The sequence below is a fragment of the Ahrensia sp. 13_GOM-1096m genome (assembly GCF_000620605.1).
GTDB classification, from domain to species: Bacteria; Pseudomonadota; Alphaproteobacteria; order Rhizobiales; family Rhizobiaceae; genus Ahrensia; species Ahrensia kielensis.
Genome location: NZ_JIAX01000011.1, coordinates 1 through 115,343 on the forward strand (window position 1 = coordinate 1; position 115,343 = coordinate 115,343).

Sequence of the window (115,343 nt, forward strand, 5' to 3'; positions counted from 1 at the left end):
CAGAGCCAGAGCCAGAGCCAGAGCCAGAGCCAGAGCCAGAGCCAGAGCCAGAGCCAGAGCCAGAGAAAAATGACTCAAGCGTCAGCGCTGACAAGCCTGAAATCGCAAAAAGTGACAGCGCGCCCACAACCGATGTTGAGGCGGCGGTCGATGGTGTTTTCCAGCCAACGCCGGAAACAGCACCAGAACCTGTGCGCGAAGAAGAAACACCAGAGCCGTTAACAGACAGCCCTGAGCCGATCATTGAAGAGCCGGTTTCAACTGAAACAACACGCACAAGTGTCACCATTGGCGATGTGAAACCTGCCCCCGCGCAGGCTGAACCGGAAGCGGAGAACAAGGGCTGGATCGCACGGCTAACATCAGGTCTGTCACGTTCATCAAAACAATTGACGGATTCCATTTCCGGCATTTTCACCAAGCGCAAGCTGGATGAAGACACGCTGCAAGATTTGGAAGATGTGCTCATTCAAGCCGACCTTGGCATTGAAACGGCAATGCGCATTACCGACACGCTTTCATCGGGTCGTTACGGCAAAGATGTGTCGACCGACGAAGTGCGCAAGATCATGGCCGCAGAAATCACCAATGTTCTTGGCCCCGTTGCCAAGTCGCTGGAGCTTGATCTTTCGCACAAACCGCATGTCATTTTGGTCGTCGGTGTCAATGGCACAGGCAAAACCACAACCATCGGCAAGCTGGCCGCAAAACTGCGCGCTGCAGGCCTTAAAGTAACACTTGGTGCAGGCGATACATTCCGCGCGGCCGCCATTGAGCAGCTTAAAATTTGGGCCGATAGAACAGGCAGCGAATTTGTTGGCACGAAACTTGGCGCAGATGCCGCAGGCCTTGCCTATGGCGCTTATGAAACGGCCCGCGACAACGGCTCTGATGTTGTCATCATCGACACGGCAGGCCGCCTGCAAAACAAAACAGAATTGATGGACGAGCTGGCCAAGATTGTGCGCGTGTTGCAAAAACATGATCCCGAGGCACCGCACACCGTATTGCAAACACTAGACGCAACGACAGGCCAGAACGCGCTTAACCAAGTGGATATTTTCCGCAATGTAGCGGGCGTCAACGGACTTGTCATGACCAAACTCGACGGCACAGCACGCGGCGGCATTCTGGTCGCCATTGCGGCCAAATTCAAATTACCGGTTTACTTCATTGGCGTTGGCGAAGGCGTTGATGATCTTGAACCATTTAGCGCCGATGATTTTGCATCCGCAATCGTTGGAACAGCCAACATAGAAGAAGAAGAAAAATAAATGAAAGAGCTTTCCGACAGTAAAAAAGAAGTCAATCCGGCCCTCAAACTCGCTTTGGAAATGGGCCCATTGATCGTGTTTTTCATCGCGAATAATCGCGGCGAAAAATTAGCAGAAATGTTTCCTGCATTAGCAGAACTTGGCGGTCCATTATTTATCGCAACAGCATTCTTTATGCTTGCAACTGCAATTGCGCTTATCGCCTCTTGGGTTCTAACGCGCACATTGCCACTCATGCCCGTCGTATCGGGCGGTGTGATTTTTATCTTTGGCGCATTGACGCTTTATCTGCACGATGAAACCTTCATCAAACTCAAGCCAACAATCATCAATTCACTTTTCGGCATCACATTGCTTGGCGGCTTGGTGTTTAAAAAACCGCTTCTTAAATATGTGCTCGGTTCAGCTTTTGAATTGAACGAAAAAGGCTGGTTTCATTTGACCATTCGTTGGGCTTTGTTTTTCTTTGCCATGGCCATTGTCAACGAAATTGTATGGCGCGGTGCCAACTTTTATTATGGCGAAGGTAAAACAGCCGACGATTTCTGGGTTGCTTTCAAAGTCTGGGGCAATATTCCCATCACAGTCATCTTTATGGCATTTCAGTTCCCGCTGATTAATCGTCATAGCCTTGAAGAGCCGGACGCCCAATAATGACCAACAACCCTGCCGCAATTCTCGAAAATTTATGGTGGCAGGGTGTTAATGCCGTGCGCGGTTTCAGCGCGGTTTCCACAGCCCTTTCCAAGAGTAATATCAAAGCACCTGATTTGATTATCGCTGTCGGCAAAGCCGCTGGCGATATGGCGCTCGGCGCGCGCAGTCATTTCGACAGCTCAATCCAAACACTTGTCGTGACAAAATACGACCATATAAGCGAGGCGCTTGCAGCGCTTGATGATTGTGACATTATTGAATCCGCCCATCCTGTCCCCGATCAAAATTCACTGATTGGCGGGGCGCGCGTGCTTGAATGCGTAAAAAATATGCGCGCCGATCAAAGCCTCTTATTGCTCGTTTCAGGCGGTGCATCAGCACTGGTTGAAGTGCTGGAAGAAGGCCACACGCTTGAGAGCCTCAAAGCGCTTAATCAAGGCTTTCTGGCAGAAGGTTTGAGCATTGGCGAGATTAACGCCGAGCGCCGCAAAATCTCCCGTATTAAAGGCGGGCGCTTGCTTGATGCCTTTAATGGCAAATCGGCCCATGTGATTGCCATCTCCGATGTTGAAGGCGACAGCATCAATGTTATCGCGTCCGGTATCGGCGCTTATAATGGCGATGACAATCGCGTTCAGATTGAAATCGCAGCCTCAAATGCGGTTGCGCGACAAGTGATTGAAAGCGCAGCACAAGGCAAAAAACTTAACATATGTCTGAACGAGGAATGTCTTTACGGACGCACCGACGACATTGCGACAAGCCTTTTTGATAAAATCAAAAACGGTCCTGCTGGGCTTTATATTTTTGGCGGGGAGCCGACCGTTGAACTGCCAGAAAATCCAGGACGCGGCGGGCGCAATCAGCACTTAGCGCTTCTGCTCGCTGGCAAAATCAAAACGCGCGATGATCTGCATATTCTGGTCGCTGGCACAGACGGCACCGATGGTCCAACCGATGAGGCTGGCGCAATCATTGACGGGGCAACGGTCAAAGACACGGCGCAGACCGCCAAATATCTGACCGCTGCCGATGCAGGCACTTATCTGAACGAGCGCGGTGCACTTTTAACAACTGGACCAACCGGCACCAATGTAATGGATATTGTGCTGGTGCTAAAAACTTAAAAAGCATTTGCAAGAAAAGCGATCTCTTTAACCAGTCGGCGCTAACTTATCAATTTCAGGCATCAGCTGTTTTTCAATAATTTCTGGGTTCAGCGGGCCGGCAAATTTGAACTTAATCTTGCCATCCGGCCCCACAAGAAATGTCTCCGGCACACCGTAAACACCCCAATCTATCGCCCCGCGGCCATTATTGTCCACGCCCACAGCATCATAGGGATTGCCGTAATTACCAAGAAATCCCAGCGCGTTTGCCGTCTTGTCTTTGTAGTTGAGACCTATCAATTGCACACGCGGATCTTGTGACAATTTCGTCAAATAAGGATGTTCTTCGCGGCACGGCGCGCACCATGATGCCCATACATTGACCAGCGTAATATTGCCCGCAAAGGCGGCCGGATCGAGGCCCGCAAGCGCAGTGCCATTTGTGTCTATGAGCCCCTCAAGCGGCGGCAAAACAATCTGCGGTGCATCACGTCCCAGCAGCGCAGAAGGAAGGGCCGAAGCATCGCGCCCTTCTTGCGTCAGCATCAGCGCAAAAACACCGACCAACACAAAAAATGCAAGTGCTGGCACATAAACGAACCAAGCTGCGCGCGGCTTCTTTTCAACTCTATTGCTCAAAACTCACGCCTAATCATCTTGTGTTTGTGAACGCCTGCGCACGCCCATTTCCTCTAACCGCGCCAATTCCTTGACCGTAATATTGCGGTCAATCCATAACCATGCCAGCAGCACGGCCATGATAAGAGCGCCAAGCCCATAGCTGGCATAAACAAATATTTCATGCTCAGACATTTTTATCCCTCAAGAACCGCTGTCGTTGGTGCCGATGATTTTCCGCGCGCGCCTGCTTTGCGCAAACTGGCCGCACGGCGACGGCGTATTTCATTGCGCATCGCCATCATATGCATGGCCAAAAACAAAAACGTAAAACCAATGGCAACAACAAGCAGCGGCCATAGCATCGACGCATGAATCGTCGGCCCATCAAGGCGCATAACGGATGCAGGCTGATGCAGCGTATTCCAAAAATCGACAGAAAACTTGATGATCGGAATATTGATATAGCCAACCAAAACGAGAATCGCGACAGGCCGCGCCGACCGTGCAGGATCTTCCATCGCGCGCTGCAACGCCATAATGCCAAGATACATTAGCAAGAGCACGAACACCGAGGTCAACCGTGCATCCCAAACCCAATAGGTGCCCCACATCGGACGGCCCCACAGCGAACCAGTCACCAGACATAAAAGCGTGAACGCTGCGCCAATGGGCGCTGCTGCACGTATCGACACATCCGCCAGCGGGTGCCGCCATACCAATACGCCGAGCGCCGACAGCGCCATCACCGTATAGGAGAACATCGCAAACCACGCTGCAGGCACATGAATATACATGATGCGCACGGTGATGCCCTGCTGGTAATCTTCCGGTGCTTGCCACCCAAGATAAAGCCCAATGGCAACAAACAATGCGGCCAAAAGAGATAGCCAAGGCAATAGTGTGCCTGACAAGGTCATAAATCGGGTGGGATTAGCCAATGCTGCTAACATGCCCACTTTCTTTATGTCTTTTTTGCTCATGACAATCTCTCAATTTCAGTCATTTTATCGCTGATGCTTTAACGTTGCAATTGAGGCACAATGATGCAGCCCAATTGCCCATTTTAGCAGACTTCACCTATTGCACGAATATGCGACCAAAAAACAAGCGCCGCCCTCAAAATTGAAGACGGCGCTCGCATGAATTTCGAAATGCGGTTTAAGCTAAACTGTGCTTTCAACTTCCACTTTTTCAACCATTGAATTGACAATATCATCAAGGGTAATCGAGCCGATCACCTTGCCCGACGCGTCCGTAATCTGAGCGTTGACAACATCAGCTTCTTGCATCTGGCGCGCCGCATCATCCAGTCTGGTGTCTCGTTTCAGTTTGAGCGTGCCAGCATTTGTCATATCGTCAGACATCAATGAATCAATACGCAGCACCCGCGCACGATTAATGTCTTTGACAAAATCTTTGATGTAATCATCCGCAGGGTGCAAAATAATATCCTGCGCATTGCCCTTTTGAATGATCCCGCCATCGCGCAAAATACAGATATTATCGCCAATACGCAGTGCTTCATCCAAATCGTGGGTGATAAACACAATGGTCTTTTTAAGCTCGGATTGCAGCTCAAGCAGCACATCTTGCATGTCGGTTCTGATCAGCGGATCGAGCGCCGAAAAAGCTTCGTCCATCAGCAAAATTTCTGCGTCCGTTGCAAGCGCGCGCGCAAGCCCAACACGTTGCTGCATGCCGCCCGAAAGCTGTGAGGGATAATTATCCTCAAAGCCGCTAAGCCCTACACGGTCAATCCACTTTTTTGAGCGCGCATGGCGTTCCGACGACGAAATGCCCTGCACTTCCAAACCATATTCAACATTGGATTGAACGGTGCGGTGCGGCAGCAATGCAAATTTTTGAAACACCATCGATGTTTTATGAGCGCGGAATTTACGCAAATCACTGCGCGACATGTCAAGCACATCCACACCATCAACAATCACTTCGCCAGCGGTTGGCTCAATCAATCGGTTGATATGGCGAATAAGCGTGGATTTACCCGAGCCGGATAAACCCATTACCACCTGAATACCGCCTTCGCGCATATCAATATTAATGTCTTGCAGGCCCAAAACATGGCTATGCTGGTCCTGTAATTCGGTTTTGCCCATACCGTTTTTAACAAGATCGAGCGCCATTGCAGGATCTTCGCCAAAAATTTTGTAGAGGTTTTTAATCTGAATGCCACTCATCGGATCAATGCCCCTTTTCACGGTGTGATTGCAGTCGTTGGCCATAGGCCTGCGATGCACGGTCGATAATGATTGCGAGTATGACGATTGCCATACCGGCAGAAACACCCATGAATAGGAATTGGTTATTGATCGCTTTGAGAACCGGTTGCCCAAGCCCTGGTGCACCAACAAGCGCAGCCACAACAACCATTGCCAATGCCATCATAATGGTCTGGTTTACACCAGCCATAATCGTTGGCAGCGCCAGTGGTATTTGCACATTGGTCAGCCGCTTCCAGCTTGTTGAGCCAAACGCATCGGCCGCCTCAAGCACTTCCTTATCAACCAAGCGAATACCCAGATTGGTCAGGCGTATGATCGGCGGGATAGCGTAGATAATAACCGCGATGATGCCGGGAAGTTTGCCAATGCCAAACAACATAATCACAGGGATCAGATAAACAAAGCTCGGCATTGTTTGCATCACATCAAGAACCGGATTCATAATTGTTTGAACGCGGTCTGACTTCGCCATAGCGATGCCCAGAGGAATACCCAAAAGAACAGAACCAAGAGTTGCCGTGGAAATCATTGCGAGTGTTTTCATCGCATCTTCCCACATACCGAAATAGCCGATGAGCGCCATCCCAACAAATGTGCCCAAAGTGAGCCAAGGGCGGCGGCTGGCAAAATAGACAATGCCGCACAAACCGATCAGAACAAACGGCCAAGGCGTATCCAGCAGCAAGTTTTCAAAATGTTTTAAAAACCATTCAACGGGATAAAGCGCGTTTTCGATGGACTCGCCATATGCGCGTGTAAACTCACGAAACCCTCCGTCAATTGCTTTACGCAGGTCGCGCAGTTGCTCTCGCTCCATTTCTGGAAACTCAGTCCATTCCATATTTTAGCCCTTGGTTATGTTAATACATACGAAAACGGCGCGAAATATATCTCGCGCCGTTATTATTAAAGGTTGTTAGCCCTTGATCTTGGCGGCCACTTCTGGGCTCACCCATTTTGACCAAAGCTCTTCATAATTTTCGATGAAGTGAATAGCACCATCTTCGTTGGTGCCCTGCTCATCTGTCATCCAAGCAAGAACTTTGCCCACTGTGGTGTTGTCCCACTGGCGTGCTTTAAGGTAATCCATTGCAACTGCATTTTCTTCAGAAAATTCTTTTGTCACAATAGTGAAAACGTCCGAACGGCGCCATTCATTTGGCTTAGGGTCCGCACAATCATCTTTCACAATACATGTGTCCCAAGCTTCTGCATCGTGCTCAACTTCACGGTCCAGCATAACCATCTCGTATTTACCAAGAATAGCCGTTGGTGCCCAGTAATAGCCAAGCCAACCTTCTTCACGGGCAAATGCTTTAGCAATTGAACCGTCAAGACCGGCAGCTGAACCTGGATCAACAACTTCAAAGCCTTTTTCTTCAGCATTGCGGGCTTTCGCCATGTTGTTTGTGATCGGCTGACATGCCCAACCTGATGGACATGTAAAGATCGCGCCCTTGTCGTCATCTTCGCCGCCAGGGAAAAGCTCAGGATGCGCAAGCGCGTCCTCAACAGTTTTGATGTTGTTAGCTTCAGCGATTGTTTTTGGAATCCACCAGCCTTCAACACCGCCTTCACTCAAAATTTCAGCAGCGATAACGAGCTTGTCTTCTTCAACAGCATTGTCGAGTGCAATCTTAACCGCGTTTACCCATAGTTCCGGCGCAATGTCTGGTTCACCTTTTTCGGTCATAGACGTAAAAGTTGGCATTGTATCACCAGCAACCAACTCGACGTTACAGCCATAGCCTTTTTCAAGAATGAGTTTGTCGACCTGTGCGGCAACACCAGCAGATGCCCAATTCATCTCCGCGATTGAAACATCACCGCATTGTCCGTCAGCGGCGTGCGCTGTGCCCGAAAATGCGACGAATGCGACACCTGCGAGAAGTGGCAAAAGTGCTTTTTTCATTTCAAGAATTCTCCCAATAAAATTTTGATACCGGTTGATCCGGCAATCTTCTGATACCTACTAGGATAGGGACTGAGGGAGCAGAGTCAAATTTTCACGCGTAAAAATTGTACAAAAAGTCAAATTTCTTACATCACAACGGCAAATATAACCTATTGAGAATGCAGCTATTTTGTTCAAAAACGGTCAAAAACTGACAAGCTAACCTTACGTTAATCGCCGGCATTTTTAAGCGCGTAACCTGCAGCCAATGGGCCAAGAACAGCAAAGAATAAAGTTAGCGCTGCCAGCAAAAACAAGGGCGCTTTAAACGGCGCACCATCAACCACAGCACCAAAAGTTGCCATAACACCAAAAATCAAAACCGGTATCGCAAAGGGTAGAATCACAACGGATACCAGCAGGCCGCCGCGTGGCAACGAGACCGCAATCGCCGCCCCCACAGCACCAATAAATGTAATCGCAGGTGTGCCAATCAACAAGGTTAAAACCGTTGCGCCAATGGCCGCGCCGTCCATGTTTAACAACAATCCAAGCAGCGGCGTAATAATAACCAATGGCAGGCCTGTCGTGACCCAATGCGCCACACATTTGGTAAACACAACCAGCGACAAAGATGTCGTGTGCCGATTGAGTATCATTAAATCGAGTGAACCGTCTTCGCGGTCAATTTGAAACAAGCGCTCCAGCCCCAAAAGCGAAGCAAGCAACGCGCCAGTCCACAAAATAGCAGGACCAATTTTTGCCAGTAAATTTAAATCCGGCCCCATGGCAAACGGTGTCACCGCTGCCACAGCCAGATAAAACAATATGCCGATCAGTGCCCCGCCGCCTGCGCGCAGTCCAAGTTTTATATCGCGTATGAGAAGCGCCGTCATTGCGCTGCCTCGGCAAAGCGTAAATTCTTCATCGCATCAACGCCCAAGGACAAATGCGTTGCCGCAATCACCATGCCGCCTGTTCGAAGATGCCGCACGATCAAACGCGTGAACATATGTTCCGATGCGCGATCAAGCCCCGTGGTTGGCTCATCAAGCAACCAAATATAGCGCGGCGAGACAAACAGGCGCGCAATCGCAACGCGGCGCTTTTGCCCCGTCGATAAATCCGAGAACGGCACATCGTGAACATGGCCAAGGCCCACTTCATCAAGCGCATCCAGCGTTGAACGCCCGCCGCCGCCACAAAAATCTTGCCAGAAGAGTAAATTTTCTTTGACCGTAAGATTAGGCTTCATGCCATTATTGGGGCCAAGATAATGGCTGTGCTCTGCAAGCTCACCATCTGAGACTTCCACAAAACCTTCGCTTGGCGGCAAAAATCCGGCCAATACCCGAAGCAGCGTTGATTTACCTGCGCCATTGGGACCTGTAATCGTCATGCCTTCGCCAGCACGCAGCGAAAAGCTAACACCTTCAAAGATGCGCGTATCGCCTCTATTGGCCGCTAAATTTTCCGCAATGAGCTGCATTAGGGACGCGTGGATACCTCTATTTCGCCGAGCAATGCCATAGTTTTAATCAAACTTGCAATGCAAACGTAATTTTGACTTTAGAATAGCTTTAAATTTACAACGATTACGCTTATGCAGTGCAGCATAGTGACTGAATTAAGCGCCGCTGCTACCAACGAGCAACGCGCAACAATCGAAGGGAAAAGAGCCATGTCAAAGATCGACAGCTTTAAATGCCGCAAAACAATGACGGTCGCGGGCAAAGAATTCACCTATTACAGCCTTGCAGAAGCCGAGAAAAACGGCCTGACTGGCATTTCAAAATTGCCTTTCTCCATGAAAGTGCTGCTTGAAAATCTTCTTCGCAATGAAGATGATCGCTCTGTCACCAAAAAAGACATCGAAGCCGTTGCCAGCTGGTTGCAAAACAAAGGCACCGAAGGCTACGAAATCGCCTACCGTCCGGCCCGCGTTTTGATGCAGGATTTCACCGGCGTTCCAGCCGTTGTTGATTTGGCTGCGATGCGCGATGCGATGGTTTCTCTTGGCGGCGACGCTCAGAAGATTAACCCGCTTGTGCCTGTTGACCTTGTGATCGACCACTCGGTGATCGTTGATGAATTTGGCAACCCGAACGCATTTGCGCGCAATGTTGAACTTGAATATCAGCGTAACGCAGAGCGCTACCGCTTCCTTAAATGGGGCCAGAACGCCTTTAACAACTTCCGCGTTGTGCCCCCTGGCACAGGTATCTGCCACCAGGTAAACCTTGAATATCTTGGCCAGTGCGTTTGGACCAAAGAAGATTCAGGCGAAACTGTTGCTTACCCAGACACATGTGTTGGTACAGACAGCCACACAACCATGATTAACGGCCTTGGCGTTCTTGGTTGGGGCGTTGGCGGTATCGAAGCTGAAGCTGCAATGCTCGGCCAGCCGATCTCTATGTTGTTGCCAGAAGTTATTGGCTTCAAACTTACCGGCAAAATGAAAGAAGGCGTCACAGCAACCGACCTTGTGCTCACCGTTGTTCAGATGCTGCGCCAGAAAGGCGTTGTTGGTAAATTCGTTGAGTTCTACGGCGAAGGTCTTGACCATTTAACGCTCGCAGATGCGGCAACCATCGGCAATATGGGCCCAGAATATGGCGCAACATGCGGCTTCTTCCCAATTGATGATGAAACGCTTAACTACCTCAACATCACTGGCCGCGACAAAGATCGCATTGAACTTGTTGAAGCTTATGCAAAAGAACAAGGCATGTTCCGCAACGCCGGTTCTGAAGACCCAATCTTCACCGACACACTTGAACTTGATCTAAGCTCTGTTGTGCCATCAATGGCGGGTCCAAAACGTCCTGAAGGCCGTATCCCGCTTGAGAACGTTGGCGCTGGCTACAATGATTCATTCGTGAGCGAATACAAAAAAGACAAAGCTGAACTCGACAAGCGCTATGCGGTTGAAGGTGAAGATTTTGACCTTGGCAATGGTGATGTTGCAATCGCAGCGATCACATCATGTACCAACACATCAAACCCATCGGTTTTGATCGGTGCTGGCCTTTTGGCACGCAACGCCAACAAGCTTGGCATCAAGCAAAAACCTTGGGTTAAAACATCGCTTGCACCTGGCTCACAGGTTGTGGCTGAATATCTTGAAAATTCTGGCCTGCAAAAAGAACTCGACCAAATCGGTTTCAACCTTGTTGGTTTTGGCTGTACGACATGTATCGGTAACTCCGGTCCACTGAATGCGCCAATTTCTAAAACAATCAACGAAAAAGGCCTCATCGCAGCGGGTGTGCTTTCTGGCAACCGTAACTTTGAAGGCCGTATTTCACCGGACGTTCAAGCCAACTATCTGGCTTCACCGCCATTGGTTGTTGCCTACGCGCTGGCTGGTACGGTTAAAATTGACCTGACAAATGAGCCAATCGGTCAGGACAAAGACGGCAATGATGTGTTCTTGAAAGACATCTGGCCTACCAACAAAGAAATCCAAGAATTCATCCAGAAATATGTCACACGCGAAATCTTCGCAGCGAAATATGCAGATGTGTTCAAGGGCGACGAGAACTGGCAGGGCGTGTCCATTCCAGAAGGCGAAACCTATGCATGGGAAGACGGTTCTACCTATGTGCAGAACCCACCATATTTCGTCGGCATGTCAAAATCAGCAGGCACAATCGGCGATATTAAAGGCGCGCGGATCATGGGTCTGTTTGGCGATAAAATCACCACCGACCACATCTCGCCTGCGGGCGCGATTAAAGCCCAGTCTCCAGCTGGTGCTTACCTCATGGACAATGGCGTTGGCGTGATGGACTTTAACCAATACGGCACACGCCGCGGCAACCATGAAGTGATGATGCGCGGCACATTCGCCAATATCCGCATCCGCAACCACATGCTCGGCGCAAACGGCAAAGAGGGTGGCTTCACCATCCACTACCCGTCAAAAGAAGAAATGCCGATCTATGATGCGGCCATGAAATACCGTGAAGAAGGCGTGCCACTGGTTGTGTTCGCTGGCGGAGAATATGGTAACGGCTCATCGCGTGACTGGGCGGCCAAAGGCACAAACCTTCTGGGCGTGAAAGCTGTGATCGCAGAAAGCTATGAGCGTATCCACCGTTCAAACCTTGTTGGCATGGGCGTTGTTCCATTCGTGTTTGAAGAAGGCACATCATGGAAAACGCTTGATCTTGAAGGCGACGAAATGGTTTCAATCGAAGGCTTGGCCGACGTTAAACCACGCCAGAAAGTAACCGCGAAAGTCACCCGCGCAGACGGCACTACTTTTGACCTGCCGCTTGTGTGCCGTGTCGATACTGCCGACGAAATCGATTACTTGAAAAACGGCGGCATTTTGCAAACCGTTCTTCGCGATTTAGCGGCCTAAAACACTCACTTCCCTCTCCCGCTTGCGGGAGAGGGATGCGAAGCTTCATCCGCATCGCGGATGCTAGTTGCAGCTGGGTGAGGGGTAGCCTTCACTACAAAATCCAAAACCCGCCTTACAGAAATGTGAGGCGGGTTTTTACATGCGCCCTTCCTCCCACTTTCAAGGGACAGGGTGGGGGTTATTCAAACAATAGCTCTAATTATATTATTGTCTTCATTCCCTCCCAATGCTTAAATTAAAGAGTTGAGGGGAAATCATATGGCAAACAGTTCTTGGGTAAATCCGTTGTCGGACAAGCAATGGATTAAAATATCTAGAGAAATTTTACGCAAATTTCCGGAGTTGGAAATTAGATTTTCTGATAGTTTTCAAAACTATGATCTTTCAGATGTCACACATGAATCGGCTATTCAGGAATTTGAAAAATCCCAAGGTTTTGCTTTGGCAAGTTTGACAATCAGTTTGGATTCTTTCTCGGCTACACTTCAAAGAAACCACAATTCAATAACACCACTCAATAAGTTAGATTATCACCACAATTCGCAAGGTGCAACGAATTGGGATTTAATGCGCCAAGTGCAAATTGAAATTTCAAAACGCTTTGGAATGCCGCCATCGAAAGCAAATGAAAGTGTATCTGATTTTGACCCAATAAGCCACTTTGCTCAAATGGAAGCCGCTCTAGCTGGTTCTGTTGATAAGTTCAACGAACTACAATCGAGCTTTCAAACGAAAAACGAAGAACTACGCGAGTCTCATCAACAAACTATTGAAACTCTACGTACAGAAGTTGAGGAAAAGAAAAAGCAATTCGAAGCTGAAGTTGATCAACAACGTAAAGAGTTAGAAAAAGCTAAAAAAGCACTAGACGATAGATCAAATACACATGCACGAAGAGAAATTCGTCAAGACATTAAGGCTGACATAGATAACGCCCTTAAAAAGAGCCTATTTTCTAAATCGACAGTTGGCCAGCGGACTCCGGTTCGTATGGCTTTCTTCGTTGGCATAGGTTTTTTAATGTTGCTGTCAGCTGTTTCAATAATGCCAACGATTGGAGTCGGCTCGCTAAGCGGCACTGATTTATGGCTAGCGTATGCAAAATCTACAGTGACTGGCTTTGCAGCGCTGGCGTTTCTAGCCTTTTATATACGATGGGAAACTTCTTGGACTCATATTCAGGGCGAGTACGAAAAAGCATTAGCAACAACGCGCATTGATATCGATAGAGCGAGCTGGGTAACAGAAACTGTGCTTGAATGGCAAAAAGAATCCCCTGAAAAAGATATACCTGTTGCTCTGTTAGATAGCTTTACTCGTAGATTGTTTGATTGGGATGCACGTGCGGAAGAAGGCCAATCAAATGCAGATGATCTTGCATCTGCAATTCTCGGCTCTGCCGCCCGTGTTAAAATAGGTCCCGATGGTGCAGCTGTGGAATTAGATCATAAAGGTGTCAAGAAGCTACAAAAGTAATAGCATATAGAAGGCGTAGCTTGCATAGCGACCTTCACGGAATGGATCCTAGGCTCAAGGCCTAGGATGACGGAGGGTGGGCCACCTTTCCCTCTCCCGCTTGCGGGAGAGGGATGCGAAACTTCATCCGCATCGCGGATGTTAGTTGCAGCTGGGTGAGGGGAACTTTCGCCACACATTCAAAATGTAGATTTCTATCAAGACTCTCTTACGTCAACTCACTCGAGAACAAAGAGAGAACTTAAGCCTTGGCATAAACGGAGATTTGTTTTAGGATTTTATTTTTATCTGAGATATTATCGATGCCCAACCGAGATCCTGATCAAATTCTAAGCAAGCTCACAAACAAGAATGATTTCGAGCAAGAACCCGTGCGTCTAACTGAAGATCATACGACCGGTGACCGTTTTCTTATTTACAGCACTGACAAAGGTGCTCAGGTTCAACTACGTTATGAAGGTAGTGGCCTTTGGATGACACAAGCTCAAATTGCGAACTTATTTGGTCGAGATATTTCTGTCGTTTCACGACATATTTCCAACGTACTGGATGATGGGGAACTCGATATAGAGGGCAATTTGCAAAAAATGCAATTTGCAAACTCAACTAAGCCAGTAACACTTTACAGCTTAGATATGGTAATTTCAGTTGGCTACAGAGTAGCAAGTGGCCAAGCAACATTATTTAGAAAATGGGCAACTCAAAAACTTGTTCAGTTCGCCACCAAAGGATTTGTTGTTGATGCCGAACGTTTAAAAGACCCTGACAATCACGACCACTTTAAAGAACTTCGCGAAATCATTCGCGATATTCGCGCTTCTGAAGCCAATGTTTACAAAGAGGTTCGTGCAATTTGCGCTCTTTGCAGCGACTATGAAATGTATGATGATAAAGCTAAAAATCAGTTTTTTGCGACCGTACAAAACAAGCTACATTACGCAGTTACATCAATGACGGGCGCTGAAATTCGTGTGAATCGTGCCGATCACCGAAAACCCAATATGGGTTTAACAACATGGAAAGGCGTAAAACCGCTCTCAAGTGACTGCAACACTGCCAAAAACTTTTTAGGTGAAGCTGAAATTAGAGACCTGAACCGTTTCACAAACATGCTTCTTGATTACTTTGAGCAAGAAACCGATTTGCAGCGTCTCGTTAAAATGTCCGATGCTGAAGCCGCATTGGACAAATTCATTAAAAATAACGAGCGCCCATTGCTCAATCATGCCGGTAAAATTTCCAAAAAAGTAGCCGACTCTCATGTAACATCTGAGTATAAAATATTCGCCGAAAACCGGCGTAAATTCCTAGATGCTGATGGCGGCGAGGAATAATTTCACCAACTTATCCACCGCCACACGCCCGACCCTAACTACTTATACAAAGCGCGCAAAACACGGCAGCTAGCCACCTTTCCTTCTCCCGCCCGCGGGAGAAGGTGGATACGAGTGATAACGAGTAGACGGATGAGGGGCCGCATCCAATTCCCCTCACCCAGCTGTGGCTAACGCGCAAATGCGCGAAGCCTCACATCCCTCTCCCGCCTGCGGGAGAGGAAAAAGCACGCCAACTTATCCACCCCCACTAACCCGCCCCCATAATACGTTCCAAACAATGAGGGTGGTATGAACTGGCAGGCGGCAATCAATCTTAATCGTGATGCATTGCTGCGTGTGCTTGGCACATTGCTCGCAATGACAACGCCGCACCTATCGCGCCAAAGCCGTAGTGCTATTTTGCGTGTGCTGCGTCCGGCAGAAAGCGCGGCGCGGCGGCTCATCGTTATTGCGGCAAGGCTTTATAAAGAGGCACCACGCAAACCAGCGCCAATTGCGCAGAGCAATAGGCTACCCAATTTTGCAGCGTTTAAGCCCACAGCTAAGACGCCACGCTTCAAACTGTTCGATCCGCGCAAGCGCTTGATCGAATTTCAAAAGCCAAAACAGACATCCAAATTCATGCCGCGCATCAGCGTGATTGGCGTGTCCACTCCTTTGTTTTATACAGCCAAACCACCGCGTGAATTGACCGCAAAACATCTGTGCCAGCGCCTTGCTGCACTGCAAGAAGCGCTGAACGATTTACCCAAACAGGCAAAGCGTTTGGCGCGGCAACTCGAAAAGCGAAAGACTGCCTCCGCTGGCCCAAGGCGCGTGCCGCCGCTGCGCCCAGGATTACCGCCCGGATATAGGTCAAACCCCGCTCATGAAGTCGATGCACTTCTAAAGGAGTGCCACAGACTTGCGCTTTATGCGCTGGAGCCACCGACATAGCGATCTCCTAGTTAAAGGCCGTTGAACGCCATCCAAATCATGGGCGGTGATCGCACAGGCATGTCTTGAAACACACTGTCTTCAAAACGCTCCATTGCCATAATCATTATGTTCGCTAATCTATTTTCAAGGAGACCAATCATGACATTTCATATCGACCTTGAAGAAACGACGAGCGGCGGACGTTACATTTACCGCGATGGCGATAATCCCGAAGCGGAAATGACATTTTCCAAAGCGGGCGAAAAATTGATGATCATTGACCACACCGGCGTGCCGGAATTTTATCGCGGTCAAGGCGTTGGCCTAAAACTGGTTGAACGCGCCATTGCCGATGTGCGCGCTGCGGGCAAGAAAATCATTCCGCTTTGCCCATTTGCCCATGCGCAGTTCAAACGTCATCCCGAATGGGAAGATGTTTGGTCGGGTCACAAAAAGGATAGTTAAATGAGCTGGAACCCAACAATCGAACCACACTGCCCCGATGCGTCGAGCATGGATTTAATCGAAACATTGATCGTGCCGCGTGCGCGCGATGTTGCGGGTTTTGAGGTACGCCGTGCATTGCCTTCGCCCAAACGCCAGATGGTCGGTCCATTTATCTTTTTCGATCAGATGGGGCCAGCAGAATTTCTAACCGATCAAGGCATTGATGTGCGCCCGCACCCGCATATCGGCTTGGCGACGGTGACATATCTTTATAAGGGTGAATTTCAGCACCGCGATTCTCTTGGTACCAATCAGATGATTTATCCAGGTGAAGTCAACTGGATGATTGCTGGCAATGGCGTCACGCATTCTGAGCGCACCAGCGCCAATACGCGCCAAGGGCCAAGCTCTTTGTTCGGTATTCAAACATGGGTGGCGCTGCCCGAAGAGGCCGAAGATACGGGCGCAGCGTTTGAACATCACGGCGCAGATGCTTTGCCGTTTTTAGAAGGCGAAGGCAAACAGGTGCGCCTGATTATCGGCGATGCTTACGGGCAAAAAGCACCCACCAAAACCTTCACCGAGATGTTTTATGCCGATGCGATTTTAGAGGCAGGCGCAGCGCTTCCCCTGCCCGACAATCATGAAGATCGCGGCATCTATGTCACACAAGGTTCTATTGATGTCGCGGGGGATAATTTCACTCAAGGCCAGATGATGGTGTTTCGCCCCGGCGATAAATTGAGCTTGACCGCAGGGCCAGCCGGTGCGCGTCTGATTTTGCTGGGCGGTGCAACGCTTGGCGGTCCGCGTCATATCTGGTGGAACTTTGTTGCCTCATCAAAAGAGAAAATCGACGACGCCAAAGCCTCTTGGGCAAAAGGCGATTGGCAACATGGCCGCTTTCAATTGCCACCCGATGATAATGAGGAGTTTATCCCGCTGCCCGTATGACCTCGCCGATTTGCATAAGTTGGTCGCTCAAGCGATTTGTTTTGCGCCAAACCATGCCAATCGTGCGGCTTGGTTCGGGCGCATCAAAATGATTGATCGACACCGATGCAGAACGGGTTTCAACGCGAACCGCCATTTCTGGAATAAGCGTCACACCAATACCGGCGCTGACCATTTGCACCAAGGTTGAGAGCGAACTACCATCGAGGCCATCACGCGGTTGTTCCGGTTTGATCGAACAAAATGAAAGCGCTTGCTCGCGGAAACAATGGCCTTCTTCTAAAAGCAGCAAGCGCATTTCAGCTAATTTTTCAATGTGAGGAATCGGCTTTCTTGCATCGCTTTGCGGCCGCACGAGAACAAATTTCTCTTCAAAAAGCGGCATCTCAAAAAGCGATTTTTCAGAGGCGGGCAATGCCACCAACGCAGCGTCCAGCCGTCCGTCATTAAGTTCATTGATCAGTTTTTGCGTTTGGGTTTCGCGCACATGAATATCAAGGCCGGGAAATTTATTTGTCAAACCCCGAATAACCGATGGTAACATGTAAGGCGCGATCGTTGGTATGACACCTAAACGAAGCCGTTCGAGCACACCGCCGCGTGCCGCGCGCGCCATATCACCAAGCTCATCAATGGAGCGCAAAATGGAACGGATGCGTATGACAAATTCTTCGCCAAACCGCGTTAAACGTATCGTTTTCGGACCCCGTTCAAACAGCGCAGCACCAACCGATTCTTCAAGCTCTTTAATTTGCATCGAAAGTGCAGGCTGCGAAATAGCGCAAGCATCCGCAGCGCGGCCAAAATGATTATGCCGCGCAAGTGCATCAAAGTAGCGGAGCTGTTTAAGGGTCAATCCGTTCATAAGCTAAACTTATCACCTCTATCAATTAATTCAACTTCGCCTAATGACATATTTCTGTTACGAAGCCCTATCACAAACAAACGATCATAAAGCGCAAGCAAGCGCCCACGAACACTGAGGAGTTCAACATGAACGATATGAGCAACGAGCCGGGAAAATGCCCCGTCGCACATGGTTCCAAGCAAACGCTGGCAACCGGTAATGCTGCCAATATGAGCTGGTGGCCAGATCAGTTGAACTTGAAAATTCTAAATCAGAATTCAGTTGAAATTGACCCAATGGGTGACGATTTTAACTATGCCGAAGAGTTCAAAAAGCTGGACCTTCAAGCGGTTAAAAAAGATCTCGCTGATCTGATGACTGATAGTCAGGATTGGTGGCCTGCCGATTATGGTCATTATGGCGGCTTGTTCATCCGCATGGCTTGGCACAGCGCAGGCACATACCGCACCTATGATGGTCGCGGTGGTTCATCGTCTGGCTCACAGCGCTTTGCACCGCTTAACTCTTGGCCTGATAATGGCAACCTTGATAAAGCGCGCCGCCTGCTATGGCCGATTAAACAAAAATACGGCAAGCAGATTTCTTGGGCTGACTTGATGATCCTGACCGGCAATGTCGCGATGGAAACGATGGGCTTTAAAACATTTGGCTTTGCTGGCGGCCGCGAAGATGTGTGGGAACCAGAAGAAGATATTTACTGGGGTCCAGAAACCGAATGGTTAGGCGACAAACGCTATAGCGGCGAACGCGAACTCGCCAACCCGCTCGGTGCAGTTCAAATGGGTTTGATCTATGTAAACCCTGAAGGCCCGAACGGCGTGCCTGATCCGCTAAAATCTGCATTTGATATTCGCGATACTTTCGCACGTATGGCGATGAATGATTATGAAACCGTAGCTCTTATTGCTGGTGGACATACATTCGGTAAAGGCCACGGCGCTGGCCCTGAAGAAAAAGTCGGCCGCGAGCCGGAAGGCGCTGGCATGGCAGCTCAAGGTTTTGGCTGGGCCAACAGCCATGGCACAGGCAAAGGCGGCGACACGACAACGGCCGGTTTTGAAGGCGCATGGACAACCAACCCAACAAAGTGGGACATGGGCTATTTTGATGCCCTTCTTGGCAATGAATGGGAACAGGTAAAAAGCCCTGCTGGCCATGTTCAATGGCAACCAACAGCAAGCTCTAATGCTGCGCAAGCACCCGCTGCCCATGATGCATCACGCACAGAACCGCTGATGATGACGACGGCTGATATGGCGCTCAAAATGGACCCTGAATACGCCAAAATCTCAAAACACTTCCATGAGAATCCGGCAGAATTTGCGGATGCTTATGCACGTGCATGGTTCAAACTCACACACCGCGATATGGGTCCAACAACACGTTATCTGGGCGAAGAAGTACCATCAGAAGTCTTGCTTTGGCAGGACCCTGTTCCAGCCCATGAAGGTCCAATGATTGGCGACAAAGAAATCGCTGAACTTAAACAAATGATTACAGCTTCTGGTTTGACCGTTGAGCAGCTGGTCTCAACAGCTTGGGCATCGGCTGCAACCTTCCGCGGTTCAGACCGCCGCGGCGGTGCTAATGGCGCACGTATTCGCCTTGAGCCGCACAAAAACTGGGATGTCAACAATCCAGCTGAACTATCAAAAGTGCTGGATGTTTACGAAGGCATCAAGAAAGATTTTAGCGGCAATGTTTCCATTGCAGATCTTATCATTCTTGGTGGTTCTGTCGGTATCGAAAAGGCAGCAGGTGGCAGCATTACTGTGCCATTTACACCGGGCCGCACTGACACAACGCAGGAACTGACAGACATTGATTCGTTCGATGTTATCGAACCTAAATATGACGGTTTCCGCAACTATAAGAACACGGCTGATCTACGCTCAACAGAAGCATTGCTGATCGACAGAGCACAATTGCTCACGCTCACAGTGCCTGAAATGACCGTTCTAGTCGGCGGTCTTCGTGCTCTTAATGCCAATGCGCATGGTTCAAAACATGGTGTGTTCACTGACAAGCCAGGCACATTGAGCAATGACTTTTTTGTCAATTTGCTCGACATGGCAACCGAGTGGAAATCAACCGACGATACAGAAGAATTGTTCGAAGGTCGTGACCGCAAAACCGGCGATGTCAAATGGACAGGCACACGCGCCGATCTTGTTTTTGGTTCAAACTCAATCCTGCGTTCAACAGCTGAAGTTTACGCAATGAGCGATGCAAAAGAAAAATTTGCCCGTGACTTCGTTGCAGCTTGGACAAAAGTGATGAACCTTGATCGCTTTGATCTGAACTAAACAAATTTAAGGCGGCATCTTTTGGTGCCGCCTTATCCAACACGGATTACTCCGTGGTAATGTTGAAATTTCTCAATTCGTCACTGCTTAACGTGTCTCTAGGCGCTCAAAATAAGACCATGTTGACGCATTCCAGTTGAGATATTTTGTGATCGAGCAGCAATCCATCACATATTAAGCTCTTCACTTTATCGCTCCTCACCGTAAAGTGAGTTTTCAGTGAGGTCATGACTATCTAGGCTGATATTCAATGAGAACGATGAAGGTAGCCAAGATGAAAATCACCCAATGGGCGCGTGTCGCGCTCTCAAGCGTCGCGTTTAGCCTCTGCTTGGGAACAACAGCGATAGCGCAAAACGTAGCCAAACTTACTGGCGTCGTTGAATTATTTACGAGCCAAGGTTGCTCATCTTGCCCACCAGCCGATGCCGCATTGGAAGAATTCATCGAGCGCGATGATGTTTTAGCGCTGTCTTACCATGTTGATTATTGGGATTATATTGGCTGGAAAGACACGCTTGCAACGCCGAAGAATACCGCGCGCCAATATGAGTATCGCAAAACATTTAATGCGCGCAGTGTTTATACGCCGCAAGCCGTCATCAATGGCCAGTCGCATGAAGTAGGCTCTCGCAGTGATTCTATTCGCGAGAAACTGGCGAGCGATACCGCTCAAGGAAATAGTCTTAGCGTACCTGTTTCAATCACGAAAAACGGCAATCGTATCACGGTCAAAGTTGGCGAAGGTTCAGTGCCAAAAGCCGCTGGTGTGAAACTCATGATGGTCTATTTCAAAACAGAAGCACCGGTAGATATTCAACAAGGCGAAAATGCTGGCAAAAACATCAACTATAAAAACTCAGTTATAGACACCGTAGTTTTAGGCATGTGGGACGGCATGTCGATGAGCATTGATATTCCAATCAATGAAATCAACGCCCATGATGCCGATGGCTGCGCGGTATTGCTTCAAGCGATCACGGATGAAAATTCGCCCGGTACAATTCTCGGCGCAGCAAAGTTGATGAAACAAAAATCATAATCAAAGTGGAATTTGCTGCCCTTTAGGCCGGTTCAATGTTGCTGGAAGGGGCTGGGGGCTAGAGAATCCCAACAATCGTAGAACCGGCCGTAGGCATCCGCTCGATTTCAAACGGTGCTAGGGTAACTAACACGCCCGATCGGGCTTGAATGGACCGCGTTAGCCCTCAAAGCATTGATTTTAAGTGCGGCACGCGCACGGCAGAAATACGGCGAGACTGTGACGACCGATCACGCTTCAACTGCAAATGTACGACTTTGTGAGCAAGCCGTTAAGCCGGAATTAAGGACTTATAATCTCAAGCGGCACAATATAGGGCGGCGCTTGCAAAGTTGGTAAATTCAAGCGACCATCGCACAAACCGATGGAGAAAATCATCAGCCAACAAAGCAATAGCGTCGACAATGTCGTATCGATTATAGATGCCCGCAAAAAAGACCAAAAGACTGAAGTAAAGTTCGACCGCCGTGAACTCGACCAGATTTTGCAGGTTTATTCTTTTATGGTGGCAGGCGGGGATTGGCGTGATTACGCCATTGATCATCTACAGGACAGAGCTGTATTTTCAGTGTTCAAACGAACCTCAGAAATGCCGCTCTTCCGGATTGAAAAAGACCCTAAGCGCGCCCAAAAACAAGGCGCTTACAGTGTTATTACAGCGGCAGGACAAGTCATTAAACGCGGTCATGATTTAAAGCAGGTGCTAAAGGTTTTCGATAAAGCGATCAAACTCGTTCAATCAGACTAGCGCTTTAAGGCTTGGTTTTTTGCCGATATAATGTGCCCGGATAAGCATCCAAATCAGGATCTGTGTCAGCACCCTCGCCGAGCGATAGCTGCATAAACACCGAATCAAGCCATTTTCCATGCTTAAAGCCCGTCGCAGGCATGATACCAATATGATTAAATCCAAGCTTTTCATGCAATCGAATTGAAGCGCGGTGCTCTACCCCGCCGCCAATAACGCCTACCATTTGGCGAAAGCCAAGTTGCGTGCAACGCGCGATCAACTCAGCCATTAATTTGCCGCCGATACCCTGACCTTGCGCCTTATCATCAATGTAGACCGAGTTTTCGATACACCAGCGAAATGCTGGCCTGCTTCTAAATGTGTTCGCATAGGCATAACCAAGAAGCGTATTATTGGCATCGACGCCGACGATATAAGGAAAGCCGACATCCTTAATGGCTTCCATCCGCATCAACATTTCGGCTTCGTCAGGCGGATCAAGTTCAAAACTCGCCGTGCCATGCAAAACAGCTTCGCGGTAAATAGCGGTGATTGTAGCAATATCCTCTGCAACGACATCACGGATTATTAGTTCAGACATAGCACACTCCAATAGGTACTCATCTGATACTCAAGAATCTTTAGCTGCGAAACAAAAAAGGCGGCCCGAAGACCGCCTTTTGAAAGTTATTTTTGTTCAAATCACTCGCGATTACCGAGGAAATACAACAAGAATTGGAACATATTAATGAAGTCCAGATAAAGCGACAAAGCGCCCATTGTTGCTTTCTTGGAGATAGTTTCGCCGCTATCGCCACCATAGAACATTTCTTTGATTTTCTGCGTATCGTAAGCAGTTAGACCTGCAAAGATCAAAACACCGATACCAGAAATTGCGAACTGAAGTGCAGATGATTGCATGAAGATATTCACAACCATCGCAAGCAATAGACCAATCACGCCCATGATAAGGAATGAGCCCATGCCTGTCAGATCACGCTTGGTTGTATAACCATAAAGCGAAAGCGAAGCGAATGCGGTCGCAGTGATAAAGAATGTCTGAACAACCGAACCCGATGTGTAAACGAGGAAGATTGACGACATTGAAACGCCCATCAAAGCAGCGAATGCCCAGAACATGGTGCTTGCTGTTGATGCTTTAATATTTTCGATACGGAAACCCATAAAGAAAACGAGTGCAAGCGGCGCAAGCATAACAACCCAGCGCAAAGGCGAGCCGTAAAGCAATGAACCGAAGTTCGTTAGCATTTTACCGTTGCCCAACTGCGCTACAGCCTGAGACGGATCAACAGTCGTTGCCAATGAAACAGTTGCCAAAGCAGTCAAACCTGTAATGGCAAGACCGCCGCCCATCATATTATAGACGCGCAACATATAAGAACGCAGACCAGCATCGACGCTCGCATCATAGCGACCAGCCGTCTGTGCGGTTTTTTGATAATTTTGATATTCAGCCATAGTGACCTCTAAATCTAGCAAAGTGTCCCGTCGGGTGTCCGATTTCAAAGCTATTTTTGAAACCGAGGCGCCGCTGGCGGGACTCCAGCATGCCTGTAACCAATATGATAAGAATATTTGGTCAAAACAAGACCATAAGACTCAAGAATCGTAGTAAAAAACGCCGATTTGACGTTTTTACTGAATTCGAGATCAATTCGTTAACAAACGAAACGATTCTATTAACGAACTTGGCGGCTTCTATAGGTTGCGCAGCACCGGTGCTGCTTTTTGTCCCAAGACTCGCCATGTGCCTGCGAGGCCAAAACCCACCGTGCAAACCAGCGCGATGATAATCGTAGCCGCAGCAATATTTGGCTCAAAAGTCCAAGGAAGCGTCATAATGCGGCTGACGATAAACCAAGCCGCAAAGCCACCTGCGCCCAAAGCAAAAACGGCCGTTGCAGCACCCAAAAGCGCATATTCGGTCACAAAAGCAGCGATAAGCGTTCGGCGCGTCGCCCCAAGCGTTTTAAGAACAACCGCATCGTGAACCCGTGCGCGGTTACCAGCGGCAAGCGCGCCTGCCAAAACCAGAACCGAGGCAATGAGCGCAACAGATGCCGCAGCGCGAATAGCTGTTGCTAGCTGACCAACAACACGGTTGACCACATCAATCGCGTCTTTCACCCGCACCGTCGTAACAGCCGGAAAAGACTGCGTCACAGAGGTCAAAATAGCTTTCTCGGTCGCACTGTCAGCTTCTGGCATGGTCAGCGTTGCAAGCCATGAATGGGGCGCACCTGCAAATGTATTGGGCGAGAAAACCATCACGAAATTGATCGCAAGGCTTTCCCATTCCACTTGGCGCAAATTGGCAATTTTCGCCGTGATATTCCGGCCAAGAACATTGACCGTTACCGTGTCACCAATGGTGAGACCCAATTCGCCCGCTTCTTCGGCAGCAAAAGACACCAGCGGTTCGCCAACATAATCAGCATTCCACCAAGTTCCCTCTGAGAGAGTTGAGTTTTCAGGGATGTTTTTCGCATAGGTAATACCGCGATCACCGCGCAGAACCCATCGCGCTTCTGGTGGCACATTAATGGTAGCAACATCTTGCTCGTTAAGCGCAATAACGCGGCCACGCAGCATCGGCACACGCACCAGCTTGCCATTGTCTTGCACTTCATTTTCAACCAGCGTTGCGAAATTTTCCACGACATTGGATTGAATATCAACAAAGAAGAAATTCGGCGCACGCTCGGTAATATTGCCCGCAATTTGACTGCGCAAATTACTATCAATAAGCGCTAGCGTTACCAGCAATGTGAGACCAAGACCAAGCGCCAAAACCACAGATGGTGTTAAAGCGCCTGGGCGGTGAATATTGCCGACAGCAAGGCGAAGCGGCGTGCCTTTGATCGTACCGACACGGCGTGCGGCTGCCATAAGCAGCAGCGACACAAACCGCAAAACCACAAATGCGAACAGAACACCGCCAAGAAAATAGGCGGCGATTTGGCGATCAACAGAGAAGTAAATCGCAAGCCCCGCCAGTAAAAGCGCAGCAACAAGTGCACCTGCCCAATAGACAAAGCGCGGCAGACTGTTAGCGGTCAGATTTTGATCTCTAAAAAGGCTAGACGCGGCAATATCGCGTGCACGGCCAAGCGGCAAAAGTGCAAATACAAATATTGTGAGCGTAGAAAACAACACAGCGAGGCCCAACGCACCCGGATAAAGAAAACCGGTTGTTGGTAGCGGGATAACACCCGCCAATGCCGCCTTGGCAGCAATCGGCGCAATCATCGCCAAGATTAAACCAAAGCCAATGCCGATCGCACCAACAATCAAGATTTGGAAAAGATAAATCAGCGACACCAGATCGCCCGGTGCGCCCAAACATTTAAACGTCGCAATAACATTGCGTTTTGAATCGAGAAAAGCGCGCACTGCATTGGCCACACCAACCCCGCCGGTCACCAGCGCGGTCAAACCAACAAGCGTTAAAAACTGCGCAAAGCGTTCAACATTAGATGAAAGCGCTGGCGCCGCATTGCCGCGTGAACGCGTGGACCAACCCGCATCTGGATGCGAAGCATTTGCGCTGGCAATCGCAGCTTTAATATCATCGCTTTGCGTGCCTTGCGGCATGCGGATTTTATAAACCCGCTCGACAAGCGATCCGGGCTGGATGAGCCCTGATGCTTCAAGCCCCTGCGTGCTCATGACAAGCCGCGGTGCAAAACCAATGCCGTCCGATAGCGCATCGGGCTCTTCATTGATGATACCGCGTATCTGATAGGTCTCGTTGCCAACCAACACATTATCGCCAACCGCGAGATTAAGGCGGTCTAAAAACAGTGGTTGAACAATTGCCCCAAAGGCACCATCGCGCTTTGCAAGCACATCATACTCATAGGCAGGCTCGGTCTTAAATTCCCCATAAAGAGGATAGGCCTGATCAACCGCTTTAACCTCAACCAAGGCCTGATCAGACTGGTCCGCAAGCCGCGCCATGGAACGACTATTGGCACTAACTGCCACATCGCCAAGATTTTGAAGCGTTGCAAATTCATCAGGCGTCGCATCGCGCTGATTAAGTTCAAACCGCACATCGCCGCCAAGAATGGTGCTGCCTTCTGATTCGATACCTTGCGTGACCGCTTGGCTGACCGCATTAACACCGCCAATGGCAGCGGTGCCGAGCGCAATACAGGCAAGGAACACGTAAAACCCCGAAAGGCCGCCGCGAATTTCACGGCATGCAAAACGCCATGCCAGCGCAATCATATTCGCATTGCTCATGTTAAGCCGCCGTCTTTGATTTTGCTTTGGCATCAGCTTCCACAATGCCGGAATTTACGCGAACCTTGCGGTCGCAAGACGCAGCAAGCGCGGCATCATGCGTAACAAGCACAAAAGTCATACCGCGTTCTTTTTGCTTTTTGAAAATAAGTTCTGAAATCTGTTCGCCCGTTGCCGAATCAAGATTACCTGTTGGTTCATCCGCAATTAGAATTTTCGGATTTGGCGCAAGCGCACGTGCTACAGCAACGCGCTGCTGTTCACCGCCAGATAATTGTCCCGGATAATGTGTGAGGCGGTGGCCAAGGCCAACGGCCTCAAGCTCAGCGCGCGCAATATCAAACGCATCCGCAACACCGGCAAGTTCCAATGGTACGGCGACATTTTCAAGCGCTGTCATATTGGCAATCAAATGGAAGGACTGGAAGACGAACCCGATATTCTTACCGCGGAACTGCGCAATTGCATCTTCGCTCATGCCGCTAAGTTTAGCGCCAGCAACCGTCACCGTGCCGCTATCGGCATGCTCTAATCCCGCCAGCACCATCAGCAATGTTGTCTTGCCTGAGCCCGACGGGCCGATAATGCCAATCGCTTCGCCCGCATCAATCGTCAGGTCCACATCTTTGAGAACATGAACGGCACTTGCACCCTCGCCCAACTTCAAATTGACATTTTTTAAGTCGATCACGGGTTCAGACACGGTAATTACTTCCTATATGGTAGGGGAGACTGTTGAGCTAGCGTAACGTTAAATGGGAATTCTGTATCAATGTTCAAATTATTGTCGCGCACTTTTTCGTTATGTGGACTAATTGTAATGTTTGCCATGACGCCTGTTCACGCAGAAAAACTGCAAGGCGTTGGCTTTGGCGACAGTCTCATGGCCGGTTACCAACTTGAAAACGGAAACGGTTTTCCAGACCATTTACAAGCCGTGCTTCGTGAAAAAGGCCACGACATTGCAATCGCCAATGCGGGTGTTTCTGGCGATACGTCATCGGGCGGCCTTGCGCGGCTTGAATGGTCAGTACCCGATAATACCGACTTTGTCATATTAGAACTTGGCGGCAATGATGCCTTGCGCGGTATTCAGCCGGAGATTACGCGCCAAAATCTTGACCAGATGATTGAAGCGCTGAAAGCCCGCAACATTGATGTTCTTCTTGTTGGCATGATTGCGCCGCCAAATATGGGCGATGCCTATGGCGCAGCCTTCAATAAAATCTACGCCGAGCTGGCTGAAAAGCATGATGTGCCGCTTTATCCTTTCTTTCTTGAGGGTGCGATTACCAATCCTGAACTGATGCAGGCAGATGGTATTCACCCCACAAAAGAGGGCGTAAAAATCATGGTTGAGAACTTTCTGCCCTTTCTTGAAACTTACCTCGCCGCGCAAAAGACTGAGTAGAATTCGAGCGTTGTCTTGCATCTGTTACAAAACCATGATCGGCTCACTTAAAGGGGAAAAGTGATTTGCTCGCCAAATCGCGCAGTTAATGGGGATCGTCTGATGCCACGTTTGTTTGCCGCCTTGGAACTACCGCACGCCACTATGATGCATTTATCAATGATGCGCGGCGGCCTGCCCGGTGCCCGATTTATCGATCCGGAAAACTATCATCTAACATTGCGCTTTATGGGCGATCTTGAAAATCATATCGCCGATGAAGTGGCGTTTGAAATGGGGCGCATTGATCGCAAACCATTTGATCTAACGCTTTGCGGCCTTGGTGTGTTTGGCGGCAAGAAACCACATTCCTTGTTTGCAGTTCCCAAAAGCTGCCCTGAAATTTACGAATTGCAGGAAGACATAGAACGCACATGCCAAAGGCTAAACTTGCCTGCCGACCCGCGTAAATTCACACCCCATATTACGATTGCGCGTCTGCGTAATGTAACGGCTGAACGCGCTGCCCGCTTTTTGTCTGAGCGCGGCGGATTTTATGCACCGCCGGTTAAAATCAAAGAATTCGTACTCATGTCATCGCGCGATTCGATTGGCGGCGGCCCTTACCTTCGCGAAGAAATATACCCGCTGACACGTGATCAATATTATCAAACTCAGCTTGAGGCTCAACATCTTTAGCCTGATAGATATACGGCGCTTAAGAAGTCTTTGACGCTCAAATAATTAGTCCTTGATGGCTTGCAAAATCCGCCCTAAACCAAGTAGGGATTTGCTTTATCTTTAAGAGGTGAGCCCTATGAATAGGCACAGTTTTGAACATGATGGCGTGGTCTTTTCATTCCTCGATATGGGAGGCGATGGAAAGCCGCTTCTAGCTCTCCACGGACACTGGATGGGCGCATCCGATTTTGCTGATTTTGCCACCGACATGGGGCCGGCCTGGCGGGTCATAGCCCTCGATCAACGTGGCTTTGGCGAAACAGATCATGGAGTTGCACATGACATGGCATCTTATGTTGACGATGTCGTTGCCCTGCTCGATCACCTTGGAATTCAAGAATCCATACCAGTTTTAGGGCATTCCTTTGGCGGCATCGTCGCCTATCATCTTGCCGCAAAACACCCAGATAAAGTTTCAGCAATGATTATCGAGGATATCGGCGTGCATATTCAGGACGACTCCGCACCCTTTGTAGAGCGCTGGACCGGCACTTTTCGCCTACGCGAAGAACTTGAAGATCGACTAGGAGCTCGACTTGCACCTTACCTTCAAAAATCCATTCACCGTGTCGCAGAAGGCTGGACACTAAATTTTGATCCAGCGGAGTTTCTCATATCTGAGCAAGCAACCAACGGAGATCACTGGAGTATTTGGCTTCAAAGTCACTGTCCAGCTCTTGTTATTTCAGGCAGCGAGAGCCGTGTCTGCGATGAAACTGAATTAAGGGCCATGGCCGTACGCCGAAACAATACCGAGTTCGCGCAGATTGAGGCAGGTCACTCTGTTCACATTGATCAACGACAAAATTTTACGAAACTAGTTAATACGTTTCTGACGTCTTGAGGTTCATAACCTGCAAAATCATCACAACTAATCCTAAAATTAGTGCGATGCGTTAAGTCTCTATGTAACGAGGAGAAACATCATGGCGAAACCAACGCTTAATCAAGACGAATTGAACACTGCCCTTGCAGAGCTTGAAGGCTGGGAGCTTTCCGGCGACGGCAAGTCCATATCTAAAAAATTCAAATTTTCGAACTTCGTCAACGCATTTGGTTTCATGACCAAAATGGCGATTGTTGCTGAAAAAATGAACCACCACCCTGAATGGTTCAATGTGTACAACCGTGTTGAGGTGACGCTGACCACACATGATAGCGGCGGCATTACTGAATTGGATGTTAAATTGGCGGCCAGAATGAACAAAGCAGCAGCATAAACGTTGTGGTGAAAATGCTTCGAAAGCTTGAAGCACACGAAAGCAATCACCATTTATAGATTATGCAAATGAAGAGCGATAAAATAGAAGAAATCCTAGAACCCGGTTCGGAGCGCCAGCGCAACAACCGTGAGGAAAGAGTGCGCGAAAAATTCTGGTCTACCTTGCGCAAGGCAGCAAATATTCTGCCAATGGGCGAAGAAGTAACCGCCGCCTATTACTGCGCCCTCGACAAAGAAACCCCAACCAGAGTGCGCGGCACATTGCTCGCGGCTTTGGCCTATTTCGTGCTGCCTTTGGATATAGTGCCAGATTTTATTCTAGGCCTCGGCTTTACGGATGATTTGGCGGTCATCATGGCCGCAATTGGTGCTGTTCGCTCCCACATCACGGATGCACACCGTTTGGCAGCAAGGCAGGCACTTGCCGAGAAAAGCGACGATATTTAAAACTCGGTATCGACCAGCGCATCATTTTCAAGCGCCCGCCGCAAACGCCCAAATGCGAGGCGTATGCGCGATTTAACTGTGCCTAGCGGCAAGCCGGTCTGTTCTGAAATCTGACTATGTGAAAGCCCTAAAAAAAACGCCTGCCGAACAAGTTCGATCTGCTCTTGCGGCAAAGATGCCATAGCCAATTGCACCCGCTCATCGCGTTGGTCATCATCCATGGCCTCATCGGCAGGCTGAACGCTTGCAGGCTGCAAAAGCGGTTCATCAGGGTTTAAAAGAGCCGATTTATCACGGCGCGCAAGATCAATGCGCCGGTTTCGCGCCACACGAAAAAGCCATGTGCTGAGCGATGATTTTGAGGCGTCATAAAGATGCGCTTTATGCCAAAGAACGAGCATCACCTCTTGCGTTAAATCTTCGGCAGCACCATCGCTCATATTCAAGCTGCGTAAATAACTTTTCAAGCGCGGTGCAAAATAATCAAACAGTTGAGCAAAAGCCTGCCGGTCTTTTGATGTGGCAACGCGCAATGCAAGCACGGCAAACTCTTTTTGCAGTTCAGTGCTCATATAGTTGGTGGTCCGACGTCAACACGTTTGAAAATTCTCCCATGACACAATTGTAGGGCATGATTACAAGAATTCACGCAATATTTTATTTTTAGGCCAAACTCTTGCCGTTTTTGGGGAACACCACGACCTTAGGGACTTCAGACTAGGGTTTAAACGGGCCGCTTTGAGAAAAAATCACATTTTAAAGCTTTTGTTTAAGCTTTAGTAACCGCATTAAGCCATTTTCAAAGCTAACCGCGGCGGCAGAGTTCGCATCGCGTCGTCATCGCCAAACCCACAAAAGTGGTAGGATATATGTTTCAGGGATCTAAAATAACAACGTCAATTCTAGCCGCAGGCGCACTTTTCGCTGCAACGGCTGTCGCTTCTGCACAAACGCCGAACCGAATTGGCCAATTCAATGACTGGAGCGCGATCAGCTATCAGGGTGCAAACGGTAAGGTCTGCTATGCAGTCTCCGTTCCGACATCAAACGCGCCAGCTTCTGTAAACCATGGTGATAATTTCTTTGTGGTAACACAGCGCCGAGGCTCCAACGTTTCTTATGAGCCGCAATTCATTGCTGGCTACACGTTAAAAGAATCATCAAAAGTCACCGTCACGATTGATGGCAAGAACTTCTCATTCTTCTCAAAAGCCAATACGGCTTGGACAGAAAATGCCGCCGAAGATCCAGCTATTGTTGCTGCGATGCGCGCTGGCTCAAAAATGAGCATCAAAGCTGTTTCGCGCCGTGGCACAAACACATCTTATGAATATTCATTGTCCGGCATCACGGCCGCGCTCAATGCTATTCAGGCTTGCAAGTAATTTAAATAATTCTTGCATTTAAATCCTACGGGATTTCAATCATTAGACGGTCGGGCAGCAATGTCCGGCCTTTCTTGCATTTAACCTATGCAGCACACGATAGTGACGGGACCATCAATTCATGATAGGCCGCGCTAAATTAAAACAGTAGTTTGTATTATGGCTCTTTCACTCGACCTGACGAATAAAGAAACACGCAGCGCGCTCAGCGCCAATCAGTTTATGGATCAACGTCCAACACTGATCGGTTTAACGCGCGAACAAATGGGTGAGGCGCTGCGCGATGCAGGCGTTGCTGAAAAGCAGGTCAGAATGCGCACGCAGCAGCTTTGGCATTGGCTTTATATTCGCGGTGTCGATGATTTTGACCTTATGTCAAATCTTGGCAAAGAATTGCGCGGCCTTTTAAAAGACAAGTTCACCATTGCCGGGCCTGAGATTGTCGAAGAGCAAATTTCCGTTGACGGAACGTGCAAATGGCTCATGCGCTTTCCTTCACGCGGGGCAGGTGCACCGGTTGAAATCGAAACTGTTTATATTCCAGAACAAGGCCGCGGCACATTGTGCGTTTCAAGCCAAGTCGGCTGCACACTTACCTGTACATTTTGCCATACGGGCACACAAAAGCTGGTGCGCAATCTGACATCTGGTGAAATCGTGGCGCAGGTTATTCTAGCGCGTAAACGCTTGGGTGATTTTCCCGATATTGATACGCCTGCCGGTGCGATTGTGCCAAGCGAAGGCCGCAAGGTTACCAATATTGTCATGATGGGTATGGGCGAGCCGCTCTATAATCATGACAATGTACGCGATGCGATGAATGTATTTACCGATGGCGACGGGCTGTCTCTTTCTAAACGCCGCGTCACGCTCTCAACCTCCGGTGTTGTGCCCAACATCATCAAAATCGGCGAAGAAACCGGTGCGATGTTGGCAATTTCGCTTCACGCTGTGAACGACGAATTGCGCGATGTGCTGGTGCCTATCAACAAAAAATATCCGCTTGAGAAATTGCTTGAGGCATGCCGCAATTACCCCGGCCTGTCGAACGCACGCCGCATCACCTTTGAATATGTCATGCTTAAAGGCGTCAATGATTCGCTTGCAGATGCAAAAGAGCTGGTGCGCTTGCTCAAAGGCATACCGTCGAAAATCAATCTCATTCCATTTAATAAATGGCCAGGTTCAGACTATGAATGTTCTGACTGGGATAAGATTGAAGAATTTGCCGATTTCATCAACGCCAATGGTTACGCATCGCCGATCCGCACACCGCGCGGACAGGACATTCTAGCAGCATGCGGCCAGCTTAAATCTGAATCTGAACGCATGAAAAAAACTGAGCGCTTGGCCTATGAAGCCATGATGATTGCAGGTCACGGCGATTAACATTCAAGACAGCTAGGTCGTCAACAATGCAAATCGTGCGAACTATATTTGTTTTGCTTGGCGGATATTTAATCGCAGTTTTTGTGGCATCCATCTGTGTAACCAGTGCCATATTAACATTGGCAACGTTTGAAGAAGCCGCGACTGAAACACTCCTTGAAGCTACCAGAATTTACGCAGCAACTTTGCTTATAGTTTTCATTATGACCGTGGTCACGGCCATACCTGGCTTTCTTATTTCACTGGTTGCAGCTTATGCATTGAAAAAAGATTCGCATCTGTTTTTCACAATTGCAGGCACCTTTACTGCAATCATCGCTGTGTGGTTAGTATTTGGCCCTTTACCACTTTCAGACCATGATCCAAGCGAACCTGCCCAAAATATATCAATCCTATGGCTTGCACTTATTATTGTCAGTGGCAGCGTCGGTGGCTTTGCCTATGCCCTATGGCACAGGCGATTGTTTCATCGCGCCTGAGTTGTCAGTATTTTTACAGCAAATGCGCCAAACACCGTTGCTAGTGTCCAGTCCATTGCGCGCATAATGCGCGGGCTACTAATTAAAAACGCTGAAAAACGGTTCGCCATAAATATCATTGGCAGAATAATCGGAATCGCCACACACAAAAAGAATACGCCCAAAAACACCAGTTTGCCCAGCGCATGAGGGTCATCTGCCGATACGAACTGTGGCAAGAATGTCAGGAAGAAAATCACTATTTTCGGGTTCAAAATATTGATGCCGATACCGGTCAAATAATGGCCCCATAAAGAGCCAACTTTGGTTGTCTTGCCGCTGCGCGGGGTAAACGATGAACCGTGACGGACGGATTGATAGGCCAACCAAATCAGATAGCCCGCACCGACGATCTTAAGTGCCAAAAATGCGGTGGGTGCCGCGACGAGTAATGCAGACAAGCCAAGCGCAACCAACATCGTATGGATAAGAATACCTGTCACCGCACCGCCAAAGCAGGCAAGGCCCGCCGCACGGCTATGGGTGATCGCCCGCCCAACATAAAGCGCCATGTCAGGACCAGGTGTCACAGCAAGAATTGCGCTAGCCAATGCGAACTGCAAAAGCACCGCAATTGAAGGAACATATGATAGCATAATCGTTTTCCAATATTACTTGCCCTGATGGGACATCCCATGCCAAACCCCGCCTAAACGAAAGGCAGAAAAGTGCAGACACAAAGTGATAACGGATTTGGGTTTTGGAGCAAACCGCTATTCTTGATAGCGATGCTCTTTTTATGGTCAGCGATATTGGTGTTCTTTCGCACTTATCCGGCCATCGATATGGCGGTTGCAAACTTCTTTTATCATGAGGTTGCATGTTCGGCGAATGCGGCAACGCAGCCATGCTTTGGCTTTCCAGTCGCGATGAATTCCATCATGGCCACCATCCGCAATATTTTGCACCGAGCGCCTGTCTTCATTGGCGTTGGCTTAATCATCTTGCTGATTTACAGCTATTATAAGGGAAAACGAGCCGTTGATAGCGCTTTTCGCAACCAGTCCTTGGTTCTCGCCAATCTGATTATCGGCACTTTGTTGGTCGTCAATAGCGGCTTTAAAGAGAATTTTGGCCGTGTGCGCCCGCGCGATATCATCGATTTTGGCGGCAAGAGTGACTTTACACTTGCTGGCGATTTTATAGGTCAATGCGTATCCAACTGCTCTTTCCCGTCTGGCGAAGCTGCTGCCGGCGGATGGCTGTTATGCTGCGGGCTACTGTTTGCACCGCGCTGGCGTAAACCCGCTTATATCGCACTGTTTATTCTTGGTGCGGCCATGGCCTTGCTACGCGTCACATTTGGCGCGCACTTCATTTCAGATGTATTACTGGGCTATATAACAACATTGATCACCTGTAGCATATTGGCGATTGCTTTCGAACGAATTCAAAAATGGCGCATGTCGCGCTAAAGCGAACTTGCGCTAACGGCAAATCCCAATATGGTGCGGCCAAACGCTCCAAACATTCCCAAACTGGAAAAACTGATGTCGAAAACTATTAAAGATGTAAAAAAAGTAGTGCTGGCCTATTCTGGTGGATTGGATACTTCCATCATCCTCAAATGGCTGCAAACAGAGCTTAACGCCGAAGTTGTCACCTTCACTGCCGATCTTGGTCAGGGTGAAGAACTAGAGCCAGCGCGCAAAAAAGCCGAGCTGCTTGGCATCAAGGAAATCTTTGTTGAAGATGTGCGCGAAGAATTCATCTCTGATTTCGTGTTTCCAATGTTCCGCGCCAATGCGACTTATGAAGGTGTCTACCTCTTAGGCACATCCATCGCGCGCCCACTTATTTCAAAGCGTCTCGTTGAGATTGCACAAGAAACGGGTGCCGACGCTATTGCCCATGGTGCAACCGGCAAAGGCAACGACCAAGTTCGCTTCGAACTTTCTGCCTATGCGCTAAACCCGAACATTAAGGTCATTGCCCCTTGGCGCGATTGGACATTTAAATCACGGACAGACCTTTTAAAGTTTGCCGAAGAAAATCAGATCCCTGTGCCAAAAGACAAACTCGGCGAAGCGCCGTTTTCTGTTGATGCAAACCTTCTGCATTCATCTTCTGAAGGCAAAGTGTTGGAAGATCCTTGGGTTGAAGCGCCTGAATATGTGCATATGCGCACGGTTTCACCAATGGATGCGCCTGATGTGGCAACAGACATTGAAATCGAATTTGAAAAAGGCGATGCGATTGCGCTGAACGGCGAACGCTTAAGCGCTGCAACTCTCTTTGCGAAGCTCAACGATCTTGGCCGTGACAATGGCATTGGCCGTCTTGATCTGGTTGAAAACCGTTTTGTTGGCATGAAATCACGCGGCGTTTATGAAACACCGGGCGGCACAATCCTTCTAGCGGCGCACCGCGCTATGGAATCGCTCACGCTGGACCGCGGCGCAGCGCACCTTAAAGATGAATTGATGCCGCGCTATGCTGAACTGATTTATAACGGCTTCTGGTTCTCACCAGAGCGCGAAATGCTTCAGGCAGCCATCGACCATTCGCAGCACTATGTTGAAGGCAAAGTTCGCCTGAAACTCTACAAAGGCAATGTGATTGTTACGGGCCGCGAAAGCGATAAATCGCTTTATTCTGAAGCACTCGTTACCTTTGAAGATGACCAAGGCGCTTATGATCAAAAAGATGCCAATGGCTTTATCAAGTTGAACGCTTTGCGCCTACGCACACTCGCTGCGCGTAACCTGAAAGCTTAAATGGAACAGCGCAGTGTCTGAAAAAGCAGGTAGCAGGGTTCCCATTGATATGGCGGCTGTCAACGCAGCCTCCAAACAAGGGAAATCCAATCGGCTTTTTGCATTCATTGCGCTTTTCATTCTTGCAATAAGCTCGGTTGGCGGCTGGCTTTGGCTTAACCGCGAACAAGAGCCCTACACACTGACAATTGGCGCCGGACCATTTGGTTCGGACGCTTTCAATCTTCTCAGCGAAGTCAGACAAGTTGTGCTGCGCCATTCAGATGAATTGCGTCTCAACATCAAGTCTACACGCGACGGCTCACAAAATATCGCTCTTTTAAATAAGGGTGAAATTGATGCAGCTGTCATACGCTCTGACACACCCGTTGTTGCCGATGTGCGCGGTGTGGCTGAACTTTATCCAGACGTTTTCCAAATCATTGTCCGCGATGATGCGCCAGCATTTACTGTAACTGATCTCACAAATATTCAAATCTCAGTGCCTGAATATGGCAGCGATGGTTTTCGCTCTTTTTGGGTCATTGGCGACCATTATGATTTGCCAATTGACCAAATGCGCTGGAAGGCTGAACCCTTTAATATTGGCGCTAAAAAGCTACTGAGCGGCCAAATAGATGCCTTGTTTACGGTGCGCTCATTGCGCGATATGCCGTTGATTAGGCTGTTCGAGGATGCCCAGCTTAAAAGCATCAAACTACGCTATCTGCCGATTGCACAAGCAGAAGCGATTGCGCTTAAGCGTCCATTTTTGACCACGGCAAACATTCCCAAAGGTGCGTTTACCGGCGCAACACCTGTGCCCGGGCACGATACGCCGACATCAGCGGTAAAACGCATTTTGGTCACCCGCGCAGATGTTGACCCAGAGGCGATACGCGAATTAACGCGTATTATGTTTGAAAACCGCCTCGACCTGACCATCCGGTTCGCGCTCGCCTCTGCCATTAGCGCGCCAGACGAAACACGAGGGCTTTCTGTTCCGCTACATGAGGGTGCACAGGCTTTTTATAATCGCGACCAGCCAAGCTTCGTGCAGGAAAACGCCGAACCACTCGCATTGGGCGTTACAGTTCTCACGCTTCTGCTATCGGGTTTATTTGCGCTTAGGTCACGCTTTGTGAGCAGCCAGAAGAACAAAGCCGATATTTATAATTACCAATTGCTCGACATTCAAAAACAGGCAATGCTTGCCGATGAAGCCGATGAGCTTGATCTTCTAAAGGTTGATTTGAGCAATATTTTGCAAACAGTTGTCATCGCGCTAGATACCGATGAAGTCACCGATGAAAGTTTCCAATCCTTCTCGCTTTTGTGGGATGCTGTGCGCGAAACCATCAATGACCGCTACCGCCAGATTAAGACATAACATTCGAAATTATTTGAGGACTGCGTGGCCTTGGAATAGTGCGCAAGGCTGCTTACCTCTCAGATAAGTACCGACAAACATCAGGAGCAAAAATGACCGATTCAAATATTAACGTGGCCCTTACCCAGTGGGATGGTCCGTTCGGCATGCCCCGTTTTGATGCCATTAAGGACGATGATTTTGGCCCCGCAATACGCCAAGGCTTTAAAGCCAATCTTGCGCAAGCCGAAGAAATTGCAAACAATCCTGATGCGCCAACATTTGAAAATACGATTGAAGCGCTAGAGCGCACCGGTGAAATTCTAAACCGCGCGGCCACGCTGTTTTTTGTTAAAGCTGGTAACGATACAAACGCCACCATTCAAAAATTAGAACGTGAATTTTCACCGCTTTTTGCCCGCCATGCAGGTGAAATCGCCAAAAACAAAAAACTATTTGAGCGCATTGATACGCTTTGGAACAAGCGCGACGCGTTGAATTTAACCGTTGAACAAGCGCAGCTTTTGAAAAAACACCACAAAAGTTTTGTGCGGATGGGTGCTGCATTAGAGGGCGAAGAGCAGCAAAAGCTCATCGCCGTCAATGAAAAGCTCGCAGGTCTTGGCACGCAATTTGGCCAAAATGTGCTTAAAGATGAAGCTGACTGGGTGATGTTTTTGGGCCAAGACGATTTAACGGGCCTGCCAACATCGCTGAAAGACGCCATGGCCTCAGAAGCCTCAAGCCGTGGCAAAGACGGTCAATATGCGGTGACGCTCAGCCGATCGCTTGTATCGCCGTTCCTAACCCATTCAGATCGCCGTGATTTGCGCGAAAAAGCCTATAAGGCATGGATAGCGCGCGGCGAAAATGATGGAGAGAGCGATAATCGCCCGATCATCGCCGAAACGCTGAAGCTTCGGGCCACCCGCGCCAAACTGCTTGGACACGACAGTTTTGCAGCGCTCAAACTCGATGGCACAATGGCCAAAACGCCAGAAGCCGTAAACGAGCTTTTGCAAACAGTGTGGGAAAAAGCCAAGACACGCGCTGAAGAAGAAGCAGCAGACATTGAAAAGCTCATGCGTGAGAGCGGCGACAATGCTGATTTGGCAGGCTGGGACTGGCGCTATTATGCAGAAAAGATTCGCAGCACACGCTTTGCCTATTCTGATGACGAAGTGCGCCCCTATATGCGCCTTGAAAATATGATCGAGGCCGCATTTAGCGTCGCAGGTCGCTTGTTTGGTCTAAAATTTGAAGAAAAAGAGGGAATACCGCTACATCATCCCGATGCCCGTATTTGGGAAGTGAAAAATGCCGACGGTGAACATCAAGCAATGTTTATTGGCGATTATTTTGCACGGCCATCAAAACGCTCCGGCGCGTGGATGAGCGCGATGCAATACCAATCTAAATTGCTCGGCAAATCTGCGATCATCACCAACACGATGAATTTTGCCAAACCGCCAAAAGGGCAAGAAGCATTTTTGTCCTTTGATGATGCGCGCACATTGTTTCACGAATTTGGCCACGCGCTGCATGGCATATTGTCAAATGTCACCTATCCGTCGCTGTCTGGCACAAGTGTGTCGCGCGATTTTGTGGAATTACCATCGCAGCTTTATGAACACTGGATGACTGTGCCAGCCGTGATGAACGAATTTGCAACCCACAAAGAAACGGGGAAACCAATGCCAAAAGCCTTGCTCGACAAGGTTTTAGCAGCAACAACATTCAATATCGGTCATGATACGGTTGAATATACCACATCGGCGATGGTCGACATGGCCTATCACCAAAATGACACAGGTGTGGAAAATCCGGCCGCTTTCGAAGCCGAGCTATTGGCAAAAATAGGCAAGCCCGCCCCAATTGCGATGCGTCACCGTTCGCCGCACTTCCAGCATATCTTCTCTGGTGATGGTTATGCGGCAGGATATTACTCTTATATGTGGTCCGAAGTGCTGGATGCTGATGCTTTCCTAGCTTTTGAAGAAAAAGGTGATGCGTTTGATCCTGAACTCGCCAAGCGTTTGCTGGATAATATCTACTCTTCCGGGGCCACAATGGAGCCAGAAGATGCCTATATTGGCTTCCGCGGCAAGCTTCCAACCCCCGATGCAATGCTCAAAGGGCGTGGTCTGATTTAACCAAATAGAGCACTATTTTGCGCTTAAGGGTTTTCGCAGCGCACAAACTCGTCTATGAGCGGCACAAATTGGCTTTTGTGCCGCTTAAATCATATCCGGAAAATGAACATGGAACTTCGCAACATTGCGATCATCGCGCACGTTGACCACGGCAAAACAACACTGGTTGACGAATTATTGAAACAATCTGGCGTCTACCGCGAGAACGAGCGCGTTCAAGAACGCGCGATGGACTCAGGTGACATCGAAAAAGAACGCGGCATTACAATTCTTGCCAAAGCGACTTCCATCGAGTGGAAAGGCCACCGCATCAACATCGTTGATACACCAGGCCACGCCGACTTTGGCGGCGAAGTAGAACGTATCCTGTCTATGGTTGATGGTGCGATCGTTCTTGTCGATGCGGCCGAAGGCCCAATGCCACAGACAAAATTCGTTGTTGGCAAAGCGCTTAAAGTTGGCTTGAAGCCAATCGTTGCGATCAACAAAATCGACCGTCCAGATGGTCGTCACGAAGAAGTTGTCAACGAAGTGTTTGACCTGTTCGCTGCATTGGATGCAACCGATGAGCAGCTCGACTTCCCAATCCTTTACGGTTCAGGCCGTGGTGGCTGGATGGCCGATGTGCCAGAGCAACCAGAAAACTCAAGCCTTGAGCCATTGCTCGACCTCGTGCTCAAACATGTACCGAAGCCAAGCGTTGGCGAAGGTCCGTTCCGCATGATCGGTACATTGCTTGAATCAAACAACTTCCTTGGCCGCATGATTACGGGCCGTATCCATTCTGGTTCGATCAAGCCAAACCAAGCTGTTAAAGTGCTGGCACAAGACGGCAAAACAGTTGAAACTGGCCGTATTTCAAAAATCCTCGCTTTCCGCGGTCTTGAGCGTACAACGCTTGAAGAAGCCCATGCTGGCGACATCGTTGCGATTGCAGGCCTTCAAAAAGGTACTGTTGCGGACACATATTGCGACCCATCAATCAGCGAAGCGCTGACAGCACAGCCAATTGACCCGCCAACCGTGACAATGAGCTTTATCGTCAACGATTCACCTTATGCCGGTACTGAAGGCGACAAGGTAACAAGCCGCGTTATTCGTGACCGCCTGTTTAAAGAAGCTGAAGGCAACGTTGCGCTTAAAATCGAAGAAGCCGAAGACAAAGACTCGTTCTATGTTTCAGGCCGAGGCGAATTGCAGCTTGCTGTTTTGATCGAAACAATGCGCCGCGAAGGTTTTGAATTTGCCGTATCGCGTCCACGCGTTGTTTTCCACAAAGGTGAAAACGGCGAACGCCTAGAGCCAGTGGAAGAAGTTGTCATCGACGTTGATGAAGAACATTCCGGCGTTGTTGTTCAGAAAATGAACGAGCGCAAAGGCGATATGCTTGAGCTAAAACCATCAGGCGGCAACCGTGTTCGTTTGGTGTTCCATGCGCCAACACGCGGCCTTATCGGCTATCAGTCAGAATTGATGACCGATACCAAAGGTACTGCCATCATGAACCGTTTGTTCCATGATTATGTGCCATATAAGGGCGATATTGGCGGACGTACGCAAGGCGTTCTGATTTCCAACGATCAGGGCGAATCAGTATCATTTGCATTGTTCAACTTGGAAGATCGCGGCCCAATGATTATTGGCGCTGGTGTTAAAGTTTACCAAGGCATGATCATCGGCATTCACATGCGCGAAAACGATTTGGAAGTGAACGTCCTTAAGGGCAAGAAACTCACCAACATGCGTGCATCTGGTAAAGATGAAGCGGTTAAACTAACAACGCCGCAGGCAATGTCTCTTGAACGCGCTTTGTCATGGATTCAGGACGATGAATTGGTGGAAGTAACACCGAAAACAATTCGTCTGCGTAAAATTCACCTTGATCCAATTGATCGCAAACGCTTGGCAAAGTCGAAATCTGACGGCTAATTTTGCAAGCCAAAACACACGTCTGAGCAAACGACTTGTGAACATCTGTTAATATTAAACCCCGCATCTTGCGGGGTTTTGTTTAATGACTCATGGTTCTTTAACCATGACCGCATTGACCATTGACATCAGGCCAGCAGAGCGTAGCGATGCAGAGGCCATATCCCAAACCCACGCTTCTGCGTGGGATTATACTTATGCGGGTATCATCCCCTATCAGTCCTTGCGTGAAATGATTAATCGGCGTGATCAACGCTGGTGGGCACGCGCAATTGATCGCGGCACATCCGTTATGGTGCTGGATATGGGCGGCGGCCAGATTGCCGGCTATGTGACGTTTGGCCTTAACCGCGCTCGCGCATTGCCGCAGGACGGTGAAATCTACGAAATTTACCTGCGCCCTGAATATCAAGGCGTTGGCCTTGGCTCAAAGCTGTTTAATGCAGCCCGTGCACGGCTCAAAACACTGCGCTGCACCGGACTTGTTGTCTGGGCACTGGAAGATAATTCCGGCGCGGTTGATTTTTACGGCAATATGGGCGGCAAAGACATTGCTGAAGGCTATGAGACATTTGCCGGACGCACCTTGCGCAAAATCGCTTACGTCTGGGAATAGAGCTTAAGGCCCGAAAGTCCGCATCGGGAAGCCTGCAGCCAGTCCTTCATTGCCGTGAAATTCAGGCTCATCAATCCGGCAGCGGAAATCCCTTGCCAAACTATCAGCAACCTCGCGTGCCATTTCATTGGCATTTTCGTTTTCAAGCGCATCCACATAGCCAACAACGCAGCCATCGCCAACAGCAGGCTGTGCAACCTTAGAAACAACCAGAACTTGGCCCTGATCGCCGTCTGCAGTGCCATCTTCGGCAGAAATGTGCCAACGCAAGATTGCGGCATAGGGAATATCGCCCACTAAGCGCCATTCGATTTTATCACCAACATTGTTAAATGCTTGAAAGCTTTCAAACGCACCTTCGCCAAACCAATCGCCGACAAAGCCATAAAATACAGATTCGCGTGCATCGCCTTCCTGAAAAATGACGCTGTACCCTTTATAGCCCGAACAGGCGAAACTACCGCCCAGCATATCCATCTGATAGGCGACGCAGGCTTCATCGATGTTGAGATCCGTATAGACGCTAGAGACTTCCGTGCTCATGGCTATTTCCTGCGCGAAGGACGGCGCAGCAATGATTTGAAAACCGATTAGACCTGGAATCAACAGTTTACGCATTTCAATCTCCCAATTTAAATGAAATCTAACGATTTCAGAAAAGCAGTCCAGATACAAATTTAGCCTTCGTCTATGTTGCACCAACGCTTTTGACGGTTTATCAGAGCGCAACTGGAGATAAATCAATGAATATTGACGCAATTGCGATTGGTGATAACCCACCTGAAGACGTAAATGTAATCATCGAAGTGCCGGTTGGCGGCTCACCGATTAAATATGAAATGGACAAAGCGTCCGGCGCGCTCATGGTAGATCGGTTTTTATACACGCCGATGACATATCCGGGCAATTACGGCTTCGTGCCGCACACATTGTCAGATGACGGCGACCCAATTGATGTGCTGGTCATGAATACCCGCGCATTGGTGCCGGGCTGCGTGATTAATGTACGCCCAATCGGCGTTTTGAACATGGAAGACAATTCTGGCGAAGATGAAAAAATCATCGCTGTTCCGTCAAGCCACCTTACAAAGCGTTATGAAAACGTCATAACACACACAGATCTTCCGCAGATCACACTTGATCAAGTTGAACACTTCTTCAAGCACTACAAAGATCTTGAGCCAGGCAAATGGGTCAAAATTGGCGCATGGGAAGGTCACGAAAAAGCACGCGAACTAATCGTTAACTCGATTGCACGCGCCAAAAAATAATTAATATGATTATTGACTAAAACAATGCGCTGGAACTCAAAGTTTCAGCGCATTTTTAGTTTCAGCATATTTTATGCGTAATTATATGATCGCAGGTGCAAGCACATTCACGATGGCTTGCTCAACAAAATAGATAATCACAAACAATACGATCGGTGAAATATCAATTCCGCCAAGATCGGGAATAAACCGGCGAATAGGTGCAAGCACTGGCTCTGTTGCTTTGTAGAAAAAGCTACCAAGCATCGCGACGAACTGGTTGGAATTATTCACCACATTAAACGCATAGAGCCATGAGAAAATAATCGCGCCAATAACGATGAATTTATATATGCCCAAAGCATATAAAAGGGTTTGAATTATTGTCAGGCCCACAACGCTCTCCTTAGTTGGTCTCCTACCAAATAGGCAAGCCTTGCCCGTGAGGCAAGACCAATGCGCATTAACGATCATTTAGCGTGGATAAAAAGCTTGGTTATCGCAAATAAAGTGCTTATCGATGACGAATGGAAAGTGAAACACCAATATCTGAGCAACCAACCCGCTTTGCCGCGTTTTCCTATTCGGCATATGCGAAATATTGGACAGCACGCCTTTTTTCCACATTCGCAATTCAGATTGTCGCCGTTTCCGTTGCTTGGCAAATTTATGATTTAACGCGCAATCCAATGGATTTGGGCATCATTGGCTTGGTGCAATTCGCGCCCGTGCTTTTGCTGGTTCTTGTTACTGGCGCCGTTGCCGACCGCTATGGACGGCGCACCGTTATGGGCCTTGCTATAGCTGCAGAACTTGTTTGTGCTTTAGCGATCTTATATTTTTCCATGCGCGGCCTTGCATCACCGCTCCCCATTTTTGTGGCACTTTTCGGCTTTGGCATTGCACGCGCCTTCTACGGACCTGCATCGCAGTCGCTCGTCGTCAATCTTGTGCCCACACACATATTTCCAAATGCCGTCGCTTGGAACTCATCCGCATGGCAATTAGCCTCGATTGGCGGACCTGTCGCTGGCGGCCTGCTGTATGGATTGGGCGCTAATATTGCTTATAGCGTCGCCTCCGTTTTATTCGCGATTTCGCTCTTTCTGATTGTTTTAATTCCAAAACCAAAAGCGCCCGCTAAAATTATCAAAACGAGCTTTTCATCGCTGTTTGATGGGCTGCGTTATATTCGCAAAGAAAAAGTGGTTTTGGGTGCAATTTCACTCGATCTTTTCGCCGTTCTCTTAGGTGGTGCGGTCGCATTATTGCCGATTTACGCACGTGATATTCTACATCTTGGCCCTTGGGGGCTTGGGCTGCTGCGTGCAGCGCCCGGCATTGGCGCTCTGCTTGTTGCTGCATGGCTCGCAGCCTCTCCAGTGCGAGATCACGCTGGACGCATTATGTTCGCCTTCGTAGGGCTATTTGGTGTCTTCACAATAATCTTTGGGCTCTCCACAAGCACATGGTTATCCATCATCGCGCTCGGCCTGATTGGCGCTGCGGACATGGTCAGCGTCTATATCCGCGAAACATTGCTGCAATTGTGGACACCGGACGAAGTGCGCGGCCGCGTTAATGCGGTCAATATGGTGTTTCTTGGCGCTTCAAACGAACTGGGCGAATTCCGTGCAGGCTTTATGGCTGCATGGCTTGGCGCAGTGCCAGCTGTTGTATTTGGCGGTGTCGGCGCAATTGCTGTTGCAGGCATTTGGGCATGGAAATTCCCGAAATTGCTCAATGCACGCCATTTAGAACACCGCGATTAAACAGCGAAGTTCTGCTTGCCAAAAACAATATCGAGAAAATCATCGAGCCATTTAGAAACCGGTCCATCATAAAGATAGCGCCCCAATAAATGGTCCTTGCCAATTTGTGCATTGGGTAATTCAAAACGATGTGCACCATGCACGACCCAGCGGTGCATCATGGCCAGCGTGAGTTCGGTATGAAACTGCACAGCCCAAGCATTCTTGCCATAGCGAAAAGCCTGATTAGGGAAGTCAGCAGATTTGGCTAAAAGTTCCGCACCAGAGGGAAGCGTAAAGCCTTCCATATGAAACTGATAAATCTTCTCAGGCCAATCCAACAGTGCTTTGCCTGCTTGTGTTGGCTCTAAATCATACCAACCAATTTCAACATTATCTGCTGGTTCGCCATAAACGCTGCCACCAAGATGGTTCACCAACATTTGAGCGCCAAGGCAAATGCCTATCAACGGCTTGTCTTCGTTCAGCGGGACTGAAAGCCAATCGGTTTCAACCCGCATAAATTCTTCTTTAGCATTGGCGCTCATAGGACCGCCAAAGACAACCACGCCTGAATGTTCATCCAATGAGTGAGGTAGACTATCGCCAAAGCGTGGGCGGCGTATATCCAGCCCATAACCGCGTTGCATAAGCCGCTGGCCAACACGGCCAGGTGTTGACGTTTCTTGATGAAGAATGATGAGGATCGGCTTTTTAAGCTCTACAATACTCATCCTTCAGCATCGCCCTCCATGCGCCTTTGAACACGTTGACGCATAGCAACACGGTCGCTCCCATCAACACCTAATAGTTCAGATATGCGCCAGACAACATTGTCTTCCAATTCATGACGCTCGCCATCAGAATAGACCAGTTCCCACAAGAGTTCGACAAAGTGAACGCGGTCTTCCATCTCTAAACCCATGCGCAAAACGCTGGTGAATTTATAAAGATCAATCGCTTCATTATCGGCAAGCTTTGCGGCCTCAAGCAGTTTGTTAAGCTCAGCGCCCTCGAAATCATTTTCGCGGCGCACCAGCGTTTCAAACCGTTCTTTTTCAACGTCGCGTAACACACCATCGGCGCGGATGACATGATACATTAAGGCCGTTGCGCACAGACGAGGATCATTGTCTGCAAAATCATCGCTTGAGGCTTGGCGATCCTCGCCAAGAGTGCCTAAAAAGTTCAGTATTTTGTCAAACATATTTCGTCCCTAAATTTTCTTCAGAACAACCGGAACCGTCGATCTTCTTCCGATTTTTCATCTGGATCAACACCAGGATCATCCGGTATTGGCACTTTTAGCTCTTCCGCAGAACTATCAAGAGCCTCATCTTGTTCCACGTCTTCTTTCAAAGGTGTCTCAACCACAATCGCTTGAGCAACCTCAGCGGCAGTGTTTTTTGCCTCTTTAGGTGGCTGTGTTTCAGCCGCATCTTCAATATCGGCTTCCACTACACCTGCAATAATTGCGCCAGCGGCTGCAATTTCTGCGGTTAAGACTTCAGCTGTTTTGCCCGGCTCCATTGGATCAAGATCGTTTTCGATCATCTTAGCGCCAACAGTTTCAACAGGGACTTTCCATTCGAATGCGTCGATCTTGCCAGTTAATGGTGAAAACGGTGCCCATTTTTGCGAAACAAAACCGTCAGCTGTCCAAGCTGCATCGCGCGGCGCACGAACGGCCCGCGCCATCCATTCACGCACTTTGCCCTGATCGCCTGTTTCAGCATCTTCAATATCGGCCATCAGCACGAAGGCGCTTTCGCGCGGTTCAGCTTTAAGCACGTCAGCCACAGCACGGCGGGCTGTTTCAAATTCACCCGCTTCCATCGCCATCTGGCCAACAATCATATTGGTTTCCACATGGGACGGTTTGATCTGCTCAAGCCGCTTGGCACGTTTAAGTCGGTCAGCAGCCGATTCGCCAGCTTTTGCATTCACATAGGCAAGGCCAACTTGCGGATGGGGCTCTTTGCGCCACGTTGTCTCTAGAATTTTAACGCCGCGCCGTGTTTCATTAAGCCCAAAGGCAGCTTCTGCTGCTGCGACCGCCGCTGGCGCAAATTCCGGCGCAAGCTTATGGGCTTCCATGCCAGCAGATTTTGCTTTTGCAGGATCCGTTTCAGCAAATTCCATCGCCATTGCCGTTAAAAGAACAGCGCGCTTACGCGCTGCATCTTCTTTGCTAACCTGTTTTGCGCTTTTTTGTTTATCAAGCAGGCGAATGGCACCATCCCAATCACCATCTGCCGTTTTAAGATCAAGCGCTGCATTGCTTGCCCAGTTAAGCTGCGGTGCGACCTCAACAGCCTTTTCGGCATAGTGACGCTGTGCATCACGTTCGCCAAGGCGCTGTGCCTCAACATAAAGCCCGCGCAAACCAAGCAAACGCGTTTCAGGATCTTCCAGCATTTCTTCGAACTTTTTACGCGCATCATCATAACGCCCCTCAAGCATCATCGCTTGCGCGTCTAGCAGATGCAAAAGTGGTTCTGTCGTCGAATCAAGCAGGCCGTCAGCCCGTTTGAGCATTTTGCGCGCAGTCGCGCCGTCACCAGCACCTGCCGCAATCATGCCCGTCGATAAGGATTGATACCCTCTATCGCGTTTGCGTGAGCGGAAAAACCGTTGCACACGGTCGGGCGATGTGAGCAAAAGCTTCAAAACCCACCAGATAAACATCACGGCGACGATTGCCGTAACAATAGCAATGGCCGCAACCATAAGCGAAATTGTGATTTCTTGATTGGCGACCGTTAAAACAACTTCACCTGGAATATCGGCAAGAAAAGCAAAGCCAAAGCCAAGTGCAAAAACGATCAATACGAAGAATAATACGCGTAACATCTGTTATTTCCCTTTGATCGAATTAATTCGCGGATGTGGTTGCCATCGCACTGGTCAGCGCTTTTGCGACCAGCTCATCCACACTTTGCCGTGCCCGCATTTTCTCAGCAAACGGTGCCGATACATTCTTGGCAGCTTCCGGCAGTGTTTCCCACTGAGCAAGCGCACCAGCAAGATCGCTGCTTTTCAACCGTGTTTCGATGCGTGCCGCAATGGCACCGGGCGTTTCGCCTTCAACTTCGCCAACAGGACGCACTTGAACAAGCGAGCGTGCCGATTGCATCAAACGCTCTGTAACACTGGCATTTTCATCAAGGCCCTGTCCGGTTGCGACAATTTTATTGGCAACAGATGAAAACTCATCCGACAGCTGGTTTATCGTTGGAACGCCAGCAGCTGCGTAATTGCGCAAGCCATCAATAATTTCTGCTTTTTGCGAAACCGTAGCAAAAGCTTCAAGCTCGGCCATAAACGAGCCGCCGCGATCAATCGCTGATTTTAGGCCCGCAGATGCAATCGCTGTTGCAACACCTGCATTGGTATTGCCATCGGCTGTAATGTCCTCGACTTTGACAACACGGCTTTCAAGCGCATTGATCTGCTCGGTAAGTGCGGTTTCAGCAGCACTTAATTTCGTGCTTTGCTGGGCAATATTTTCCTCAAGCCCGCTGAGCTGTTCGGTTAAACCTGATAATTGTTCGCTAACGGCAACCGAGACGCTGCCAGCTTCACCAGTACCGGCGCTTGAAACATTGGATTCAAGCGCGCCGACCTTTTCACCAAGATCAGCAACCGATTGTTCAATGACCTGAATGCGTGTTGTGGCTTTTTCAAAAGCAATCGAAGCAGCGCTTAATTGCGCTTCGACATCAGATGACATGGCAGCTGCATCATTATTGCCGCTTGAGGTTTCTTCCAGCTTAGCAAGCTGGCTTTTCAATGTCGCAATATCGGTTTCAAGCAATGAGGTGTCTGCGGCTTGTGTTTGTGCACTCCCAAATGAGGGCAGCACATTAGCCCACTGCAAACCGCCGAGCCCTATCAGCGCAATAAGACCGCCAATCAATCCACCCATAACAGCGCCCGAGCCGCCATTACCTGATTTTTTAGCGCTCGGTGCAGCGCTTGGCGTAGCTTCTTCCTGTGGATTAGATGCTGAATCATCAGCATCCGGTTCTACGGATTTTTTATCATCAAGCGCGTCAAACGCTACCGGTTCTGGAGTTTGATTTTCATCCGCAGGAACATCTACAGAATCAGTTGGCGTCGCATCAACCGGCACATCGTCGGTCTCAACCGGCTTTGCCTCAAGATCAATTGTTACAGGCTTTCGCGTGTTCGGGGTGCGGCGTGTATTATTGGACCTGGCCATTTCTGTCTCCAGTTGGGATTGTCTCATAGATATTTAGCATGGTGATAGCAAAGCGAAAGCAGCAAGGACAAAGAATCTTACAACTATGCGTTATAGTGCTTAACGAGGAGGTTGATCATCGCATCATCCTTGGGTTTTTCGCATATATATGCGCGGCCTCTAAATGGTTCTGGTAAGCTTAATTTAGCGCGCTCTGATATACAAAAATACTTTATATTCAGCATCTTAGATTGATCGGCAGCCGCCTCAACATAACCCGCAAAAAGCTGCGCTGAAACGCTTGAGTAAAAACAAATTGCATCAATATTGGTTTTTACAAAGAGCGCATTTAATTTATCAGTTAACTGACTTATTTTCTCAGTGTGATATGTTTCAAGCACAGTGAAATCTAATTTCAGGCGATCAAGTTCTTCTTCAATGTCTGGTGTGCGAATGGCACCGCACAGATAAACAACACGGTCTGTGGGCGTGAGTTCGCTGCGCAGTAAACTGATTAGATTTTGCGCATCCCCATCGGCAGAGCGTACATTTTTAAACCCTTGCCGCAGCGCTTCCTGCTGCGTTGCATCGCCAACGGTAAACACACGCAAGCCAGATAGTTCTGCCGCAATATCACTTGATAGATAGCGCAGCGCATTAGCACTTGTCACAATAATAGCGGTTACATCGCGAAACCTAGCGTGATCGGCATCAACAGGCTTTGCAACCATCTGCGTAAAAGGCTGAATGACGACATTAAAGCCAGCGGCTTTCAACTTCTCTGCGGTAACAGAAGCGCCCGGCTCTGGTCTCGTAACAAGAATTGTCGGCGCGTTAGCCCTATTCAAATTATTGCCAGTCCTTGAAGAAATCATCGCCTGCGGTCGCTCTTAACTGTGCACCAGCGCGCATGCCGATTTCCGCCGCCTCGCCAATGCGCCCCTCCATTTTAATGTCATATGCCTCTGTGCCATCAGGGCGCAGAATTGTGCCGTTAAAAGAAATATGGTCCCCATCAATCGTCGCGTAAGCTGCTATCGGCGTACGGCAAGACCCATCAAGGGTCGCAAGAAAGGTACGTTCGCACACAAGTGCAATTTCAGTTGGTTGATGTCTTAACGGTTCAATAAGGTCGAGTACGCGCTGATCACCAATTCGGCCTTCAACACAAATCGCACCTTGGCCCGGGGCAGGCGGAAAAATGCTCATATCAATAAGATCAGCAGCAATATCTATCATGCCAAGCCTGCGAAGTCCGGCACTGGCAAGCAATGTCGCATCGGCAACACCATCACTTAATTTTTTAAGTCGTGTTTGCACATTGCCGCGAAAGCCAACAGTTTTTAAATCAGGACGCGCACGCAGCGCCAGCGCCTGACGCCGCAAAGAGGAGGTTCCAAGCACCGCACCTTCTGGCATTTCGAGAATGTTTTTTACCGAATGGCTGATAAAGGCATCGCGCGGATCTTCACGTTCAAGAAACGCAATCAGCGCCAAACCATCTGGCAATTTAGTCGGCATGTCTTTGGACGAATGAACAGCAATATCAATGTCACCGCTGGAGAGCTGTGCTTCGATCTCCTCGGTGAAAAGTCCCTTGCCGCCAATCTCGGAAAGCGAGCGATCTTGAACACGGTCACCCACAACAGAAATGACGTGAATCTCGATATCGACAGCATCTGAGCCGTGAGCGGCAATCAAGCGATCACGCACTTCATGCGCCTGCGCCAATGCCAACGGACTGCCACGGGTACCAATCCCGATTTTTTGCGGGGTCGAAGCCACTATTTGCAACCTTTTTCATTCGTGTTAGGCCAAATCCAAGCAGCACGCGGTCCGCTTTGGTCTAGCTGTGTGATGCAACAAACCGACCTTAAGAACAAGCCATCTATTATGCTAACCATATTGGGTATTGAAACAAGTTGCGATGAAACCGCTGCATCTATTGTGCGCGGCGATGCCAATCTTGTCCAAGGTGAAATCCTATCAAATGTCGTCCATAGCCAAATTGACGACCATGCAGCCTTTGGCGGCGTTGTGCCTGAAATTGCCGCGCGCGCGCATGTGGAAAAACTCGACGGCATAATTCAACGTGCACTAAGCGATGCCAATTGCAGTTGGAACGATATTGACGCCATTGCTGCGACAACAGGTCCAGGTTTGGTGGGCGGCTTAATCGTTGGCGTGATGACTGGCAAAGCCATTGCTTATGCACAGAACAAGCCTTTTTTACCCGTCAATCATCTGGAGGGCCATGCCCTCACCGCACGTCTGACCGATGGCATTAAATTTCCCTATTTATTGTTGCTGGTCTCCGGCGGGCATACACAAATCGTCCTTGTGCGTTCGCTTGGCGATTATGAACGCTGGGCATCAACAATTGATGATGCGCTGGGCGAAGCCTTTGATAAGACGGCTAAGCTTTTAGGTCTTGCCTATCCGGGCGGCCCTGCTGTTGAACAACATGCGCTTAAAGGCGATGCAGAGCGCTTTTCTTTGCCGCGACCGCTCAAAGGTGAAGATCGTTTGGATTTCTCCTTTTCAGGCTTGAAAACAGCCCTGCGCAGACAGGCAACCGAGCTTGGCCCGCTTAAAGAACATGACATTGATGATCTGTGTGCTTCGTTTCAACTTGCCGTTACAGAATCGCTTAAAGATCGTGTTTCGCGCAGCTTGTCACGTTACCGAAATGAATTTACCGATGATCAACCAACGCTTGTCGTTGCCGGCGGTGTCGCGGCCAATAAGGCAATACGCACGATGCTGGAGGCAGCATGTGCCGAGCAAGGCTTTTCATTTCTTGCGCCGCCTATCGCGCTTTGTACCGACAATGCAGCAATGATTGCTTGGGCAGGGCTTGAGCAGCTGGCAGCTGGTGCACAATCTGATATGGACGCTATTCCCCGCCCGCGCTGGCCATTGGATAGCGATAGCGCACCGATTATCGGCTCAGGCAAAAAGGGCGCAAAAGCATGAGCAACAAAATCACCGTTTTAGGTTCAGGCGCATGGGGAACTGCCCTTGCCTCAAACCAAGCCGCCAATGGCAAAACTGTAACATTGTGGGGCCGCGATCCAGCGCAAATGCAATTGATGCGTGAGAGCGGCCGAAACGATAAATATTTATCCGGCGTACAACTGAGCACGAACCTCACCTTTAGTGATGATTTGCTGGAAAGCATTTCAGGCGCCGATATCATCTTGCTGGTCACACCGGCTCAAACACTGGCAGATACGGCACAAAAGATTGCCGAGAGCATCGGTTCCGGTACAGTAATTATTTCCTGCGCCAAGGGTATCAATCAGAACACGGGCGAAACAATGGGGCAAATTCTGCACCGCATTTTCCCAAACCATCAGGTTGCAACGCTCTCCGGCCCAAGTTTTGCCATTGATGTTGCAAGCAATCTGCCCACAGCCGTAACAATTGCCGCCGATGAAACCAAAACAGCGCTGGCGCTATGTGCGGCGCTTTCGAATAAAAATCTACGCTGCTATGCCAGCAATGATCAGATGGGCGTTGATTATGGCGGCGCTTTGAAAAATGTTTTGGCCATAGCGGCTGGCATTGTTCACGGACGGTCTTTGGGCGCAAGCGCTCTTGCTGCGCTCACAACACGTGGATTTGCCGAATTACAGCGCGTTGCACTAGCCTTGGGTGCACAAGCCGAAACATTGAGCGGCCTATCTGGCTTTGGCGACCTCGTATTGACCAGCAGCTCTGAAAAATCACGTAATTTCGCCTATGGTGCCGCCATCGGACGCGGCGAAGATCTCACACATATGAAATTAGCCGAAGGTGTCAAAACAGCTCAAATTGCCGCTTCAATCGCACAGAATAACAATATTGATGCGCCGCTGATTTTTGCCGTCAATGAATTATTATCTGGCTCTATCAATGTGGATGAAGCCATTGCCCAATTGATGGCCCGCCCGTTAAAATCAGAAGCAGTCATTAAGCCCGCTTGACCAAACCGCTCAATTAGCTAGCTAAGCGATCAAACATAAAGCCCGACAGAGAGTATGTAATGGAAAAGAACTATTGGTTGTTTAAATCCGAGCCATTTAAATGGTCATGGGAAATGCAAAAAGCCAAAGGCGAAGCCGGCGAAGAGTGGGACGGTATCCGCAACTATCAAGCGCGCAACAATATGCGCCAGATGAAAATCGGCGATAAAGCATTCTTCTACCATTCCAATGAAGGGTTAGAAGTTGTTGGCATCGCGGAAGTTTGTGCGCTCAGCCACCCTGACACAACCATTAATGACGACCGCTGGGACTGCGTGGACATCAAAGCCGTTTGCGACATGCCAAAACCTGTAACGCTCAAAGCGGTAAAGGCTAATCCCGCACTGGAAAAAATGTCGCTTGTTACATCCATGCGCCTATCTGTGCAGCCCGTTACGAAGCAAGAATGGTTAGAAGTTTGCCGCATGGGCGAGTTGGAAAACCCGCCGCTTTAAACAAGCTCGAGTCTTAGTTTAGCGGCAAACAATTATTGTCGTATCGATTGTCATATATTGGAGTAGCCAACGCATGTCGGCTTCTTCAACAGCGATGCAGCCTTCTGTCGACTTGTAGCCAGACTTGCAAAGATGAAAGAAAATCGCCGAACCACCATAACGCTTTCGGCCTGTCACTGGCATATTCCAATCCAGAATGATGCCAATGTCATAAAGCTTGTCATCCCGCATCATCTTTTCATGCGAAGCGCCGAACGGCAGATCGACAGGCATATTATAATTTGGATGCGTGGGCGCGTCACACCAGCCGTCATTTGGCATAAGCGCTTCAAAGGACAATGTGGACTTTGGCCGTTGCACGCGGTCACCGCGAAAAAACCCACTGATCGGGCGCAAAGGACGGTGCGCTGGTGTTGCGCCATCCCCCTCACGTTTAAAAACGCTGGGCCCAGAGCGCCCCAAAGCGCAAGAAATAATGCGGTTTTGGGCAACGATAATGCCTTTGCAAGGATCACCCGGTTGGCGCTGTACACGGAGAGTTCTCAAAAAGTTCATCGAAATTTAATTGCCCCTCAAGAAAAATACCGCAATAGGTCATGAATTGACGATATTTTACGATTAGCCCTTTGTTGCTGTATATATATTTAAGTAACATATTCGTATCGATGAACATATCGAGACTGAATTCTAGCCGATAAGGTGATCTATGACGACACGCACAGTCCTACTGGTTGATGATGACAACGACCTTCGCGAAGTAATCGTAGAGCAATTGTCCCTTTATGAAGAGTTCGAAGTTTTGCAAGAAGCTTCTGCTGCAAAGGGTATTGAAGCTGCACGCAGCCAAATGATTGACCTCATCGTGATGGATGTTGGCCTGCCAGATATGGATGGCCGCGAAGCGGTAAAGCTTTTGCGCAAAGGCGGCTTCAAATCGCCTATCGTTATGCTTACAGGTCACGACACTGATTCAGATACAATCCTTGGACTAGAAGCTGGTGCCAATGATTATATCACCAAGCCGTTCAAATTTGCCGTTCTGCTTGCCCGTATGCGCGCACAATTGCGCCAGCATGAGCAGTCCGAAGACGCAACTTTTGTAGTCGGACCTTATACGTTCAAACCAAGCCAAAAATTGCTCTTGGATGCCAATGGCGGCAAAGTGCGATTGACGGAAAAAGAAGCGGCAATCATCAAGTTTCTTTACCGCACGGGCGGCAAGGTCGTTAGCCGCGACACATTGCTTGAAGAGGTTTGGGGTTATAATTCTGGCGTTACAACGCACACACTTGAAACACATGTGTATCGTTTGCGCCAAAAAATTGAGAGCGATCCGTCTAACGCTGCCATTCTCGTGACAGAAAGCGGCGGCTATAAACTGGTCCCTTGAGCAGGCTATAGGTGTAGTTTCGCTCTGTGCGATCTTTTCAAATGAACTGCGCTACTATAACAGCCCCTGATGGGCTAATATGGATATCAGTTTAGGGGACTTGCTTTGTCATTGGATGATGACATTCGGATCATTGCATCCGCACAAATTTTCGACGCATTGCACACAGAGCAATTGCGTCTTTTGGCGTTTGGCTCAGAGCGTTTGAGATTTAGCAAGGGTCGCAACATTTTCCGTGAAAATGACCGCGCCGACTGTGGTTTTGTTGTCGCTAGCGGCGAGATTGATCTGGTCCGTTTAGCGGGCGATGAAATGAAAACCGTCAAAACAGTCGGGCCGGGCGCGATTATTGGCGAAATGGCCATGCTCACAGATACCAACCGATTAACAGGCGCAGTGGCCAAAACCGATTGCGAACTGATTCGCATCAACCGTTCATTGTTTCACCGCATGTTGACGGAATATCCAGAAATCGCAGCCAATATTCACCGTGATATCTTGGAAAGACTCCAAGAGTTTTTAGCCAGCATCGGCACCATGGAACATCGGTTTGACGATAGGCACGATTTTTAAGCGCCAGTGCGCTTAAAGTGCAAAACGCGCAATAACAGGAACGTGGTCCGATGGACGCTCCCAGCCGCGCGCCTCACTAATAATTTCAATATTTTCAAGCGGCGCCACAAGGTTTTCAGAAGACCAAATATGGTCAAGTCTGCGTCCACGGTTCGATGTTTGCCAGTCTTTCGAGCGGTAACTCCACCATGTAAAGACAGGTGTTGGCTCTGGAATATGACTGCGAATCAAATCGGCCCAACCACCTTTAACGCGCAAATCTTCCAGCGTTTCAGTTTCAATTGGCGTGTGGCTGACAACTTTCAAAAGCTGCTTATGCGACCAAACATCTGATACCAGCGGCGCAATGTTTAGATCGCCAACAAGAATGGACCCATCAGCTGAACCAGGCTCAGCCGTAATCGCGCGCATTTCTTCAAGGAAATCCAGCTTATGGGCGAATTTCACATTGATCTCGCGATTTGGCTCATCGCCGCCTGCAGGAACATAGAAATTATGGACGCGTATTTTTTTCGTCCCCGTATCAACGATACATTCAATATGCCGCGTATCGTCAATTTCACAAAATTTGCGTTTGTTAATTTCAGTCAGCGGATATTTTGAAAGCGTTGCAACGCCGTGATAGCCCTTTTGGCCGTGGATCGCGATGTGGGAATAGCCCAATTTAGCGAACGCTGCGGCTGGAAAATCACTGTCTGGACATTTCGTTTCTTGCAAACACAAGACGTCCGGCTGATGTTCATTTAGAAAACTTTCAACCATTTCACGTCGCAAACGCACCGAATTGATATTCCAAGTTGCCAATGAAAACGAACTATCTGCCATCTGCTGATCCTCATAAGTGAGGTTGATCTTGTGCAGACCCAGCGGCAAAAACACAAGCGGCGACACCTGAAAAGGTGCCACCGCTCACAAATTAGATTTTTTAAGAGTTAGTTGTTCTTTTTAGATTCGCGAATACGGTTGTAATCAATAGCAAATGTGCGCGCGCCAAACTTCACGCCCTCTTTGACATTGAAAATCATCACTGTGGTGTCTTTGCCTTTTGCGTCTTTAATCGTCCATTGGCGCAAATCATAATTCTTAGGGTCGAACATCATGGTGATTTCGCTGTCACCAAAAACTTGCTTATCATGCATGACAATGGTGGTCAGATCGTCGGCTTGTTTAACAGACTTAACTTTGTTGCCGGACAGATCAATTTTATCGCCCAGCACAATCTGAAGCGGCGTTTTGTTTAATGGATATGTATCCCAAGTATCCAGCTTCTTATTGTTCACAACAACGGTGGAGCCATCAGACACCACACGAATTTTCGATGGTTCTTCATAAAGAAAAAGAACTTTACCCGGCCGCTCAATAAAGAACTTTCCGCCCGTTTGCTCGCCCGATGGGCCAAACTGCACAAACTCACCCATCATGGTTTTGACGCTTGAGAAATGATCCGCAATCGCTTGAGGCGCATCAGCTCTAGCTGGCGACGATAAGATGGACGCTCCCAAGACAGCGCCTGTGCAGAGCGCAAGAAATGATCGACGTATTAAAGCAGTGTTCTTATTCATAATGTTCTCTTTTCCATCTTGCCCTCAGGGACTTCATACGCAGTTCATAAGGAGATAGTTTGACTGTTATGTGGCGGCAATCCGGCACAATGTTGCAATTATCGCCTACATCATGCCGCCCATTTGTTGCTCTTCTTCCGATGGCACCAGAATATCGCGCTTACCTGCATGGTTAGCAGGGCCGATCACACCTTCATCTTCCATGCGCTCAATCAATGATGCAGCGCGGTTATAACCAATGCCAAGGCGGCGCTGAATATAGCTGGTTGATGCTTTGCGATCACGCAGCACAACGGCAACCGCTTGATCATATGGATCTTCCGAATCGCCCATGCCGCCAGCGCTATTACCGCCGCCAGAGCCCGAATCACCATCGTCTTCGTCATCGTCTTCTGTCACAGCTTCAAGATATTGCGGCACGCCCTGTAGTTTCAGGTGCTTGACGATTTCTTCGACTTCTTCATCTGACACAAACGGTCCGTGAACACGCTGAATGCGCCCGCCGCCAGCCATATAAAGCATATCGCCCATACCAAGCAGCTGTTCAGCGCCCATTTCACCAAGAATAGTTCGGCTGTCGATCTTCGATGTTACTTGGAACGAGATACGGGTCGGGAAGTTAGCTTTAATTGTACCGGTGATAACATCAACCGATGGGCGCTGCGTTGCCATAACAACATGAATACCCGCTGCACGCGCCATCTGCGCAAGGCGTTGAACCGCCCCTTCAATCTCTTTACCGGCGACCATCATCAAGTCAGCCATCTCATCGATCACCACGACGATATATGGCATATGCTCAAGATCAAGCGCTTCTGTCTCATAAATCGCTTCACCGGTTTCACGGTCAAAGCCCGTTTGAACAGTACGGGTAATTTCTTCACCCTTATCCATCGTCTCTTTTACGCGGGTGTTAAAACCATCAATGTTTCGAACACCGAGCTTCGCCATATTTTTATAGCGTTGCTCCATTTCGCGCACAGTCCATTTAAGCGCGACAACGGCTTTTTTAGGATCAGTAACAACCGGCGTCAGCAAATGCGGAATACCGTCATAGACAGATAGTTCGAGCATTTTTGGGTCGATCATAATCAACCGGCACTCAGCAGGTGACAATTTGTAGAGCAGCGACAACAACATCGTGTTGATAGCAACAGACTTACCAGAGCCTGTTGTACCAGCCACGAGCAAATGCGGCATTTTTGCCAGATCGGCAATCACCGGTTCACCATTAATGGTTTTGCCCAGCGCCATAGCCAGTTTTGCTTTGGAATTATCATAATTTGCAGAAGCGATCATTTCGCGGAAATATACCGTCTCACGCAAATTATTTGGCAATTCAATACCAATGGCATTACGGCCAGGAACCACTGCCACACGCGCTGCAATAGCGCTCATAGAGCGGGCAATATCTTCAGCAAGGCCGATCACACGGGATGATTTTATACCAGGCGCTGGCTCTAGCTCATACATTGTAACAACCGGACCGGGCCGTACATGAATGATCTCACCTTTAACGCCAAAATCTTCTAAAACACCTTCAAGAACACGGGCATTTTGCTCCAAGGCTTCGGGTGAAAGGCTTTCATCGCGCACAGTGTTTTTTGGCTCATTGAGCAAATGCACTGGCGGCAATTCATAGCCATTGTCCTTAATCAGTGACGGCTGGGCTTCACGTTGAACGCGAACACTTGGCTTTGGTTTCGGTGCAGCAGGCTCAACCCGTGCTGATCCGCCAGAAGCAGGTGCAATTTGTGCAGGCGCTGCAACGCGCGGTGTAGCATCTGGCCGCACTTCATTTGGAGCCACTTGCGGTGCCCAATCTTCAGCGCCATCCCAATTTTCGCCAGCATATTCAGCTGAATAATTTGCATCATCAACTTCATAAGAATCTGGTGCAGCATACCCCATATCCGGATCAACAGGGTGCCCCTGCGCTGAAGCCTCAAAAGATGGCTCATCATAATGTGCAGCACGCCGTGCCATTTTTGCAGCTGGTTTAGCACGCTGTGGCAAACGGCGGCGAATCGCAGCTTTTGCAGAATAAAATCCATGCATGATCGCGCCCAAGCTTACGAAGCGTACAAAACCTTCGCCCTCATCATGTGCCATGGCATCATGCGGCATATCATTTTCATTGTGCGCTCTTTGTTTCCAAAGAAAACCAGAGGCAATCGCAACCGACCACAATGCAGGCACAAACAGAACTGCACCAACTAGAAATGCGAAAAAGCCTTGCGGGTAACCGCCAAGAAATAGGCCCGGTATTTTAAGAACCATATCGCCCATAACACCGCCAAGGCCCGTTGGCATTGGCCATGCTTGCGTTGTTGGAAAACAGCCAAGAAATGCTGCAAAAAGTAAGCTACCTGCGAGCCATGCACCTAAACGGCGCAGCGCCAAGTTCCAGTGATTTCCACGCACAAGCGCATAGCTTTTAAATAAAAGCGGCACGAGAACAGCAAGGGATGCAAGGCCAAAAAATTGAATAAGCAGATCTGAAACCGCTGAACCAGCAAACCCCATCGCATTGGTGACAGGCGAATCGGTTGCATGAGAAAAGCTTGGGTCCGCTGCATTCCATGTCGCCAAGGCGGCAATCACAAAAACAACGAACAACAGCAAAACCAGCCCGCCAGCAATTTCCGCTTGCCGCCACAGCAAATGGGTCATTTTACTGCTATGGGCTTCTTGTGGAAGCTCATAGGCATCAAAATCCGAATCTGCCGAAGCAAAGCGATCGCGTTTGACCTGCATTTTACGTCCCTAATACTGAATCTACTCAAGGAATTAGGGTTTAATCTAGCCGCGTATGGTTAAGCGCTCATTAACCATGCAAATTTCCGTGTTGTTTAGGTAACTAAAAAAGATCCGGCACCAGAAGTAAATCTGGGCCGGACAAGTTGTTGTGATGTAAACATCACGACGGGATGGGAGGATCATTTTGTATTCTTATGAAAGGGGCGAGGCCGCCCCTTCCTATATTTTTTAATTATGATCGGAATTCTGGGTAGGCTTCGACACCGACTTCGGCTTTGTCGAGACCCATCATTTCATCTTCGGCGCTGGCGCGTAGACCAATAACCGACTTGATGACGAACCACACGGCAAACGAAGCAACCAGTGTAAACACACCATAGGCCACGATACCGAGTAACTGCGTGCTAATTGAAGCGTCGCTATTCGTCCACGCCACGATAAGTGTGCCCCAGATACCGGCAAACAAGTGAACTGGAATAGCACCAACAACGTCATCGATTTTTAGCTTGTCGAGAAGCGGAACTGTGAAGACCACGATTGCACCACCAACAGCACCGATAACAAGCGCCTGCCATACGGCTGGAGCAAGCGGTTCAGCTGTAATCGCAACAAGGCCAGCAAGTGCACCGTTGAGAACCATTGTTACATCAACTTTTTTGTATAGAAGCTGAAGAAGAACGATTGTTGTTACAACGCCGCCTGCAGCCGCGATATTTGTGTTGGCAAAGATACGTGACACGTCAGAAATGTCTGAGATTGTGCCCATTGCAAGCTGTGACGCGCCGTTAAAGCCGAACCAACCGAGCCAAAGGATGAATGTACCCAAAGTCGCAAGCGGGATGTTTGAACCAGGCATTGGATTAACGCGGCCTGATGCATCATATTTGCCTGTACGAGCGCCAAGTAGAAGAGCACCAGCAAGAGCAGCCCAGCCACCAACAGAGTGAACGAGTGTTGAACCAGCAAAGTCAGAAAAGCCCATTTCAGACAACCAGCCACCGCCCCACTGCCATGAACCGGCGATTGGGTAGATGAAACCTGTCAAAACGACTGTGAAGACGAGGAAAGGCCAAAGCTTGATGCGTTCTGCAAGCGAACCAGATACGATTGAAGCAGCTGTTGCCACAAACACCATCTGGAAGAACCAGTCAGATGCCGTTGAATAGCCCGTATCAAGAAGAGCAGCAGTATCTGCGCCTTCAAGACCAACAGGATCAAAGCTATACGAGCCGATTGTGCCGATAAAACCGCCATCAACACCTGTATACATAAGCTTATAACCAACAAGCCAATACATAATGCCGGCAATCGCAAACAATGCGACGTTCTTCAAAGACTGCATGGAAACGTTTTTCGAACGCACCAATCCAGCTTCAAGCATTGCAAAGCCTGCCGCCATCCACATGACGAGAAAACCGCCGATGAGGAAAAGCAATGTATTGAGAATATAAGCAACGTCCGGCGTAACTGCCGGTGCTGCGTCCTGCGCAAATGCAGGCACTGACAACAGGCAAGCAGCGGCGCTACCCAACACTGTCAGTTTTGAAAGTTTAGAAATGGTCATGTAATTTTCTCCTGACGAAATGCTGCCGCTTAAAGCGCTGCAGAATCCGTTTCGCCGGTACGAATGCGTACCGCATGATCAATAGAATAGACGAAGATTTTGCCGTCACCGATTTGGCCAGTTTTTGCAGCAACAGTAATGGCTTCAATAACTTTGTCAGTTAGATCGTCATCGATCACCAATTCGAGCTTTAGTTTTGGCAAGAAACTCACGGCATATTCAGCACCGCGATAAATCTCTGTGTGGCCCTTTTGACGGCCGTAACCTTTGACTTCTGTCACGGTAACACCCTGAACGCCAAGACCGGTCAGTGCTTCACGCACCTCATCCAGCTTGAAAGGCTTAATAACTGCCATGACTATTTTCATGCGCGTATTTCCCCAGTTTCATTTTGTGATCCGACACCATGTCGGGCTCACTACGAAAAACACGAAACCGTGCTTCGCTTCACTGGGGACTATTCACGTAGCGTGCCAAGTCGAAATTTTTATTTAACTAGTTGTATTCTATGGGGAATATTCTGCTTAAATGCTGCGGCACCCAAAGCGCTCAACATTTGAACAGGTGAAAAAATAGGCGGCATTTTAATTCTGCCTAAATTTTAGGCTTAACCTGCCGAATGAGGCCTTCTTGTGCAACAGAAGCAACCAATGAACCATCACGGGCATAAAGCGAGCCACGGGTGAAGCCGCGCGCGCCCGAGGAATTTGGGCTGTCTTGGCTATAAAGCAGCCAATCATCCAGCTTGTTGGGCCTGTGGAACCACATGGAATGGTCAAGGCTGGCAACTTGCAAATCACTATCAAAAATTGACCTGCCATGGGCAAAAAGCGCCGTATCAAGCAAAGTCATATCTGATAAATAACCAAGAACCGCAGCCTGTACGACACGGCTATCAGGAACATCGCCCGTTGTTCTAAGCCACATATCTTGAAGCGGCGGCAAAGGATCCTTGCTCATATAATGCTTTAAGGAAACAGGGCGAAGCTCAACGGGCCGTTCACGGCCCCAATATTTTCTCACATGTTCCGGCAGGCTGTCTTTGATTTGCTCAACCAATGCCTTTTCACCAGCCAAATCTTCCGGCATCGGAATGTTAAGAGGCTGCGGCATATAATGCTGTAACCCATCTTCTTCGATTTGAAATGATGCAGACATGGCAAAAATTGGTTTTTCATCTTGATGCGCAACCACACGCCGCGTTGTAAAACTCATACCGTTGCGCAGCGTATCAACATGATAGTCGATCGGCACATTGGGATTACCAGGCCGCAGGAAATAACAATGGATCGAATGGACGAAGCGGTCACTTGCAACCGTGCGCTGCGCAGCAATAAGCGCCTGACCGATCACCTGTCCGCCAAAAACCCGCTGCCAACCTGCTTGCGGGCTGCGACCACGGAACACATTGTCTTCCAGATGCGTGAGGTCCAAAGTTTCTAATAGTTCATCCATGGCAGCAGACATCGGTTTTTCCTTGTATTCTCATCGATGGAAAATTACTAAGTGTCTTGCTACAAGGAAGGCGTATTAAGTCAACTGCATACACGGGTTCACGCGTTGGACCACAGCAGGAAGGTAGGCCGCTCAAATGGCAAAAGCAGCAACATCTAAAAAACCGGCAAAGCAAAAACTGCCGCAAAAAGCAGATACCCTCATTGCGGGTGCTGGCTATGTTGGACTTTTAACTGCGGTTTCTATCGCCAGCTCAGCGCCAAGCTTAAAAATTGTTGTGGTCGATGCTGCGCCTGAAAATGTGTGGCAAAATGACGGGCGCGCATCTGCTGTCGCCGCCGCTGCGGTGCGCATGCTTGAACAGCTCAATTGCTGGCAGGATATTTTGCCGCACGCACAGCCAATCAATGAAATGGTCGTCACTGATAGCAGAACAAGCGATCCGGTTCGGCCCGTCTTTTTGACGTTTGCAGGCAATGTCGAAGAGGGCGAACCTTTTGCTCGCATGATACCCAATGTCGAAATGATCCGCGCATTGCGTAAACGCTGCGACGAATTTGGCGTTGATATCATTCAAGGCGTCGGCGTTACAAATTTTGAAAATAGCGAAGAAAATCAATCTGCCGAGATACACTTAGCGGACGGCAATACAATCAGCGCCAAACTGCTTATTGCTTGTGATGGGGTAAACTCACGCCTGCGCGATATGGCAGGCATAAAGACCGTTCACTGGGATTATGGCCAGTCCGGTATCGTTGCAACGATTGCCCATGAACGCGATCATGAAGGCCGCGCCGAAGAACATTTCCTGCCTGCCGGTCCTTTTGCAATCTTGCCACTTACCAATAATCGCTCATCCATTGTGTGGACGGAAAGCACCGAAAAAGCGCAGCGCCTGATCGAGGGCGACGAATTTACATTCGACATAGAGTTAGAACAGCGTTTCGGGCTCAAGCTGGGCGACATCAAAGTCGAAACAAAACCACGCGCTTATCCGCTTGGCCTGACATTGGCCCGTGACTTTGTAAAACCGCGCTTTGCGCTCGCTGGTGATGCGGCCCACGGCATTCATCCCATTGCTGGCCAAGGGTTGAACTTAGGCTTCAAAGATGCGGCAGCACTGGCAGAAAAAATCGTCGAAGCACACCGCCTTGGTCTTGATATTGGCGCGATCAATGTTCTGGAAGAATATCAGCGCTGGCGCCGGTTCGACACCGTGCAAATGGGTGCAACCACCGACATTTTAAACAGGCTATTTTCCAATGACATCGCACCGTTGCGTGCTTTGCGTTCATTCGGGCTTGGTGTGGTTGATCGTTTGCCAAAGCTAAAAGATTATTTCATCAGCCAAGCTTCCGGCATTTCAGGCCAAACACCGCGCCTGCTACGCGGCGAAAAAATCTAACTTTTTGTTTTATATAATTGCAGGAAAACCAGCCTCCACTTTCCTGCAATTGCTCAGCTGGCAAGCGTGCGCTCCATGCGCGCATATGTTTCAGCCAGCACATTGGGCTGTTGTAATCCGTGCGCCAGTGCAATGCCGCCTTGCCAGTCGGCAATGACATGACGCGCTTTAAGCAAAGCAACCGACGGTTTGCGCCCCGTCTTACCCAGCTCCTCGGCAATAAACGCAATCAAAAGTGAAAAGCTTTCGCCTGCACGCGTACTCGCTTCGGGTGCAGTCTCGCGAAAATCGCGACATGCAGCCGCAATAGGGCAGCCATAGCTAAGCCGTTTGCCCTGTGTCGCGCGCATTCGCTCCACCAGAAATTTCAAACGCGCACGCGGTTCGGTTTTTTCCTCTGATACCGATTCAATCAGCGCACGGGTTTCATCGGCAAAAAAATTGGCAACACCCAGCGCTAAATCCGCTTTGGTTTTATAATAATAGTAAAGATTGCCAAGCGGCACATCGGAAGCCTTGGCAACATCGGCAAGGCTTGTTCCGGTATATCCCTTAATCCAGAACAAGGCAGCGGCCGCTTGAATCAACGCATCGCGGCGAAGCGCACCCCGCTTATGTTTGCTCTTTAAAGGCGCGTCACTCATTTCTTCTTTTTCATTTCATCTTCATCAAGACGGCGCGCCTCTGATGGCAATAAAATAGGAATGCCGCCTCTCACAGGATAGGCCAATCGCGCTGAGACTGAGATAAGCTCTTGGCGCTCCTTATCATATTTCAAAGATTGCTTCGTGAGCGGGCAAACAAGCAATTGCATCATCTGTCCAGCAAGCAAAACATTGTCCGCTTTGACGCCTTCTTCGATAGGTACAATATCAATATTATTGGGATCAGCCATCAAACGCCCTTGCTTCAATTGGCTCAAGCATAGAGCCGGATGTCACTATTGCAACGTCTGTGCATACTCATCGCCATCCGCATCACGCGCAAGGGCAATCTGCGTCAGTGCGATCAATGTATCTGCGCGGCTTTTCAAATCAGGAGCCTCTAGCAGTGCCTGTTTTTCGGCAGGACCATAAGGCGACATCACAGACAAAGCATTGACCAGTGATTCATTGCCCGCCTTGTTGACGTTCTCCCAGTCTGCCTCAAGATCATTGGCATCAAGGTAAAGCCTAAATGTTTCGAGAAGCTCGTCGCGGTTTACATCATCCCCATTATTGCTCTGGCTAGAAAGATCATGGGCAAAGGCTGCGATGCGGCACTGCCTAAACGGCGTCTTCGCGCTCACCTCTTCTATAATCCGGTAGCGGCTTACGCCTTGGAGGTTGATGAGGTAGCGCCCATCTCCGCTCTCGGTGAATGAGACAATCCGCCCAAGACATCCAACTTTGCAGAGGTTAGGATTTTCCTTGCTGCCGATATCACCGCTAAAAACCGGCTGAACCATACCGATCAATCGGTTTGTTTTTAGCGCAGCATCACACATCGCCAGATAACGCGGTTCAAAAATATTCAAAGGCATCTGGCTTCCCGGCAGCAATAGTGCAGCGGAAAGCGGGAAAACAGGAACGACGGCCGGAATGTCGTTAAGGTCCTTATAAGTAAAGTTTCCTGCCTTCATTAAAACTGATCCAATTATGGGGGCTGTTGTTTCACTTAAACAAGAGATGGAACAGCAAACCGAAATTGCAAGGCAAAGATCGGTCTGGATTATCGACTTTGAGCTGAATTTGGATTTAGCACCAATGCGCTAAACCCAAAAAATCATCACCGGAATAAAATGGCCGATAATTTGCGGCGCGCAGATTGCGTTGCAGGATCCATTGGTCCCCACGCCTCAAAGAACACAAGAAGTTCCTTGCGCGCACCGTCTTCGCGCCATTCGCGGTCAGCCTTCATAATGCCAAGCAACAAATCAGCGGCATTATCCTTATTGCCGCGTGCATTTTCAATTTGCGCCATATCAAACGCTGCATCGTGATCTGCAGGATTTTGATGAAGGCGTGCTTTTAGCGCCTCAGGATCACCAAGTCCTGCAACTTTTGCTGCCAGTTCCAACTTTGCTTTTACGCCAGCTAAGGCGGCATGATTTGCAAATTGTTCTGGCGCTTGATCAAGCATCGCTTGTGCCTGATCAATCTGGCCATAATCAGCCATCAAACCAGCAAGCGCACCATAGGCATCTGCATTGTCAGGCGCGTGCTGCATCACCGCTTGGTATATTTGCGCTGCGCCATTGATATCGCCCGCATCAATCGCTGCGCGTGCCTGCTCAAAAGCTTGCTCAATCATCGCCGCCGTATCATCAGCGCCTGCGCTATCGGCAATCTTTTTAACAAAAGCGTCAACTTCGCTCTGGCTCTTTGCGCCCATAAAACCATCGGCAGGCTTACCATCGATAAATGCAACAACCGCTGGAATAGACTGAATGCCCATCTGACCTGGAATTGCCGGATGTTCGTCAATATTCATTTTAACAAGCTTGACCTTGCCGCCCGCTTTTTGAATCGCGCTTTCGATAATCGGTGTTAGCTGCTTACACGGTCCGCACCACGGTGCCCAAAAATCGATCAATACCGGCGTTGTTTTCGATGCTTCGATAACATCGGCTGTAAATTCAGCTGTTGTCGTGTCTTTGATCAATGGACCAGAATCACCCGAAGCTGAACCAGCGCCGATAATCGTTGATCCCACGATCGGTTGCGGTGCTTGAGGCGCAGGCTGTGGCGCCTGAGGCGCTGGTGCTGCCTGATCAACAGACTGCCCGCCATATCCAACAGAAGCTGCGCCATAACCGCTGCCTGCACTGGGTGCAAAAGGATTGTCGTTATTGCTCATCTGTTCATTCCTATCGCATCAATCTACAATTATGACTGCATGTCGCGTTTTCATGCACTTTTTTCAAGTCAAGAAGTCGGTTTTTCATCCAAAGCAATGATTTGCAACGCATGGTCCGTTGCCGTGACAAACTTCTTTAAATCCTCAGCAGCAATGGATGTTGTGGCTGTATTGCGCAGTGGATGGCAATTGATGATCTCATTTTCCATCAAACGCGCATCCAATATCAAGCTAACCTGATTATCCGTATCATTGATAATGCCAAAGGCAGTGACGGAACCTGGCAAAACGCCTAAATATTCCAGAAGCGGCTCTGGCTTACCAAAAGAGACACGCCCTTGCGCCCCGATCTTTTGATGAACTGTTTCAAATCAATCTCGGCATCTTCTAATACCGTTAAAAGGAAATAGCGGCCCTTTTTGTCTTTAAGAAAAAGGTTCTTGGTATGCCCGCCCTCAATCTCATCACGCAGCGCCTGTGATTCGGCCACAGTGAACACCGCTTCGTGCTCTGTATTTTTTACGTCGATTGAAAGTTCACTCAAGAATGAAAATAGATCGTCGCTGCTCTTCATCCGCCATACCGCCTTGAATAAAATCTAATGTTGGCCCTGTATCTTGAACATAATAGAGCATTGCAAGCGCACGTTGAAAACCACTTCGAAATTATGTGACAAATTTTTTGCAAAATCATATTGCAATTAGTTAGCGCTTGACGCATATAGCGGCAGTTCGAAGGAATGCTTAGCATTTCACGAAGATGAGCGGGCGTAGCTCAGGGGTAGAGCACAACCTTGCCAAGGTTGGGGTCGGGCGTTCGAATCGCCTCGCCCGCTCCATTTTCGACGAACACAGACAATCATACCAAAGCGTATGATTGCACAATTTCCTGAAATGAAAATAATATTGAGCAGCGGTCACCCGCCGCATCTTTGCGATCTATTATATGCACTCGCCGATTTTATACGGCAGGCACCTGATCGCTATTATAAGCGGATAGAGCCGCTTCAACGCCCTCACGGGCCAAGACTTCATACCAATGGGCAAAGGCTGACGAGAACACTGCGTTTTCGCTAAGGTCGCCATAATATTTGCGCATCTCAAGCCAAGCTATCGGATTATTTTGTGCAGCATGAGCAACTATTTGTAATTCATCCCAGTAGGGATCGTTCGGCGCAATAGCTGAGCCATCCTCGCGCTGCGCCAAGCAATAACGTGCCCACAAAGCACTCATGAGCGCCAAACCATCAACAGGCTGACCGCCAGCCAGCGCATCACGGATGGAAGGTACGATAAAGCCCGTCTGCCGGCTTGAACCATCAAAGGCAACGCGCCGTGTGGTATCAACGATTTCTGGATTTGAAAAACGCCGTTCAATAAGCTGCAAATAGTCAAGCGGTGCCATATTTGGCACAGATTTTACGTTCGGTGCGACTTCTTGGCTGATAATCTTTTGCAGCATGGCGCGAATGCCATCATGAGCCATCGCGCCCGATATGGTGTCGATGCCGAGCAAATCAGCCGGAACAGCAATCATTTGATGACCGCCATTGAGAATACGCAGCTTCATGGCTTCATATTCATGAACATCGCCAGAAAGCGTTGCGCCTACTTTATCCCAATCAGGACGTCCGGCACAAAAATCATCCTCGATAACCCATTGACGAAAATTCTCATGGGTAACGGGCGCTTTGTCATCAATGCCAAATGAATGCACAAGCTCAAGCTCTTTCGGGCCCGTTGCCGGAACGATGCAATCGACCATGCTGTTCGGGAATGTACATTGATCTTCAATCCATGTCGCCAAATCAGGGTCAGACATACCCGCTAAGCCCACAACAGCACGCTTTAAAATTGTGCCATTGCCCTGCAAATTATCGCAGCTAAGGCCCGTGAAAGGGCCAAGCCCTTTTTCACGGCGTAGTTTTAAAGCTGCAACCATCGCGCCAAATGCAGTCTTGGGATGTGTAGGATTTTGCGAATCATACACAATGTCTGGGTGGCTTGCATCAAAACCACCACTTGAAGGGTCAATATAATAACCGCCTTCTGTCACCGTGAGTGAAACAATGCGAATATCAGGCTGAGCCATACGCTTAATCAGCGCTTGATTACCCTCTTCGACGGGCAAAAAATCAATCATCGAACCGCTGATTTCCGCCGACATGCCCGAAGGATCAAGCTCAATCAAAGTGGTCAGGCAATCTTGCGCGATCAGTCTTTCGCGTTGCTGCGCATCATTGGCGCGAACGCCTGCGCCAATAATCGCCCAATCATGACACAGGCCTGCATCCATCAATCGGTGCAAATACCAAGCCTGATGCGCACGGTGAAAATTGCCCAGTCCAATATGAACAATACCAGCAGAAAGCACAGAGCGATCATAGTGCGGAACACGCACGCCTGACGGCAGATCCTTCAATGTAATGTTAGAAAGCGCGGTTAGCTCATCCATTGGCCGCCGTCCACATTATAGGTTTGAGCAACGATGTAGTCAGCTTCTGCGCTGGCCAAGAATATAGCCATGCCAGTCAAATCTTCCGCAACGCCCATACGGCCATAGGGAACACTTTCGCCAACTTCTTTCTTCTTTTGTCCAAGCGCTTTGTTTTCATATTTGGCAAAAAAAGCATCGACAGCTTCCCAATGTTCACCGTCAACAACACCAGGTGCAATCGCGTTCACATTGATGCCGTGCTGAATGAGATTTTGGCCCGCAGACTGCGTCAGCGAAATAACTGCCGCTTTGGTCGCGCAGTAAACAGCTACAAGCGGTTCGCCGCGTCGTCCGGCCTGACTTGCCATATTGATAATCTTGCCGCCCTTGCCGCGCGCAATCATATGGCGTGCAACGGCCTGCATCATAAACAATGTGCCAGACACATTGATGTCAAAGACACGCGCATAATCGCTACGCTCAATTTCAATGATTGGTGCGGCGCTAAAGATGGCTGCATTATTGATAAGAATATCGATCTGACCAAATGCAGCAATCGTTGCCTCAACAGCCGCATCAATGCTGGTCTGTGATGTTACATCACAGTGCACAGCAATGGCTTTATCGCCCAGCTCCGCAGCTGTTTGTTTGGCTCTATCCAGATCAATATCAGCAATGGCCACGCATGCGCCTTCACGAATATAGGCTTGCGCAAAGGCCTTACCGATACCGCGTGCTGCGCCCGTTATAATGGCCGCTTTTCCTGTCAAACGGCTCATTAGATAGCTTGCCCATTTCGATCAAATTTATAGATGCGGCTGTCATTTTCAGGCGACAGATAAACTGTATCGCCATGATAAAGCTCAACATCGCCTTCGGCGCGAACGACCAAACCTTCTTCGATCCCGTCGACATTCACGCGCAAAAACGTGTCAGATCCTAAATGTTCAGAAACGCCAACCACACCTTTCCAAACGCCTTCGCTTTTTGATGCACGCAAATGCTCCGGGCGAACGCCAATCGTGTGTGCACCATGTTGTTGAGCGCTTGTTCCATTGATGAAGTTCATTTTCGGCGAACCGATAAAACCAGCAACGAACAGATTTTGTGGGTTTTTATAAAGCTCGATGGGTGAGCCGACCTGCTCGATATTTCCTGCGCGCAGGACAACAATCTTATCAGCCATCGTCATCGCTTCGACCTGATCATGCGTTACATAAATCATGGTTGTTTTAAGCTGATGGTGCAGTTCTGAAATCTCAAGACGCATGTTCACACGCAGCGCCGCATCAAGGTTGGACAATGGTTCGTCAAACAAAAATGCATCCGGCTCGCGAACAATCGCACGGCCAATCGCAACACGCTGCCTTTGTCCGCCAGAAAGCTGACCAGGCTTGCGGTCTAAATAGTCCGTTAGATTAAGAACCTTGGCCGCATCATTGATTTTTTTGGATGCCTCAACGCCCACAATACCGGCCATTTTAAGTGGGAACCCGATATTTTTGCGCACGCTCATATGCGGATACAGCGCATAGGATTGGAAGACCATCGCAAGACCGCGCTTGGCTGGCGGAATATTGGTCGCATCCATATCATTAATGTTAATCGCGCCGCTGGTCACATCTTCAAGGCCAGCGATCAACCGCAAAAGTGTTGACTTACCGCAGCCCGACGGGCCGACAAAAACAACGAACTCGCCATCATTAATCTCAAGGTTGAGCGGCGGAATAACCTGCGTTTCACCGAAGCTCTTTGTTACGTCTTTAAGTGTAATACGTCCCATGATTATCTACCTATTTCACCGCGCCAAACGTCAGGCCGCGTACAAGTTGCTTCTGGCTGAACCAGCCCATGATAAGAATTGGCGCAATCGCCATTGTCGATGCTGCCGATAGCTTTGCGTAGAACAGACCTTCAGGGCTTGAATAGCTTGCAATAAAGGCTGTGAGCGGCGCGGCATTGATCGTAGTTAGATTGAGCGTCCAAAAGGCTTCGTTCCATGCCAAAATAATATTGAGCAGCATGGTAGACGCGATGCCCGGCAGCGCCATTGGCGTGAGCACGTAAATGATTTCCGATTTAAGGCTGGCGCCATCCATGCGCGCCGCTTCCAAAATATCGACCGGAATCTCTTTGAAATATGTGTAGAGCATCCAGATGATAATCGGCAAATTCATCAACATAAGCACGACGATCAGCAGAATATGCGTGTCGAACAAACCGGTATTGCGCGCCAGAATATAGATCGGGAACAACACACCAACAGCAGGCATCATTTTGGTGGAAAGCATCCACATCATGACATCTTTGGTGCGTTTACCCGGTTGAAACGCCATCGACCATGCCGATGGAATGGCAATCATCAATCCAAAAATGGTTGATCCAACGGCCAAGATCACGGAGTTCCAAAGAAACTTGCCATAGTTAGAGCGCTCTCCAACAACCTCATAATTTTCCAAGGTCCAGTCAAAAAAGAACAGACTTGGCGGATCAGCAATCGCTTCAGCTTCCGTTTTGAAGCTGGTCAGGATCGTCCACAGAATTGGGAAAAAGATCAGCAATCCAATCGCCCAAGCGATGATGGTTACAACGGTTTTCCGTCTTTTTGAGACTTCACGTGCCATGATACACTCCTCCCTAATTATCTAGGTTCTTGCCAACGACCCGCATCAGGAAGATCGCAACAATGTTTGCAAGAATGACCGCAATAATACCGCCAGCCGAACCAAGGCCGATATTCTGGCTCTCAAGCACCCGCTGATAAACAAGATAAGTCAGCGTGCGGGTTCCAAAGGCACCATTGGTGGTCACAAAGATTTCCGCGAAAATAGAGAGCAGAAAGATCGTCTGAATAAGAACAACAACGGTTATCGCGCGCGCCAAATGCGGCAAAGTAATATAGGCAAAGCGGCTAAGCGCGCTGGCACCATCCATCTCCGCAGCTTCCATCTGTTCGCTATCCAGCGATTGAATGGCTGTTAGAAGGATCAGCGTTGCAAATGGCAACCACTGCCAGCTCACGATCCAAACAATTGAAAAAATTGGCGCTTGGCTCAGCCAATCTATCGGCGTTGCCCCGAAGAATTTCCATAAATAAGCAAACAGCCCATTCACGGGATTCATAAACATGTTCTTCCACACCAAAGCCGAAACAGTTGGCATAACGAAGAACGGTGCGATGACCAAAATACGCACAATGCCCTGACCCCATATCGGCTGGTCCAGAAGCAAAGCCAAAAGCACACCGCCAATGACCGTAATCATCAAAATACCGCCCACCATTATGAGCGTGGTCAAAATACTATCGGTAAATGAGCTTGAGCTTACAAAGCGGGCATAATTTTCAAAACCATCGGCCCATTCATAAACACCGCGCAGTGGCCGATAATCGAGAAATGAGAAATATAAAGTCATGCACAACGGCACGAGCATCCAGACGAGTAGAAGAAATACCGCCGGAGCATTCATCAGTTTTGCAGCAGATCGTGAATGTTGTGTCGCCATGACTTAACCCTTTCAAGAATGCCAGTTTTGTTTTGATTATGGCAAATAGGTCGTCAGTTTTTGAAGTTTTTCAAATGAGAACGAAACTCGGACACGGAGGTTTGTGCCCGAGCTTCTAAGAAAGACCGACTAAAGCTTATTTGTAGCCAGCCGCTTCCATTTCATCATTGGTAAGCGCCTGTGCTTTGGCAAGGGCTTCTTCAGCTGTCTGTTGACCAGCAAGGGCAGCAGAGAACTCTTGACCAACTTGCGTTGCAATACCGGCAAACTCCGGAATAGCGGCAAACTGGACACCAACATAAGGAACCGGATCAACGGTTGGGTTTGTTGGATCAGCTGAGTTAATGGACTCAAGCGTCATCTTAGCAAACGGAACTTTTTGATATTCTGGGTTCTCGTAAAGCGAAGTACGGCTGCCTGGAGGCACGTTAGCCCAACCTTCTTTTTCAGCAACAAGCTCGATATATTCTTTCGATGTTGCCCATTCGATAAACTCTTTAGCCGCTGCTTCTTTTTGAGTACCGGCAGGAATTGCCAATGCCCAAGCCCACAGCCAGTTTCCGCGTTTGCCAAGACCTGTGTCCGGTGCAAGTGCGAAGCTAACTTTATCAGCAACGGTTGAATCAGTTGGGTTCGTCACGAATGATGCAGCAACTGTCGCATCAATCCACATGCCACATTTGCCTTGCTGGAATAGTGCAAGATTCTCGTTAAAGCCGTTATTAGCAGCGCCTGGAGGGCCCGCGTCATTCATCAAATCAATGTAGAAGTTCAGTGTGTTTTTCCACGCATCTGAATCGAACTGAGCATTCCACTCTTCATCGAACCAGCGTGCGCCAAAAGCATTACCAGTTGCTGTGAGGAACGCCATGTTCTCACCCCAACCCGCTTTACCGCGAAGACAGATGCCGTAAATTTCGCCGTCTTTGTCGGTCATTTTGCGTGCTGCATCAGCCACAAATTCCCATGTCGGCGCATCCGGCATTTCAAGACCAGCTTTTTCCATCAGGTCCGTGCGATACATGATCATGGAGCTTTCGCCATAGAACGGCGCAGCATAAAGTGTTCCGTCAACCGACAAACCACCGCGCATCGCAGGCAAAATATCGTCAACATCATATTCAGCAGACATATCATCAAGCGCAACGAGCCAGCCGTTTTTGCCCCAGATCGGCGTTTCGTACATACCGATTGTTGTGATGTCGAACTGACCACCCTTTGTTGAGATATCAGTGGTCACGCGCTGACGTAGCACGTTCTCCTCCAGTGTGACCCACTCAACAGTGTGTCCAGTTTTTTTGGTGAAATCCTCAGTGAGACCCTGCATGCGGATCATATCGCCATTGTTAACAGTCGCGATAGTAAGTGACTCGGCGTGAGCGCCGGTAGCTGCAACGATTGCAATAGCAGTCGTCAAGCCAAGCGTTTTCTTGGAAAGCATCCTATTTCCTCCCTTGGTAATGGATGCCTTACCCTAGGCGACAAAGATACGCGCGGTCAATAGTTTTTTTACGCGCGTAAATTTTAAGGCTTTAATTCGCCATTCACGCAGAATCTCTCATGACAAGCTTCCCTTCAAACAATGTATCTGCGGAGGGTGTTGCATCGCTTTCGCCCGCTATAAGCTCAAAGAGCCTGCGAACACTTTTCTCTGCGATAGCAGAATAATCCTGCGCTACAGTTGTCAAAGATGGACATGTAAACTTTGAAAAGGGGTGATCATCGTGACCAGCCACACGCAAATGGCAGTCCTTTTTGAGCCCCACGCGCACACCTTTTTGATAGCAAGCCGCCAAAAGACCGATCGCTAGTCGGTCATTACTGCACAGCACGGTCGAGGTCTCAAACGCATCATGACTGATCGCTTCCATACCGCCGCGATGGCCGATTTCTTCAAATTCCCAGCCTGTACCATCCACCTGAACGAATTTCGGTTGATGCCCCAAACGCTCCATCGCTTGAATATAGGCTTGCCTGCGTTTGCGCGCATTCGGGTTTGCTGGTGTTTTCATTTCAAAGAAACAAGGCGCGTCGCCAGTGCGATTAAGATATTCCACCATCATCGATGTAAATTGCATATTGTCAGAGCCAATAAACACATGGCCCACACCTTCGACTTTGCTGTCAAACAGCACCGTTGGCACATCATTGCAAAACCGCTCGACGAGGCTTTTGTCTGAAATTCGGCCCAAAGGTGCCATCAACACGCCGGCTGGTTTCATAGAGCGCAGCGTTTCTAAAATATCATTTTCCTGCTCTTGGCGCCCATGCGAGCTAAAAAGCGAAGGCGAATAACCCTCTTCAATACAGCGCGTCTCAAGGTTACGCGCAATTTCGGCAAAAAACGGGTCAGCCAGATAGGGCACAACAATGCCAATTGTTTTGGTGAGCTGGCGGTTTTGGTTGATCGCGTAAATATTGGGACGGTAATCAAAGCGCTCCAGCGCCTCCTCAATACGGCTACGCGTAGAAGGCCGCACACTTTGAGGATCATTGAAGAATTTTGAAACTGTCGGGCGTGAAAGACCGCTAACAGTCGCAAACTCTTCCATGTTCTTGATTTTAGTGACAGTCATCGGCACGTCCTAAAGTTACGCGTGTAAAATTTGTAACTTACAATGGAAACAAACAAACCAGATTGTCAATTGCAGCACAGAGCAATAAAAATTAACGCGGCCGAATGCCGTTTAAAATAATGGATAAAACAGCCTGCGCTGATTGCTCGTAAAATCCGGGCTTACTTGCTTGATTTCCCAGCAAAGCATTCACCTGAACATCAAAGTCCGCATAGTGCTGTGTTGTTGCCCAAATTAAGAAAATCAAATGATAAGGATCGACTGGCGCAAGCTTTCCATCATCAATCCAACGATGAATAACTTTTGCTTTTTCATCGACAAGTGCTTTGAGCGTTGTTCCAAGAAAATCCTTAATGAGCGGCGCGCCGCGCTGGATTTCATTGGCAAAAAGCCGTGATGCTTCCGGATTTTCATGCGACGCTTTCAATTTAAGCGTAATGTAGCGACGTAGCTGCTCAATCGGATCGCCATCACCATCAATGTCACGAAATGGGTCGAGCCAATTGACCACGATTTGCTCTAGTGCGGTGCGATAAACATCTTCTTTTGACGGGAAATAATACAGCAGATTGGTCTTCGACATCCCTGCTTTTTCAGCAATACGGTCGAGCGTTGCACCGCGATAACCGTCGGTTGAAAAAACCTGCAACGCAGCGTCTAAAATGAGCGCACGGTTCTCCGTTTGAATGCGGCTACGCTTCTTTTTAGGTTGCTTTTTGCCAGCCTCAACAATTTGATTTTCTTTGCCAGCCAACACAGCCTCCAAAAAGTTCTTTAAACACGCTTGACCTTACGCGATTGCTCTCATAGCCTTCAAATTTGACCAAGTAGTCAAGTTTTATTTTGAATGTACTTTGAGGTAAATATGGTGTCTCCAGGCGAAAATCTACGAATAAATGGCGATAGGCTATGGAATTCTATTCACGAGATCGCCGAAATTGGTCCCGGTATCGCCGGAGGTTCCAACCGCCAGACAGTTACAGATGAAGATGCGCAAGGTCGCGCCCTGTTTCAGAAATGGTGTGAAGATGCCGGTTTGACAATGGGTGTCGATGAAATGGGCACCATGTTTATGACGCGCGCAGGCACTGATCCTGATGCGCTGCCTGTCTATGTTGGCTCTCACCTTGATACACAACCAACCGGCGGACGCTATGATGGTGTGCTCGGTGTTTTAGCCGGTCTTGAAATTGTACGCACACTCAATGATCTCGACATTCAAACAAAACACCCAATCGTTGTGACCAACTGGACCAATGAAGAGGGCACACGCTTTGCCCCTGCCATGATGGCCTCTGGTGTGTTTGCAGAACAATTTACAAAAGAATGGGCCTACGCAAAAACCGATGCTGAAGGCAAAACCTTTGGCGAAGAATTAGAACGCATTGGCTGGAAGGGCGACGAAAAAGTAGGCGCCCGTAAAATGCACGCTTTTCTCGAACTCCATATCGAGCAAGGCCCAATTCTTGAAGCTGAAGGCAAGGACATTGGTGTTGTCACCCATGGCCAAGGCCTGTCTTGGACACAAGTAACGATTACCGGCAAGGACAGTCACACCGGCTCAACCCCAATGCCAATGCGCAAAAATGCCGGTCTTGGCATGGCGCGCGTGCTTCAACTTGTTGATGAAATCGCATGGTCACACAAACCAAGCGCTGTCGGCGCAGCAGGCCACATTGATGTTTATCCGAACTCACGCAATGTGATTCCGGGCAAAGTTGTGTTCACCGTCGATTTCCGCTCGCCAAATCTGGACGTTATTCAGGATATGGAAGCGCGCCTTGAAAAAGGGGCAAAGGAAATCTGCGACGAAATGGGCTTGCAAATAGAGTTTGAAAAAGTCGGCGGCTTTGACCCTGTAACCTTTGACGAAAAGCTTGTAACATCTATTCGCAATGCAGCCGAACGCCTTGGCTATTCGCACATGAATATCATTTCAGGCGCTGGCCATGATGCGTGCTGGGTTAACCGCATGGCACCCACCGCCATGGTGATGTGCCCTTGTGTTGATGGCCTTTCGCACAATGAAGCTGAAGAGATTTCCAAAGAATGGTCCACCGCAGGCGCTGAAGTGCTGTTCCATGCGGTTGTCGAAACAGCGGGGATAGTGGGATAATATGTGCCGTATTTTCTTCTCCCCTTGGGGAGAAGGATACGAAAACACAATGAATGGAGCTTTTGAAAGCGGAGTGAATTGATGTTGCAGTTGGATGAGGGGGCTTATGCTTCAAAATTACCGCGAATGCTGGCAACCGTAATCATTTTATTTTGCACTATTGGTACGACAAACGCATATGCAATTGATCCAAATGGGATGTGCCTTATGGAAAATGAATGTATGGCCGAAAAGTCACGAATAGCTGGCAATCAATACGGAACATGTGAATCAACTTGTGTATTGCATTCACCAGAGCCGCTTTCTGGCCTCAATGCCACTAAGTACGATATTGTCTGTGCGGGCGATTGGGGGGCTCGACCTTTTACAGCAATATTTATAAAACTTGAGAATTACGGCAATTCGCCAACCACAGCAATGATTACAGAAAACTCAATTGAGGAACTTGTATCGTGCGATTAATACCCCCTCACCCAACTTCGGCATCGGCTCAGCTTCGCTTCACCGTGCCTACATATCCCTCTCCCCTACGGGGCGAGGAACAAGCTGGAGAAACATTATGACCACCATCATCAAAAACGGAACCATCGTCACCGCCGATCTGACCTATAAGGCGGATGTGAAAGTCGAAGGCGGTGTGATCACAGAGATCGGGCCAAACCTTTCCGGCGGTGATGAGTTAGATGCAACAGGTTGTTACGTTATGCCAGGCGGCATTGACCCACATGTGCACCTAGAAATGCCATTCATGGGCACCTATTCAACCGATGATTTTGAAAGCGGTACACGCGCTGGCCTCGCAGGCGGCACAACCATGGTGATTGATTTCTGTCTGCCGTCACCGGGCCAATCACTGCTTGAAGCCATTCAGATGTGGGATAACAAATCGACCCGCGCGAACTGCGACTATTCTTTCCACATGGCAATCACATGGTGGGGCGAACAGGTTTTCAACGAAATGGAAACTGTCGTTAAAGAAAAAGGCATCAACAGCTTTAAGCACTTCCTCGCCTATAAGGGCGCGTTGATGGTCAATGATGATGAACTTTACGCATCCTTTAAACGCTGTGCAGCGCTTGGGGCAACGCCTATGGTTCATGCAGAAAACGGCGATGTGATCGCCGAACTATCTGCCCAGCTTTTAGCACAGGGCAATAATGGCCCAGAGGCGCACGCCTATTCGCGCCCAAGCCAAGTGGAAGGCGAAGCCACCAACCGCGCCATTATGATTGCCGATATGGCAGGCGCACCGCTCTATGTGGTTCACACATCGTGCGAGGAAAGCCATGAGGCAATTCGCCGTGCCCGCCAAAACGGCAAACGCGTTTGGGGCGAGCCGCTGATCCAGCACCTAACGCTGGATGAAACCGAATATTTCAACGATGATTGGGATCATGCCGCACGCCGCGTGATGAGCCCGCCTTTCCGCAATAAGCAGCATCAAGATTCGCTTTGGGCTGGTTTGCAAGCAGGTTCGCTGTCTGTTGTTGCCACCGACCACTGCGCGTTCACAACCGAACAAAAACGCACTGGCGTTGGTGATTTCACCAAAATTCCAAACGGCACAGGCGGTCTTGAAGACCGTATGCCAATGCTATGGACCTACGGCGTTTCAACGGGCCGCTTAACGATGAATGAGTTCGTGGCCGTCACATCGACCAACATCGCAAAAATCATGAATATGTACCCTAAAAAGGGTGCAGTGCTTGTCGGCGCGGATGCCGACCTTGTGGTCTGGGACCCAAATAAAGAAAAAACCATTTCCGCAAACGGCCAGCAATCTGCGATTGATTACAATGTGTTTGAAGGCAAGAAGGTCAAAGGCCTGCCGCGCTTTACAATGACGCGCGGCATGGTTGCGATTGCCGATGGTGAAGTGAAAACGCAAGAAGGCCACGGCCAGTTCGTCAAACGCGAGCCCAATGCGCCAGTTAATGCCGCGCTTTCCAAATGGAAAGAACTCAGCGCACCAACACCGGTCAAACGCACCGGCATTCCAGCGACAGGGGTTTAAAAGATAGTGGAGAAAAATGAGACATACTTTGAAAGTAGGCGATGTCTTAGATCGCCGATTTCTGATATTTTTCATGCAGCACACTTACTAGACCGAGCAGCAACTTCACTACTCGACGATGATATCGAAACGGCTTCAGATCTTTTAAAAAAAGCGGATATGCCCACAGTTAGAGAGTGGACTGAGTCGCTCTGGGGAAGTGCCAAAGAAAATCCTCAGCAAACCCACTATTTGCGACTTCGCCCTGTTGCTGAATCATCGTCCAAATCTGCGAAAGAAGACAAAACGACGACCAGAATGCCAAGTACAAGCCAACAGAAGCAACTAATGGAGAATAGTGGATATCATTGCGCCTACTGTTCGATCCCACTTGTTCCTGTAGAGGTACGTAAAGTCTTTATTAAAAGGCTGGGTTCATGGGTATGGGGCGCCTCAAACAAATCTCAAAATGCTGCCTTGCAATGTATGTGGCTTCAATTCGATCACGTCGTTCCCCATTCACGTGGTAGGAGCAACCATCAAGAAAACATAGTGGTCTCTTGTGCACCATGCAATTACGGTAAAGCTGAGTATTCATTGGATGAATTGGGTTTAAAAGATCCTCGACACACAGAATCTTTGCGAACATCATGGGACGGATTAACACGCTTATTATGACAGTAATTTCCACAAAAAATCTGGACCTTACGTTTCAGACCGCCGACAGTCCGGTTCATGCCCTATCGGATATCAATCTTGATATTGAAAAAGGCGAGTTTGTTTCACTCATCGGCCCATCGGGCTGCGGCAAGACCACGCTTCTGCGCGTGATTGCTGATTTGGAACAGCCAACGGGCGGTGAAATTTCCGTCAACGGCATGACACCAGAGCAAGCGCGCTTGGCGCGTGCCTATGGCTATGTGTTTCAGGCAGCAGCGCTCTATCCGTGGCGCACGATTGAACAAAACATCGCCCTACCGCTTGAAGTGATGGGCATATCCAAAGCCGAACAAAAAAAGCGTATTGAGCAAAATCTGGCGCTGGTTGATCTGACAGGCTTTGAGAAAAAACACCCATGGCAATTATCCGGCGGGATGCAGCAACGTGCGTCGATTGCACGCGCTTTGGCGGTAGAACCCGACATGCTTTTGATGGACGAACCCTTTGGAGCGCTCGATGAGATTGTTCGCGACCATTTGAACGAGCAACTCAATAAGCTCTGGCATCGCACACAAAAAACAGTGGTGTTTGTGACCCACTCCATTCCCGAAGCGGTTTATCTATCGACCAAGATTGTCGTGATGAGCCCGCGACCTGGCAAAATTTACGATATTATAGATTGTGATCTGGGCGATGAGCGCCCGCTCGAAATACGTGAAAGTGCAAAATTCTTGAAAATCGCGCACCGTGTGCGTGAAGGTCTAAAAGCAGGTCATGCCTATGATTAAAGACCGCGCACTTCCCATTTTAACTGTCGTCGCGTTGATTATCGCGATTTGGTATGCTGGTGCCGCTCTTTTAAATCTCCAATTTGAATATGATCAGGCTGAACGCATCGGCAAGCAAGTTTCTTTTAGCGAAGCATTGCCAAAAACAATGGCGCAAGAGCGCCCCGTATTACCAGCGCCGCATCAAGTCGCCGTCGAGATTTGGCAGACGACCGCCCAAAAAAGCATCAGCTCTAAACGCAGCCTTGTTTACCACGCATGGATTACCTTATCCGCAACAATGCTGGGCTTTGTGTTCGGTACAGTGCTCGGAATTATTTTGGCGGTCGGCATCATCCATTCGCGCGTTTTGGATAAATCCTTAATGCCGTGGATTATCACCTCGCAAACCATTCCCATTCTTGCCATCGCTCCGATGATTATCGTGGTGCTCAATTCCATTGGCATCACCGGATTGGTGCCCAAAGCGACAATCTCGACTTATCTGTCGTTTTTCCCCGTTGCCGTTGGCATGGTCAAAGGGCTTGGCTCACCTGATGCAATCAACATGGATTTAATGCGCACATTTAATGCCAGCCGCGCGCAAGTGTTTTGGAAACTGCGTTGGCCAACCGCTGTGCCTTATCTTTTCACATCAATGAAAATCGCAATCGCTGCATCGCTTGTTGGCGCCATTGTTGGCGAATTACCAACGGGAGCCGTTGCAGGACTTGGCGCAAGATTACTAGCCGGTTCTTATTATGGTCAAACGGTGCAAATCTGGTCCGCACTGATCGTGGCGGCAATTCTAGCCGGATCGCTGGTTGCCATTGTTGGCTTGGTTGGCGCATGGCTTAACCGCCGCATGGGTATGAGGGAAGCATAAATGGAAAACCCAACGCTTCTCATAATTTGCATTATCTTTTGGCTCGTCGCGTGGTTTATCAATACACGCCTTGCCAAAATGTCGCCGAAGAGCACGACGCTTGCCACGCTTATCAATCTTACAATTCCAGTTCTTTTTGGCGCAGCACTACTGGCGCTTTGGGAAGGCATTACACGCGGCTTTGGTGTGCCAACCGTTTTGCTGCCACCGCCATCTATGATTTGGGAGCGCATTACGAATTCCGGTTCGATCCTCTGGGCTGATTTTCGCCAAACCTATTTGAAAGCAGTGATTGCGGGATATGCCATGGGATGCGGTTTGGGCTTTCTGGTCGCTATTTTGGTGGATCGCTCACCGTTCTGGAAAGCAGGCATAATGCCTGTCGGCAATCTTGTATCCGCATTGCCAATCATCGGCATTGCGCCAATCATGGTGATGTGGTTCGGCTTTGACTGGCAGTCAAAAGCAGCTGTCGTCGTTGTCATGACTTTCTTCCCAATGCTCGTGAACACGGTGGCGGGATTAAATGTGGCCGGACACATGGAACGCGACCTGATGCATACCTACGCCTCATCCAAATGGCAGATGCTGTTCAAGTTGCGATTGCCAGCCGCCATGCCGTTTATTTTTAATGCGCTTAAAATCAATTCAACATTGGCGCTCATCGGTGCGATTGTCGCTGAATTTTTCGGCACACCCGTCGTTGGCATGGGCTTTAGAATTTCAGCAGAAATTGGCCGATTGAATGTTGATATGGTTTGGGCCACAATTTTTGTAGCAGCGCTCGCAGGTTCCATTTCTTATGGACTTATCGCGCTGCTCGAACGCTCCATTACATTTTGGCATCCCTCTAATCGGGGACGCTAAGAACACGGGAAAGACTAAGAGAGCCTAAGCTCCGTTTAACGATCAAGTGCAACCGAGGAGACGAAAATGAAGAAAATTATCGCATTAACAGCAGGCGCTGCATTCGCGCTTTCTACGACAACGGCATTGGCCGCCGACAAGCTGACACTTCAGCTAAAATGGGTCACACAGGCACAATTTGGCGGTTACTATGTCGCCAAAGATAAAGGCTTTTACGAAGAAGCTGATCTTGATGTTGAAATTAAACCAGGCGGCCCAGACATTGCCCCACCACAGGTGATTGCAGGCGGCGGTGCCGACGTTGTTGTTGAGTGGATGCCAGCAGCCCTTGCTGCACGCGAAAAAGGCGTAGCACTGGTCAACATTGCTCAGCCGTTCAAGCGCTCTGGCATGATGCTTACATGCCGCAAAGATACAGGCATTGCGTCACCTGAAGACTTCAAAGGCAAAACCCTTGGCGTATGGTTTTCAGGCAATGAGTTTCCATTCCTGTCATGGATGAGCAAGCTTGGCATGTCGACAGAAGGCGGCGATGATGGCGTAACGGTTCTAAAGCAAGGCTTTAACGTTGATCCACTTATCCAAAAACAGGCCGATTGCGTTTCAACAATGACTTATAACGAATATTGGCAGGTCATCGACGCTGGCTTTACGCCGGACGATTTAGTGGTGTTCAACTACACAGACCAAGGCGTTGCGACACTAGAAGACGGCCTTTACACATTGGAAGACAATCTTGCCGATCCTGAAATGGTCGACAAACTCGCACGCTTCGTTGCAGCCTCTATGAAGGGCTGGGAATATGCACGCGAAAATCCTGAAGAAGCAGCAGACATCGTTTTGGAAAATGATGCATCTGGTGCGCAAACAGAAAAACACCAGCGCCGCATGATGGAAGAAGTCAATAAATTGACTGAAGGCACAGACGGTTCTTTAGATGTTGCAGCTGCTGAAACGACTGTCGAGTCACTATTGACAGGCGGCGATGCACCCGTAATCACCAAAAAACCAGAAGGTGCATGGTCTGATGTCGTTACTAAAAAAGCGATGTCTATGTCTAAATAACATATAAAATATAACAACTTAGATAGGCCGCAGCGATGCGGCCTTTTTTTATGTTCCAAGTTTTCAAGAAAAAATTTGACCTTTTGATAAAATTTTGTACGCTTCACATATCGCGCAAACTTGAATCCAAGTCGGAGCATGCATATGGCCTCTTCAAACGCCTCAACAGACATTCAGTCCGGACGGCTATCGCCGGATCAATATTCGAAAAATTTCGAGGACATACACGCACCTCTGACAAAACACGAAGCTGTTGTTGAAGCAGACCGCTGTTATTTTTGTTATGACGCGCCATGCATGACAGCATGTCCGACAAGCATCGACATTCCGCTATTTATTCGCGAAATAGCAACGGGCAATCCAAACGGTTCCGCCAAGACAATTTTTGAGCAGAACATCATGGGCGGCATGTGCGCTCGTGTTTGCCCAACAGAAACATTGTGCGAAGAAGTCTGCGTGCGTGAAACGGCAGAAGGCAAGCCTGTCAAAATTGGCTTGCTACAGCGTTACGCAACAGATCACTACATGGCCGATATAGGCTCTCAGCCGTTTGAGCGCGCTGCAAGCACCGGCAAAAAAATCGCTATCATTGGTGCTGGACCAGCGGGCCTATCCTGCGCGCACCGCTCTGCGATGCATGGCCATGATGTTACCATTTTCGAAGCACGGCAAAAAGCTGGCGGTCTCAATGAGTTCGGTATCGCCGCTTATAAATCAACCGATGATTTTGCATCAAACGAAGTTGATTTCATCACATCCATTGGCGGCATTGATATCAAATATGGCGCAGCCCTTGGCAAGGACGTCATGCTCGACGATTTAGTCGATACATTCGATGCAGTCTTTATCGGTGCTGGCCTGCCTCATGTAAATGATTTGTCGCTTGCAGGCGATGATGCAGAAAACTGCATTGATGCGGTCAAATATATTGCAGAACTGCGCCAGAGCGATGATCTGTCAAAACTGCCCGTTGGCCGCAATGTTGTCGTCATCGGCGGCGGCATGACCGCGATTGATATCGCAACCCAGATCAAACTTCTGGGCGCAGAAAACGTAACCATTTGCTATCGCCGTGGAGCCGATGCGATGGGCGCGAGTGCCTATGAACAAGAAGTTGCGCAAACCAACGGCGTTACAATCCGTCATTGGCTACAGCCAAAAGCGCTTCACATGAACGGCAATATGGTAAGCGCCATTGAGCTAGAATATACGTCCGGCGCAAATGGTTCATTGAGCGGAACAGGCGAAACAGTCACCCTCAATGCGGATCAGGTGTTCAAAGCCATCGGCCAATCGCCTGACGACACGCCGTTTACCAAAACCGGCATTGAGCTCGTCAAAGGCCGCATCGGCGTTGATGAAAACAGAAAAACCAGCCACGCAAAAATCTGGGCAGGCGGCGACTGTGTCGCTGGCGGTGAAGATTTAACCGTTGCATCTGTTGAAGACGGCAAAGTTGCCGCTGAAAACATTCACAAAACATTGATGGGTTAAGGGAGATTACGTCTATGGCAGACCTGACAAGCAATTTTGTTGGCATTAAATCACCGAACCCGTTTTGGTTAGCTTCGGCACCGCCAACCGATAAAAAATATAATGTTGAGCGTGCTTTTGAAGCAGGCTGGGGCGGTGTTGTTTGGAAAACACTTGGCGAAGCCGGGCCACCCGTTGTCAATGTGAACGGACCACGCTACGGCGCGATTTGGGGCGCTGATCGACGCCTCGCAGGCCTCAATAATATCGAGCTTATCACCGACCGTGATCTGGAAATAAACCTTCGCGAAATGAAGGAAGTAAAACAGAACTGGCCTGATCGCGCACTCGTTGCATCGCTTATGGTGCCATGTGAGGAAGAGCCTTGGAAACGTATTCTCGACCGCGTGCTTGAAACGGGCTGTGACGGCGTTGAACTGAACTTTGGCTGCCCGCACGGCATGAGCGAACGCGGCATGGGCGCAGCGGTTGGTCAGGTGCCAGAATATATCCAGATGGTTGTTGAATGGTGCAAACAACATTCAAACCTTCCAGTTATTACCAAGCTGACCCCTAATATTACTGATGTACGCCATCCGGCGCGCGCGGCTAAAAATGGCGGCACAGACGCCGTATCACTCATCAACACGATCAACTCTATTGTCTCTATCGACCTAGATTTGATGGCACCAACGCCAACCATCGATGGCAAAGGTACACATGGCGGTTATTGCGGCCCAGCGGTCAAACCAATTGCGCTCAACATGGTCGGCGAGATCGCGCGTGATCCACTAACCGCTGGTCTACCAATTTCAGGTATTGGCGGCATTACAACCTGGCGCGATGCGGCCGAATATATCGCGCTTGGTTGCGGCAATGTGCAGGTTTGTACAGCGGCAATGACATACGGCTTCAAGATCGTTGAAGAAATGATCGAAGGTCTGTCTAATTATATGGATGAAAAGGGCTATAAAACGATTGAGGACTTCCGCGGCATGGCCGTGCCGAATGTCACCGATTGGCAATATTTGAACCTCAATTATATAACAAAAGCCAAAATCGATCAGGATCTATGTATCTCATGCGGCCGTTGCCATATCGCGTGTGAAGACACATCACACCAAGCAATTACGAACATGGTGGATGGTGTGCGTAAGTTTGAAGTGATCGACGAAGAATGCGTTGGTTGTAATCTTTGTGTGAATGTCTGCCCAATTGATAATTGTATCACGATGGAAGAAATGACGACGGGCAATGACCCGCGCACACAAAAACCAATCGATCGTGATTATGCAAACTGGACGACACATCCAAATAACCCAATGGCGGCGATAGAGCCTGCTGAATAAGCAAAACGCCAAAGATTTAAAGCCGCCGCTGCACCGCAATGGCGGCTTTTTATTGATTGCTTGATCGCTATCGCCAAGAGATGCTTGCCGCGCTAAAGTAAAGCGTTAAAAGTCGGATTATTATGGCAATCAAAGACACAACAAAAGACTGGGCGGACCGTTTCGCACCAGACATAGCGGCGCTAGAGGGTATTGCATATCTTGCTTACGCAGCGCTGCCGCAAGAATTTCGCACGCTAACCGCGAATGTGCCGATACACATCACCGATTTTCCAAGCGAAGATATTACAGACGATCTTGGTCTGGAATCACCGTTTGATATTTTAGGATTGTTTGAAGGGGACGGTGTAAGCGGCAAGTGGACACCGGGCCAAAAAGGCTCCGGCAACAAAATCACGCTCTATCGCCGCGCGATTTTAGACTATTGGTGCGAAAATGATGAAACGCTGCACGACATCATCACACATATTCTTATCAACGAACTTGGCATTCATTTTGGTTTAAATGAGTTCCAGATTGCCGATATAGAAAATTCGCTCGACGAACGAGCAAGCGACATAGAGTAGCGGCCAAATCGGCCGCCACATATGATAGAACTAAGAGAAGATCAAAGAGCGCCTAATTTTAGATCAGAACTATATTCTTGATCTGGCACATCTTTAGTCACCGCCTGTGCGCAGCGCATAACGCCTTTTGTGGCATCAAAGCCATAAGACGGGCTACCATAAAGCGTCCAGCCCTTTGAAAGAGCCTCTGTAATTCTGTGGCAAAATTCAGAAGTGTCGTCGTTGGTAATCAGGCGGTAAGCAATCATTTTATTATCCTGTTTTAAAAATCTTCGCGATTAATGGCCAAGCGAAGCCCGCGCAATCGCAGCTTTCGCCAAAAGTGCTTCTGCCTGTACCAAATGCAGCCGCTCTACCATTTTTCCATTCAAAGATATGACACCTTTAGATTGGTTTTCTGGCAAGCGAAATGCACTCACAATTGCATCAGCTTCTATCAGTTCGGATTCGTTGGGCATGAATGCAAGGTTGGTGGCTTGAATTTGTGATGGGTGAATAAGCGATTTGCCATCAAACCCCATCTCAACAGCAGAAAAACATTCGCTATTGAAACCATCCGTATCGCGGAAATCATTATAAACACTGTCGATGACGTCAATTGTGCCTGCCCGTGCAGCAAGCAAAATTTGCATCAACCAAGAATGCGCATGCTGGCGCGCATGTTCGGCATTGATCTGTGTTTCTGTAATTAGATCATTCAAACCAACAATAAAACAACTCAAACGCCCGCCAGAAGCATCAGACACATCCGCAATATCGCCAATGTTCAATATGCCTTTGGCTGTTTCTATCATCGCAAATATTTGCAAATCTTCAGGTGTGTCCATCTCATCAAGTGCATCGCTAAGCTCAAGTATGTCGCGCGACATATTCACTTTCGGCAACACAATTGCATCAGGCTGGCATGCACGCGCACACATAAGATCCTCAGTGCCAAACTCTGTCGATAGCGCATTAATGCGAATCGCGCGTTCAGCGCGCGCATGCGGGTGATCCGCAAAATGTTTTCGCAAATTCTCTCGTGCCTGCGCTTTGGCCTCAGGCGCTACAGCATCCTCAAGATCATAAATCAGGCAATCGGCATCCAAATTATGGGATTTGGCCAGTGCCCGTTCATTGTCCGCTGGCACATAAAGCACTGAACGACGCAGTTTAACGGGTCTTGATGTATTTCGCATAGAAAGCTCCTTAGCTCTACAAATAGCTTTTTTCTCAATCATTCAAGGTTTTGGTCGATTGAGCCGTCAGAAGGCTTCATTTCCGTGAATGAGTTTGATAAACCGTGTCCAACTCTTACAAACTGGAAAGAACGTCATGGATAAGTTCAATAAGCTCTCAGGCGTTGCCGCACCTTTGCCGATCATCAATATCGATACAGATATGATCATCCCGAAGGATTACCTCAAAACAATCAAGCGCACTGGTCTTGGCGAAGGTCTCTTTGCAGAAATGCGTTTCAATGAAGATGGTTCTCCTAAACAGGATTTTGTTTTAAACAAACCTGCTTACAAGGATGTTAAAATTTTGATCGCTGGCGAAAATTTTGGCTGCGGCTCATCGCGTGAACACGCCCCTTGGGCACTTGTCGATTATGGCATTCGCTGTGTCATCTCGACCAGCTTTGCTGATATTTTCTATAATAACTGTTTCAAGAACGGCATATTGCCGATTGTTGTCAGCCCTGAAAACCTTGAAAAGCTTATGGATGATGCATCGCGTGGTTCAAACGCTGTTGTCTCTATTGATTTGGAAGCACAGGAAATCAAAGGACCAGACGGCGGCACCATCGGCTTTGATATCGACCCACATCGCAAACACTGCATGCTCAATGGCTTGGATGATATTGGCCTGACACTCGAAAAAGCATCTTCAATCGATGCCTATGAGAGCAAAGCCGCAACAAACCGTCCTTGGGCGTAACACATTATGACCCGCAAGCTCATTTCATCAGGCTCACCTTTTGAAGAGATTGCGGGTTATTCACGCGCGTTGGTTCAAGGCGATTGGTGCTTTGTTTCAGGCACAACGGGCTATGATTATCAAACGATGGTGATGCCCGATAGTGTGGAAGAGCAAACCCATAATGCTCTTACTACAATCGAAAAGGCGCTTGAACAGGCAGGCTTCACATTAAGCGATGTCGTTCGAATGCAATATACAGTCACCGACGCCGCCTATGCAGATATTGCGTTTCCCGTTCTTGGCCGCTGGTTCAAAACTATTCGTCCTGCCGCAACCATGGTCGTTGCTGGCCTTATTAAGCCTGAAATGAAAATTGAAATCGAAGCAACAGCGCTTCGCGACCAGTAGAAAATTGAACTTAGCAAAAACCTGTAAATCTAACCTCTAACGACGGATGCAACTGATGACTGAACGCTCTATATTCCTTTTGCCAGGTGATGGTATTGGCCCTGAAATTATGTCCGAGGTCAAAGCGCTGATCTCTCAAATGAATGAAAAAGATGGCGCAAACTTTAAAACCGACGAAGGTTTGGTTGGCGGCTCGGCATATGATGCTCATGGTCAAGCTATTTCCGATGGCGACATGGAAAAGGCTCTTGCTGCTGATGCCATTCTATTTGGTGCCGTAGGCGGACCAAAATGGGATAATGTTCCTTATGATGTGCGGCCAGAAGCAGGCTTATTGCGTCTTCGTAAAGATATGGCCCTATTTGCGAATTTGCGTCCTGCTATCTGTTATCCAGCATTGTCGAACTCTTCATCACTTCGCCCAGAAGTCGTCGAAGGCCTTGATATCCTAATCGTTCGCGAGCTGACTGGCGGCGTATATTTTGGTGAGCCAAAAACAATCACCGATCTTGGCAATGGCCAAAAACGCGCTATCGACACACAAGTTTACGAAACATATGAAATTGAACGTATTGCAGGCGTTGCCTTTGAAATGGCGCGCGCACGTGGCAACAAAGTTTGTTCAATGGAAAAACGCAACGTCATGAAATCTGGCGTGCTTTGGAATGATGTTGTGACAGCAACACATAAAGCCAAATATGATGATGTGGAATTGTCGCATATGCTTGCTGATGCAGGCGGCATGCAATTGGTGCGCTGGCCAAAACAGTTTGATGTTATCGTGACCGACAATCTGTTCGGCGATATGCTGTCTGATGTTGCAGCGATGCTAACCGGTTCCCTTGGCATGTTGCCATCTGCATCACTTGGTGCCCCTGATGAAAAAACTGGTGCACGCAAAGCACTCTATGAGCCCGTTCATGGTTCAGCGCCGGACATTGCAGGCAAAGGCATTGCCAACCCGATTGCTATGTTTGCGTCCTTTGCGATGTGTTTGCGCTACTCGTTCAATATGATTGCAGAATCTGAACGTTTGGAAAAAGCAATTGCAAGCGTTCTTGATAGCGGTGTTCGCACCGGCGACATCATGAGCGATGGCTGTACGCAGATCACAACCACACAGATGGGTGAAGCCATCCGCAAAGCCTATAGCGCTCAATAGACCGCTATAATTACAACAAACTGACGCGGTATACCGCGTCAGTACCATTTGAAAAGCGCAAACAATTGACATTTGCGCCGCAGTGCATCAAAAGATCGCCATCATGCTTAAAACGATCCCTACGAAAACGAAGACCGTTTAACTCGCTCCGCCCCACACTCTCCCCGTGGGCGGGAAGAGTGGCGCTTTGACCGCAACCGGGGAGAGACAGGAAAAGAGCAATGAGTTTCAAAATCGCTATCGTTGGCGCAACTGGAAATGTTGGTCGCGAAATGATAGAAATCCTTCACGAACGCGGATTTCCAGCATCAACTGTTGTGCCTTTGGCATCGCGCCGTTCATTAGGCCAAGAAGTCTCCTATGGCGACAAAACGCTAAAGGTTCAGGCGTTGGAAAACTATGATTTTTCCGACACTGACATCTGCCTCATGTCTGCTGGTGGTTCAGTTTCAAAAGAATGGTCACCAAAAATCGGCAAAAAGGGTTGTGTTGTCATCGATAACTCTTCCGCTTTCCGTTATGATTCAGATGTGCCTTTGATCGTTCCAGAAGTGAATGCCGATGCAATTGTTGGTTTCACGAAAAAGAACATCATTGCTAACCCAAACTGTTCGACAGCACAGCTCGTTGTCGCGCTTAAGCCACTTCATGATTTTGCTATAATCAAACGTATTGTCGTGTCTACATACCAGTCTGTTTCCGGTGCTGGCAAAGATGCGATGGACGAACTTTTCGCACAAACACGTTCGGTTTACGTTGGCGACACTTTCGACGAGAGCAAAAAATTCACCAAGCGTATCGCGTTTAACGTAATCCCGCATATTGATGAATTTATGGAAGACGGCTCCACAAAAGAAGAGTGGAAGGTTTCTGCCGAAACAAAGAAAATGCTCGATCCGAAAATCAAAGTGACATGTACAGCTGTACGCGTACCGGTTTTCATCAGCCATGCAGAAGCTGTGAACATCGAGTTTGAAAACGAGATCACAGCGGATCAAGCACGGGAAATCCTGCGCGAAGCACCGGGTTGTCTTGTTGTCGATAATCCTGCTGAAAACAGTTATGTCACACCGATTGAAGCTGCCGGTGAAGACGCAACATTCATTAGCCGTATCCGCGAAGATTCAACATTGGATAACGGTTTGAATATGTGGATTGTCTCTGACAATTTGCGCAAAGGCGCTGCGCTGAACACAGTTCAGATTGCAGAAGTTCTGGTTAATCGCAAACTGATAACACCAAAGGCGCAAGCTGCAGCCTGATACTATCATCAGATCAATAAAAAGGCCGGTGTTTAGCACCGGCCTTTTTTTATTATTACTCTGCCGCTTTAGGATAGGGCGTAACCGTTGATGGCATTTCTTCAAGATCGCCTTCATCAACTTTAGGCTGGTTAGGATCAACCTGCGCAATCGGTTCGTCGTCCATCGCAGCTGAAAGTTCTGTGCGCTTCATTTTACCGCGCAAACGGCGCCAAAAATTACCCATAAGACTGCCTGATTCAATCGACGCATTGTCTCGCGTAAACAGCATCAAGGATGCTGGCGTGACAACCAATGTGAGGATTGTTGAAAATGCCAAGCCGAATACAATCGCGCTCGACAAAGAAATCCACCACTGTGTTGAAGGTGCGCCATATGTCACTTCTTGGCTAAGGAGCGCTAAGTTCGCACCAAAGGCAATCGGTAGAACACCCAAAATCGCCGTCACAGCTGTCAGCATCACCGGACGAACACGTTCGCGGCATGTCTCCAACACGGCTTCCGTTTTATCCATACCTTGGTTACGAAGGTAGGCATATGTGTCGATCAAAACGATATTGTTGTTCACCACAACACCTGCCAGCGCAATCGTGCCGACCGCCGTCATGATGATCGAGAATGGCATACCCATGATAAGCAAGCCCAGAAGCACGCCAACCGTGGACATAACCACCGCAGATAAAACCAAGGCGACATATGTAAAGCGGTTAAACTGAGCCAAAAGCAGTGCAAAAATCAAGAAAATCGCAACACCGAAAGCCTTGCCAAGAAAGGCCGATGCTTCCGCACTTTCCTGATCTGAGCCAACCATTTCCCACTCAATATTGGCAGGGAAATCGAGTGTCTTCAAATGTTCAGCAACTTTCGCCTGAAACACCGCATCCTGCGCACCTTCTGCAAGGTTAGCCGATATTGTGATTGTGCGCGAACCATCAATGCGGCTCAAAGTACCGAGCGAGCGAGCAGGCTCACGTTTCACAAAATTAGAGATCGGCACCGCACCAGATGGTGTTTGAATACGCAGCTGATCAAGCATCGAAAGCGTCCGGCGATCTTCTGGCAAACGCAGACGAATATCAACTGCATCATCCGCGCCAGCAGGCCGGTAATCAGAAAGCACAAGTCCGGTTGTCACCAACTGAACGACAGTACCAATTGAATTAGGACCAACGCCAAATTTAGCCGCTTCCGTGCGATCCACTTTAAGTTCCCAATCGACGCTTAAAGGTGGCAAACCCGTTGAGAGGTCACGCACTTCAGGAATAGTGTTGAGATATTCGCCAATTTTCTTGGCCATCACATCCATACCAACGGGATCATCGGCTGAAAGCTGAACCTGAATTGCTTTGCCTTGAGGTGGGCCAGCATCTGGGACAGAAATTTCAATCTCAACACCGGCAAAACCAGAAAGGGAACTACGCAAATCTGCCAAAATGTCAGATGCAGGCTTGCGTTCACGCCAATCTACAAACTCATATTGAATCGTACCGATTGTATCTTCGCCGCCGCCGCCGCCAAGAGAAAAGCCGCCGCCGCTGCCAACACGCGTATAGACAGTATCGATACCTGGCCAGTTCAAAAGACGCTGTTCAGCAACCCGAACTGCATGATCTTTTTCTTCAAGCGAAAGATTACCCTGCGACTTCACATAAAGAAGTCCGTATTCAGGCTCGACGCTTGGAAAAAACTCCACGCCATTATTGTTTTGGGTAAAGCTGGTGACAATGCCGACCATCAATGCACAAACAAGCAAAAGAACGGCGATAGGATAGCGCACGGTCTTCTTGATGACCGCCATATAAAGACCATCTGGTTTTTTAGGCTCAACACGCGCCTTACCAAAAATAGAACCAAGTGTTGGCGCAAACAACAATGCATAAATCGTTGAGGCAGAGAGCGTTGCGATCAATGTGATCGGCATATAGCTCATGAACTCGCCAACAATGCCAGGCCAGAACAGCAATGGCGAGAAAGCGGCAATACGGGTCAGTGTAGAAATAACCACTGGGCCGAACATACGGCGCGCACCTTCAGCAAATGCTGGTCCTGCCGGCATGCCTTCAGCCATACGCCGCTCGGCATATTCAGTCACAATAATGGCATCATCAACCAACATGCCCACAGCCAAAATAAGGCTGAACAGGACAACGATATTAACGGTAAGTCCTGCCAAAGACAGGAACATAATACCCATCAGGAACGAGGTTGGAATAGCCAGACCAATGAGCAATGACGACCGGAAACCCAGATAGAAAAGAATAACGATGAAAACCAGTATAACCGCGGTCAGAACCGAGTTTTGCAAGTCTTCGAGCATTGTGCGGATATCAGTTGATTTGTCCTGACTGAATGACACATCAATACCAGTCGGCAATTCTGCTTTAAATGCTTCTGATGCAACTTTAACCAGATCGACGGTTTGAATAAGGTTGGAACCGGCTCGTTTAGAAACCTCGATGGCAATCGCTGGTTTGCCATTAAGGCGCGCAACCGTTTGTGCATCTTCGAAGGTTGAGCGAATAGTCGCAAGATCACGTGCGCGCACAACAGCATTGCCATTAACAGCAATAGGCAGGTTCGCAATATCTTCAACGGTTTCGAGCAGAGCAGGAACCTTGACCGCATATTTGCCCTGATCGCCTTCCAATGTTCCTGCAGCAACCAATTGGTTATTGCCGCGAACACCGGCAATCAGATTGTCCAGCTGAAGATTATATGAACTCAGCTTAACCGGATCCATGATGACTTCGACAAGCTCATTACGCGATCCCTGCAATTTGGCTTCCAGAACACCCTGTACTTCTTCAATGCGTTCCTGCAGCGCTTTTGCGCTACGTGTCAAAACACGTTCAGGCACATCACCCGATAGTGTCACAACAAGAACGGGGAATTCAGAAATGTTAACTTCAGACACCGTTGGCTCGTCAGTGCCCGAAGGAAAATCGCGTTTGGCCTGATCGGTTTTCGTGCGCACATCATCAAGCGCAGTCGACAGATCGGCACTTGGATCAAACTCAACAACAACATTGCCGCCGCCCTGATAAGCAGACGCGGACATCTTATCGATGCCCTTAATGTTCTTAAGTTGTGTTTCTAGCGGCCGAATGAGCAAACGTTCCGCATCTTCTGGCGAAACACCCTGCAGGCTGAGACCTACATAAATGACCGGTATTTGAACGTCAGGTTCGGCTTCTTTTGGGATGCTAATATAAGAAAGTGCACCAGCGACCAGAAAGAACAAAAGCGCCATAATTGTGAGGCGCGCATTTTTAACTGCAATATCGAGAAAACCCATTACTGACCCTCAATCTGGCTGCGTGTCTCTTCAATTAACTTATCGATTTGTTCTTGATCTGCCTCAATAGCCTGAACTTTTTGGCCTTCAGAGACAAGGTTTTGGCCTTGAACAATGATACGCGCATCTTCCGGTATGCCGCCAAGGATTAACCCGCCGGTTGAATCATCGACGATATCAATCGGATAAAACAAAACGACATCGTTCTCATCAACCGCTCTTACGCCAAGCTCACCATCAACATTAAGCGTAACAACAGAGCGAGGAACTGGTTTTGCAGAAACGGCTTCGCCCTTTAAAATAACTTCCGATGTCATGCCAACTGGAATATTCATGTCAGCATTTGGCGCTTCAACTTCTACCGTGTAGGTACGTGTTGTTGCCTGTGCGACACGGCTGATATAACGAATTTTACCGGAAACAATTTCTCCTGTAACCAAACGCAGCGAGGCTTCATTGCCAACCTTAACAATTGGCAGGTCACTTTCATTAACTTCGCCAATGCCGATAATCGGGTCCAAAGCAACAAGCGTAGCAACAGGCGTTCCAGCTTGAACAGATGTGCCCGCTTCTACTTTTAAATTATCAACCACACCGGCAAACGGTGCTTTAACCTCAAGAAGGCTCATTTCGACCTTGGCTCTTTCAAGCCCGCTCTCTGCTGAGCGCAGCGCTGACATTGCTTGATCCAGCTGAACTTTAGGAAGCGTTCCACGTTCAACAAGTTTACGTTTAGCTTCCGCATCAATCTGAGCTTGTTCAAGGCTTTGCTGCGCGCTTGCCAATGCTTCTGCACGGCCCTCAGAGGCCAATTTCAAAATGACTTGGTCTTTTTTAACAACATCGCCCTGCGAAACTTTCAGCTCATCAATGGCAGCCGACGTGCGGGCTGAAATTTCAGAACTCTTATCTGCTTGGGTAATGCCAGAAATGCGAACTGAACGGGCATGCTGAATTGATGGCACTTTCGCCACGCCAACCGCTTGCAGTGCTCGATCTTCAGCTTTCGCTTTCTCTTCTTGTCTTTCAACAACAGTATTTGGCTTGCCATCTTCAGTAGAAGCGCTACCAACGAAAGAAAAGTCGCCCGTTAACACCCACGCGGCTGCCAACAGCAAAACAACCATTGCCGCAAATTGATGAAGTTTCATCGTTTTATCCGTAACTTTCCACGTAAGGTATTTATTATGTTCCTAAACCCTTTTTTTTTTAATTATCAATGGCTGGCCAATCATTTGAGTTAACCAATATTTTAAGCGCCCAAGGCAACTCAACGTAAGGTACTGATTTCATAACCTTAATCCAAATGTCAGGAATATCACGTTTGACAAAATACCAAAAAATGTCATAGTGTCAACATCATGCTAAATTTTTGCGACGATAAGCGCGGCCTGATTCTACAATCAGCGCTGACCGTTTTCCTTAATTACGGGTTCAAGAAAACCTCGATGGACGATATTGCGCGTGAAGCGAAAATATCGCGCCCTGCATTGTATCAAATTTTCAAAAACAAATCCGACATCTTTAGGGCGATAAGCCTGCAGCTGTTAGAGAACTCTGCACTTTCAGCCAAGGATGCGTTTTATACGCACGACACATTGCGTGACCAATTATTCGCCTGCATTGATAATGCTATTCTCAAAATGCACAATTATGTCGATGAAACCCCGCATGGCGTTGAACTAACCGGCATCAATCAGGAGCTTGCTCAAGACATCGAGGTTAAGTGGAAAGCAGATATGCTAGTCATTATCACCGAGGGTATTGAGCGTGCCATCAAACAAGGCAATGCAGACTTAAGCAGGTTTACCAATCCGCAAATTAATGCACATTCTATCGCGCAGATTATAATGCATAATATTGAGGGTATGCGGCACACGTATCTATGCGGTGATCCAATCGATCAATATGTCGAAACACTCATGGATTTTATAGCGCAGGCCATAAGTGTCGATAATCAGGCCCAAAACCAAAACTAATCCAGTTTTGGTTTTTTCTTGGCAAGCTCTTCACCCAAATGGCGCCCGATAGTTTTCTTATCCTTGGGAAATATTCGCTGCTCTATTTCTTCAGATAGATCCAATGTTGGCTCATTGCCTATCGCATCGTAATGTTCTTCAAGAAAATCCTGCCCTGCCGCAAAACCCAAATCATGCAAATTTTGCAAAAACCGCCATTCGGCATTCATTTTTGTTGCTGCGGATAAATCAGCCAACGCCTCGTCCGCACCGACACGGTGCATACGGATGTTTGAATAAGTCGTGCCATCAAGGCGGCCTTCTTTTTTCAAGCGGCGCACAAATTCAATCGCCCTGAACTCGCGCAACAGACCTGCATTGAAGGTAATTTCATTCATCCGGTCTTGAATTTCCATTGCCGATTTAGGCGTTTCGCGCCGTTCAACAGGATTGATCTGGATGAGTAATGTATCTTCAGTGTCTGTTGCATAGAAAAACGGGTACAAAGCAGGATTACCGCCAAATCCGCCATCCCAATAAGGCACACCGTCAATTTCAACGGCTTTATACATAGTTGGCAAACATGCCGAGGCCATAACAGCATCGACCGTTAAATTCTCGCCGGAAAAAACCTGCGCTTTACCAGTCCAAACATTGGTCGCGCTCACAAAGGTTTTAAAACTATCGCATCTTGTAACATCATCAAAGTTGACGACCTTTGCAACAACATCGCGCAATGGATTGATATTAAACGGGTTGGTGTCATAGGGCGAGAACACACGGCTAAACAAATCTGCTGCCAAATAAGAAGGCGAATATTGAAAACTGTAATTACCTAAAAGAACATCCAGCGGGTTGCGTTGAATTGGTGAAAAGCGCCCTTTTGCACCAACAGCTTTCCAAAATTCTCGCAGTTTTTTGCGTGCGCCTTCACGTCCGCCCTGCGCCATGCCGGCTGCCATAGCAACCGCATTCATCGCGCCAGCGCTGGTGCCTGAAACGCCGTCAAATTCCAGCCGCCCATCTTCGAGCAAAGCATCAAGAACACCCCAGGTAAACGCGCCGTGAGACCCGCCGCCCTGAAGTGCAAGATTGATTTTCTTTGTTTGTGCACTCTTACTCAAAGTGCCGTCCAACCACCATCAATAGAAATGGTCGTGCCCGTGATTTGCGAAGCACTGTCTGAACATAGGAAAACCGCCGTACCGCCAAGCTGCTCAACAGTTGCAAATTCCCGTGTTGGTTGGCGTGTGAGCATAACTTTATCAAGCACCTCTTCACGGCTCATTTTATGCGTTTTCATCTGGTCAGCAATCTGACCTTCAACGAGCGGTGTGAGAACATAGCCCGGACAAATCGCGTTACATGTCGCGTTCATTTTAGCTTCAGCCATTTCCAGCGCTGTTGTCTTTGAAAAACCGACAATGCCGTGTTTCGCAGCAATATAAGCAGACTTATACGGCGACGCCGTCAAACCATGAGCCGATGCAATATTGATAATCCGGCCCCAGCCAGATTTTTTCATCATCGGCAATGCGACCGCAGTGGTGTGAAAAGCCGACGAAAGATTGATCGCGATAATCGCATCCCATTTTTCGGCAGGAAAATCCTCAATCGGAGCAACGTGCTGAATACCTGCATTATTGACCAGAATATCGACAGTGCCAAAAGCCTCGGCAGCTTTTTCTACCAATGAGCGTGCCTGATCACCCTTTGAAAGATCAGCAGAGATATAAATCGTTTTATTACCAGCTGCCTTTGAAATTGATTCAGCAAGCGCATGGTCATCCTTATTATCCGTATAAGAATTGAGCACCACATTGTGCCCCTCCATCGCCAGCGACCGTGCTATTCCAAGGCCTATGCCGGAATTGGAGCCTGTGACTATTGCTGTTTTAACATCGGCCATCATAGTTTCCTTTTTAATAAACACTGCGTTATTGCACCGCAACATAAGCTTAATTATGTCACATGTCAGGTGACAATTCTGTGTTCAATGGTAAGACAGACAAAAATGTTCCAGAGAGGCAAAACATGACGTTGCACATATTTGGTTATGCGGGCTGCTCAACTGTGAAAAAAGCTGTTCAATGGGCTGAAGCTGAAAAGCTGCCATTTGAATATAAGCATTTCATCAAAGTCGATGATTTGGAAAACTCATTGCGCCAATGGGTCTCGCTTGCGGGCATTGATGCCGTATTCAACCATAAAGCACAGACATTCAAAAAACTGGATGACGCCGAGCGTGATGCAATCACCCAAAGTGAAGACACAATGATCAAAGCAATGGCAAGCGAGCCGCGCTTTATCAAGCGTCCAGTTGGAACAGACGGAAAAACCGCATTAACAGGCTTTGATGAAGCTGCATGGCAACAGGCATTTGCCTAAGACATAAATTGACACCTCACCTGTCATAAATGAGATAGATGCATGACCAAGAATAGCCCAAATTACATCAGTGAACCATTTGCGCGCCACAAAACCGTCGGCGTTGATGTCGGCGGCGTCCTTGTGGGCGGCGGCGGTGACGTCGTCGTTCAATCCATGACCAACACGGACACGGCAGATATTGATGCGACAGTCGCGCAAGTTGCAGCGCTTCACAAAGCTGGTTCTGAAATCGTCCGCATCACCGTAGACAAGGACGAAGCTGCCGCCGCTGTTCCAAAAATCCGCGAACGGCTTGAGCGCCTTGGGCTCGATATTCCATTGGTCGGTGATTTTCATTACATTGGTCATAAGCTTCTTGCCGACCACCCAGCATGTGCCGAAGCACTGGCAAAATACCGCATTAATCCGGGCAATGTCGGCTTTCGAGAAAAACGCGACAGGCAATTTACCGATATTATTGAAATGGCAAACCGCTATGAAAAGCCGGTGCGTATCGGCGTTAATTGGGGTTCGCTTGATCAGGAATTGCTCACCCGTTTGATGGACAAAAACCAAGAAGACGGATTTCCTATGACCGCCCAGCAGGTGATGCGTGAGGCGATTGTGCAATCCGCATTGATTTCCGCTGAACTGGCTGAACAGATCGGTATGCCGCGCGAACGCATCATTTTATCTGCAAAAGTAAGTCAGGTTCAGGATCTGATCGCGGTTTATACCGATCTTGCAAAACGCTCCAATCATGCACTCCATTTGGGATTGACCGAAGCTGGCATGGGCTCAAAAGGCATCGTTGCATCATCAGCAGCACTCGGCATCTTGTTGCAGCAGGGTATTGGCGACACAATTCGCATTTCCTTGACACCAGAGCCAAACGGTGACCGCACGCGCGAAGTACAAGTTGCGCAAGAACTGTTGCAAACAATGGGCTTCCGCCAATTCGTACCCGTTGTCGCAGCGTGCCCCGGCTGCGGGCGCACGACATCAACCGGATTTCAAGAACTGGCCAAGAAAATCGAAGGCGACTTGCGCAAAAACATGCCGATATGGCGCACGAAATATCCAGGTGTAGAAGCCTTAAAGGTTGCCGTCATGGGTTGCATCGTTAATGGCCCAGGCGAATCCAAACACGCCGATATTGGCATTTCCTTGCCCGGCACCGATGAAAGCCCTGCAGCGCCGGTATTTGTTGATGGCAAAAAAACAGCGACCTTGCGCGGCGATAATATTGCCGGAGATTTCGAAACTATGGTCGCAGATTACATTGAAGCGCGCTTTGGCGAAAAAGGTGATACACGCGGTGCTGCTTAAGCGTGCACCTCTTTTACTCTCCGCATGGCTGACAATAACACCTGCGTTCGGGCAAACAGCGGCCAAAGACATAGAGGCTGAATTTCCCGTTGAGCGCATTTGTCAGCTTATTGCGCGCGAAGCATCTAGCAACGGTATGCCCTTAGCTTTTTTCGCAAGACTAATCTGGAAGGAAAGCCGGTTTGATGCCAAGGCGGTTTCTCCGGTTGGCGCACAAGGCATCGCGCAATTTATGCCCGGAACCGCAAAGATTCGAAATCTGGACGATCCTTTCGATCCTGAAAAAGCGATCCCCGCTTCGGCTCTATACCTTGCAAAGCTGCGCGTGCAATTCGGCAATCTTGGTCTTGCATCTGCCGCCTATAACTCAGGCGAAACACGCGTTGCAAACTGGTTAGCACGCGGCGGCAGCTTGCCCATTGAAACAGAAAACTATGTGCTTGATATCACCGGAGAGCCTGTCGACACTTTTTTCGACCGCCGCCGCCAAATCAAAGATCATCCGCTTGAAGAAGAAATCGGATTTTTTGAAGCATGCCTGCGCTTACCCATTATAGAAACCCGTGCGGGATCAATGGCCGCAAGATTGACTATGCCTTGGGCGATACAGGTCGCTGGTAACTTCAAACGCGAAGTCGCTCAGCGTAGCTGGAGCCGAATCAAAGCACGCAATGGTGCCATATTAATGGGCATGCCCCTGTCGATAAGCCGATCACGGTCAGCACTTGGACGGCGCGGCATCTATACCGTTCGCTTGGGCGCACCATCGCGGCAAAAAGCCAACGCTATTTGCGGCCGCTTGCGCAGCAATGGAACACCTTGCATTGTTCAAAAAAACTAAGACTGCCGCTTGGCAACAAATTGTGTAGCAGCGCGGATAATATCTGCTTTTTCTCCATAAGGGGCTAAAAGGCTCTCGGCTTCTTCAACCAGTTGGTCCAAGCGCTTGCGCGCCCATTCAACACCGTGGATAGCAATCAATGTGCTTTTACCAGCGTCAGCATCCTTGCCTGTCGCTTTTCCCATTGATGCTGCGTCCGATGTTACATCCAGCAAATCATCCGCCAATTGAAAAGCAAGGCCAACCAACTCACCATAGCGCCGTATATTTTGGCGCTCCTCTTGGTCACTACCGGCGATAATAGCCCCCGCCTCACATGAATATCGGATAAGTGCACCGGTTTTCATCGCGTGAATCCGGCTAATCATATCTTCGCCTGCGTCTTTATTCTCGTTTTCAAGATCAAGCTGCTGGCCGCCAACCATGCCGCCAACACCCGAATCACGCGCAAGCGAACGCACCAACTCAACCTGCGTTTTAGGCAGAAGCCCGCTTTTTTCGTGAACGGTCAAATCAAATGCCAATGTAAGCAAGGCATCGCCCGCCAAAATCGCAGTCGCCTCATCATAAGCAATATGAACTGTTGGCTTGCCGCGCCTAAGCTCATCATCATCCATTGCCGGCAAATCATCGTGCACAAGAGAATAAGAATGTAAACATTCCAGCCCCGCCGCGGGATAAAGCGCCAAACCTTCTTCAGCGCCAAGCATTTGAACAATTTCCATTACAAAAAAGGGCCGGATGCGCTTGCCGCCGTTAAGCACACCGTGGCGCATTGCACTCACCAACCTTTCCGGCCGTGCAATTTCGCCATTTTGGGCCGCTGCATTGAGATATCCCGATAGAAAATCATCAACTTGCGTAGCGCGCGATTTGAGAATCTCTAAAAATTGAGTTTGATTGTATTGAGCCACAAATTTGCCCCACTATTTAGCCGCGTGCTTGATCGGCCATTTCATATGTGATTATTCAATTGCCTACGGATTGAGAAAAGTTCAACCATATTTCACGCAATGAGCGTTAAGTACTTTCAGGAACGTCGCAATATTTTGGCCAATGCACCTAAGAAAAAATCAGGCAAGAAAACCGTGCGGGCTAAAAAACCCATTATTCTGAGGCCAACATTGCGCCAGCGCATGGCAAGTTTGTTCAAATGGACAATTCTCGCATTGATCACAATTATAGTGCTGCCCTTTGCATTAACAGTGCTCTACCGCTGGGAAGCTATTCATCCAACATCAACACTCATGCTCTCGCGTCACCTTGCTTTTAAGCCCGTAGACCGTCGGTGGATTGAATTGGACGATATGGCCCCTGCGGCCTATCAAGCGGTGATGATGTCAGAGGACGGACAGTTCTGTGCCCATAACGGCATTGACTGGAACGCCTTAAACCTCGTCATTTCCGATGCAATCGACGGCGAAAAAACGCGCGGCGCATCAACCATCACCATGCAGACCGCAAAAAATCTCTTCTTATGGGGTGGTCGCTCCTATGTACGCAAAGCTTTAGAAATTCCTCTGGCTCTTTGGATTGAGCTCGTTCTGCCCAAAAAGCGCATAATGGAAATATATCTCAATATTGCTGAATGGGATGACAATGGCGTTTTTGGCATTGAAGCCGGTAGCCAAAGCCATTTTGGTGTTTCTGCCGCAAACCTGACCCGTAAACAAGCAGCCTATATGGCCGTGACATTGCCCAACCCAATCTTGCGTGAACCAAGCAACCCAACCAAGGGTCTGCGCCGTTTAGCCTCTGTAAATATCAAGCGTGCGCAGAATTCTGGTGCTTATATTAAGTGTCTGCAATAGAATCTGCATAAAATTTCGGTGGATGGCTTCTCAAACAGGCTTGCAGGGTGTATAGCGCGCCAATCAATTCTAGCGCGGAACGGTTATTACGGCCCGGACCAATCACCGGCGACGTTACTGCGCATCGACTTTGGAGTATAAAATGGCTGTTCCTAAGAGCAAGATCTCACGCTCTAAGCGTGGTATGCGCCGTTCAACAGACGCGCTTAAAAACCCAACTTATGTTGAAGATAAGACTTCTGGCGAACTTCGTCGTCCGCACCACATCGACCTGAAAACAGGCATGTACCGTGGTCGTCAGGTTCTTGAAGTTAAAGAATCTTAATAACGAACTATGCGTAAGCATTAAAAAAACCCGCCTGCATCACTGCGGCGGGTTTTTTGTCGTTCTTTAAATTAGCATCAAAGAAACTGGCCGCTTACGGCCAGTTCTTATGATTGGTGGCTTAAATTAGCCGTCGATCTGTTTTGCCATGATTGCGATAGCTTGCTGGTAAACACCGGCAGCATTCCAGCCTTGAATTGCACGGTAGTTTACTTCACCTTTTTGATAGCCGCCACCTTTGCGCCAACCATGTGCACGCAAAAAGTTAGCCGTTGAAGCAAGCGCATCATATTTGTTGTTCAGATCAAGGCGGCCATTGCCGTCACCATCAACGCCATATTTAAGAACATTGCCCGCCAAAAACTGTGTATGGCCAAGCTCGGCATGCGCAGCACCGCGAGTGTTAGAATTGATAACGCCGCGATCAACAAGCTTCAACGCAGCAAGCAAATGCCCCGTGAAAAACTCTGAACGACGGCAATCATAAGCAAGCGTAGCAGCGGCAGACACCATGTTTGTGTTGCCTGTGAAACGGCCAAAACCTGTTTCCATGCCATGAATAGCAAGGAGCGGGCCAGCTGGAACGCCGTATTTTGCTTCCATATTTGCAAAGAAACGTGCATCAGCTTTTTTCTTGCTTTTACCTTGGGACACGATCGTATTGGCACCGCGTACCTGCATAAATTTTTCTAAAGAATATTTGAAAGACTTTTGATTTCGGTCAGCCGCAATTGTTTTGGTTGCATATTGAGCACCCTCAAGTGCTTGAAGGCCGCGTTTTTTAATGCCCTTGCCAGCCGCTTCTTTTGCAAATGATTGTTTCCAAGCATTAAAACCAGAAGCGTTATTACCGCATGTGGCAGCCATTGCCGGCGTCGTAGCGACAATAGGGGCAACTGTAGCAATCGGTACTGCAAGCATTGCCGTTGTTGCCATTGTGCACGCAAGCGCGCGAACCTTATTCATAGACATTCAAATCTCCAAATTTTGCAATTTTGTAACGCGCACGTCGCGGTTTACTCCCGCCCAATATGCAGCAATTATGGTTAATTGTCAGCTAACGTCAAAATTGAAGCCGCTAGTAACAAGTTGCTTGCCCAACGATCATTCAAATCTCTGCAAGATGGACCGTGCTTAAACGGCAATAGGCTTCTTCTTGTCCAACCGCCAAACCAGCGCGGCAAGCAATACAAGCCCTATTGGATACGCAACAAACTGCCCGATGGCGAATATCAGCAGGATTACGATCGCAGCGGCGAGCAATGCTACAAAACGTATAGTTTTTTCCTTTGTGAGCGTGAAAAGTGCGATAGCGCTGACGCCGAACAAAAGAAGAAAGTTTTGGCCTGCAATATGAAGCATGGTCTCAAGAGCAAGCAGGTTAAAATAGTCCATAAGAATGACCGCGCTAAGAATGCTAACAAGCAAGATCACGGCTCCCATCGGCCGGCCCTTATCGTCGACTTCCAATTTTAACGGCAAAACATTTTCCCGCGATAGCGAGTAAATCATACGTGAGACAGCCCAAATCGCTCCCATTAGATTGGCTAGAATGATCAAAGCTGCAATCAACACAACGGATAGAGAGCCAATTTTACCACTCACGGCACCAATTATATTAGCAAAAGCCGCTTCACTGTTCGTGGCGTGTGGGGATACTTGAACCAGAACAGCCATACCAAGATAAAGCAGCGTAGCGGCGATGAATGAGAGAATCATTGCAATTGGGAAATCACGCTTAGGGTTTTTAAACTCCTCCGAAATCCCAGCAGCAACCTCCCAGCCAGTAAAAGCAAAAAAGATCATGAGAACAGGGGCAAGAATTATATCAAAATTTGCCAATTTTGGCATTGGAAAGCTTGTCTGAAACGCTTCTATAGGCGTGCCAGCATAACCAATGATAAGCGTTATCAGCAACGCTATAATGATAAGCGATGCAATGGCAGTCGCTATTTTTGACGCCGTTTCTGGAGCCGTTATTTGCGTGCCCGCAGCGATTACAATTAAAGCCAAAGCTATTATAGCCGGATCAACTGCAATTACCGATGCAAGGTAATGCCCGCCAGTCATGGCAATCGCTGGAAGGCCAAAGAAAACCGCGCCCAAAAACAAAAAGGACGCTGCTAAATACCCAAATCGGCCAAAAGCAGCTTCAGCAAAATGGGCAATCCCTCCAGCATTAGGATAACGGCGTCCCATAATAATAAAGACCAAGAGTAGTGGAATTGCTGCAAGCGCACATAACAGCCAGCTATATATAGCCATCGGTCCAGCAGCTTTTGCTGCAAGGCCAGGCAGCGTAAGTAGGCCAGCCCCCACAACAATATTCAGCATAAGCGCTGCGCCTGAGATTGGGCCTAAAGTGCGTTTAAGATTTGACATTAAAATAGCTCCACATTCGCAAAGGTGCTCAGATCATTGGAGCCGAGTGCGTGTTCAATTTCAGACCTTTTAATGATGGACTTTCTTCATTATAGGCCGCGTTTTTATTGAATTATTCTGTCCGCCTTCATTATGGCTCTAACGGGCATGGTGGGTAATTTGCGAGAAAATGCTGTTGCGCTCTAGCGTTAAAAATGAGCTATATGGTTCCAAATTGGCCGTTTTTGATCAAAATTAGTCAGCCCTGGAAGCATTATGAAACCATCAGAACAAATGTTAGTATCATTGCTGCGTGAAGACTCCAGACAATCAATATCCACATTGGCAGCTAAAACCAGCATGTCCCGCAAGCGCGTGAAGGATACGATCGACCGTCTGACAGACACTGGCATTATCAAACGGTTCACGATTGAGCTTGAAGGCGTCAAAGAAACCGATGGCATCAAAGTGTTCTTTCACATCAGGCTAAAAGAACCACGCTGCGCCGCCTTATGGGCGGATATCAAACGGTTTACAGAAATTATCAGCGCATGGTCGGTAAGCTCAAGCGAGCTAGATATGCAGATCCTAGTAAGCGCTGCAAATCAGGCTAGAATTGAAGAAATCAGAGGGGAGATAGCGACCCACTCCCTCATCCAAACAATGCACAGTAATTTGGTTCTAACAACGTGGAGAGGCGCGGTATAAAGTTACTTGTCTAAGCAACTATATATCATTATTCGCTTCACTAAGGAGCAATCATGATGAAATTAGATGTTTGGGATCGTTTTCAAAACCTCTTTCAAAGTATTGAAAATCAACTGGCTGAAGAGCTCAGAAAGAAAAGCGATCTGGGTCTCAGTGAATTTCGCACTTTGCGAAGCCTAGTTCAACAACCAGATCATGAAATGAGAATGCTGGACCTTGCAGAGCTTTTGCACCTGACCCAGAGTTCAACTACACGATTGGTAGAACGTCTCGAAAAACGGAAATTTGTATACCGAGATAGTTGTCCAAGTGACGGCCGCGGAAAATATTGTGTTTTAACAGAGGATGGGAAAACCTATATTGAAACGGCAATTCCAGAGTTTGAAAATTCTATTGAGCGTATTCTAAAGAGTTCTTTTGAGGAAAAATATGCGCGCTCGTTAATTCGGGAATTAGGTCAACTCGCCTCAACTTAATATTCTAAATTATTATACTCGGCAGCACCGTTTACGTGGATCTATTCGCTCATAGTTTTTACAATTTAGTTGCTTGCAAATGCAATTATATTGACAGCAATGATCCCGTCGTTTAGTTGCACGTGCAAGCAAGCTTATGAAATTGCTTTTATGGTCCCATAAAATATGGGCCGGTATTTCAAGTGAAAGGAAATTTGATGCAGTGGTTATATCTTACTATAGCAATATTCTTCGAAATCGTCGTTGCGATCTCTGCCGGTAAGTCCGAAGGATTCAAAAATTTAAAATGGACGAGTATCACACTGGTGAGCGGGGTTATCGCAACCATTTTTTAAGCCTAGCATTGTTAACTTTCGACGTAGGTGTTGGCTACGCAATGTGGACTTCTCTGTCAGGTATCGGAATTGTCATTCTAGGTGCTGTCTTCTTTAATCAGCAGCTCAATATCAAAAAATTGATCGGTATCGCAATTGTAATTGCTGGTGTCGTCGGACTCCGGCTGAGTGGAGCAGCGTAAAATAGGTTGTTATTACTCTTTTAGATTTCCAAGATGGAGAAAGTTCGTATGAATAATAGTCAAACTAATGATTTGGCCCAAAAAAGGGCTTGGGGTGCGCTGCTTCTAGCCGGTGTTTTTGAAGTAGGATACGCACTCAGCGTGGGTGGCAGCCAAGCATTTAGTGTATTAACTTGGTCGGTATCAGCTATAGTTTTCTTCTTATTGACGCTATATTTTCTAAGCGTAGCCTTGAAAACAATTGATGTTGGCATTGGCTATGCTGTCTGGGCTGGTATCGGTTCAATCGGCGCTGCGATTTTCGGAGCCCTTTTATTGTATCAGTCTTTAACACTTTACCAGTCACTCTCACTGGCCGTAATTATTTTTGGTGTCGTATGGCTAAAACTTGCCGACAGTCAGAAGCTTGCTTGATAGAATGCGCTAGAGTTTTCAATTATTTAGGCGCGCTTTAATTCAAGTGAGTTATATATTGCCGTATGAAACGGCCATTACTCAGCTCCAGAGCGTTGCATTCTGCGAACGCAACGCTCACACCCAAGCGCAAAAAACATTTGCGGCAAACTGTTTATGCCCTTGAGCCAAATATAGCAGAGCCTACCCTCACGGAAGTAGCGCCAAACTCAATTGCTGTTTCAAAATCACCGGACATGCCCATTGATAGCTTATCAAGATTATTCTCCCGCGCTAATTTACGTAACAGTGCAAAATGCGGTCCAGGATTTTCATCAGCTGGCGGAATGCACATCAAACCAACCACATTGAGCTTTAAATCGTCACGGCAAAACGAGACAAATGAACTTGTCTGCTGCGGTGCTATGCCAGCTTTTTGTTCTTCCATGCCGGTATTGACCTGAACATAAACATCCAAATGTCGATCTTGTTTGCGCATTTCGCCAGCCAAAGCATTGGCAATTTTTTCGCGGTCAACGGTTTCAATAACATCAAACAGCGCAACAGCTTCACCCGCTTTGTTACTCTGCAATGGGCCGATGAGGTGCAACTCAATGTCACTATATTTGTCTTTTAGCGCTGGCCACTTTTGTTGGCTTTCCTGAATGCGGTTTTCACCAAACACACGATGCCCAGCTTTAATCACCGGTTCAATATCATCCTCAAAATATGTTTTTGATACCGCGACCAGCTGCGCGGACCCGCTTTCGCGTCCAGTCGCCTGAACGGCGGCCTCGATCTGCGCACAAACATCATTATATCTTGAAACTGTATTCGCCTTCGTCACGTCAGGTTTTCCCATTCAATTAAAGCGTTTTAAGACGAAGTGGATATTGGTCTTTCGTCCCAAAACGCGCCAAACAAAATTTAGATTATTTACGCAATGTAAAAAATGCGAAAATGCTCTAGCTTAGCCACACCTGTTGACCCTTATACGATTTGGCGGCAAGAGAGCAAAAACCTTTTCATTTAAGCCAAATGTTAGCATTTGTGCAAAGAGACGAGAACAATGGCGACCGAACGATATAATCCCCGTGCATCTGAAGCAAAATGGCAAAAGGCATGGAATGACGCGAAGCTGTTTGAAACAGCCGACAACCCTGATGGCGAAACTTACTATGTGCTTGAAATGTTTCCCTATCCATCAGGGCGCATTCATATGGGCCATGTTCGCAATTATACGATGGGCGATGTTGTTGCGCGTTATAAGCGTGCCAAGGGTTTTAACGTTTTGCATCCGATGGGATGGGATGCTTTTGGTATGCCGGCAGAAAATGCGGCTATGCAAAATAATGTTCATCCAAAAGAATGGACATATGAAAACATTGCCACCATGCGCGGCCAGCTTAAAACAATGGGCCTGTCGCTTGATTGGTCCCGCGAATTCGCAACATGTGATGTCGATTACTACCACCGCCAGCAAATCTTGTTCCAAGACTTTCTAAAAGAAGGTCTCATTGGCCGGAAAACATCTAAAGTAAATTGGGACCCGGTTGATAACACCGTGCTTGCCAATGAACAGGTTATCGATGGTCGGGGTTGGCGTTCTGGTGCGTTGGTCGAGCAGCGTGAATTGGCCCAATGGGTATTCAAGATTACTGATTACAGCGAAGAGCTTTTAAGCGCGCTAGACGCTCTTGATCAGTGGCCAGAAAAAGTGCGCACAATGCAGCGCAACTGGATTGGCAAATCACACGGTTTGCAACTCCGCTTTGATTTGACAGATGCCCTCGACAATATCGAACAAATTGAAGTTTACACGACACGGCCGGACACTTTGGCTGGTGCCAGCTTTATTGCGATTGCGCCTGAACATGAAATTGCGAAGAAACTCGCTAAGAACAATCCAGCTCTAGCTGAGTTCAACGTCGATGTTCGCCGCGCTGGTACATCCGAAGAAGCCTTAGAAAAAGCTGAAAAACGCGGCTTTGATACTGGTCTTACTGTTAAGCACCCGCTTTATGAAGATCAGACTTTGCCGGTTTGGGTCGCCAACTTTATTGTCACTGACTATGGTACGGGTGCTGTATTTGGCTGCCCTGCGCATGATCAACGCGACTTAGATTTTGCCCGCAAATATGATCTCACAGTTACCGACAGCTTCTTTGCGCTCGATAACGACACACCGGTCGCCGATGAAGCTTTTACGCCGATGAAAAGCGAGAAAGTGCGCTGGGTTAATCAACCAACCGGACTTGATATCGCCACCGGTGATGAGGCCGTTGCAGCAACCATAAAATGGGCGGAAGAGAAAAATATCGGCGAAGGCCGCGTACAATTCCGCTTGCGTGATTGGGGTATTTCCCGCCAGCGTTACTGGGGTTGTCCTATTCCGATCATCCATTGTGATGATTGCGGTGCCGTTCCGGTACCAACAAAAGATTTGCCGGTTAAGCTTCCTGATGACATCAATTTTGATAAGCCTGGCAACCCGCTTACACGGCATGAAGGTTTTCTCAATGTAGCCTGCCCGTCATGTGGCAAACCTGCAAAACGCGAAACCGATACGATGGACACATTTGTTGATTCGTCTTGGTATTTTGCTCGCTTTACTGCGCCGCATGCCGACAGCCCAACAATACCGGAAATTGCCGATAAGTGGTTGCCTGTCGACCAGTATATTGGTGGCATTGAGCATGCCATTCTACATCTTCTTTATTCGCGTTTCTTCACCCGTGCGATGAAGAAAGTCGGACATTTGAACATAGACGAGCCATTTAAAGGTTTGTTCACCCAAGGTATGGTGGTTCATGAAACATACAGAGATGATAAGGGCTGGGTAACGCCAGCTGAAATTCGCATCGACGATAATGACGGCATACGCACTGCAGTGCATTTGGAATCCGGCAAACAAGTTGAAATTGGCTCAATCGAGAAAATGTCGAAGTCCAAGAAAAATGTTGTCGACCCAGACGATATCATCGCTTCTTACGGCGCTGATACTGCCCGCTGGTTCATGTTGTCAGATTCACCACCAGAGCGCGATGTTATCTGGACAGAATCCGGTGTTGAAGGCGCACATCGTCTTTTGCAACGCGTGTGGCGCCTAATCGTCGATGCTTCTGATGTATTGAAAGATGCTGAACCTCGCATTGGCACAGATGGTGCTGCTCTAGCGGTTTCAAAAGCAACACATAAAACACTGGAAGCTGTTGGCGCAGATATTGAAAAATTAGCGTTCAACAAAGCCGTTGCCAGACTTTATGAGCTAACGAACCAACTAGCCAACCCATTAACCGAGATCGCCAAAGGCAAGGCAGATGCAGCGCTTGTCTCAGCGGTAAAAGATGCAGTTCAAATCTATCTATCGATGATCGCGCCGATGATGCCGCATTTAGCAGAAGAGATTTGGGCAAATCTTGGCAATGAAACACTCATTGCCGATATGCCATGGCCAGATTTTGAACCTTCTTTGGTTGTTGATGATGAGATTATGCTTCCCGTTCAAATGAACGGTAAAAAGCGTGGTGAAATCACAGTTGCCAAAACGGCAAGCAAAGATGAAATTGAAAAGCTTGTGCTCGCATTGGATTTCGTACAAAGCCAATTAGGCGGCAATGCCCCTAAAAAAGTCATTGTGGTTCCGAATCGAATTGTTAACATCGTTCTATAAGCTCGACTTGAGGAAACACTTTATGAAAACCCGCCGCGTCATATTAGGTCTGACTGCAACGCTTTTAATCATGGCTTCTGGCTGTACGGTTAAACCGTTGCACTCAAATACTGGCCTTGGGCTAACCAAAAGTGTTTCCATCGAAAGCGTTAATTCGCGCGTAGCGCAGCAAGTTCGCAATCGATTGATCTTTTTAGTCAATGGCGGTGAAAGCCAACCAGCTAGCCCAGAATATATTGCGCGTTTAACAGTCAGCTCATCTACAGCGGGAATTTTAACGGCGCGCAATACAAGTAATGATTCTGACAATTCAGCCAGCCGCGTTACGCTCACAGGCACGTTACAGCTATCTACCTCTGACGGTGAGATTGTCGGTAATTATAAGCGCACGGCAATAGCGTTGCTTGATACAAGTACGCAGCAATTTGCCAATACGCGCGCTCAAATTGATGCTCAAGATCGTGCTGCTGTCGAACTTGCCGAAACATTCCGCGCTATCTTAATTTCGAAGATTCCCGCAGGTCAATAATATGGCACAACTCAAAGCCGGTGACATTGATCGATATCTGCAAAAGCCAGATTTTAGCAAAGCAGTTCATCTCGTATATGGCCCTGACCGTGGTTTGGTTGCCGAACGGGTAAAAAAACTGGCTGAAAAATCCGGCGTTGATCTTAACGACCCCTTTTCAATGATTAAGCTGGATATGGACTCGCTAAGCGCTGATCCAGACAAGCTGATGAATGAGGCATATACGATTTCCATGTTTGGTGGATCTCGTTTGATTTGGCTACGCGGGGTCGCCAATGATGCGTTTTTCGTGAAACAATTGGAACGGCTGCTTAATGATCCCCCGCAATCATGTTTCTGTATATTAGAAGCAGGCGACCTTAAAAAAGGCAGCAAGGTGCGTGATCTGGTCGAGCGCGGAAAATCTGGCCAAGCCATTCCATGCTATAGTGATACCAGCAGAAATATCGCTTCTCTCGTTGATGAAGTACTGCAAGCCAACAATCAAACAATTGGCCTAGAAGCGCGGCAATTTTTATTATCGCAGCTTGGCGCAGACCGCATGGCTTCTAGAGCAGAGCTCGATAAGCTTTGCCTTTATAATTATGGGAAATCTGAAATCCAGCTTGAAGATATCCAAGCCATTCTAGGCGATGCTTCTGCCACAAGCTTTGATGCCGTTACGGATGCGGTGTTGTCTGGCAATCTCAAGCAGTTTGATATTGCGATTACAAAATTTTCAACATCCGGTGGTTCAAACTTTCAGCTCTTTGCAGCCATGATGCGTCAGTTTCAATCGCTCGACAAAATGCGCGGTGAAATGGATGCATCGGGAAAATCCGCCAGTGCTGTTGTTGCCAGTGCGCGGCCGCCTGTGTTTTTTGCGCGAAAAGCAGCCGTCGAATCCGCTCTTAATAAATGGTCTAGCAAAGCAATTCGTGCGGCCCATGATCGTTTGCAAACAGCCCTACTTGAATCGCGGAAAAACAGTCAGATCGATGTTAACATCGCTCATATTGCTCTGTTAGGTTTAACTGTGCAGTCCGCGCGTCGGCGCTAATATTGATAGCGCTGTGTTCTTCACCTGAAAAACACAGCGCGCAGTTTTATAAAATTTATGACTGCCGCTGAAGCAAACGACACAAAGCATCCAATTGCTCAAGATCTTTATAAGCGATCTTAACCTGGCCGCCCTTCGCACCATGTGTAATCTCAACACGGTAACCAGTTGTATCACTCAGCATCTTTTCAAGCGCCAATGTGTCAGCATCTTTTCCTTGTTCACTTGAACTCGGCTTTGGTTTTCTCGACGCATTGCCTGAATCATTCGCAAGAGCTTCGGCTTGGCGCACAGAAAGCCCTTCATTTACGATTCGTTTCGCAAGCGAATCGGGATCTGATGCCGTAACAACGGTACGTGCATGGCCTGCAGATAATGTGCCTTCGCTCACCAGAGATTGAACGCCTTGAGGCAATTTCAATAGGCGAAGCGTATTTGCAACATGGCTGCGGCTCTTGCCGATCACGTCACCAAGATCAGCCTGAGTATAGCCATGCTCATCCATCAATTGTTGATAGCCCAACGCTTCTTCAATCGCATTGAGGTCTGAACGTTGTACGTTCTCGATAATGGCAAGCTCAAGCGCTGCTTTGTCATCCACATCACGGATAATGATAGGAACTTCTGTGAGCCCTGCACGCTGAGAAGCGCGCCAGCGACGTTCACCGGCAATAATTTCATGGCGGCCAGCATTATCATTGGCCACTGGACGCACAACAATCGGCTGAATAATGCCATGCTCTTTGATCGAATGCGCAAGTTCATCAATTTCGCTATCGGCAAAGAAACGCCGTGGGTTGTTTTTACTCTGAACAACCAACTCAATAGGTATCATACGATCAGAGGCAACAGGTTTCGCCTGATTTGATTCTGCAGGCTGATCCATTTCGCCAATCAATGCAGCTAATCCGCGGCCCAGTCTCTTACGAGAATTATCGTCTGCCATATTGTCGTTCCACTATCTTAATGAGTCGAGTCTATTGTTATTTTGTTTCGGCTAAGAATCGTTTACGCAGCTTTGCTCTGACGCTCTCTTTGAATCACTTCAGAAGCCAAATTGAGATAGGCTTGGCTGCCGCTGCAAGCAAGATCATACAAAATGGCTGGCTTGCCATAAGATGGCGCTTCAGAAAGTCG

At 48.5% G+C, this 115,343-nt stretch carries 118 protein-coding genes, 1 tRNA gene and 1 pseudogene (1 of these 120 running past the window's edge); 64 read left to right on the forward strand and 56 right to left on the reverse strand.

Annotated features, from left to right (window positions below; genetic code table 11):
• The 3 genes from ftsY to N530_RS0107780 all read left to right on the forward strand — a co-directional run.
• The coding region (ftsY, locus tag N530_RS0107770) for a signal recognition particle-docking protein FtsY (protein WP_026480239.1) at window positions 1–1,274 on the forward strand (1,274 nt) is incomplete at its 5' end.
• A complete protein-coding gene (locus N530_RS0107775; RefSeq protein WP_026480240.1) occupies window positions 1,275–1,928 on the forward strand; it encodes a septation protein A in 654 nt (217 codons plus the stop codon).
• Window positions 1,928–3,058, forward strand: a complete 1,131-nt coding sequence (locus N530_RS0107780; RefSeq protein WP_035266697.1) for a DUF4147 domain-containing protein — start codon at window positions 1,928–1,930, stop codon at window positions 3,056–3,058. The genes N530_RS0107775 and N530_RS0107780 overlap by 1 nt, the downstream gene beginning before the upstream one ends.
• Before the next feature lie 27 nt (window positions 3,059–3,085).
• On the opposite strand, the gene N530_RS0107785 is transcribed toward N530_RS0107780, so the two are convergent.
• The 8 genes from N530_RS0107785 to ccmA form a co-directional block, all read right to left on the reverse strand.
• On the reverse strand, window positions 3,086–3,679 hold the full coding sequence (locus tag N530_RS0107785; RefSeq protein ID WP_026480242.1) for a DsbE family thiol:disulfide interchange protein: 594 nt from the start codon (window positions 3,677–3,679) through the stop codon (window positions 3,086–3,088).
• 9 nt (window positions 3,680–3,688) lie between these two features.
• Window positions 3,689–3,853, reverse strand: a complete 165-nt coding sequence (ccmD, locus tag N530_RS18845; RefSeq protein WP_018689871.1) for a heme exporter protein CcmD — start codon at window positions 3,851–3,853, stop codon at window positions 3,689–3,691.
• A 2-nt stretch (window positions 3,854–3,855) separates the two neighbouring features.
• Entirely contained in the window at window positions 3,856–4,641 is a 786-nt protein-coding gene (locus N530_RS17660) for a heme ABC transporter permease (protein WP_035266699.1), read from the reverse strand.
• A 183-nt stretch (window positions 4,642–4,824) separates the two neighbouring features.
• Window positions 4,825–5,859 carry a glycine betaine/L-proline ABC transporter ATP-binding protein gene (locus N530_RS0107800; RefSeq protein WP_026480243.1) on the reverse strand — a complete coding sequence of 345 codons (1,035 nt, stop codon included), beginning with the start codon at window positions 5,857–5,859 and terminating at the stop codon, window positions 4,825–4,827.
• Between the two features lie 4 nt (window positions 5,860–5,863).
• The gene (locus N530_RS0107805) at window positions 5,864–6,745 is read right to left on the reverse strand and encodes a proline/glycine betaine ABC transporter permease (protein WP_026480244.1); all 882 of its coding nucleotides are present in this window, start codon (window positions 6,743–6,745) and stop codon (window positions 5,864–5,866) included.
• A gap of 75 nt (window positions 6,746–6,820) precedes the next feature.
• Entirely contained in the window at window positions 6,821–7,816 is a 996-nt protein-coding gene (locus N530_RS0107810; protein WP_026480245.1) for a glycine betaine ABC transporter substrate-binding protein, read from the reverse strand.
• Window positions 7,817–8,028: 212 nt separating this feature from the next.
• The gene (gene ccmB, locus N530_RS0107815) at window positions 8,029–8,694 is read right to left on the reverse strand and encodes a heme exporter protein CcmB (protein ID WP_026480246.1); all 666 of its coding nucleotides are present in this window, start codon (window positions 8,692–8,694) and stop codon (window positions 8,029–8,031) included.
• Window positions 8,691–9,287 (reverse strand): heme ABC exporter ATP-binding protein CcmA, encoded by a 597-nt coding sequence (gene ccmA, locus N530_RS0107820; protein ID WP_026480247.1) that lies wholly within the window; start codon window positions 9,285–9,287, stop codon window positions 8,691–8,693. Before ccmA ends, ccmB begins: the two co-directional genes overlap by 4 nt.
• A 192-nt stretch (window positions 9,288–9,479) precedes the next feature.
• Here ccmA and acnA point away from each other — a divergent pair, with 192 nt between their 5' ends.
• The 4 genes from acnA to N530_RS0107840 all read left to right on the forward strand — a co-directional run bounded on the left by acnA (window position 9,480) and on the right by N530_RS0107840 (window position 15,922).
• Complete coding sequence (gene acnA, locus N530_RS0107825; protein WP_026480248.1) at window positions 9,480–12,170, forward strand: aconitate hydratase AcnA; 2,691 nt, start codon at window positions 9,480–9,482, stop codon at window positions 12,168–12,170.
• A gap of 261 nt (window positions 12,171–12,431) precedes the next feature.
• On the forward strand, window positions 12,432–13,649 hold the full coding sequence (locus N530_RS0107830; protein ID WP_026480249.1) for a hypothetical protein: 1,218 nt from the start codon (window positions 12,432–12,434) through the stop codon (window positions 13,647–13,649).
• Between the two features lie 302 nt (window positions 13,650–13,951).
• Entirely contained in the window at window positions 13,952–14,983 is a 1,032-nt protein-coding gene (gene rhuM / locus N530_RS0107835; RefSeq protein WP_035266702.1) for a RhuM family protein, read from the forward strand.
• A gap of 291 nt (window positions 14,984–15,274) precedes the next feature.
• On the forward strand, window positions 15,275–15,922 hold the full coding sequence (locus N530_RS0107840; RefSeq protein ID WP_026480251.1) for a hypothetical protein: 648 nt from the start codon (window positions 15,275–15,277) through the stop codon (window positions 15,920–15,922).
• A gap of 11 nt (window positions 15,923–15,933) precedes the next feature.
• Here N530_RS0107840 and N530_RS19405 read toward each other — a convergent pair whose 3' ends face one another.
• Window positions 15,934–16,065: a hypothetical protein gene (locus N530_RS19405; RefSeq protein ID WP_018689860.1), complete on the reverse strand. Its 132-nt coding sequence runs from the start codon at window positions 16,063–16,065 to the stop codon at window positions 15,934–15,936.
• On the opposite strand from N530_RS19405, the gene N530_RS0107850 reads away from it, so the two are divergent.
• Window positions 16,064–16,369 (forward strand): GNAT family N-acetyltransferase, encoded by a 306-nt coding sequence (locus tag N530_RS0107850; RefSeq protein WP_026480252.1) that lies wholly within the window; start codon window positions 16,064–16,066, stop codon window positions 16,367–16,369. The two genes, N530_RS19405 and N530_RS0107850, sit on opposite strands and share 2 nt — an antisense overlap.
• Entirely contained in the window at window positions 16,370–17,305 is a 936-nt protein-coding gene (locus N530_RS0107855; protein WP_026480253.1) for a pirin family protein, read from the forward strand.
• Here the strand turns inward: N530_RS0107855 and N530_RS0107860 are convergent.
• Entirely contained in the window at window positions 17,286–18,170 is an 885-nt protein-coding gene (locus N530_RS0107860) for a hydrogen peroxide-inducible genes activator (protein WP_026480254.1), read from the reverse strand. The genes N530_RS0107855 and N530_RS0107860 overlap by 20 nt on opposite strands.
• Before the next feature lie 128 nt (window positions 18,171–18,298).
• Here N530_RS0107860 and katG point away from each other — a divergent pair, with 128 nt between their 5' ends.
• The 3 genes from katG to N530_RS0107875 all read left to right on the forward strand — a co-directional run bounded on the left by katG (window position 18,299) and on the right by N530_RS0107875 (window position 22,269).
• Window positions 18,299–20,479, forward strand: a complete 2,181-nt coding sequence (katG, locus tag N530_RS0107865) for a catalase/peroxidase HPI (RefSeq protein WP_026480255.1) — start codon at window positions 18,299–18,301, stop codon at window positions 20,477–20,479.
• Window positions 20,480–20,753: 274 nt separating this feature from the next.
• Entirely contained in the window at window positions 20,754–21,521 is a 768-nt protein-coding gene (locus N530_RS0107870) for a thioredoxin family protein (protein ID WP_026480256.1), read from the forward strand.
• Window positions 21,522–21,885: 364 nt separating this feature from the next.
• Window positions 21,886–22,269 carry a DUF2794 domain-containing protein gene (locus tag N530_RS0107875; RefSeq protein ID WP_035266704.1) on the forward strand — a complete coding sequence of 128 codons (384 nt, stop codon included), beginning with the start codon at window positions 21,886–21,888 and terminating at the stop codon, window positions 22,267–22,269.
• Between the two features lie 4 nt (window positions 22,270–22,273).
• On the opposite strand, the gene N530_RS0107880 is transcribed toward N530_RS0107875, so the two are convergent.
• The 4 genes from N530_RS0107880 to N530_RS0107895 all read right to left on the reverse strand — a co-directional run bounded on the left by N530_RS0107880 (window position 22,274) and on the right by N530_RS0107895 (window position 27,223).
• Window positions 22,274–22,852, reverse strand: coding sequence for a GNAT family N-acetyltransferase (locus N530_RS0107880; RefSeq protein WP_026480258.1), 579 nt, complete (start codon window positions 22,850–22,852; stop codon window positions 22,274–22,276).
• Between the two features lie 101 nt (window positions 22,853–22,953).
• Complete coding sequence (locus tag N530_RS0107885) at window positions 22,954–23,730, reverse strand: Bax inhibitor-1/YccA family protein (protein ID WP_026480259.1); 777 nt, start codon at window positions 23,728–23,730, stop codon at window positions 22,954–22,956.
• A gap of 240 nt (window positions 23,731–23,970) precedes the next feature.
• Entirely contained in the window at window positions 23,971–26,520 is a 2,550-nt protein-coding gene (locus N530_RS0107890) for an ABC transporter permease (protein WP_026480260.1), read from the reverse strand.
• A gap of 1 nt (window position 26,521) precedes the next feature.
• The gene (locus N530_RS0107895) at window positions 26,522–27,223 is read right to left on the reverse strand and encodes an ABC transporter ATP-binding protein (protein ID WP_026480261.1); all 702 of its coding nucleotides are present in this window, start codon (window positions 27,221–27,223) and stop codon (window positions 26,522–26,524) included.
• 117 nt (window positions 27,224–27,340) lie between these two features.
• On the opposite strand from N530_RS0107895, the gene N530_RS0107900 reads away from it, so the two are divergent.
• From N530_RS0107900 to N530_RS0107920, 5 genes are all read left to right on the forward strand, one after another.
• Window positions 27,341–27,931 (forward strand): arylesterase, encoded by a 591-nt coding sequence (locus N530_RS0107900; RefSeq protein ID WP_202899047.1) that lies wholly within the window; start codon window positions 27,341–27,343, stop codon window positions 27,929–27,931.
• A gap of 102 nt (window positions 27,932–28,033) precedes the next feature.
• On the forward strand, window positions 28,034–28,609 hold the full coding sequence (thpR, locus tag N530_RS0107905; RefSeq protein WP_026480263.1) for an RNA 2',3'-cyclic phosphodiesterase: 576 nt from the start codon (window positions 28,034–28,036) through the stop codon (window positions 28,607–28,609).
• Window positions 28,610–28,727: 118 nt separating this feature from the next.
• Entirely contained in the window at window positions 28,728–29,495 is a 768-nt protein-coding gene (locus N530_RS0107910) for an alpha/beta fold hydrolase (RefSeq protein ID WP_026480264.1), read from the forward strand.
• Window positions 29,496–29,577: 82 nt separating this feature from the next.
• Window positions 29,578–29,871, forward strand: coding sequence for a 4a-hydroxytetrahydrobiopterin dehydratase (locus N530_RS0107915; RefSeq protein ID WP_026480265.1), 294 nt, complete (start codon window positions 29,578–29,580; stop codon window positions 29,869–29,871).
• A 68-nt stretch (window positions 29,872–29,939) separates the two neighbouring features.
• Window positions 29,940–30,320, forward strand: coding sequence for a YkvA family protein (locus tag N530_RS0107920; RefSeq protein ID WP_026480266.1), 381 nt, complete (start codon window positions 29,940–29,942; stop codon window positions 30,318–30,320).
• Here N530_RS0107920 and N530_RS0107925 read toward each other — a convergent pair.
• Window positions 30,317–30,892, reverse strand: a complete 576-nt coding sequence (locus N530_RS0107925; RefSeq protein ID WP_026480267.1) for a sigma-70 family RNA polymerase sigma factor — start codon at window positions 30,890–30,892, stop codon at window positions 30,317–30,319. The two genes, N530_RS0107920 and N530_RS0107925, sit on opposite strands and share 4 nt — an antisense overlap.
• 297 nt (window positions 30,893–31,189) lie before the next feature.
• Between N530_RS0107925 and N530_RS0107930 the strand changes: the two genes are divergently transcribed.
• The 3 genes from N530_RS0107930 (at window position 31,190) to N530_RS0107940 (ending at window position 33,573) form a co-directional block, all read left to right on the forward strand.
• The gene (locus tag N530_RS0107930; RefSeq protein WP_026480268.1) at window positions 31,190–31,705 is read left to right on the forward strand and encodes an invasion associated locus B family protein; all 516 of its coding nucleotides are present in this window, start codon (window positions 31,190–31,192) and stop codon (window positions 31,703–31,705) included.
• 222 nt (window positions 31,706–31,927) lie between these two features.
• On the forward strand, window positions 31,928–33,094 hold the full coding sequence (rlmN, locus tag N530_RS0107935) for a 23S rRNA (adenine(2503)-C(2))-methyltransferase RlmN (RefSeq protein ID WP_247869183.1): 1,167 nt from the start codon (window positions 31,928–31,930) through the stop codon (window positions 33,092–33,094).
• A 26-nt stretch (window positions 33,095–33,120) separates the two neighbouring features.
• Entirely contained in the window at window positions 33,121–33,573 is a 453-nt protein-coding gene (locus tag N530_RS0107940; protein WP_026480270.1) for a hypothetical protein, read from the forward strand.
• On the opposite strand, the gene N530_RS0107945 is transcribed toward N530_RS0107940, so the two are convergent.
• A complete protein-coding gene (locus N530_RS0107945) occupies window positions 33,561–34,208 on the reverse strand; it encodes a LysE family translocator (RefSeq protein ID WP_026480271.1) in 648 nt (215 codons plus the stop codon). The two genes, N530_RS0107940 and N530_RS0107945, sit on opposite strands and share 13 nt — an antisense overlap.
• A gap of 72 nt (window positions 34,209–34,280) precedes the next feature.
• Between N530_RS0107945 and N530_RS17665 the strand changes: the two genes are divergently transcribed.
• From N530_RS17665 to N530_RS0107975, 6 genes are all read left to right on the forward strand, one after another.
• Entirely contained in the window at window positions 34,281–35,027 is a 747-nt protein-coding gene (locus N530_RS17665; protein WP_155851953.1) for a phosphatase PAP2 family protein, read from the forward strand.
• A gap of 75 nt (window positions 35,028–35,102) precedes the next feature.
• Window positions 35,103–36,329 (forward strand): argininosuccinate synthase, encoded by a 1,227-nt coding sequence (locus N530_RS0107955; protein ID WP_026317489.1) that lies wholly within the window; start codon window positions 35,103–35,105, stop codon window positions 36,327–36,329.
• 13 nt (window positions 36,330–36,342) lie between these two features.
• Window positions 36,343–37,698 (forward strand): TAXI family TRAP transporter solute-binding subunit, encoded by a 1,356-nt coding sequence (locus tag N530_RS0107960; RefSeq protein ID WP_026480272.1) that lies wholly within the window; start codon window positions 36,343–36,345, stop codon window positions 37,696–37,698.
• Between the two features lie 92 nt (window positions 37,699–37,790).
• Entirely contained in the window at window positions 37,791–39,830 is a 2,040-nt protein-coding gene (locus tag N530_RS0107965) for a M3 family metallopeptidase (protein ID WP_026480273.1), read from the forward strand.
• A gap of 108 nt (window positions 39,831–39,938) precedes the next feature.
• On the forward strand, window positions 39,939–41,759 hold the full coding sequence (gene typA, locus N530_RS0107970; protein ID WP_026480274.1) for a translational GTPase TypA: 1,821 nt from the start codon (window positions 39,939–39,941) through the stop codon (window positions 41,757–41,759).
• A 106-nt stretch (window positions 41,760–41,865) separates the two neighbouring features.
• A complete protein-coding gene (locus N530_RS0107975) occupies window positions 41,866–42,375 on the forward strand; it encodes a GNAT family N-acetyltransferase (protein WP_026480275.1) in 510 nt (169 codons plus the stop codon).
• Window positions 42,376–42,378: 3 nt separating this feature from the next.
• Here N530_RS0107975 and N530_RS17670 read toward each other — a convergent pair whose 3' ends face one another.
• Window positions 42,379–42,993, reverse strand: a complete 615-nt coding sequence (locus N530_RS17670; protein WP_051540835.1) for a hypothetical protein — start codon at window positions 42,991–42,993, stop codon at window positions 42,379–42,381.
• Window positions 42,994–43,118: 125 nt separating this feature from the next.
• Between N530_RS17670 and ppa the strand changes: the two genes are divergently transcribed.
• Entirely contained in the window at window positions 43,119–43,646 is a 528-nt protein-coding gene (ppa, locus tag N530_RS0107985) for an inorganic diphosphatase (protein WP_018689831.1), read from the forward strand.
• An 81-nt stretch (window positions 43,647–43,727) separates the two neighbouring features.
• On the opposite strand, the gene N530_RS0107990 is transcribed toward ppa, so the two are convergent.
• The gene (locus N530_RS0107990; protein ID WP_018689830.1) at window positions 43,728–44,021 is read right to left on the reverse strand and encodes a YggT family protein; all 294 of its coding nucleotides are present in this window, start codon (window positions 44,019–44,021) and stop codon (window positions 43,728–43,730) included.
• 131 nt (window positions 44,022–44,152) lie between these two features.
• Between N530_RS0107990 and N530_RS0107995 the strand changes: the two genes are divergently transcribed.
• Complete coding sequence (locus N530_RS0107995) at window positions 44,153–45,397, forward strand: MFS transporter (RefSeq protein ID WP_035266709.1); 1,245 nt, start codon at window positions 44,153–44,155, stop codon at window positions 45,395–45,397.
• On the opposite strand, the gene N530_RS0108000 is transcribed toward N530_RS0107995, so the two are convergent.
• From N530_RS0108000 to hemC, 6 genes are all read right to left on the reverse strand, one after another.
• On the reverse strand, window positions 45,394–46,110 hold the full coding sequence (locus tag N530_RS0108000; protein ID WP_026480277.1) for a glutamine amidotransferase: 717 nt from the start codon (window positions 46,108–46,110) through the stop codon (window positions 45,394–45,396). The two genes, N530_RS0107995 and N530_RS0108000, sit on opposite strands and share 4 nt — an antisense overlap.
• Window positions 46,107–46,583, reverse strand: a complete 477-nt coding sequence (locus N530_RS0108005) for a TerB family tellurite resistance protein (RefSeq protein ID WP_018689827.1) — start codon at window positions 46,581–46,583, stop codon at window positions 46,107–46,109. Before N530_RS0108005 ends, N530_RS0108000 begins: the two co-directional genes overlap by 4 nt.
• Before the next feature lie 20 nt (window positions 46,584–46,603).
• A complete protein-coding gene (locus N530_RS0108010; protein ID WP_026480278.1) occupies window positions 46,604–48,229 on the reverse strand; it encodes a heme biosynthesis protein HemY in 1,626 nt (541 codons plus the stop codon).
• A gap of 22 nt (window positions 48,230–48,251) precedes the next feature.
• On the reverse strand, window positions 48,252–49,601 hold the full coding sequence (locus tag N530_RS0108015; RefSeq protein WP_026480279.1) for a hypothetical protein: 1,350 nt from the start codon (window positions 49,599–49,601) through the stop codon (window positions 48,252–48,254).
• Between the two features lie 83 nt (window positions 49,602–49,684).
• On the reverse strand, window positions 49,685–50,428 hold the full coding sequence (locus tag N530_RS18585) for a uroporphyrinogen-III synthase (protein ID WP_051540836.1): 744 nt from the start codon (window positions 50,426–50,428) through the stop codon (window positions 49,685–49,687).
• 1 nt (window position 50,429) lies between these two features.
• The gene (gene hemC / locus N530_RS0108025) at window positions 50,430–51,374 is read right to left on the reverse strand and encodes a hydroxymethylbilane synthase (RefSeq protein WP_051540837.1); all 945 of its coding nucleotides are present in this window, start codon (window positions 51,372–51,374) and stop codon (window positions 50,430–50,432) included.
• A 99-nt stretch (window positions 51,375–51,473) separates the two neighbouring features.
• Here hemC and tsaD point away from each other — a divergent pair, with 99 nt between their 5' ends.
• From tsaD to N530_RS0108040, 3 genes are read left to right on the forward strand one after another with little or no spacing between them, the layout of a single operon-like run.
• Window positions 51,474–52,556 carry a tRNA (adenosine(37)-N6)-threonylcarbamoyltransferase complex transferase subunit TsaD gene (gene tsaD, locus N530_RS0108030; protein WP_026480281.1) on the forward strand — a complete coding sequence of 361 codons (1,083 nt, stop codon included), beginning with the start codon at window positions 51,474–51,476 and terminating at the stop codon, window positions 52,554–52,556.
• Window positions 52,553–53,548 (forward strand): NAD(P)H-dependent glycerol-3-phosphate dehydrogenase, encoded by a 996-nt coding sequence (locus tag N530_RS0108035; RefSeq protein ID WP_026480282.1) that lies wholly within the window; start codon window positions 52,553–52,555, stop codon window positions 53,546–53,548. The genes tsaD and N530_RS0108035 overlap by 4 nt, the downstream gene beginning before the upstream one ends.
• Window positions 53,549–53,607: 59 nt before the next feature.
• Window positions 53,608–54,042, forward strand: coding sequence for an EVE domain-containing protein (locus tag N530_RS0108040; protein WP_018689820.1), 435 nt, complete (start codon window positions 53,608–53,610; stop codon window positions 54,040–54,042).
• A gap of 18 nt (window positions 54,043–54,060) precedes the next feature.
• Here N530_RS0108040 and N530_RS0108045 read toward each other — a convergent pair whose 3' ends face one another.
• The gene (locus N530_RS0108045) at window positions 54,061–54,597 is read right to left on the reverse strand and encodes a L,D-transpeptidase (protein ID WP_035266711.1); all 537 of its coding nucleotides are present in this window, start codon (window positions 54,595–54,597) and stop codon (window positions 54,061–54,063) included.
• A gap of 151 nt (window positions 54,598–54,748) precedes the next feature.
• Between N530_RS0108045 and N530_RS0108050 the strand changes: the two genes are divergently transcribed.
• Window positions 54,749–55,432 carry a response regulator transcription factor gene (locus N530_RS0108050; RefSeq protein ID WP_018689818.1) on the forward strand — a complete coding sequence of 228 codons (684 nt, stop codon included), beginning with the start codon at window positions 54,749–54,751 and terminating at the stop codon, window positions 55,430–55,432.
• 105 nt (window positions 55,433–55,537) lie between these two features.
• Window positions 55,538–56,005: a cyclic nucleotide-binding domain-containing protein gene (locus tag N530_RS0108055; protein WP_026480284.1), complete on the forward strand. Its 468-nt coding sequence runs from the start codon at window positions 55,538–55,540 to the stop codon at window positions 56,003–56,005.
• 12 nt (window positions 56,006–56,017) lie between these two features.
• Here N530_RS0108055 and xth read toward each other — a convergent pair whose 3' ends face one another.
• The 6 genes from xth to N530_RS0108085 all read right to left on the reverse strand — a co-directional run bounded on the left by xth (window position 56,018) and on the right by N530_RS0108085 (window position 63,358).
• Window positions 56,018–56,830: an exodeoxyribonuclease III gene (gene xth, locus N530_RS0108060; protein WP_026317484.1), complete on the reverse strand. Its 813-nt coding sequence runs from the start codon at window positions 56,828–56,830 to the stop codon at window positions 56,018–56,020.
• A 107-nt stretch (window positions 56,831–56,937) separates the two neighbouring features.
• Window positions 56,938–57,567 (reverse strand): outer-membrane lipoprotein carrier protein LolA, encoded by a 630-nt coding sequence (locus N530_RS0108065; RefSeq protein ID WP_018689815.1) that lies wholly within the window; start codon window positions 57,565–57,567, stop codon window positions 56,938–56,940.
• 105 nt (window positions 57,568–57,672) lie between these two features.
• On the reverse strand, window positions 57,673–60,324 hold the full coding sequence (locus N530_RS0108070; protein ID WP_026480285.1) for a DNA translocase FtsK: 2,652 nt from the start codon (window positions 60,322–60,324) through the stop codon (window positions 57,673–57,675).
• Between the two features lie 235 nt (window positions 60,325–60,559).
• A complete protein-coding gene (locus tag N530_RS0108075; RefSeq protein ID WP_155851954.1) occupies window positions 60,560–61,891 on the reverse strand; it encodes an ammonium transporter in 1,332 nt (443 codons plus the stop codon).
• 29 nt (window positions 61,892–61,920) lie between these two features.
• The gene (locus tag N530_RS0108080) at window positions 61,921–62,259 is read right to left on the reverse strand and encodes a P-II family nitrogen regulator (protein ID WP_081773926.1); all 339 of its coding nucleotides are present in this window, start codon (window positions 62,257–62,259) and stop codon (window positions 61,921–61,923) included.
• A 226-nt stretch (window positions 62,260–62,485) separates the two neighbouring features.
• Window positions 62,486–63,358 carry an acyl-CoA thioesterase II gene (locus N530_RS0108085; protein ID WP_026480288.1) on the reverse strand — a complete coding sequence of 291 codons (873 nt, stop codon included), beginning with the start codon at window positions 63,356–63,358 and terminating at the stop codon, window positions 62,486–62,488.
• 124 nt (window positions 63,359–63,482) lie between these two features.
• Here N530_RS0108085 and N530_RS0108090 point away from each other — a divergent pair, with 124 nt between their 5' ends.
• Entirely contained in the window at window positions 63,483–64,751 is a 1,269-nt protein-coding gene (locus N530_RS0108090; protein ID WP_051540838.1) for a ubiquinone biosynthesis hydroxylase, read from the forward strand.
• A gap of 53 nt (window positions 64,752–64,804) precedes the next feature.
• On the opposite strand, the gene N530_RS0108095 is transcribed toward N530_RS0108090, so the two are convergent.
• The 5 genes and pseudogenes from N530_RS0108095 to N530_RS17680 form a co-directional block, all read right to left on the reverse strand.
• Complete coding sequence (locus N530_RS0108095) at window positions 64,805–65,395, reverse strand: TetR/AcrR family transcriptional regulator (RefSeq protein ID WP_026480290.1); 591 nt, start codon at window positions 65,393–65,395, stop codon at window positions 64,805–64,807.
• Complete coding sequence (locus N530_RS0108100; protein ID WP_035266768.1) at window positions 65,392–65,568, reverse strand: Trm112 family protein; 177 nt, start codon at window positions 65,566–65,568, stop codon at window positions 65,392–65,394. The genes N530_RS0108095 and N530_RS0108100 overlap by 4 nt, the downstream gene beginning before the upstream one ends.
• A 123-nt stretch (window positions 65,569–65,691) precedes the next feature.
• A complete protein-coding gene (locus N530_RS0108105) occupies window positions 65,692–66,372 on the reverse strand; it encodes an LON peptidase substrate-binding domain-containing protein (RefSeq protein WP_018689807.1) in 681 nt (226 codons plus the stop codon).
• Between the two features lie 146 nt (window positions 66,373–66,518).
• On the reverse strand, window positions 66,519–67,589 hold the full coding sequence (locus N530_RS0108110; protein ID WP_026480291.1) for a co-chaperone YbbN: 1,071 nt from the start codon (window positions 67,587–67,589) through the stop codon (window positions 66,519–66,521).
• Between the two features lie 68 nt (window positions 67,590–67,657).
• Window positions 67,658–68,163 (reverse strand): annotated as a pseudogene (locus N530_RS17680) (prolyl-tRNA synthetase associated domain-containing protein).
• A gap of 189 nt (window positions 68,164–68,352) precedes the next feature.
• On the opposite strand from N530_RS17680, the gene N530_RS0108120 reads away from it, so the two are divergent.
• A tRNA-Gly gene (locus N530_RS0108120) sits at window positions 68,353–68,427 on the forward strand.
• A 122-nt stretch (window positions 68,428–68,549) separates the two neighbouring features.
• Here the strand turns inward: N530_RS0108120 and N530_RS0108125 are convergent.
• The 8 genes from N530_RS0108125 to rutR form a co-directional block, all read right to left on the reverse strand.
• Window positions 68,550–70,043, reverse strand: a complete 1,494-nt coding sequence (locus N530_RS0108125) for a mannitol dehydrogenase family protein (protein ID WP_026480292.1) — start codon at window positions 70,041–70,043, stop codon at window positions 68,550–68,552.
• Window positions 70,031–70,804 carry an L-iditol 2-dehydrogenase gene (locus tag N530_RS0108130; protein ID WP_026480293.1) on the reverse strand — a complete coding sequence of 258 codons (774 nt, stop codon included), beginning with the start codon at window positions 70,802–70,804 and terminating at the stop codon, window positions 70,031–70,033. Before N530_RS0108130 ends, N530_RS0108125 begins: the two co-directional genes overlap by 13 nt.
• A complete protein-coding gene (locus tag N530_RS0108135) occupies window positions 70,804–71,808 on the reverse strand; it encodes an ABC transporter ATP-binding protein (protein WP_026480294.1) in 1,005 nt (334 codons plus the stop codon). Before N530_RS0108135 ends, N530_RS0108130 begins: the two co-directional genes overlap by 1 nt.
• A 10-nt stretch (window positions 71,809–71,818) precedes the next feature.
• The gene (locus N530_RS0108140; RefSeq protein ID WP_026480295.1) at window positions 71,819–72,649 is read right to left on the reverse strand and encodes a carbohydrate ABC transporter permease; all 831 of its coding nucleotides are present in this window, start codon (window positions 72,647–72,649) and stop codon (window positions 71,819–71,821) included.
• Window positions 72,650–72,662: 13 nt separating this feature from the next.
• The gene (locus N530_RS0108145; RefSeq protein WP_026480296.1) at window positions 72,663–73,529 is read right to left on the reverse strand and encodes a carbohydrate ABC transporter permease; all 867 of its coding nucleotides are present in this window, start codon (window positions 73,527–73,529) and stop codon (window positions 72,663–72,665) included.
• Between the two features lie 136 nt (window positions 73,530–73,665).
• Window positions 73,666–74,970, reverse strand: coding sequence for a sugar ABC transporter substrate-binding protein (locus tag N530_RS0108150; RefSeq protein ID WP_026480297.1), 1,305 nt, complete (start codon window positions 74,968–74,970; stop codon window positions 73,666–73,668).
• Window positions 74,971–75,073: 103 nt separating this feature from the next.
• On the reverse strand, window positions 75,074–76,105 hold the full coding sequence (locus tag N530_RS0108155) for a LacI family DNA-binding transcriptional regulator (RefSeq protein ID WP_026480298.1): 1,032 nt from the start codon (window positions 76,103–76,105) through the stop codon (window positions 75,074–75,076).
• 91 nt (window positions 76,106–76,196) lie between these two features.
• Window positions 76,197–76,859: an HTH-type transcriptional regulator RutR gene (rutR, locus tag N530_RS0108160; protein WP_051540839.1), complete on the reverse strand. Its 663-nt coding sequence runs from the start codon at window positions 76,857–76,859 to the stop codon at window positions 76,197–76,199.
• Between the two features lie 111 nt (window positions 76,860–76,970).
• On the opposite strand from rutR, the gene N530_RS0108165 reads away from it, so the two are divergent.
• From N530_RS0108165 to N530_RS0108210, 11 genes are all read left to right on the forward strand, one after another.
• Window positions 76,971–78,221 carry a Zn-dependent hydrolase gene (locus N530_RS0108165; RefSeq protein ID WP_026480300.1) on the forward strand — a complete coding sequence of 417 codons (1,251 nt, stop codon included), beginning with the start codon at window positions 76,971–76,973 and terminating at the stop codon, window positions 78,219–78,221.
• Window positions 78,222–78,302: 81 nt separating this feature from the next.
• Entirely contained in the window at window positions 78,303–78,683 is a 381-nt protein-coding gene (locus N530_RS0108170; protein ID WP_026480301.1) for a hypothetical protein, read from the forward strand.
• Between the two features lie 97 nt (window positions 78,684–78,780).
• Entirely contained in the window at window positions 78,781–80,235 is a 1,455-nt protein-coding gene (gene hydA / locus N530_RS0108175) for a dihydropyrimidinase (protein ID WP_026480302.1), read from the forward strand.
• A 465-nt stretch (window positions 80,236–80,700) separates the two neighbouring features.
• Window positions 80,701–80,892 carry an HNH endonuclease gene (locus tag N530_RS19495; protein WP_371179699.1) on the forward strand — a complete coding sequence of 64 codons (192 nt, stop codon included), beginning with the start codon at window positions 80,701–80,703 and terminating at the stop codon, window positions 80,890–80,892.
• Window positions 80,889–81,662 carry an ABC transporter ATP-binding protein gene (locus N530_RS0108180; protein ID WP_026480303.1) on the forward strand — a complete coding sequence of 258 codons (774 nt, stop codon included), beginning with the start codon at window positions 80,889–80,891 and terminating at the stop codon, window positions 81,660–81,662. The genes N530_RS19495 and N530_RS0108180 overlap by 4 nt, the downstream gene beginning before the upstream one ends.
• Window positions 81,655–82,527, forward strand: coding sequence for an ABC transporter permease (locus N530_RS0108185; protein WP_026480304.1), 873 nt, complete (start codon window positions 81,655–81,657; stop codon window positions 82,525–82,527). Before N530_RS0108180 ends, N530_RS0108185 begins: the two co-directional genes overlap by 8 nt.
• Window positions 82,528–83,394, forward strand: a complete 867-nt coding sequence (locus tag N530_RS0108190) for an ABC transporter permease (protein ID WP_026480305.1) — start codon at window positions 82,528–82,530, stop codon at window positions 83,392–83,394.
• 66 nt (window positions 83,395–83,460) lie between these two features.
• A complete protein-coding gene (locus N530_RS0108195; protein WP_026480306.1) occupies window positions 83,461–84,459 on the forward strand; it encodes an ABC transporter substrate-binding protein in 999 nt (332 codons plus the stop codon).
• 144 nt (window positions 84,460–84,603) lie between these two features.
• Window positions 84,604–85,953, forward strand: coding sequence for an NAD(P)-dependent oxidoreductase (locus N530_RS0108200; protein ID WP_026480307.1), 1,350 nt, complete (start codon window positions 84,604–84,606; stop codon window positions 85,951–85,953).
• Window positions 85,954–85,967: 14 nt separating this feature from the next.
• Complete coding sequence (gene preA, locus N530_RS0108205) at window positions 85,968–87,281, forward strand: NAD-dependent dihydropyrimidine dehydrogenase subunit PreA (protein WP_026480308.1); 1,314 nt, start codon at window positions 85,968–85,970, stop codon at window positions 87,279–87,281.
• Between the two features lie 122 nt (window positions 87,282–87,403).
• A complete protein-coding gene (locus N530_RS0108210) occupies window positions 87,404–87,847 on the forward strand; it encodes a metallopeptidase family protein (RefSeq protein ID WP_018689788.1) in 444 nt (147 codons plus the stop codon).
• Between the two features lie 41 nt (window positions 87,848–87,888).
• Here the strand turns inward: N530_RS0108210 and N530_RS0108215 are convergent, their stop codons facing one another.
• Both N530_RS0108215 and N530_RS0108220 read right to left on the reverse strand, forming a co-directional pair.
• The gene (locus N530_RS0108215; RefSeq protein ID WP_018689787.1) at window positions 87,889–88,095 is read right to left on the reverse strand and encodes a DUF1737 domain-containing protein; all 207 of its coding nucleotides are present in this window, start codon (window positions 88,093–88,095) and stop codon (window positions 87,889–87,891) included.
• A 30-nt stretch (window positions 88,096–88,125) separates the two neighbouring features.
• Window positions 88,126–89,025 (reverse strand): CoA ester lyase, encoded by a 900-nt coding sequence (locus N530_RS0108220; protein WP_026480309.1) that lies wholly within the window; start codon window positions 89,023–89,025, stop codon window positions 88,126–88,128.
• 136 nt (window positions 89,026–89,161) lie between these two features.
• Here N530_RS0108220 and leuD point away from each other — a divergent pair, with 136 nt between their 5' ends.
• From leuD to N530_RS0108240, 4 genes are all read left to right on the forward strand, one after another.
• Window positions 89,162–89,767 (forward strand): 3-isopropylmalate dehydratase small subunit, encoded by a 606-nt coding sequence (leuD, locus tag N530_RS0108225; RefSeq protein ID WP_018689785.1) that lies wholly within the window; start codon window positions 89,162–89,164, stop codon window positions 89,765–89,767.
• Between the two features lie 6 nt (window positions 89,768–89,773).
• The gene (locus N530_RS0108230) at window positions 89,774–90,157 is read left to right on the forward strand and encodes a RidA family protein (protein WP_026480310.1); all 384 of its coding nucleotides are present in this window, start codon (window positions 89,774–89,776) and stop codon (window positions 90,155–90,157) included.
• A 55-nt stretch (window positions 90,158–90,212) separates the two neighbouring features.
• The gene (gene leuB, locus N530_RS0108235) at window positions 90,213–91,319 is read left to right on the forward strand and encodes a 3-isopropylmalate dehydrogenase (RefSeq protein WP_026480311.1); all 1,107 of its coding nucleotides are present in this window, start codon (window positions 90,213–90,215) and stop codon (window positions 91,317–91,319) included.
• A gap of 221 nt (window positions 91,320–91,540) precedes the next feature.
• The gene (locus N530_RS0108240) at window positions 91,541–92,581 is read left to right on the forward strand and encodes an aspartate-semialdehyde dehydrogenase (RefSeq protein WP_026480312.1); all 1,041 of its coding nucleotides are present in this window, start codon (window positions 91,541–91,543) and stop codon (window positions 92,579–92,581) included.
• Between the two features lie 55 nt (window positions 92,582–92,636).
• On the opposite strand, the gene N530_RS0108245 is transcribed toward N530_RS0108240, so the two are convergent.
• Entirely contained in the window at window positions 92,637–95,876 is a 3,240-nt protein-coding gene (locus tag N530_RS0108245) for an efflux RND transporter permease subunit (protein WP_026480313.1), read from the reverse strand.
• On the reverse strand, window positions 95,876–97,027 hold the full coding sequence (locus N530_RS0108250; RefSeq protein WP_026480314.1) for an efflux RND transporter periplasmic adaptor subunit: 1,152 nt from the start codon (window positions 97,025–97,027) through the stop codon (window positions 95,876–95,878). Before N530_RS0108250 ends, N530_RS0108245 begins: the two co-directional genes overlap by 1 nt.
• A 210-nt stretch (window positions 97,028–97,237) precedes the next feature.
• On the opposite strand from N530_RS0108250, the gene N530_RS18590 reads away from it, so the two are divergent.
• Complete coding sequence (locus N530_RS18590; RefSeq protein WP_051540840.1) at window positions 97,238–97,855, forward strand: TetR/AcrR family transcriptional regulator; 618 nt, start codon at window positions 97,238–97,240, stop codon at window positions 97,853–97,855.
• Here the strand turns inward: N530_RS18590 and N530_RS0108260 are convergent.
• Together N530_RS0108260 and N530_RS0108265 are read right to left on the reverse strand one after the other, a co-directional pair.
• Window positions 97,852–98,958, reverse strand: coding sequence for a patatin-like phospholipase family protein (locus N530_RS0108260; protein ID WP_026480315.1), 1,107 nt, complete (start codon window positions 98,956–98,958; stop codon window positions 97,852–97,854). The two genes, N530_RS18590 and N530_RS0108260, sit on opposite strands and share 4 nt — an antisense overlap.
• On the reverse strand, window positions 98,955–99,743 hold the full coding sequence (locus N530_RS0108265) for a 3-hydroxybutyrate dehydrogenase (protein WP_081773927.1): 789 nt from the start codon (window positions 99,741–99,743) through the stop codon (window positions 98,955–98,957). Before N530_RS0108265 ends, N530_RS0108260 begins: the two co-directional genes overlap by 4 nt.
• A gap of 125 nt (window positions 99,744–99,868) precedes the next feature.
• On the opposite strand from N530_RS0108265, the gene N530_RS0108270 reads away from it, so the two are divergent.
• Genes N530_RS0108270 through N530_RS0108280 form a run of 3 tightly spaced genes read left to right on the forward strand, consistent with a single transcriptional unit; the run spans window position 99,869 to window position 102,374 of the window.
• Window positions 99,869–100,222, forward strand: a complete 354-nt coding sequence (locus N530_RS0108270; RefSeq protein ID WP_162150946.1) for an arsenate reductase family protein — start codon at window positions 99,869–99,871, stop codon at window positions 100,220–100,222.
• Window positions 100,223–100,264: 42 nt separating this feature from the next.
• Window positions 100,265–101,533, forward strand: a complete 1,269-nt coding sequence (gene ispG / locus N530_RS0108275; protein ID WP_026480318.1) for a flavodoxin-dependent (E)-4-hydroxy-3-methylbut-2-enyl-diphosphate synthase — start codon at window positions 100,265–100,267, stop codon at window positions 101,531–101,533.
• A complete protein-coding gene (locus N530_RS0108280) occupies window positions 101,511–102,374 on the forward strand; it encodes a lytic transglycosylase domain-containing protein (protein WP_247869180.1) in 864 nt (287 codons plus the stop codon). Before ispG ends, N530_RS0108280 begins: the two co-directional genes overlap by 23 nt.
• Here the strand turns inward: N530_RS0108280 and N530_RS0108285 are convergent.
• The gene (locus tag N530_RS0108285; protein WP_051540841.1) at window positions 102,371–103,288 is read right to left on the reverse strand and encodes a polyprenyl synthetase family protein; all 918 of its coding nucleotides are present in this window, start codon (window positions 103,286–103,288) and stop codon (window positions 102,371–102,373) included. The two genes, N530_RS0108280 and N530_RS0108285, sit on opposite strands and share 4 nt — an antisense overlap.
• 99 nt (window positions 103,289–103,387) lie before the next feature.
• Between N530_RS0108285 and mtgA the strand changes: the two genes are divergently transcribed.
• The gene (mtgA, locus tag N530_RS0108290; protein ID WP_026480321.1) at window positions 103,388–104,185 is read left to right on the forward strand and encodes a monofunctional biosynthetic peptidoglycan transglycosylase; all 798 of its coding nucleotides are present in this window, start codon (window positions 103,388–103,390) and stop codon (window positions 104,183–104,185) included.
• A gap of 142 nt (window positions 104,186–104,327) precedes the next feature.
• Complete coding sequence (rpmF, locus tag N530_RS0108295) at window positions 104,328–104,510, forward strand: 50S ribosomal protein L32 (RefSeq protein WP_018689771.1); 183 nt, start codon at window positions 104,328–104,330, stop codon at window positions 104,508–104,510.
• 126 nt (window positions 104,511–104,636) lie between these two features.
• Here the strand turns inward: rpmF and N530_RS0108300 are convergent, their stop codons facing one another.
• Together N530_RS0108300 and N530_RS0108305 are read right to left on the reverse strand one after the other, a co-directional pair.
• Window positions 104,637–105,476, reverse strand: a complete 840-nt coding sequence (locus N530_RS0108300; RefSeq protein WP_211097881.1) for a lytic transglycosylase domain-containing protein — start codon at window positions 105,474–105,476, stop codon at window positions 104,637–104,639.
• Between the two features lie 168 nt (window positions 105,477–105,644).
• A complete protein-coding gene (locus N530_RS0108305) occupies window positions 105,645–106,892 on the reverse strand; it encodes an APC family permease (RefSeq protein WP_026480323.1) in 1,248 nt (415 codons plus the stop codon).
• Window positions 106,893–107,147: 255 nt separating this feature from the next.
• Here N530_RS0108305 and N530_RS0108310 point away from each other — a divergent pair, with 255 nt between their 5' ends.
• The 5 genes from N530_RS0108310 to N530_RS0108325 all read left to right on the forward strand — a co-directional run bounded on the left by N530_RS0108310 (window position 107,148) and on the right by N530_RS0108325 (window position 108,986).
• Window positions 107,148–107,579: an Lrp/AsnC family transcriptional regulator gene (locus N530_RS0108310; RefSeq protein WP_035266716.1), complete on the forward strand. Its 432-nt coding sequence runs from the start codon at window positions 107,148–107,150 to the stop codon at window positions 107,577–107,579.
• A gap of 53 nt (window positions 107,580–107,632) precedes the next feature.
• Window positions 107,633–108,055, forward strand: a complete 423-nt coding sequence (locus N530_RS17690) for a MarR family winged helix-turn-helix transcriptional regulator (protein WP_051540842.1) — start codon at window positions 107,633–107,635, stop codon at window positions 108,053–108,055.
• Window positions 108,056–108,252: 197 nt separating this feature from the next.
• Window positions 108,253–108,390, forward strand: coding sequence for an SMR family transporter (locus N530_RS19410; protein ID WP_256374319.1), 138 nt, complete (start codon window positions 108,253–108,255; stop codon window positions 108,388–108,390).
• Window positions 108,342–108,572 (forward strand): multidrug efflux SMR transporter, encoded by a 231-nt coding sequence (locus N530_RS17695; protein WP_256374320.1) that lies wholly within the window; start codon window positions 108,342–108,344, stop codon window positions 108,570–108,572. Before N530_RS19410 ends, N530_RS17695 begins: the two co-directional genes overlap by 49 nt.
• Window positions 108,573–108,620: 48 nt before the next feature.
• Window positions 108,621–108,986: a multidrug efflux SMR transporter gene (locus N530_RS0108325; RefSeq protein WP_026480325.1), complete on the forward strand. Its 366-nt coding sequence runs from the start codon at window positions 108,621–108,623 to the stop codon at window positions 108,984–108,986.
• A gap of 154 nt (window positions 108,987–109,140) precedes the next feature.
• Here the strand turns inward: N530_RS0108325 and N530_RS0108330 are convergent, their stop codons facing one another.
• Window positions 109,141–109,827, reverse strand: a complete 687-nt coding sequence (locus N530_RS0108330; RefSeq protein WP_051540843.1) for a YggS family pyridoxal phosphate-dependent enzyme — start codon at window positions 109,825–109,827, stop codon at window positions 109,141–109,143.
• A 207-nt stretch (window positions 109,828–110,034) separates the two neighbouring features.
• Here N530_RS0108330 and leuS point away from each other — a divergent pair, with 207 nt between their 5' ends.
• From leuS to holA, 3 genes are read left to right on the forward strand one after another with little or no spacing between them, the layout of a single operon-like run.
• Window positions 110,035–112,638, forward strand: coding sequence for a leucine--tRNA ligase (leuS, locus tag N530_RS0108335; RefSeq protein ID WP_026480327.1), 2,604 nt, complete (start codon window positions 110,035–110,037; stop codon window positions 112,636–112,638).
• Between the two features lie 22 nt (window positions 112,639–112,660).
• Entirely contained in the window at window positions 112,661–113,167 is a 507-nt protein-coding gene (locus N530_RS17700; protein WP_051540844.1) for a hypothetical protein, read from the forward strand.
• A 1-nt stretch (window position 113,168) separates the two neighbouring features.
• Entirely contained in the window at window positions 113,169–114,206 is a 1,038-nt protein-coding gene (holA, locus tag N530_RS0108345; RefSeq protein ID WP_026480328.1) for a DNA polymerase III subunit delta, read from the forward strand.
• 55 nt (window positions 114,207–114,261) lie between these two features.
• Here the strand turns inward: holA and N530_RS0108350 are convergent, their stop codons facing one another.
• Together N530_RS0108350 and N530_RS0108355 are read right to left on the reverse strand one after the other, a co-directional pair.
• Entirely contained in the window at window positions 114,262–115,152 is an 891-nt protein-coding gene (locus tag N530_RS0108350; RefSeq protein ID WP_018689765.1) for a ParB/RepB/Spo0J family partition protein, read from the reverse strand.
• A gap of 62 nt (window positions 115,153–115,214) precedes the next feature.
• On the reverse strand, window positions 115,215–115,343 hold the end of the coding sequence (locus N530_RS0108355) for a ParA family protein (protein WP_026480329.1). Its footprint extends 660 nt past the window's final position; 129 of the gene's 789 nt are visible here — the last part of the coding sequence; its start codon lies off the right edge, out of view — the gene reads right to left on this strand; the stop codon is at window positions 115,215–115,217.

Bases quoted from the DNA above. Each gene is read 5' to 3' on its own strand.
- N530_RS0107775 (WP_026480240.1), top strand. From the start codon at position 1,275: ATGAAAGAGCTTTCCGACAGTAAAAAAGAAGTCAATCCGGCCCTCAAA.
- N530_RS0107780 (WP_035266697.1), top strand. From the start codon at position 1,928: ATGACCAACAACCCTGCCGCAATTCTCGAAAATTTATGGTGGCAGGGT.
- ccmD (WP_018689871.1), bottom strand. From the start codon at position 3,853: ATGTCTGAGCATGAAATATTTGTTTATGCCAGCTATGGGCTTGGCGCT.
- N530_RS17660 (WP_035266699.1), bottom strand. From the start codon at position 4,641: ATGAGCAAAAAAGACATAAAGAAAGTGGGCATGTTAGCAGCATTGGCT.
- N530_RS0107800 (WP_026480243.1), bottom strand. From the start codon at position 5,859: ATGAGTGGCATTCAGATTAAAAACCTCTACAAAATTTTTGGCGAAGAT.
- N530_RS0107805 (WP_026480244.1), bottom strand. From the start codon at position 6,745: ATGGAATGGACTGAGTTTCCAGAAATGGAGCGAGAGCAACTGCGCGAC.
- N530_RS0107810 (WP_026480245.1), bottom strand. From the start codon at position 7,816: ATGAAAAAAGCACTTTTGCCACTTCTCGCAGGTGTCGCATTCGTCGCA.
- ccmB (WP_026480246.1), bottom strand. From the start codon at position 8,694: ATGACGGCGCTTCTCATACGCGATATAAAACTTGGACTGCGCGCAGGC.
- ccmA (WP_026480247.1), bottom strand. From the start codon at position 9,287: ATGCAGCTCATTGCGGAAAATTTAGCGGCCAATAGAGGCGATACGCGC.
- acnA (WP_026480248.1), top strand. From the start codon at position 9,480: ATGTCAAAGATCGACAGCTTTAAATGCCGCAAAACAATGACGGTCGCG.
- N530_RS0107830 (WP_026480249.1), top strand. From the start codon at position 12,432: ATGGCAAACAGTTCTTGGGTAAATCCGTTGTCGGACAAGCAATGGATT.
- rhuM (WP_035266702.1), top strand. From the start codon at position 13,952: ATGCCCAACCGAGATCCTGATCAAATTCTAAGCAAGCTCACAAACAAG.
- N530_RS0107840 (WP_026480251.1), top strand. From the start codon at position 15,275: ATGAACTGGCAGGCGGCAATCAATCTTAATCGTGATGCATTGCTGCGT.
- N530_RS0107850 (WP_026480252.1), top strand. From the start codon at position 16,064: ATGACATTTCATATCGACCTTGAAGAAACGACGAGCGGCGGACGTTAC.
- N530_RS19405 (WP_018689860.1), bottom strand. From the start codon at position 16,065: ATGATTGGTCTCCTTGAAAATAGATTAGCGAACATAATGATTATGGCA.
- N530_RS0107855 (WP_026480253.1), top strand. From the start codon at position 16,370: ATGAGCTGGAACCCAACAATCGAACCACACTGCCCCGATGCGTCGAGC.
- N530_RS0107860 (WP_026480254.1), bottom strand. From the start codon at position 18,170: ATGAACGGATTGACCCTTAAACAGCTCCGCTACTTTGATGCACTTGCG.
- katG (WP_026480255.1), top strand. From the start codon at position 18,299: ATGAACGATATGAGCAACGAGCCGGGAAAATGCCCCGTCGCACATGGT.
- N530_RS0107870 (WP_026480256.1), top strand. From the start codon at position 20,754: ATGAAAATCACCCAATGGGCGCGTGTCGCGCTCTCAAGCGTCGCGTTT.
- N530_RS0107875 (WP_035266704.1), top strand. From the start codon at position 21,886: ATGGAGAAAATCATCAGCCAACAAAGCAATAGCGTCGACAATGTCGTA.
- N530_RS0107880 (WP_026480258.1), bottom strand. From the start codon at position 22,852: ATGTCTGAACTAATAATCCGTGATGTCGTTGCAGAGGATATTGCTACA.
- N530_RS0107885 (WP_026480259.1), bottom strand. From the start codon at position 23,730: ATGGCTGAATATCAAAATTATCAAAAAACCGCACAGACGGCTGGTCGC.
- N530_RS0107890 (WP_026480260.1), bottom strand. From the start codon at position 26,520: ATGAGCAATGCGAATATGATTGCGCTGGCATGGCGTTTTGCATGCCGT.
- N530_RS0107900 (WP_202899047.1), top strand. From the start codon at position 27,341: ATGTTTGCCATGACGCCTGTTCACGCAGAAAAACTGCAAGGCGTTGGC.
- thpR (WP_026480263.1), top strand. From the start codon at position 28,034: ATGCCACGTTTGTTTGCCGCCTTGGAACTACCGCACGCCACTATGATG.
- N530_RS0107910 (WP_026480264.1), top strand. From the start codon at position 28,728: ATGAATAGGCACAGTTTTGAACATGATGGCGTGGTCTTTTCATTCCTC.
- N530_RS0107915 (WP_026480265.1), top strand. From the start codon at position 29,578: ATGGCGAAACCAACGCTTAATCAAGACGAATTGAACACTGCCCTTGCA.
- N530_RS0107920 (WP_026480266.1), top strand. From the start codon at position 29,940: ATGAAGAGCGATAAAATAGAAGAAATCCTAGAACCCGGTTCGGAGCGC.
- N530_RS0107925 (WP_026480267.1), bottom strand. From the start codon at position 30,892: ATGAGCACTGAACTGCAAAAAGAGTTTGCCGTGCTTGCATTGCGCGTT.
- N530_RS0107930 (WP_026480268.1), top strand. From the start codon at position 31,190: ATGTTTCAGGGATCTAAAATAACAACGTCAATTCTAGCCGCAGGCGCA.
- rlmN (WP_247869183.1), top strand. From the start codon at position 31,928: ATGGATCAACGTCCAACACTGATCGGTTTAACGCGCGAACAAATGGGT.
- N530_RS0107940 (WP_026480270.1), top strand. From the start codon at position 33,121: ATGCAAATCGTGCGAACTATATTTGTTTTGCTTGGCGGATATTTAATC.
- N530_RS0107945 (WP_026480271.1), bottom strand. From the start codon at position 34,208: ATGCTATCATATGTTCCTTCAATTGCGGTGCTTTTGCAGTTCGCATTG.
- N530_RS0107955 (WP_026317489.1), top strand. From the start codon at position 35,103: ATGTCGAAAACTATTAAAGATGTAAAAAAAGTAGTGCTGGCCTATTCT.
- N530_RS0107965 (WP_026480273.1), top strand. From the start codon at position 37,791: ATGACCGATTCAAATATTAACGTGGCCCTTACCCAGTGGGATGGTCCG.
- typA (WP_026480274.1), top strand. From the start codon at position 39,939: ATGGAACTTCGCAACATTGCGATCATCGCGCACGTTGACCACGGCAAA.
- N530_RS0107975 (WP_026480275.1), top strand. From the start codon at position 41,866: ATGACCGCATTGACCATTGACATCAGGCCAGCAGAGCGTAGCGATGCA.
- N530_RS17670 (WP_051540835.1), bottom strand. From the start codon at position 42,993: ATGCGTAAACTGTTGATTCCAGGTCTAATCGGTTTTCAAATCATTGCT.
- ppa (WP_018689831.1), top strand. From the start codon at position 43,119: ATGAATATTGACGCAATTGCGATTGGTGATAACCCACCTGAAGACGTA.
- N530_RS0107995 (WP_035266709.1), top strand. From the start codon at position 44,153: ATGGAAAGTGAAACACCAATATCTGAGCAACCAACCCGCTTTGCCGCG.
- N530_RS0108000 (WP_026480277.1), bottom strand. From the start codon at position 46,110: ATGAGTATTGTAGAGCTTAAAAAGCCGATCCTCATCATTCTTCATCAA.
- N530_RS0108005 (WP_018689827.1), bottom strand. From the start codon at position 46,583: ATGTTTGACAAAATACTGAACTTTTTAGGCACTCTTGGCGAGGATCGC.
- N530_RS0108010 (WP_026480278.1), bottom strand. From the start codon at position 48,229: ATGTTACGCGTATTATTCTTCGTATTGATCGTTTTTGCACTTGGCTTT.
- N530_RS0108015 (WP_026480279.1), bottom strand. From the start codon at position 49,601: ATGGCCAGGTCCAATAATACACGCCGCACCCCGAACACGCGAAAGCCT.
- tsaD (WP_026480281.1), top strand. From the start codon at position 51,474: ATGCTAACCATATTGGGTATTGAAACAAGTTGCGATGAAACCGCTGCA.
- N530_RS0108035 (WP_026480282.1), top strand. From the start codon at position 52,553: ATGAGCAACAAAATCACCGTTTTAGGTTCAGGCGCATGGGGAACTGCC.
- N530_RS0108040 (WP_018689820.1), top strand. From the start codon at position 53,608: ATGGAAAAGAACTATTGGTTGTTTAAATCCGAGCCATTTAAATGGTCA.
- N530_RS0108045 (WP_035266711.1), bottom strand. From the start codon at position 54,597: ATGAACTTTTTGAGAACTCTCCGTGTACAGCGCCAACCGGGTGATCCT.
- N530_RS0108050 (WP_018689818.1), top strand. From the start codon at position 54,749: ATGACGACACGCACAGTCCTACTGGTTGATGATGACAACGACCTTCGC.
- xth (WP_026317484.1), bottom strand. From the start codon at position 56,830: ATGGCAGATAGTTCGTTTTCATTGGCAACTTGGAATATCAATTCGGTG.
- N530_RS0108065 (WP_018689815.1), bottom strand. From the start codon at position 57,567: ATGAATAAGAACACTGCTTTAATACGTCGATCATTTCTTGCGCTCTGC.
- N530_RS0108070 (WP_026480285.1), bottom strand. From the start codon at position 60,324: ATGCAGGTCAAACGCGATCGCTTTGCTTCGGCAGATTCGGATTTTGAT.
- N530_RS0108075 (WP_155851954.1), bottom strand. From the start codon at position 61,891: ATGACCATTTCTAAACTTTCAAAACTGACAGTGTTGGGTAGCGCCGCT.
- N530_RS0108080 (WP_081773926.1), bottom strand. From the start codon at position 62,259: ATGAAAATAGTCATGGCAGTTATTAAGCCTTTCAAGCTGGATGAGGTG.
- N530_RS0108085 (WP_026480288.1), bottom strand. From the start codon at position 63,358: ATGTCTGCTGCCATGGATGAACTATTAGAAACTTTGGACCTCACGCAT.
- N530_RS0108090 (WP_051540838.1), top strand. From the start codon at position 63,483: ATGGCAAAAGCAGCAACATCTAAAAAACCGGCAAAGCAAAAACTGCCG.
- N530_RS0108095 (WP_026480290.1), bottom strand. From the start codon at position 65,395: ATGAGTGACGCGCCTTTAAAGAGCAAACATAAGCGGGGTGCGCTTCGC.
- N530_RS0108100 (WP_035266768.1), bottom strand. From the start codon at position 65,568: ATGATGCAATTGCTTGTTTGCCCGCTCACGAAGCAATCTTTGAAATAT.
- N530_RS0108105 (WP_018689807.1), bottom strand. From the start codon at position 66,372: ATGAAGGCAGGAAACTTTACTTATAAGGACCTTAACGACATTCCGGCC.
- N530_RS0108110 (WP_026480291.1), bottom strand. From the start codon at position 67,589: ATGAGCAATAACGACAATCCTTTTGCACCCAGTGCAGGCAGCGGTTAT.
- N530_RS0108125 (WP_026480292.1), bottom strand. From the start codon at position 70,043: ATGGATGAGCTAACCGCGCTTTCTAACATTACATTGAAGGATCTGCCG.
- N530_RS0108130 (WP_026480293.1), bottom strand. From the start codon at position 70,804: ATGAGCCGTTTGACAGGAAAAGCGGCCATTATAACGGGCGCAGCACGC.
- N530_RS0108135 (WP_026480294.1), bottom strand. From the start codon at position 71,808: ATGGGACGTATTACACTTAAAGACGTAACAAAGAGCTTCGGTGAAACG.
- N530_RS0108140 (WP_026480295.1), bottom strand. From the start codon at position 72,649: ATGGCACGTGAAGTCTCAAAAAGACGGAAAACCGTTGTAACCATCATC.
- N530_RS0108145 (WP_026480296.1), bottom strand. From the start codon at position 73,529: ATGGCGACACAACATTCACGATCTGCTGCAAAACTGATGAATGCTCCG.
- N530_RS0108150 (WP_026480297.1), bottom strand. From the start codon at position 74,970: ATGCTTTCCAAGAAAACGCTTGGCTTGACGACTGCTATTGCAATCGTT.
- N530_RS0108155 (WP_026480298.1), bottom strand. From the start codon at position 76,105: ATGACTGTCACTAAAATCAAGAACATGGAAGAGTTTGCGACTGTTAGC.
- N530_RS0108165 (WP_026480300.1), top strand. From the start codon at position 76,971: ATGGTGTCTCCAGGCGAAAATCTACGAATAAATGGCGATAGGCTATGG.
- N530_RS0108170 (WP_026480301.1), top strand. From the start codon at position 78,303: ATGTTGCAGTTGGATGAGGGGGCTTATGCTTCAAAATTACCGCGAATG.
- hydA (WP_026480302.1), top strand. From the start codon at position 78,781: ATGACCACCATCATCAAAAACGGAACCATCGTCACCGCCGATCTGACC.
- N530_RS19495 (WP_371179699.1), top strand. From the start codon at position 80,701: ATGTGGCTTCAATTCGATCACGTCGTTCCCCATTCACGTGGTAGGAGC.
- N530_RS0108180 (WP_026480303.1), top strand. From the start codon at position 80,889: ATGACAGTAATTTCCACAAAAAATCTGGACCTTACGTTTCAGACCGCC.
- N530_RS0108185 (WP_026480304.1), top strand. From the start codon at position 81,655: ATGATTAAAGACCGCGCACTTCCCATTTTAACTGTCGTCGCGTTGATT.
- N530_RS0108190 (WP_026480305.1), top strand. From the start codon at position 82,528: ATGGAAAACCCAACGCTTCTCATAATTTGCATTATCTTTTGGCTCGTC.
- N530_RS0108195 (WP_026480306.1), top strand. From the start codon at position 83,461: ATGAAGAAAATTATCGCATTAACAGCAGGCGCTGCATTCGCGCTTTCT.
- N530_RS0108200 (WP_026480307.1), top strand. From the start codon at position 84,604: ATGGCCTCTTCAAACGCCTCAACAGACATTCAGTCCGGACGGCTATCG.
- preA (WP_026480308.1), top strand. From the start codon at position 85,968: ATGGCAGACCTGACAAGCAATTTTGTTGGCATTAAATCACCGAACCCG.
- N530_RS0108210 (WP_018689788.1), top strand. From the start codon at position 87,404: ATGGCAATCAAAGACACAACAAAAGACTGGGCGGACCGTTTCGCACCA.
- N530_RS0108215 (WP_018689787.1), bottom strand. From the start codon at position 88,095: ATGATTGCTTACCGCCTGATTACCAACGACGACACTTCTGAATTTTGC.
- N530_RS0108220 (WP_026480309.1), bottom strand. From the start codon at position 89,025: ATGCGAAATACATCAAGACCCGTTAAACTGCGTCGTTCAGTGCTTTAT.
- leuD (WP_018689785.1), top strand. From the start codon at position 89,162: ATGGATAAGTTCAATAAGCTCTCAGGCGTTGCCGCACCTTTGCCGATC.
- N530_RS0108230 (WP_026480310.1), top strand. From the start codon at position 89,774: ATGACCCGCAAGCTCATTTCATCAGGCTCACCTTTTGAAGAGATTGCG.
- leuB (WP_026480311.1), top strand. From the start codon at position 90,213: ATGACTGAACGCTCTATATTCCTTTTGCCAGGTGATGGTATTGGCCCT.
- N530_RS0108240 (WP_026480312.1), top strand. From the start codon at position 91,541: ATGAGTTTCAAAATCGCTATCGTTGGCGCAACTGGAAATGTTGGTCGC.
- N530_RS0108245 (WP_026480313.1), bottom strand. From the start codon at position 95,876: ATGGGTTTTCTCGATATTGCAGTTAAAAATGCGCGCCTCACAATTATG.
- N530_RS0108250 (WP_026480314.1), bottom strand. From the start codon at position 97,027: ATGAAACTTCATCAATTTGCGGCAATGGTTGTTTTGCTGTTGGCAGCC.
- N530_RS18590 (WP_051540840.1), top strand. From the start codon at position 97,238: ATGCTAAATTTTTGCGACGATAAGCGCGGCCTGATTCTACAATCAGCG.
- N530_RS0108265 (WP_081773927.1), bottom strand. From the start codon at position 99,743: ATGGCCGATGTTAAAACAGCAATAGTCACAGGCTCCAATTCCGGCATA.
- N530_RS0108270 (WP_162150946.1), top strand. From the start codon at position 99,869: ATGACGTTGCACATATTTGGTTATGCGGGCTGCTCAACTGTGAAAAAA.
- ispG (WP_026480318.1), top strand. From the start codon at position 100,265: ATGACCAAGAATAGCCCAAATTACATCAGTGAACCATTTGCGCGCCAC.
- mtgA (WP_026480321.1), top strand. From the start codon at position 103,388: ATGAGCGTTAAGTACTTTCAGGAACGTCGCAATATTTTGGCCAATGCA.
- rpmF (WP_018689771.1), top strand. From the start codon at position 104,328: ATGGCTGTTCCTAAGAGCAAGATCTCACGCTCTAAGCGTGGTATGCGC.
- N530_RS0108300 (WP_211097881.1), bottom strand. From the start codon at position 105,476: ATGAATAAGGTTCGCGCGCTTGCGTGCACAATGGCAACAACGGCAATG.
- N530_RS0108305 (WP_026480323.1), bottom strand. From the start codon at position 106,892: ATGTCAAATCTTAAACGCACTTTAGGCCCAATCTCAGGCGCAGCGCTT.
- N530_RS0108310 (WP_035266716.1), top strand. From the start codon at position 107,148: ATGAAACCATCAGAACAAATGTTAGTATCATTGCTGCGTGAAGACTCC.
- N530_RS17690 (WP_051540842.1), top strand. From the start codon at position 107,633: ATGATGAAATTAGATGTTTGGGATCGTTTTCAAAACCTCTTTCAAAGT.
- N530_RS19410 (WP_256374319.1), top strand. From the start codon at position 108,253: ATGCAGTGGTTATATCTTACTATAGCAATATTCTTCGAAATCGTCGTT.
- N530_RS17695 (WP_256374320.1), top strand. From the start codon at position 108,342: ATGGACGAGTATCACACTGGTGAGCGGGGTTATCGCAACCATTTTTTA.
- N530_RS0108325 (WP_026480325.1), top strand. From the start codon at position 108,621: ATGAATAATAGTCAAACTAATGATTTGGCCCAAAAAAGGGCTTGGGGT.
- N530_RS0108330 (WP_051540843.1), bottom strand. From the start codon at position 109,827: ATGGGAAAACCTGACGTGACGAAGGCGAATACAGTTTCAAGATATAAT.
- leuS (WP_026480327.1), top strand. From the start codon at position 110,035: ATGGCGACCGAACGATATAATCCCCGTGCATCTGAAGCAAAATGGCAA.
- N530_RS17700 (WP_051540844.1), top strand. From the start codon at position 112,661: ATGAAAACCCGCCGCGTCATATTAGGTCTGACTGCAACGCTTTTAATC.
- holA (WP_026480328.1), top strand. From the start codon at position 113,169: ATGGCACAACTCAAAGCCGGTGACATTGATCGATATCTGCAAAAGCCA.
- N530_RS0108350 (WP_018689765.1), bottom strand. From the start codon at position 115,152: ATGGCAGACGATAATTCTCGTAAGAGACTGGGCCGCGGATTAGCTGCA.